Raw genomic sequence first — 112,165 nt, 5'->3', positions numbered from 1 at the left:
GCGGGCACGTCACCATCCAGGGGGACCGGTCGCGCGAGGTCTCGGCCGCCATGTACGCCGCGAAGGTGGTCCCAGACTTCCGCAACCCCGACATGATCAGGCTCGGTCTCTCCCCGCTCACCACCTCGTACGCCGAGCTGTGGCGTGCTCTCGACGTGACGCGGGGGATCGTCGAGGCTCTCTGAGCGTCATCTCGATGGCGTAGGCTCGGTGGTACCGGTTCGACGCGTCCCCGCAGCGCGCCGCCGGTCTAAGGAGAGCTGGTGCCCCGATGAGCGACCACCCCGACCCTGCCGCCGCGACCGGGCGCACTCGACGGCCCACGCGCGACCTGAGCCAGATGGGCCTCAGCGACGTGCGCCCGGAGCGGCCCCGCATCATCGCCTGGTGCCCGGGCGAGGGCTCGACCAACGCGCCGATCCTGGCTGCGCTGCGAGCGGAGGGCTTCGACGTCTGGATCGGGTCACGACGGGAGCCGGTCGGCAACTTCGAGGTGTCTTTCCTGAGCGCGGACGCCGACCGCGTGCGCGCGATCATCGCCGGCGTCGACCCGGCTGCCGCCCCACTGACGGTGGGTCGCTGACCCAGCGGCCACGCCGCGGCGCGCGATCTGCATCGAGCGCCGAACGGGCAAGAGCCCTCGCCTCCCAGTGGGAGGCGAGGGCTCTTGCGTGCGCGTCCGGGTCGGACGCAGGTCTCAGATAGGCCGGATGTTGGCGGCCTGCAGGCCCTTGGGGCCCTGCTCGACGTCGAACTCGACCTTCTGGTTCTCCTCGAGCGAACGGAAGCCGGTCGCCGCGATCGCGCTGAAGTGCGCGAACACGTCCTCGCCGCCGCCGTCCGGTGCGATGAAGCCGAAGCCCTTGTCGGCGTTGAACCACTTAACGGTGCCAGTAGCCATGTCTGTTCTCCTCGGGTCGTGCGCACGCGACTTTCGCGAGCGACTGGTGTCGCGAGCACATCAACCTGGGAAAGCATCAGGACGCTCGGAACGAGGAGCCCTGATCGATTCTGCGGCTTGAGGCCGTGCAACTTGATTCGACCGTACCACCCGCCGACGGCAGATACGTACCGACGAAACGCCGTCGGCCCGACCTATCGGCGAGAGGTGGCACTCGGACTGAGCCGGACGAGCCTCGCGGTGGTGCTCTCGTCCAGCTCCGCGAGCGCGTCACGGGACTTGATGAAGTCCGAGAACGACCGGTAGCCGAGCGACTTCTCGTTGAACGAGGGGTCCATCCGCTTCATCTGGCTCTTGACCGCCGAGCTGTGCAACCAGTCGGCGTCGTCCTTCTCGTGGCCGAGGCGCAGCGCCCGCTCGAGCAGCCCGGTCGCGACGTCCTGCGGGTCCTCGGGCTCGGGCTCCGGCGGCTCGTTGCCGGGCTCGGCGAAGACGGGGATGGTGGACTTCGCGCGGCGCGCGGTCTGCTTCGCGGGGGCCGTCGCGGCCTCCTCGGCACCCTCGGCGCTGCTGTCGGTCGGAGCGGGCTCGGCCGTCTTCGCGGTGCGCCTGCGGGTGGACTTCGCCGGCTTCTCCGTCGCCTTGTCGGGGAGCGGTGGCGGAGGCTCGATCCCGGGCAGTGCGTCGTAGGTGACCATCTCGTCGCACGCCGCCGCCAGGCTCTTGCTGGTCGATCCGGCGACGCCCACGCCGACGACGTACCGGCCGAGCCGCTTGCACCGCTGGGCGAGAGCGATGTAGTCGGAATCACCCGCGACGATGACGACGTGAGTCAGGTCCGGGAGCCGGAACATGTCCTCCACGGCATCGACGGCCAGCCGGATGTCGGCGCCGTTCTTTCCGTACGCCGCCGCCGGGAAGAGCTGGACGAGGTCGACCGCGCGGCTGACGAGCTGGCCACGGTAGTCGGCGTTCACCGGCGCCGACCAGTCGGCGTACGCCCGGGTGAGCACGAGGGTCCCGAAGGAGGAGGCGAAGTCGATCACCGCGCCCACGTCCACGGTGGCGCGCGCGACCTTGTCGGCGATCTCGGGATCAGCGGCGCGGTCGGCCGTCTCGAACGCGCGCGACTTGTCGCGCTGGAACGAGTGCCGACCGTTCACCTGGTCGTACCGCGAGATCACGATGTTGTCGAAGTCGATGTAGACGGCGACGCGGGTGTCACCTGGCTCAGCCATGCATGCTCTTCTCGATTCGGGGCGGTGTGCGCTCCTGCCAGTCTGCCGGACCGGCCGCGAACGTGGGTGGGATGATCGGGCACATGAGCGAGTTGAAGGTCGGCGTGCTGGGTGCCCGCGGACGCATGGGGTCCGAGTCGGTCCGCGCGATCGAGGTTGCCGAGGGGTTGTCGCTGGTGGCGGCGATCGACGCTGACGACCCTCTGGAGGCGCTGACCGACGCGGGCGCCGAGGTCGTGGTCGACTTCACCAACCCCGCGGCCGTGATGGACAACCTGCGGTTCTGCGTCGCCCACGGGATCCATGCGGTGGTCGGGACGTCGGGCTTCGACGACGCCCGGATCGACGAGGTCCGCGCGATCGCCGCGGAGTCGCCCGAGGTGGGCGTGCTGATCGTCCCCAACTTCTCCATCGGCGCCGTCCTGATGATGCGGTTCGCGCAGATCGCCGCGCCGTACTTCGAGTCCGTCGAGATCGTCGAGCTGCACCACCCCGCCAAGGTCGACGCCCCCTCGGGGACGGCGACGCGTACGGCGGCGATGATCGCCGAGGCACGTCGTGAGGCGGGATCAGGACCGGTCCCCGACGCGACCACCACCGATCCGCTGGGCGCGCGAGGTGCCGTGGTCGACGGAGTCCACGTCCACGCCGTACGCTCGCGCGGCCTGGTGGCGCACCAGGAGGTGCTGTTCGGTGATCTCGGCGAGACTCTCACGATCCGCCACGACTCGGTGCACCGGGAGTCCTTCATGCCCGGCGTCGTCGCCGGGGTGCGCGGGGTCGGTGCGCGTCCGGGCGTGACCGTCGGGCTCGACACCGTGCTCGGGCTGGACTGACGCCCCGCCGCCCCCACCGCCGCCCCACGATTTGACGGCTTTCCCACCTTCCGAGCCGGCGATTCGGTGGATAACGCGTCAAATCGGGGAGGCGTCGGCGGTCAGAGGAGGCGTACGAGCGCGGCGGTGAGAGCGGCCGCGCCGACGACCACCAGGAACGGTGCACGCGCGACGAGCAGCAAGACTGCCACGCCGAGACCGACCACGCGGGCGTCGAGGGCGAGCGCCTGACCGGTGGCGAAGACCTGCACCGCGATCAGGGCGCCGAGGAGACCGACGGGGATGAGGTTGGCGACCCGGACGGTCATCGGGTGCTCGAGCACGCGGTCGGGCACGGACAGGCCGGCCAGCTTGAGTCCGTAACAGGCGAGCGATGCACCGATCACGCCCCACCAGACAGCGCTCGACCCGGTCACGACCCGCCCCTCTCGTCGCGTGTGTCGTCCCTCGAGTGCGGACGATCGTGGTGGTGCTGGTCAGCCGGGTGCTCGAGGGCGTCGGTGATCTCCGCGTCCGACTCGCCGCGGGTGAGCCAGAGCCCGGCGGCGACGGCGATCGCTCCGCCGATGATGATCGGCGCCCCGGCAGGCGTGAGCGGCACGGCACCGATCGCGACCAGGGCGCCGATCGCGGCGACGATGCGCTGCGGCCACGCCGTCAGACGGGGCCACAGCAGGGCGAGGAAGGCTGCGCCGACGGCCGCGTCCAGGCCGTACGTGCGCGGGTCGCCGAGCGCGTTGCCGGCGAGCGCGCCGACGAAGGTCATCAGGTTCCAGAGGACGAAGATCGACGTGCCGGTCACGTAGAAGCCGATGCGGGCGTGACGGTCGGACTCGCGGGCCACGCCCATCGCCGTCGACTCGTCGATCACCACGTGCGCCGCGAGCAGGCGCCGCCATCCGTGCACCCGCAGCCGTGGGGCCATGCCGAGGCCGTAGAACATGTTGCGGCTGCCCAGGAGGACCGCGGTCACGCCTCCGGTCACGGGGTTTCCGCCCGACGCGACGACGCCGGCGAACGCGAACTGCGACGCCCCGCTGAACATCAGCAGGGACAGCACGCAGGTCTGCGCCAGGGTCAGGCCCGAAGCCGTCCCGATCGCCCCGAACGAGATGCCGTACGCCCCGGTCGCCAGCCCGACGCCGAGCGAGTCGACGACGACGCCGCGATCGGTCGGCTCGGCCGCCTCAGGCGACATGCCGGGCGTGCCAGTCGAGGAGCGGGGTCAGGGCACGCCAGTCGTCGGCGACGCGCGTCGCGAGAGTCGGCGTGCTCATCCACTCAGGCGTGCCGTACCAGCGCATGAGCGTGAGCGTGTTGTGACGGAGGAGGTCGATCCGCGGATGCTCGGCGGACCACCCCCGAGGCTGCGTCTTGACGGTGTCGCCGCCGACCTCGAAACCGTCGCGCACGGCACGATCGAGGATCCGCTGGAGCGCGGCGCCCTTGCGCTGGTCGTCGACCGCCTGCCGGAAGCGGTGCTTGCGCTCCGGGTTCGCCTCGTACCAACCCGCGCCGACACGGATGCCGGACGCGTCGATCTGGACGTAGTAGCCGGTCGACGGCGCGGTGCCGACGAACGCGCCCTGGTGCGTCTTGTACGGAGTCTTGTCCGCGCTGAACCTGACGTCGCGGTACGGGCGGAACACCTTGGCGGGCCCGAACTCGTCGGCGAGCGCCGTGGTCAGCGCGAGCATCGGGCGGCGTACGAGCGTCTCGTAGTCGTCCTTGTGCGCGGCCCAGTACGTCTTGGAGTTGTCGTCCTCGAGGTCCTCGTAGAAGTCGGCTGCGGCGACCGTGAACCCGATCGGGCCGTGATCGGTGTCAGCCATCGTCACCCACCAGCGTCGTGTGGAGTCGCACCTGCTTCAGCCGGACCGTGCCGTCGCCGACGGGGTCCACCTCGCGATGGGCGCCGTCGGCCTCCCAGCCGGTGCTCACGACGAAGGCACGCAGCGCGTCGTCGCGGGAGTCGAGCCACATGGTCGCGCGGGTGAAGCGGTCGGCGCGGAGGGTGTCGGCGGCCGCCTGGAGGAGCCGGGACCCGTGCCCGACCCGTCGGTGCTGCGCGGCCACGGTGAGCTCGCTGACCTCCCCGTCGGCGATCGGGTCGGCGTCGTCGTCGGGGGAGGGAGAGGTGACCGCGAAACCACGGACGGTGCTGTGCTCGAGCGCCACGAGCACGCGGTTGCGGGCGTCACCAGGCTTGTCGAGCGACGCGGCCCACTTCTCGGCGAACAGCTCGGGCACGATCTGCGCGAGGATCTCGGGCGGCAGGAGGTCGGCGTAGCGCGCTCGCCACGCCTCGGCCTGGAGGGTCGCGATGGCGTCGGCGTCGGCGCTCCACGCGACCCGGACGCTGGTGTCGGCAGTGGTCACGTCCTCGATTCTGACAGGTGCGTGTCGTAGCGTGAGCACGTGCGCGCCTACCTCGACCTCGTCCAACGGATCCTCGACGACGGCGTCCGCAAGGACGACCGCACCGGCACCGGCACGCTGAGCGTGTTCGGCCACCAGATGCGGTTCGACCTGCGTGAGGGCTTCCCGCTCGTCACCACCAAGAAGGTCCACGTCCGATCCGTCGTGGCCGAACTCCTGTGGTTCATCGCCGGCAGCACCAACACGGCCTACCTCAAGGAGCACGGCGTCTCGATCTGGGACGAGTGGGCCGACGAGCAGGGTGAGCTGGGTCCGATCTACGGCTACCAGTGGCGGTCGTGGCCGACCCCGGACGGTCGCCACGTCGATCAGCTCCAGGGTGTCGTCGACTCGATCGTGCGCGACCCCGACTCGCGCCGCCACCTGGTGAGCGCCTGGAACGTCTCCGACCTCCAGGACATGGCGCTCGCCCCGTGCCACACGATGTTCCAGTTCTACGTGGCCCCGGGTGTCGACGGCGGCCCAGGGCGGCTGTCGTGCCAGCTCTACCAGCGCTCGGGCGACGTCTTCCTCGGCGTCCCGTTCAACATCGCCTCGTACGCCCTGCTGACGCACATGGTGGCCCAGGTGACGGGCCTCGAGGTCGGTGACTTCGTCCACACGCTCGGAGACGCCCACCTCTACACGAACCATCTCGAGCAGGCGCGTGAGCAGCTGACCCGTGAGCCGCGACCCCTCCCGCAGCTCGAGCTCGATCCGGGCGTGACGTCGATCGACGGCTTCACGCTCGACTCGGTCAAGATCACCGGGTACGACCCGCACCCCGCGATCAAGGCCCCGATCGCGATCTGATGACCCCCGCCAGCTTCGAGCCCGAGCGTGCACCGGGCGGACACCGCGCGCGCATCACCCTCGTGACCGCGGTCGGCTCCAACGGGGTGATCGGCCGCGAGGGTGAGCTTCCGTGGCCCCCGACCGGCGACCTCGCGCAGTTCAAGGCGCTGACGACCGGCCACGTCCTGGTGATGGGACGCACCACGTACGACTCGATCGGACGTCCCCTCCCGCACCGGACGTCCGTCGTGATCACCCGTCGCACCGGCTGGAAGGGTCCGGACGAGGTGGTGGTCAGCCACGACGTCGACGGCGCGCTCGACCTCGCCTCCGAGCTCGACCCCGAGGTGTTCGTGATCGGTGGAGAGCAGATCTACAGGCAGACGATGGCGCGCGCCGACCGTCTCGTGATCACGCACGTCGACCTCGCGCCGGAGGGTGACGCGTGGTTCCCCGAGGTCGACTGGTCGCAGTGGCGCGAGGTCGAGTCCGCTCCGCACGACGGCTACCGCATCGCGACGTACGAACGGGTCCGTCCGCTCAGGTGAACAGCACGAGCTGGCGCGACTGCGCCAGCAGGTCGCCGTCGGAGCTCCACAGCTCCATGTCCTCCTCGTGGAAGCCGTCGACGAGGTGGCGCGTGGTGACGCGGCCGGCCACCCACGGCGAGGTCGAGGTGCGGTGGAAGTGGACGGTCAGCTGGACGCTCACGTCACCGTGGTCGGCCAGGTCGGCGAACGCCGGGGGATAGGCGTCGACGAGCAGCGCCAGCGCGACGTGGTCGATCAGCCGCTCGTCGGTGAACCGCACCCAGTACTCGCCGATCGGGTCACCGCTCGGCACGCCGCCCACCCACGCGGGTGCCGTCGCGAACCGGTAGTCGAGGTGCTGGTTGATCGTGGCCGCGGCGAACTCCGACGACGGCGCGAACGGCGGGCACGCGTCCGGTGCCGGGAGCGCCGGCGGTGCACCGAGCTCGCTGCTCGGTCCGTGGGCGGCGGCGCGGTCGGTGAAGCTCGCGACGAGGTGGGTGGCCGTGGTGCCGTCCTGGGCGAGGGTCGCGGTGTACGTCGCCACCCGACGTCCCTCCCGGAGGACCTGGGTGGCGATCGTGCAGGGGCCGGGAAGCGCGGGCCGGGCGTACGTCGCGGCTGCGACCAGCGGGTCCGGGAACGCAGCGCCGGCGGCGACCGCTCGGAGCATCGTGGCCAGCACGTAGCCGCCGTTCGGCGTGCCGTTGGGCGTGTCCCAGCGGTGCGTCAGGTGTGCGGTCCTGATCCTTGCGCCGGTCGTCGACGCGCCGAGGTCGGGCTCGGAAGCGGTGTCGAGATCGAAGGCGTACGCCGGTCTGCTCACGTCGCGCAGTCTAGGCGCGAGGCTGTGAGCCAGGTCACATGAGACATTCGAGGAACAGGTGTAACACCTGCCCGACGGCGAACGATGTAACTCGTGTCCCGGTCCTGTCCGGGCCCCCGAACGGACAGGACCGGGATCTTCCATGTCCGGCTCCGGCGCCTCGCTGCCGGGCGTGTGGCGCCCGAACCCCCAGGTCGTGCAGGCGGTAGCGTGGACCCCATGACCTCACCGCTCGCAACACCGGCGGCGCCGTTCGGCCGGGTGCTGACCGCCATGGTGACGCCCTTCACGCCGGACGGCGACCTCGACCTCGACGCCGCGGCCAGGCTGTCGACGCACCTCGTCGACGAAGGCTCCGACGGCATCGTCGTCAGCGGGACGACGGGTGAGTCGCCGACGACCAACCCGGACGAGGACGGTCGTCTCCTCGCCGCCGTGCTCGACGCGGTCGGCGACCGGGCGTCGGTGGTGGCGGGCGTCGGCAACAACGACACTCAGGCGTCGGCCCGCCTCGCGCGCCAGGCCGCAGCCGAGGGCGCCCACGGGATGCTCCTGGTCTCGCCCTACTACAACAAGCCCCCGCAGGCCGGCCTCGTCCGCCACTTCTCGACCGTCGCCGACGCCGGCGGTGGCGTGCCGGTCATGCTGTACGACATCCCGGGCCGCGCCGTCGTGCGGATCGCTCCCGAGACGTACGCCGTGGTCGCCCAGCACGAGGCGATCGTCGCCGTGAAGGACGCCGTCGGCGACCTCGCCTCCGGTGCGCGACTGATGCGCGAGACCGGGCTCGCCTGGTACGGAGGCGACGACCCGCTCAACCTCGCCTGGCTCGCGTACGGCGCTGCCGGCATCGTGTCGGTCGTCAGCCACGTCGCCGCGGCACAGTACGCGTCGATGGTGCGCGCCGTCGACGACGGCCGCCTGCTCGACGCCCGGGCGATCAACCAGGAGCTCCTGGACGTCGTCGACACGATCATGTCGCCGAGCTCGCAGGGAGCCATCATGGCGAAGGCAGCGATGCAGCTGCTCGGAGTCATCGACAACCGAACCACGCGATCCCCGTACGTGGACGCGACCGACGAGCAGGTCGACGGACTGGCACGCGTGCTGCGTGACGCCGCCCTGCTGAAGGACTGATACATGAGTCATCCGCACCCCGAGCTCGGCGCACCGCCGGAGCTCCCCGCCGACGGCCTGCGCGTGATCGCCCTCGGAGGACTCGGCGAGATCGGTCGCAACATGACCGTCTTCGAGCACGCAGGCAAGCTCCTCATCGTGGACTGCGGTGTCCTCTTCCCGGAGGACCACCAGCCCGGTGTCGACCTGATCCTCCCCGACTTCGCGCCGATCCGGGACCGTCTCGACGACATCGTCGCGATCGTGCTGACCCACGGCCACGAGGACCACATCGGCGGCGTCCCGTACCTCTTGCGCGAGCGCGGCAACATCCCGCTCGTCGGCTCCAAGCTGACCCTTGCGCTGGTCGACTCCAAGCTGCGCGAGCACCGGCTGAAGGACGTCCCGAAGTACGTCGTCGCCGAGGACGACACGCTCGCGCTCGCGCCGTTCGACCTGGAGTTCGTGGCGGTCAACCACTCGATCCCCGACGCGCTCGCGGTGGCGATCCGCACCGAGGCCGGCCTGGTGATCCACACCGGCGACTTCAAGATGGACCAGCTCCCGCTCGACGGCCGCATCACGGATCTGCGAGCGTTCGCGCGCCTCGGTGAGGAGGGTGTGGACCTCTTCCTCACCGACTCCACCAACGCCGACGTCCCCGGTTTCACGACCACCGAGCGCGAGATCTCGCCGGTGCTGGACCGGGTCTTCGCGCAGAGCCAGCAGCGGATCATCACGGCCTGCTTCGCCTCGCACATGCACCGCGTCCAGCAGATCATCGATGCGGCGGTGAAGCACGGTCGCAAGGTCGCCTACATCGGGCGCTCGATGGTCCGCAACATGCAGATCGCGCGTGAGCTCGGCTACCTGCACGTGCCGGACGGCGTGATCGTCGACGGACGCAAGATCTCCGAGTACCGGCCCGAGGAGCTCGTGCTCGTGTCGACCGGGTCCCAGGGTGAGCCGATGGCGGCGCTGTCGCGGATCGCCGCGAACTCCCACGACTCCGTCCGCATCGAGCCCGGTGACACCGTCGTGCTCGCGAGCTCGCTGATCCCGGGCAACGAGAACGCCGTCTACCGCGTGATCGACGGACTGACCCGGCTCGGCGCCAACGTCGTCCACAAGGGCAACGCGCTCGTGCACGTCTCCGGCCACGCGTCGGCCGGCGAGCTGCTCTACTGCTACAACATCGTGAAGCCGAGCAACGTCATGCCGGTGCACGGCGAGACCCGCCACCTGCACGCCAACGCCAAGCTCGCGCAGGCCACCGGCGTCGAGGCCGACCGCGTCGTCATCGCCGAGGACGGCTTCGTCGTGGACCTCGTCGACGGGCGGGCGCGCATCACCGGCAAGGTCGACTGCGGCTACGTGTACGTCGACGGCTCGTCGGTCGGGGACATCACCGAGTCGGAGCTCAAGGACCGCCGCATCCTCGGCGAGGAGGGCTTCATCTCGGTCATCGTCGTCATCGACTCCCAGACCGGCAAGATGGTCAGCGGCCCCGAGATCCAGGCACGGGGCTTCGCCGAGGACGACTCGGTGTTCACGGCGATCGTGCCCCAGATCGAGCAGGCGCTGGCCAGCGCCGTCGCCGACGGGACCTACGACACGCACCAGCTCCAGCAGGTCATCCGCCGCACGGTCGGTCGCTGGGTCTCCGGCGCCCATCGCCGTCGCCCGATGATCGTGCCGGTGGTCCTGGAGGCCTGAGCCTCACCCGCGACGCCCGTCTGCCGCTGCGATGTCAGCGCGCAGGCGGGCGTTCTCGTCCTCCAGGGAGAGGACCAGCGTGACGCCGGCGATGTTGAGCCCGGAGCCGAGGAGGGCGACGATCCGGCGGAGGCGTACGACGTCGTCGTCGCTGTAGCGGCGCGTGCCTCCGGTGGTGCGCTGCGGCGCCAGCAGGCCTTCGCGCTCATAGACGCGGAGGTTCTGGACGGCCGTCCCTGCGAGCTCCGCGGCCACCGAGATCGCGTAGACCGCGTGCCCGGATCCTCGAGTCACCATCCTGCTCGCCACCTCTTGCATCTTTGTAGCAAAAGCGCTATATAAAAACTGTAACAGCCAATAGAGATCATGCGCCAGCATGATGGAGTCTTGTGGAGGTGATGGCCATGCTCATGCGCACCGATCCGTTCCGTGAGATCGACCGTCTGACCCAGCAGGTCTTCGGGACCGCCGCCCGTCCGGCCGCCATGCCGATGGACGCCTGGCGGGAGGGTGACGCATTCGTCGTCGAGCTCGACCTGCCCGGCATCGAACCCGGTTCGATCGACATCGACGTCGAGCGCAACGTCCTCACGGTCCGTGCCGACCGGCCGGCACGCGAAGGCGTCGAGGAGCTCATCGCGGCTGAGCGCCCGCGGGGTGTGTTCAGCAGGCAGCTGATCCTCGGCGACACCCTCGACACCGAGGCCGTCCAGGCGCGCTATGCCGACGGCGTCCTCCGGGTGACGATCCCCATCGCCGAGAGGGCCAAGCCGCGCAAGGTCGCGGTCGAGCACGGCGAGGAGAGCAACCGCGCGATCAGCGCGTAGGCCGGGAGGCCGTCCGAGACCCGGGGCGCGTACGCCGTCGCCCCGGGTCTCGGCGCGTCTCCAGGGCAAACGGGGAGGGGCGACGGGCCCTCACACAGCGGTGGGAGACGTTGTGCGCGAACAGTTACGGTCACGCCATGCCTAGGGCAACCACCGGGAAACACCGCGTTCCTAACGTCGACTCCACGATCCCGGCACCAGGTCGGGGCTCTCCAAGGAGTCGTCATGGCGCTCTCGACTGCCGGCGAACAGCCGGGCACCACGACAACAACCGCCGCGCAGCGTCGCCGGACCGGACGATGGATCGACCAGTGGGACCCGGAGGACTCCGAGTTCTGGGAGCGTGAAGGTCGCTCGGTCGCCCGCCGCAACCTGATCGTCTCCATCGTCGTCGAGCACCTCGGTTTCACCGTCTGGATGCTGTGGAGCATCGTCGCCGTCAACCTCAACAACGCCGGGTTCTCGCTCACCGACTCCCAGCTGCTGTGGCTGGTGGCCGTGCCGAGCCTCGTGGGCGCGACGCTGCGTCTTCCGTACACGTTCGCCGTCGGGCTCTTCGGCGGCCGCAACTGGACGATCGTCTCGGCGCTGCTCCTGCTGATCCCGTGCTTCGGCCTGATGTGGGCCGTCCAGAACCCCGACACCCCGTTCTGGCTCCTGCTGACCGTGGCGGCGACCGCAGGCCTCGGCGGCGGCAACTTCGCGTCGTCGATGACGAACATCTCGTACTTCTACCCCGATCGCGAGAAGGGCTGGGCGCTCGGGCTCAACGCCGCCGGCGGCAACATCGGCGTTGCCGTCGTCCAGGCGCCGTTCGTCGTGACCGCGGTGATCACTGCGGGTGGTTCGCTCGTGCTCTGGCGCGCCGGCTTCATGTGGGTCCCGCCGATCCTGCTGGCGGCGTTCCTCGCCTGGAAGCTGATGGACAACCTGGGAACCGCCCAGGCCGACTTCTCCACCTCGGCCGCTGCCGCGAAGCGCCCGCACACGTGGGTGATGTCGTTCCTCTACATCGGCACCTTCGGCTCCTTCATGGGGTACGCCGCGGCGTTCCCGATGCTCATCAAGATGGAGTTCGCCGGCGTGAACCCGGCGTCGTACGCCTTCCTCGGGGCCCTCATCGGATCGCTGGCCCGGCCGTTCGGCGGCAGGTGGGCCGACAAGGTCGGCGGCGCGAGGGTCACGGCTGCGTGCTTCGTCGTGATGGGACTGGGAGTCGGCCTGGCGGTCCTCGCACTCCGTGCCGAGTGGTTCGGCGGGTTCCTCGCCTCGTTCCTGCTCCTCTTCGTCGCGACCGGCATCAGCAACGGCTCGACGTACCGGATGATCCCGTCGATCTTCCGCCAGACCGCCGGCGAGGGTGCGGACGCGCTCCTCCGCTCCAAGCGTGAGGCGGCCGCGGCGATCGGCATCATCTCGGCGGTCGGCGCGTTCGGTGGCTTCTTCGTCCCGCGGATCTACGCCACCGCGGCGGAGCGGGCAGGGACGATCGAGCCCGCGATGCTCGTCTACATCGGCGTCTACGCCGCGATGCTGGCGGTCACCTGGTTCTTCTACCTGCGGCCGAGCGCCCCGATGGCAAAGGCGCGGGTGTGACCGACACGCACTGCCCGTACTGCGCCCTGCAGTGCGCGATGCGACTGGCTCCCGAGGCAGGCGGCGACCTTGCCGCCTCGCCTCGGGAGTTCCCGACGAACCGGGGCGGCATGTGCCAGAAGGGCTGGACCAGCGCCGACCTCCTACGGACCGCCGACCGGGTGACGACCCCGCTGCGGCGGACTGCGGACGGCAGCTTCGCCGAGGTGTCGTGGGACGACGCGCTCGACGAGATCGCCGCTCGGGTGGGCACGCTCCAGGAGGCGCACGGCCGGGACACGGTCGCCGTCTTCGGCGGCGGCGGCCTCACCAACGAGAAGGCCTACGTCCTCGGCAAGTTCGCCCGTACGGTCCTCCGCACCCGGTTCATCGACTACAACGGCCGCTTCTGCATGTCGTCGGCAGCAGCGGCGGGCAACCGGGCCTTCGGGATCGATCGTGGCCTGCCGTTCCCGCTCGCCGATCTCGGCGGCGCCGACGTCGTCCTCCTGCTCGGGAGCAACCTCGCCGACACGATGCCACCCGCGGTGCAGCACCTCGGCGGCGTACGGGAGCGAGGCGGGCTCGTCGTCGTCGACCCACGGCGCAGCGCCACGGCACGACTGTGCGACGACGGTGCCGGTGAGCACCTCCCGCTCGCGCCGGGCACCGACCTCGCGCTGCTGCTCGGGCTCACCCACGTCGTCCTCGCCGAGGGGCTGGCCGACACGGCGTTCCTCGAGGACCGGACCAACGGGCTCGACGACGTACGCCGCAGCGTCGCCTCGTGGTGGCCCGAGCGCGTCGCGTCGGTCACCGGCATCGACGAGGGCCGGCTCCGGCGTGTCGCGCGCCAGCTCGCAGCAGCGTCCCCGAGCCGCGGCGGCGCGGGCGCGTACGTCCTCACCGGACGCGGCGCCGAGCAGCACGTCGACGGCACCGACACGGTCACCGCCGCCATCAACCTCGCGCTCTGCCTCGGCCTTCCCGGTCGGGTGGGCAGCGGGTACGGCTGCATCACCGGCCAGGGAAACGGTCAGGGCGGTCGCGAGCACGGGCAGAAGTCGGACCAGCTGCCCGGCTACCGCATGATCGACGACCCCGCCGCCCGCGCGCACGTCGCCGCGGTGTGGGGAGTCGAGCCGGACTCGCTGCCGGGCAAGGGCGTTCCTGCCGTGGAGCTGCTGATGCGGCTCGGGACGGAGGACGGCCCGAAGGCGCTCTTCGTCCACGGCTCGAACCTCGTGGTGAGCGCCCCGGACGCGGGTGCGGTGACCGAGCGGCTCGAGTCGCTCGACCTCCTGGTCGTCTGCGACTTCGTGCCGTCGGAGACCGCGCTGCTCGCCGACTTCATCCTCCCCACGACGCAGTGGGCCGAGGAGGAGGGCACGATGACCAGCCTCGAGGGCCGGGTGCTTCGACGTCGCGCGGCCCTGCGTCCGCCCATCGGGGCACGCAGCGAGCTCGACATCCTCGCCGGGCTCGGTGAGCGCCTCGGGTCGCAGGTCGCGCTCCCGACCGATCCGCGCGCGGTCTTCGACGAGCTGCGCCGCGCCTCGGCCGGCGGGCGAGCCGACTACGCCGGGATCTCCTACGACCGGCTGGACGCGGGCGAGGCCCTGTTCTGGCCCTGCCCCACCGAGGACCACGCCGGCACACCCCGGATGTTCGCCGACGGGTTCGCGCACCCCGACGGTCGCGCCCGCATGGTCGCCGTCACCCCGGCCGTGGCCTCGGACCCCCTCACCCGGGAGACCCCTCTCTACCTGGTCACCGGCCGGGTCCTCCAGCACTACCAGTCCGGTGCTCAGACCCGGCGCGTCCGTCGGCTGAACGACGCGGCACCCGTGGCGTACGTGGAGCTCCACCCGCTCCTCGCCGCGCGCATCGGTGTCGAGGGCGTCGAGGAGGTCCGCGTCACGTCGAGCCGCGGGTCGATGGTCGCGCAGGCGCGGATCAGCGCGGACATCCGACCGGACACGGTGTTCGCACCGTTCCACTTCGCCGGGCTCGCCCGGGTCAACAGCGTCACCAACGCCGCGACGGACCCGATCTCGGGGATGCCCGAGTTCAAGGTCTGCGCGGTGACCGTGGAGGCAGCAGGACCGACAGGGCCGTCGGTGCACCCCGAGCTCGAGGAGGTCGCACGATGACTCTTCACCCTGAGAAGACCCGTGTCGTGGTCGTCGGAGCCGGCATGGTCGGCATCCGGTTCGCCGAGGAGCTGGTCCGCGCCGACCACGACGGCCGGTTCGAGGTGCTGGTGCTGGGGGAGGAGGCGTACGAGCCGTACAACCGCATCCTCCTCACCGAGCTGGTCGCCGGCCGGGCCGATCTCGCGAGCCTCGCGCTGGCGCGTCCGGACGGCGTCACGGTGCGCCTCGCGGCGCGGGTGGAGGCGATCGACCGCGAGGCCCGTACGGTCCTGGTGGACGGCGAGGCGATCCCGTACGACCACCTCGTCCTGGCGACCGGCGCACAGGCCCGGGTCATCCGGGTCCCTGGCCTCGACGGCGCACCTGGGGAGCCGTTGCCCGGGGGAGTGTTCGTGCTCCGCTCGGTCGACGACGCCCGCGGGATCACGGCCGCTGCGCTCAACGCGCGTCGTGCCGTCGTCGTCGGCGGTGGGCCGCTCGGTGTCGAGGCAGCGTGCGGGATGCGCCTTCGCGGGGTCACGGTCGACGTGGTCTCGTTCGCGGGGCACCTGCTCGACCGCGACCTCGATCCTGAGCCCGGCCGCCTGCTGGCCGAGTCGGTCGGCGACCTCGGCATCACCTTCCACGGCAACGCCGCGCTCGCCGGTGTCACCCACCACGGCGGGCGGGCCGACGCCGTGGTCCTCGACGACGGTCGTACGCTCCCCGCCGACCTGGTGGTCCTCGCCGCCGGGGCCGTGCCCGAGACGACGCTCGCGGCGCGGGCCGGGCTGGAGGTGGCCCACGGGATCGTCGTCGGCGACGACCTCGCGACGACCGTGGATCCTGCGGTCTTCGCGATCGGTGACTGCGCGCAGACGCCGTCCGGGGTCTCGGGCCTGGTGGCGCCCGGGTGGGAGCAGGCCCGGGCGCTCGCGCGGCTGCTCGTCCACGGCGAGCTCGGCGACCCCGTCCCGGTGGTGCTGGACGGTGCGGCGATGCGCCTCAAGGCGGCGGGCGTCAGCCTCGTCGCGATGGGCCGCAAGGCTTCCACCGCGGCCGGAGGGCGGGTGCTGACGATGAGCGACCCGTACGCCCGCCGCTACGTCGAGGTGGTCCTCGACGGCGACGAGCTGGTCGGCATGACGTGTCTCGGCGCCGCCGAGCTGGCGTCGTCGCTCAGCGTCCAGTTCGGCCGGCCGGGCATCGTGCCGCTGGACCCGCTCCAGCTCCTCGCCCCGAATGCCGGCCAGGCCGACGCGGCTGCGGGATCTCCGACGACGATGCCCGGCAGCACGACCGTCTGCCGCTGCAACGGGGTCACGAAGCGTGACCTCGTCAAGGCGTGGGAGGGCGGTGCCTGCTCGGTCGAGGCTCTTGCGACGACGACTCGCGCCACCACGGGCTGCGGCGGCTGCTCGTCCCTCGTCCGAGGGATCTGCGACTGGCTGCAGACCTCGGACCCCGAGGTGCCGACCGACGGGACCAGCGAGGTCGTCGGCAGCGGAGCCGCCGCCTCACATGCCGATGCGCTCGACCGTGAGCCCGTTGTGAAGGGTGCGTAACCCGATGAACCAGGACCCGAAACACCCACTTCCTACCGTCTCGGACATGGACATGGACACTAGCTCCGGCACCGACGGCAGCCCCGCCCGCAAGCGCCTCGTCGTGATCGGTGCCGGCATGGTCGCGCACCGGCTCGTCGAGGCGATGGTCGAACGCGGCGCGACCGCGGACTGGACCATCGACGTCTTCGGCGAGGAGTCCCGTCCCCCGTACGACCGGGTCGCCCTCACCTCCTTCTTCTCCGACCGCGATCCCGACGACCTCGTCCTCGGAGACGGCTCCCTCTGGGCCGTCGACGGGGTCCGGCTGCACCGCGGTGTCCAGGCGACCGCGATCGACCGCGACACCCGCACCGTCACGGCGCGCGGCCGGACCTACGCGTACGACGCCCTCGTGCTGGCCACGGGGTCGTACGCGATGGTGCCGCCGATCGACGGCAAGGACACCCCCGGTTGCTTCGTCTACCGCACCGTCGACGACGTCGCCGAGCTGCGGGCGTACGTCAACGAGCTGTCGGACCGCCTCGATCGACCCGTCCGCGGCGCCGTCGTCGGCGGCGGCCTGCTGGGGCTCGAGGCAGCCGGTGCACTCCAGGCGCTCGGGGCACAGTCGACGGTGATCGAGTTCGCGCCGTGGCTGATGCCGATGCAGGTCGACGAGGCCGGTGGTCGCACGCTGCGCCGGATCATCGAGCAGCTCGGTGTCGAGGTCCGGACGGCGACCGCGACCGCCAAGGTCCGCGCCAACCGCCGCGGGACCGTCGGCTCGATGGAGTTCGCCGACGGTGGCGGCCACATCGATGTCGACGTCGTGGTCTTCGCGACCGGCGTCCGCCCGCGCGACGAGCTCGCCCGTGAGGTCGGCCTCGGCATCGGCGAGCGGGGCGGCGTGGTGTGCGACGACGCGTGCCTGACCGACGACCCGTCGATCTACGCGATCGGCGAGGTCGCGCACATCGCCGGACGCACGTGGGGGCTGGTCGGTCCGGGCTACACGATGGCGGAGGTCGTCACCGACCGGCTGCTCGGCGGCGACGCGACGTTCACCAGCGGTGACCTCTCGACCAAGCTCAAGCTGCTCGGCGTCGACGTCGCGAGCTTCGGCGACGCGTTCGCCGGCACCGAGGGGAGCCTCGAGGTCGTGTACGCCGACCCGGTCGGCGGCGTCTACAAGAAGCTCGTGATGTCCGACGACGCCAAGACGCTCCTCGGCGGCATCCTCGTCGGCGACGCCGAGGCGTACGCGTCCCTGCGCCCGATGGTCGGCAGCGAGCTCGGCTCCGACCCGACCGCGTGGCTCGTGCCGGACGGCGTGACTCCGATCGGGGGAGTGTCCCTGCCCGACGAGGCGTCGGTGTGCTCCTGCAACAACGTCAGCGCCGGCGCGATCCGCTGCGCCGTACGCGGTGAGAGCGGCGAGCCGTGCCACGACCTGGGCGCCGTCAAGGGCTGCACGAAGGCCGGCACGAGCTGCGGGTCGTGCCTGCCGCTGGTCAAGAAGCTGCTCGACGAGGAGCTGACGGCGGCGGGTATCGAGACCTCCAACGCGTTGTGCGAGCACTTCGCGATGAGCCGCGCGCAGCTGTTCGACGTCGTCCGGGTCACAGGCATCCGTACGTTCTCCGAGCTCGTCGCGTCCCACGGCACCGGGCGCGGCTGCGACATCTGCCGACCCGTGGTGGCGTCGGTCCTGGCCTCGCTGGAGACGGGGCACGTGCTCGAGGGCGAGGCCGCGGCGCTGCAGGACACCAACGACCACGTCATGGCCAACATGCAGAAGGACGGCACCTACTCGGTCGTCCCGCGGATCCCCGGCGGAGAGGTCACGCCGGAGGGGCTGATCGCGATCGGGCAGGTCGCGGCCGACTTCGGGCTCTACACCAAGATCACCGGCGGTCAACGGATCGACCTCTTCGGCGCGCGGATCGACCAGCTGCCGCTGATCTGGAAGCGGTTGATCGACGCGGGCTTCGAGTCCGGGCACGCGTACGGCAAGTCGCTGCGGACGGTGAAGTCGTGCGTGGGATCGACCTGGTGCCGCTACGGCGTGCAGGACTCGGTGGGCCTCGCGATCGCTCTGGAGCTGCGCTACCGAGGACTGCGCTCACCGCACAAGATCAAGCTGGGCGTCTCCGGCTGCGCCCGCGAGTGCGCTGAGGCCCGGGGCAAGGACGTCGGGGTGATCGCCACGGACAAGGGCTGGAACGTCTACGTCGGCGGCAACGGCGGCTTCACCCCACGTCATGCGCAGCTCTTCGCGGAGGACCTCACGACCGAGGAGCTGGTCGCCGTGATCGACCGGTTCCTGCTCTACTACGTCCGGACCGCCGACCGCCTCCAGCGGACCGCAGCCTGGCTCGAGTCGATCGAGGGCGGGATCGATCACGTACGATCTGTGGTGATCGACGACAGTCTCGGCATCGTGGCCGACCTCGATGCAGCGATGGCGGTGCACGTCGACAAGTACGAGGACGAGTGGGCAGCGACGCTCGCAGACCCTGACAAGCTGAAGAAGTTCACGAGCTTCGTCAACAGTCCTGACACCCCCGACCCGGATCTGGTCTACGTCGACGAGCGCGGTCAGCGCCGACCGGCCACCCCGCAGGAGCGGGCGACGTTGATCGCCGGGACGACGCTGGAGGTCCGATCGTGATCCCCTCGAACGACCACGACTGGGTGCGCGTCTGCGCGCTCGACGTCCTGACCGCCGACCGCGGTGCTGCCGCGCTGGTCCACGGTCGTCAGGTCGCGCTGTTCCGGCTGTCCGGCGACGAAGGCGTCCACGCCATCGGTCACCGCGACCCCTACAGCGGCTCCAACGTGATGGCGCGCGGGCTGGTCGGCAGCGTCGGTGACGTGGCCGTCGTGGCGTCACCCCTGCACAAGCAGCGGTTCCGGCTCGACGACGGGAGCGCGGTGGAAGAGCCCGAGGTGCGTGCTGGCGTGTGGGGGACCCGGGTCGTCGACGGGTTCGTGGAGGTCACGACCGTCCCGATCATCGAGCCGTCCTCCCCGCTCGAGGCGCCCTCCTCGCTCGTCGGGGCCGTGGCGGCGCCGTGACCCCCCTCGGCCCCGTCCTCGCCGGGACCGCGATCCTCGTGACGGCCCAGCGCCGCGCCGACGACCTGGCGCTGGCGCTGGGCCGGCGCGGTGCCGTGGTGTCCGTGGCATCCGCGCTGGGCGTCGAGTCACACATCGACGAGGAGACGTTGCTCGAGCACACCCGACAGCTCGTCGCCGAGTCCGCCGACGTCGTCGTGGTCACGACCGGCATCGGGTTCCGCTCGTGGCTGGACACGGCCGAGGCTGCCGGCCTGGGCGAGGCGCTCGTGACAGCACTGGCCGGTACGCGGCTGGTGGCGCGCGGACCCAAGGCGCGAGGAGCCCTCCAGGCGGCGGGGCTGGTGCCGGACTGGGTCGCCGAGTCCGAGACTTCCGCGGAGATCGCTGACTTCCTCTGCACCGAAGGCGTCGAAGGACTGCGGATCCTGGTCCAGCACCACGGTGCAGGCGACGACGGTCTCGAGGAGAAGCTACGCGCCGCGGGCGGCCACCCCGTCGGTCTCGTCGTCTACCGGTGGGGTCCGCCGCCGGATCCCGAGGCGGTCTGCGCCTCCGTGCGCGACGCCGCGGCGGGGGCGTACGACGCGGTCGTCTTCACCTCGGCGCCCGGATCCGCAGCGTGGCTGACGACCGCTCGCAAGGAAGGCGTTCTCGCCGAGATCGTCGACCTCGCGGAATCAGGCCTCCTGACCGTCGCTGCCGTGGGGCCGGTGACTGCGGAGCCGCTGCGCAACGCCGGCATCCGACCGCTCGTCCCGGACCGCGGACGCCTCGGGTCCCTGGTGCGCACCCTGATCATGGAGCTCGGCGACGAGCACGAGGCCGTACGCACGCCTGCGGGCGCTCTTCGGATCCGCGCCCGCGCCGTCACCCTCGACCACGAGGTGGTGGCGGTGTCCCCGAGCGCTCTCGCCGTGCTGCGTGCGCTCGCCGCAGTGCCCGGCGCTGTCGTGTCGCGCGAGGCCCTGCTGCGTGTCCTCCCTGGGTGCTCGACCGACCCGCACACCGCGGAGGTCGCCGTCGCCCGTCTGCGCGAGGCGTTCCGCGGCAAGCCGGTCGTGGAGACGGTCGTGAAGCGTGGCTACCGGATCAACCTCGACCTCGGAGGGCAGCGATGACGACTCTGGTCGCGTGCAGTCACGGCACCCGCTCGTCCGACGGACAGCGGGCGATCAGCCGTCTCGTCGACGCCGTCGCCGGGGCGCTGCCCGGTCTCGCCGTGTCGCCGACGTTCGTGGACGTGCAGCAGCCGCAGGTCGCGGAGGTGGTCACGCAGACCGACGGCCCCGCAGTGGTCGTTCCCCTTCTGCTGTCCTCCGGGTACCACGTCCACGTCGACATCGCTGCCGCGGTCGCCGGCCGTACGGACGTGGTCGCTGCGCCCGCGCTGGGGCCCGACCCGGTCCTCGCAGGACTGCTGGCGAAGCGCCTGCGGCAGGCCGGGTGGCGCGCAGGCGACCGCGTCGTGCTCGCGGCCGCGGGGTCGTCCGACCCGCAGGCGGTGCGCGACACCGAGCGCGGGGCCGCACTGCTGGCAAGTGCACTCGGCGCGCCCGTCTCGCTGGGGCACGTGGGCGCCGGCCGGGACACCGTCGCCGAGGTTGTCGCGGACGAACGCCGGCGGCACCCGTCCGCGCGAGTGGCGGTCGCCTCCTACCTGCTCGCGCCCGGCTGGTTCCGCGACCGCCTCGACGCCGTCGGCGCCGACCTGGTGAGCGAGCCGTTCCTCGACGGCGGTGAGCCCGACGCACGCCTCACGGGGCTCGTCGTCCGTCGCTTCCTCGACGCCCGCGGGAGGGCGTACGCCCACGCGGCGTAGCGAGCCGATCACAGGACGGGTGCCGCAGCGGTCGCGGTGTCGCGGGTCCAGCCCTAGTCTCGCCCTGACGGCATGAGCAGGGGGACCGGATGAGTACGACGGAAACAACGACACCGTCGACCGTGAGCAAGATGAGCCTCCCGACCCTGACCGCGATGGTGGTCGGCGGGATGGTCGGCGCAGGCGTGTTCTCGCTGCCGGCCCGGTTCGGCGTCGCGACCGGCATCCTCGGATCGCTCATCGCGTGGGCCATCGCCGGCACCGGCATGCTGATGCTGGCGTTCGTCTTCCAGAACCTCGCGATCCGCAAGCCCGAGCTCGACTCCGGCGTCTTCATCTACGCCAAGGAGGGTTTCGGCGACTACGCCGGCTTCAACTCGGCGATCGGTTTCTGGGCGAGCACGGTCGCGGGCAACACGTTCTACTGGGTCTTCATCACCGCCACGCTCGGCGCGTTCTTCGACGGCTTCGGAGACGGCGACACGGTGCTCGCCGTGGCACTCGGAACGGCGGGCGTGTGGTTCTTCCACACGCTCATCGCTCGGGGAGTCCGCGACGCAGCGGTCATCAACCGGATCGTCACGATCTTCAAGATCCTCCCGATCGTCGTCTTCATCGTCGTGCTGTTCCTGAACTTCGACGCCGACGTCTTCGCCGACAACTGGACCGCGTACGGCTACGGCGACCTCGGGAACCTCGACGAGCAGGTCCGCAACACGATGATCATCACGACGTTCGTGTTCATCGGGATCGAGGGCGCGAGCGTCTACTCGCGCTACGCGAAGAAGCGCTCGGACGTCGGCCGCGCCACGGTTCTCGGGTTCCTGAGCGTCTTGTCGTTGTTCGCGCTGGTGACCTTGTCGAGCTATTCCGTGGTGCCGCAGCCGGATCTCGCCGACACGCGGCAGCCGTCGATGGTCGGGGTGTTCCAGTCGGTCGTGGGGGACTGGGGCGAGGTCTTCATCAGCGTCGCCGTCGTCGTGTCCGTCCTTGGCGCCTACCTCGCATGGACGCTGATGGCGGCCGAGGTGATGTACATCCCCGCCCGCAACGACGACTTCCCGAAGTTCCTCGGCCAGGAGAACGCCAAGGGCACGCCGATCACCGCGCTCGTCGTCACGTCGCTCGGGGTCCAGGCACTCCTCGCCCTCACCCTGGTCATCGACGACGCCCTCAACTTCATGCTCGACCTGAGCACGAGCCTCGCGCTGCTGCCGTACCTCCTCGCAGCCGCGTACGCCCTCAAGCTCGGCCTGACCGGTGAGGCGTACCAGAACGCGACACCACGCACGCGCCGGATGGAGACGATCACGGCGGGCGTCGCAACGGCGTACACGCTGTTCCTCTTCGACGCCGCAGGGCTCGAGTTCCTCGTGCTGTCGACCCTGATCCTCGCTCCAGCCACCCTGCTCTACGTCAAGGCGCGCACGGAGAACGGGCGCCGCCTCTTCACCCCGACCGAGATCGCCCTGTTCGTGGTGATCGTCGTGGCTGCGGTGTTCGGCGTCATCGCGCTGTGGACCGGCCGCATCACGCTCTGACGTCCCCCGAGAAAGGCATCGACATGACTGAACCGTCACCTTCAGCCTCGTACGGAGTCCACTCCGAGGTCGGACGGCTCCGCAAGGTGCTCGTGTGCCGGCCCGGGCTGGCACACCGCCGCCTCACCCCCACGAACGCCGACGACCTGCTGTTCGACGACGTGATGTGGGTGGAGAACGCGCAGCGCGACCACGCCGACTTCGTCAACAAGCTCACCAACCGCGGCGTCGAGGTCGTCGAGCTGCACGACCTCCTCGCGCAGACCGTCGCGATCCCAGAGGCTCGTGACTGGCTGCTCGACCGAAAGATCGTCCCGAACGAGGTCGGGCTCGGGCTGATCGAGCCCACGCGGGGCTACCTGGAGACCCTCGACCCGGCGCCGCTCGCCGAGCTGCTCATCGGCGGCATGGCGACGACGGACCTGCCGGAGGACTTCCGTACGCCGTACGTCGCGATGGCGCGCGAGTCGACCGGCGTCCAGGAGTACCTGATGCCGCCGCTGCCCAACACGCTGTACACGCGTGACACGACGTGCTGGCTGTACGGGGGAGTGACCCTCAACCCGCTGTTCTGGCCCGCGCGCCACGACGAGACGCTGCTGATGAAGGCGATCTACTCCTACCACCCCGACTTCGTCGGCTCGACCGTGTGGTGGGGCGACCCGGAGCAGGACTGGGGGCAGGCGACGTTCGAGGGCGGCGACATCATGCCGGTCGGCAACGGCGTCGTGCTGATGGGCATGAGCGAGCGCACCTCGCGACAGGCGATCACGCAGGTGGCGCAGGCGCTGTTCGCGCAGGGCGCCGCCGAGCGGGTCGTCGTCGCCGGCATGCCGAAGCTGCGTGCGGCGATGCACCTCGACACGGTGTTCACCTTCGCCGACCGCGACGTCGTGACGCTCTACCCGCGGATCATGGACGCGGTGCACACGTTCTCGCTCTACCCGTCCGACCAGGCGCCCGGGGTCGAGGTCGTCGACGAGGGCGAGGGCCGGTTCGTCGAGGTCGTCGCCGAGTCGCTCGGGCTGTCCGAGCTGCGGGTGATCGAGACCGGCGGCGACGTGTACGCGTCCGAGCGCCAGCAGTGGGACTCCGGCAACAACGCCGTCGCGCTCGAGCCAGGCGTCGTCTTCACGTACGACCGCAACACCGAGACCAACGCGCTGCTGCGCAAGGCCGGTGTCGAGGTCATCACGATCGTCGGTGCCGAGCTCGGTCGCGGACGCGGGGGAGGGCACTGCATGACCTGCCCGATCGTCCGCGACCCCGTCGACTTCTGAGCACGCTTCAGCGGCTGAGCGCGGCCTCCTCGTCGAGCCAGCGCAGCTTGTGCGGGTTCGCGACCGCGTAGATCCGCGTGATGCGCCCGTGCTCGACCACGACGCTGACGGCGCTGGCCGCCTCTCCGTCCACTTCCACCCGGGCGGCGGGCGCGCCGTTGAGCCACGTGGGGGTCAGGGTGAGCGCCTTCTCGCGCCGCGCGAACACCAGCAGCATCCGCCCGACCCTCTCTGCGCCCATGACGGGTCGGCTGACTGCGGGTGCGAGCCCGCCGCCATCACCGACGGCGACGACGTCCGGCGCGAGCAGGTCCATCAGCGCCTGGAGGTCACCCCCGCTCAACGCCGCCATGAACTGTCGCACGACAGCCTCCTGCTCCGCCCGGTCCACCGGCACCCGAGGGCGTCGTGCGGCGACGTGGTCGCGGGCCCGGCGGGCGATCTGGCGTACGGCGGGGGTGGACTTGCCGACCGCCTCCGCGATCTCGTCGTAGGGCGCCTCGAACACCTCGCGCAGCACGAACACGGCTCTCTCGGTCGGCGCCAGGGTCTCGAGCACGGTGAGCAGCGCGAACGACACGCTCTCCGCGAGCTCGACGTCCTCGGCGACGTCGGGGCTCGTCAGCAGCGGCTCGGGGAGCCACTGGCCGACGTAGTCCTCGCGGCGCCGCGCCAGGGTGCGCATCCGGTTCAGCGACTGCCGCGTGACGATCCGGACGAGGTACGCCCGCGGATCGCGTACCTCCGCCTGCGTCGCCTCGTCGAGCCCGGCCCACCGCAGCCACGTGTCCTGGACGACGTCCTCGGCGTCCGCAGCGGACCCGAGCATCTCGTACGCCACCGTGAACAGCAGGCTGCGGTGAGCCACGAACGGGTCGTCGGTCATGCCGGTGACGCTACGCCGCTCGGCTGGGCCAGCGGGGCGAGTCCACAGGCGGCGGCGTACTCCTGCGACTCGATCCCGAGGGCGACGTTGCCTCGCGCCATCTGGTTCGTGATGGAGATCCACGTCGTGAGCTCGACGAGCGCGGGTGCCCCGAGCTGGTCGAGCAGCGACGCGGACTGCTCGTCGGTGACGGTGGGCGGCGTCTGCGTCATGGCCTCGGCGTAGTCGAGGACCTCACGCTCCAACGTCGTGAAGACGTCCGACTCACGCCACCGCGGGACCTCGCGTGCCTTGTAGAGATCGAGCCCCTCGTTGTGCGCCTGGAAGTAGCCGAGGTCGAGGCAGAACGAGCAGCCGATCATCGAGGCCACCGCCATGTGGGCGTACGACTTGAGGTTCTTGTCGCAGGTGTCCCAGCGGGATGCCTTCTGCCCGATCGACAGGCCCGCCTTGAGGACCGGCGGGTTGTTCCACAGGACGCCGAGTCCTTCAGGGACCTCGCCGAACATCTTGCGGCTGAAGCGCTTCACGACGGCGCCGTACAGTCCGGTGATCTCGACCGGCGGTACGCGGGTGGTGCTGGTCATGTCTCCTCCTCGTGGTTGCTCTCGGCATGAAGACACCGCTCGTACGGGATCTGTGACAGCGTCGCGCGAACGGGCCGAGCGACCGGCGTGGGATACCGGGGTTCGGCGTGGCGCGCCCTTAGGCTCGCCACCATGGCGAGCCGTACGTCTTCCCCACCGCGAGGGTCGTCAAAAAAGTCCCCGCGGTCGTCCGGCGGCCAGGACCGACGTCCGCAGCAGCGCGGCCGTGGCTCGACCAAGCGTCGACCACCGGCCCCGCCGCCCCGGACCGGCCCTGGCCCGTTCACCCGTGCCTTCACCGCGCTCGGTCGCGGTGTCGCCGCGATCTGGATGGGCCTCGCCCGGATGATCGGCGCGGTGGTCCGCAGCATCGGCACGGCTGCCCGCGACCTCGATCCTGAGCACCGCCGCGACGGCATCGGCCTCGCTCTCATCGGCCTCGGCGTGGTCGTGGTGGGCGCCGTGTGGTTCCAGGTCGCCAGCCCGGTGACCGACGCGGTCGCCGAAGCCGTCTCCAACAGCGTCGGCCTGCTCGCGTGGACCGTCCCGCTCGCCCTGTTCGTCGCCGGTGCCCGCACGATGCGCAACCCGGAGGCCAACGGCCCGCTGGGACGTCAGGTCATCGGTTGGGCCGCGCTGGCCGGTGGCGTCCTCGGCATCGTCTCGATCGCGAACGGCATCCCGAAGCCGTCCGACGGCAACGGCGAAGGCATCCGCGACGCCGGTGGGGCGATCGGCTTCGGGGTCTCCAAGCTGCTCGACGACCTTCTCCGTACCCCGTACGTCACGGTTCCGCTGCTGGCCCTGCTGGCGTTCTTCGGGCTCCTGGTGATCACCGGCACGCCGGTCTACCGCATCCCTGACCGCATCCGCGGCGCCCGCGACCTCATCCTCGGCAACCGCCACGCCGAGCCGCCGGAGGACGGCGCGTCGGAGGCCCCGAAGGCTCCCAAGCGCGCGCCGCGGGGCGGCACGGGCAGCGACGTGCCCTACGACAACCCGCTCGTCGTCGGTGCCGACGAGGAGCCCACCGTCGACACGGGCGCCCGCAAGGGCAAGCTCAAGAAGGCAGCGCCCGACGAGGAGACCGTGGGCGTCGACGTGCCTACCGCTGCGGCAACGGCCGGTGGCGACGAGCCGGTGGAGCTCCCGCCGATGACGCCGCTGCCGGCGCGCGCCGAGCAGCTCGCGCTGTCCGGCGACATCGTCTACACGCTCCCGGCGGACAAGATGCTCCGCGAGGGCACCCCGCACAAGGCCCGCACAGCCGCCTCCGACGCGGTCGTCGCGCGGCTCACGACCGTGCTCGAGGAGTTCGGCGTCGACGCGGAGGTCACCGGCTACACGCGCGGGCCGACCGTCACCCGGTACGAGATCGAGCTCGGGCAGGGGGTCAAGGTCGAGAAGATCACCGCCCTCGCCAAGAACATCTCGTACGCCGTCGCGTCCAACGAGGTCCGGATCCTGTCACCGATCCCCGGCAAGTCGGCGATCGGCATCGAGATCCCCAACACCGACAAGGAGACCGTGTCGCTCGGCGACGTCCTGCGGTCCAACCGGGCACGCAGCGACCACCACCCGATGGTGGTCGGCCTCGGCAAGGACGTCGAGGGCGGCTTCGTGGTCGCCAACATGGCGAAGATGCCTCACCTGCTCGTGGCCGGTGCGACCGGTTCGGGCAAGTCGAGCTTCATCAACTCGATGATCTCGTCCGTGCTGATGCGCGCCACGCCGGACGAGGTCCGGATGATCCTGGTGGATCCCAAGCGGGTCGAGCTCACCGCGTACGAGGGCATCCCGCACCTCATCACGCAGATCATCACGAACCCCAAGAAGGCTGCCGAGGCGCTGCAGTGGGTCGTGCGCGAGATGGACCTGCGCTACGACGACCTCGCCAACTTCGGGTTCCGGCACATCGACGACTTCAACAAGGCCGTGCAGGCAGGGACGGTCAAGGTGCCGCCGGGCAGCGAGCGCACCCTGGCGCCGTACCCCTACCTGCTGGTCGTCGTCGACGAGCTCGCCGACCTCATGATGGTGGCGCCGCGCGACGTGGAGGACTCGATCGTCCGCATCACGCAGCTCGCCCGCGCCGCGGGCATCCACCTGGTGCTCGCCACGCAACGTCCGAGCGTCGACGTCGTCACCGGCCTGATCAAGGCCAACGTGCCGAGCCGGCTGGCGTTCGCGACGTCGTCGCTGGGAGACAGCCGCGTCATCCTCGACCAGCCGGGCGCCGAGAAGCTGGTCGGCGGCGGTGACGGGCTGTTCCTCCCGATGGGTGCCAACAAGGCGCTGCGCATGCAGGGCGCCTGGATCACCGAGAAGGAGATCCACGAGGTCGTCCAGCACTGCAAGGAGCAGCTCCAGCCGGTCTACCGCGAGGACGTCACCGCGCCGCAGGCCACGAAGCGGGAGATCGACGACGACATCGGCGACGACCTCGATCTCGTCCTGCAGGCGGTCGAGCTGGTCGTCAACACGCAGTTCGGCTCGACGTCGATGCTGCAGCGCAAGCTGCGCGTCGGCTTCGCCAAGGCCGGGCGGCTGATGGACATCCTCGAGTCCCGCGGAGTCGTGGGCCCGAGCGAGGGCTCGAAGGCACGCGACGTGCTCATCAAGCCCGACGACCTGGACGAGGTACTGGAGACCCTGCGAGGGGAGTGACATGACGGATCGGCTGGAGACGGATCGACTCGACGGTGGTGAGCGCGCGCCGGACGTGCGCGGTGCTGCGGGGGTGCGTGACGAGGTCCTCGAAGTGCGCCGCAGCGCCGGTGCGCTCGCACTGGTCGCCGCGGGAGCAGGCGCGCTCGCGCTCCTGTACGCCGTGCGCGCCGTCGACGGATCGCCGGTCCTGTGGTTGGTCGTTCTCGCCCTCGCCGTGCTTGCCGCCTTCGCGGGCCGCGGCTGGTGGGACGGGCGCAGTCCGCTGCTCGTCGCCGACAACCTCGGAGTCCGGTTCCGGCACGGCCGTGACTGGCGTGGCCTGCCCTGGGAGGCGGTCGACCACGTCCTGATCGACGAGCCGAGCGGCATCCTGCGCGACGGCGCTCTCGAGGTCGTCGCCACCGACGGCACCGCGTACGTGGTGCCGCTGGGGCTCGCGGTTCGCGCCAGCCACGAGGACCTTCCCGTCACCCTCGCCGCGCTGTCAGGCGACGACCAGCTGGTCGTACGACCGCAGGCTTCCGAGCCCACACCCCCGCCGGTGCCGCCGGTCGAGGCGCGAAGCGATCGAGACCCCTCGCCGGTACCCCCGGTCGAGGCGGCCTCACCTTCGCCGGTCGAGGCGGCCTCACCTTCGCCGGTCGAGGCGCGAAGCGATCGAGACCCCACCCCCGTCTCCGCTCCCGCACGCATCGACCTCGGTCTCGTGCAGAGCGCCGGCACCTCGGCACTCGCGCCGGGCTTCAAGGTCGTCACCGCCCTGCGCGCAAGCCACGGACGTCCCGAGCTCGTGCTCGACCGGCCGGTCGAGATGACCCCCGCTCCCACCGCGAAGGCTGCACCGGCACAGCCCCAGGAAACCGAGGCCGAACCCGCTCCCGAGCCGGAGACCGAGACCACGTCGCTTGGGGCGATGCTTCGCGCCTCTCGCGAACGCGTCGGAGTCACGGTCGACGACCTCGCCGCTCGGACGCGGATCCGCCCCCACGTCATCGAGGCGCTCGAGGACGACGACACCAGCGCCTGCGGCGGCGACTTCTATGCACGCGGGCACCTCCGAGCGATCGCGCGCGTCCTCGGAGCCGATCCGGCGCCGTGGATCAGCGCGTACGACGCGTCGTACGCACAGGCGCCGATCCCGGCGCGTGCCGTGTTCGAGGCGGAGCGTTCCACGGGGTCCCGCACCATCCGCGTCGCCCGCGGCGGACGCAGCTGGGTGGCGCTCACCGTCGTCGTGCTGGTGCTGGCGATCATCTGGGGCATCGGCCAGCTCGTCGTCGGCGGTGAGGACGGCTCAGCGCCCGCCACCGTGCCGACCGAGGCCGCTCCTGCGCCCGCGGACCCGTCCGCGCTGGCCGGTCTGGGTGCCCCCACGACCAACCACCTCGTGATCCGCGGCAAGGAGAAGAAGCCGACCAAGGTCGCAGTCACCGACTCCCGGGGGACGACCATCTGGTCCGGAGACCTGGCCAAGGGTGAGTTCCGCCGCGTCAGTGTCGTGGGCCCCGCCACGGTCACTGCGGGCCGCGGCGACGCTGCCACGGTCGCCGTCAACGGCGGCAAGGCGCACCGCCTGGGCGACAGCGCAGGGAAGGCCAGAGCCACGCTCGGCGATTCTTGAGGGTGACGATAGGCTGGACGACGGTCCGCGGAGAGGGGCACCGCCCGACCAGATCCCCTTGAGCGGCCCGAGGAGACACGATGAATGCAGCGCGGCCTGACGACACCTCGACGCCCGTCGGCGACAAGCCCAGCAACTACAACATCGCCAACGCGCTGACCGTGCTGCGGATCGCTTTCGTGCCGCTGTTCGGCTGGCTCCTGCTGATCGACGGCGGCGACGACACCGGTCTGCGGCTCGCCGCGTGGGCGGTGTTCGTGGTGGCGATGGCGACCGACCGCATCGACGGCAACCTGGCCCGCAGCCGCGGCCTGATCACGGACTTCGGCAAGATCGCCGACCCGATCGCCGACAAGGCGCTCACCGGGATGGCCTTCGTCGGTCTGTCGATCATCGGAGCGCTCCCGTGGTGGGTGACCATCGTGGTGCTGGTCCGCGAGTGGGGCATCACGGTGATGCGCTTCGCCGTCATCCGCTACGGAGTCATGCCTGCATCGCGTGGCGGCAAGCTCAAGACCGTGCTGCAGGCGGTCGCGCTCGGCGCCTACGTCTTCCCCATCGAGGCGCTGCTGCCGGACTGGGTGATGTGGTTCGCCTATCTCTCCATGGCCGCTGCCGTGCTCGTCACGTTGGTGACCGGTCTCGACTACGTCGCCCAGGCGGTCCGGATGGTGCGCGAGTCCAAGGCCCAGTCGCCTGCCGCCGAGCAGGTCCCGGGCAGCTCGCGCTGATCCCGTCGTGACGGTGCCTCCGGATCCCGCGGCGATCGTCGACGCGCTTCGCCGTACGGGGAGGTCCGTCGCCGTGGCGGAGTCGCTGACCGGCGGGGCGGTGTGCGCTCGCCTGGTCGACGTGCCGGGCGCCTCTGAAGTCGTACGAGGCGGTGTGGTGGCGTACGCCACAGAGCTGAAGGCCACCCTCCTCGGTGTCGACGAGCTTCTGCTCGCGGCACAGGGCGCGGTGGATCCCGAGGTCGCCGAAGCGATGGCGCTCGGAGTGCGCGACCGACTCGGATCGACGTACGGGCTTGCCACGACGGGCGTCGCCGGGCCCGGGCCCAGCGAGGGCAAGCCTGCGGGGACGGTGTACGTGGCGGTGGCCGACGCCGACGGCGCAGAGTCGCTGCGGCTGACCCTCGACGGCGACCGGGCCTCGATCCGTGCGGGTACCGTGGAGGGTGTCCTGGCGGCGTTCGCCGAGCGGCTCGGGATCTCCTGACCGCCGACATGCGTCGCTCGTTCGAGGTGGTCCGTTGCCGCGATGGCTCCGGGTGCGCCTAGAGTGGTGGGAAGAACGCGGCTCGACGAGGAGTTGTACTACATCTGAGAGCGGAGGTGTGAGATGACGGTGCTTCGACGTCTGATCGGAGAGGTCCTGCGTGCCCGGCGGATGGCCAAGGGCATGACGCTGCGCGACGTCTCCGCCGCTGCCCGTGTCTCGTTGGGCTACATCTCCGAGGTCGAGCGTGGCCAGAAGGAGCCGAGCTCCGAGCTTCTCGCCGCGCTGTGCGACGCCCTCGACGTGCCGATGTCGCAGGTTCTCCGCGACGTCAGCGCACTCCTCGAGATCCAGGAGCAGTCGACCCTCGACGCTTCGATCGCGCTCGCACCCGCGCCTGACTCCGTGGGCGCCCGCTGAGCTTGCACGGCCTCGAACACCTGACGTCGCCACGGCTGCGGTACGACCGTCTGCAGCCTGCTGACGCCGACGACGTGTTCGCGGTGTACGGCGATCGCGCGACCTGGCGACACCTGCCCTCGGGGCGTTTCGGCGACCGCGAGCGCGCGCTGCTCCTCGTCGAGCGTTCTACGCGGACGTGGGACAAGGCCGGCCTCGGTGAATGGGGTGTGCGCGCGACCGTCGACCTCGGTCCGGTGCAGGCAGGTTCGTTCCTCGGGACCGTCGGCATGACGTGGATGGAGCTGGGTGACGGGCTCGCCGCATGGAACCTGGGATACCGCTTCTCACCCGTGAGCTGGGGCCGTGGCGTCGCCACGGAGGCGGCGCGTACGGCGCTGGACGCGACGCGTGCGCTCGGCAGCGACGATCCTGTGACGGCGCGTGCACTGACAGCCAACCCTGCCTCGATCCGGGTGCTCGACCGCGTCGGGCTCACGTTGGCGTGGCGCGGCGCGACGGCGACCCCTGACGGGTCGGACCACCCGGATCCTGCGTCGCTCCCGGCGACCGTGAGGCACGAGCGGGTCGTGTACGCGGACAGGCCCCTCTCGCCGGCGCTCCTCAACGCCATCGTCGCCCTCGGCTGACCTGAACTTAGGCGGTGCGTATCGACATTGCGGCGCCGTGCTGGTCGCAATGTCGATACGCACCGCCTCAGTGCTCGTCAGGGCGAGGGCTGGCAGTGCGGGCACCAGTAGGTGACCCGGTCCTGGTCCTGACCGGACGGAGCGCGCCGCTCGATGCGCGTCCCGCAGCGTCGGCAGGGCTCGCCGCCCCGACCGTAGACCCAGGTGCGCTCACCGCGGCGGCGTACGCCCGTGGTCACGATCTCGGGGAACTCGCGGTTGACCAGCAGCATCCTGCGAGCCGTGCGGACGGTGGCTGCCACGTCGGGAGCGTCGACGACCAGGGCGTCGGGGTGGATGCCGTGCACGAACATGATCTCGTTGCGGAAGACGTTGCCGATGCCGGCGAGGTTGCCCTGGTCGAGCAGCGCCTCGGCCAGCCGGCGCTGAGGGTCCGCCGTCAGCAGGCGCAGCGCCTCGGCCGCATCGAAGTCGGGATCGAGGAGATCCGGCCCGAGGCGAGCGACGACGGCGGCCTCCTCGGTTCGGCTGAGGACCTCGACGATCCCGAGCGCGAAGCCGACGGCCTGGACCCGCGCGGTCTCCAGCACGACGCGCGCCTCGTGCGCCGGACGGGTCCAGCGCGCACCCGGCTCGTAGACCAGCCACGCGCCCTCCATCTTGAGGTGCGTGTGGATGCTGATCTCGTCGCCGACGTGCGCGAAGAGATGCTTGCCCCGGCTCACCACCTCGTGCACCGTCTCTCCGGCGAGATCCACGGTGGCGTACGCAGGCACGCGGAAGTCGCTCGTCACCAGCGTCCGACCGCCCAGCGCCTGGTCCAGGCGTCGAGCCGTCCGCCAGACGGCATCTCCCTCGGGCACGATCAGCCCCGGATGCGCAGCCCGCGCGGCGTCGCATGGAACCCCGCCTGCGCGAGGGCGGCGCCGAGCGGCGTGCCCAGGACGGACTCACCGTCTGCCTTCTCGACCGTCAGACGGCCCAGGGACCCGTCGCGTACGGCGGTGGCGAGCGCATCGATCGCCGGCTGGAGGCGCGCGGCGCCGTCGGGGTCGTCGAGGTCGTCGAAGGTCAGCAGCGTGCGGCCCCCACGCTCGACGTACAGCGAGAGCGCCCCGTCCACGAGCACCACGAGTGCGCCCGCCTTGCGGCCCGGGCGGTGGCCGCCGTCGGTGACCGGCCAGCCGAGGGCGGCGCCGTACGGGTTGGCGGGGTCGGTCGCTGCGAGAGTGACGGCGCGGCGCTCGGGATCGGTGCCCGGCTCGCGCGAGTAGGAGCGGAGCCGGTCGACAGCCCCTGCGGTCGCGAACTGCGCAGCTCCGAGTCCGTCGACGAAGTAGCCGCGACGGGCGCGTCCGGCCTCCTCGAAGCCGCTGAGCACCTTGTAGACGGCGGCGAACCCGCCCGTGACGCCCTCGCTCACAGCCGTGCCGCGGGTGACGATGCCGTGGCGCTCGAGAAGCTGCTCGGCGGTCGCGTGAGCGCGGACGGTCGGGTTGTCCTCGGGGCGGGGGACGAGCGCCCAGCGGCCACCGACCGTCGGCGGCCCCGTCCGGGTCGGCATCGTGGGTCTCGCGAACGACGGTGAGCGGCGTCCGCGCAGGCGTGGAGCACTGCGCGCCTGCCGGTGGGCCGTCCGCCCCGCGCCGACGAGGGTGCGCAGCGGAGCGAGGGTGTCGTTGGTGAGGTAGCCGGCCCAGACGAGGTCCCAGAGGGCGTCAGCGAGCTCCCCGTCAAGGACGGGGGCCACGTCCGTGCCTGCAGCGACAGCGTCGGCGAGCTGGCGGAAGAAGTAGGCGCCGCCGGACTGGACGACGCCCAGAACGGCCTCCTGGAGCGCGCTGAGCTCGAGCTCCGACGGGGGCGCGAGCGTCAACGGCGCAGTGTCGGCGAGGTGGAGGGAGACCCAGCCGTCGTTGCCGGGCAGCGAGCCGACGCCCGACCACACGACCTCGCCGGCGGCCGTGAGCTCGTCGAGCATCGCGGGGGAGTAGTCGAGCACGCGGGCGCCGAGGACGAGCGGCTCCAGGGCCGACGCCGGGACGGACGCTCCGGCGAGCTGCTCGACTGCTGTCACGAGACCGTCGACGCCGCGCAGGCGGCCCCCGACGTGCTGCCACGCGGGGAGGAACCGCCCGAGCGTCTCCGGCGAGACCGGCTCGACCTCCTTGCGCAGGGCGGCGAGCGACCGTCGGCGCAACCGGCGCAGCACCTCGGCGTCGCACCACTCCGAGCCTCCGGCGCCGGGCGTGAACTCACCCTCGGTGACGCGACCCTGCCCACCGAGGCGACGCAGCGTCTCCGACACGACCGCGACACCGAGGCCGAAGCGTACGGCGACCTCGGAGGCGACGAACGGCGCGTGCGTGCGGGCGTACCGGGCGACGAGGTCACCGAGCGGGTCGTCGACCGGGACGACGAACGCGTCCGGAACGCCCATCGGGACCGGGACTCCGAGGGCGTCGCGCAGGCGTCCGGCGTCCTCGACCGCCACCCACCACTGGGCGTCGGCGAAGCTCACCCGCAGCACGCGTCGCGTCTCGGCCAGCTCGACGAGCCAGGCGCCTGACTCGGCGGGCTCGGTGCAACGCTCGGCGACCTCGTCGGACGTGAGCGGGCCGAGCAGCCGGAGCAGGTCGGCGACGCCCTCGACGCCTCTCGCACGGCGGTCGGGCACCAGTCGTTGCAGCTCCGCCTCGGTCTGGGCGATCACCTCGGCGTCGAGCAGGTCGCGCAGTTCCGCGCGCCCCAGCAGCTCGGAGAGGAGCGACGAGTCGAGCGACAGCGCAGCGGCGCGACGCTCCGCGAGCGGGCTGTCGCCCTCGTACAGGAACGCGGCGACGTAGCCGAACAGCAGCGACTTCGCGAACGGCGAGGGCTCCTGCGTCTGCACGTCGACGATACGGAGCCGCCGCCCCTCGAGGTCGCGCATCATCTGCACCAGCGACGGCAGGTCGTAGACGTCCTGGAGGACCTCGCGCACCGTCTCGAGCACGATCGGGAACGTCGGGTAGCGGCGCGCGACCTCGAGGAGCTGGGCGGCGCGCTGGCGCTGCTGCCAGAGCGGGCTGCGCCGACCGGGATCACGGCGGGGGAGCAGCAGCGCGCGGGCGGCGCACTCGCGGAACCGCGCCGCGAAGAGGGCGGATCCGCCGACCTCCTCGGTGACCAGGTCCTCGATCTCCTCGGGGGTGAACGCGAACAGCTCGCCGCCGGGTGGATCGGCGTCGGTCTCCGGGAGGCGTACGACGATGCCGTCGTCGCTGGCCATGCTCGCGGCGTCGAGACCGTATCGCTCACGCACCCGAGCACCGACCGCGAGAGCCCACGGCGCGTGGACGGCGAGGCCGAGCGGGGAGTGCAGCACGAGGCGCCAGTCGCCGAGCTCGTCCCGGAACCGTTCGACCACCAGCAGCGTGTCGTCGGGGACCCGCCCGGTCGCGGCGCGCTGCTCGTCGACGAGCGCGACGAGGTTGTCCACGGCGTACGCGTCGAGCCCCGCGGCCTCGCAGCGTGCGCGCGCCTCGTCGCGGTCGCCGGTCGCGACCGCTCGGGTGAAGGCGCCGAGGGCCCGCCCGAGCTCGATCGGCCTGCCGGGGTTGTCACCGCGCCAGAACGGGAGCCGGCCCGGCTGCCCGTACGCGGGTGACACGAGCACGCGGTCGTGCGTGATGTCTTCGATGCGCCAGCTCGTCGCCCCCAGCGCGAACACGTCGCCGACCCGCGACTCGTACACCATCTCCTCGTCGAGCTCGCCGACCCGCGCGCTGCCCCGGGCGTTGGACTCGGCGCCCACGAGGTAGACGCCGAACAGGCCGCGGTCGGGGATCGTGCCTCCGGAGGTGACGGCGAGCCGCTGCGCGCCGGGGCGGCCGGTGAGGGTGTTGGCGACACGGTCCCAGACGATGCGGGGGCGCAGCTCGGCGAACTCGTCGGACGGGTAGCGGCCTGCGAGGAGGTCGAGCGTGGCGTCGTAGGCGGAGCGGGGGAGCGTCGCGTACGGGGCGGCGCGGCGCACCGTCTCGTACAGCTCGTCCACGTCAAGCACGTCCAGCGCGCACGCGGCGACGACCTGCTGGGCGAGGACGTCGAGCGGGTTCGTGGGGACCGAGAGCTCCTCGATCGCGCCCTCGACCATCCGCTCGATCGTGACGGTCGCCTGGAGGAGATCGGTGCGGTGCTTGGGGAACACGACGCCCCGGGAGATCTCGCCGACCTGGTGACCGGCTCGGCCGACGCGTTGGAGACCGCTCGCGACCGACGGCGGCGACTCGACCTGGACGACGAGGTCGACGGCCCCCATGTCGATGCCGAGCTCGAGGCTCGACGTCGCGACCACGCACGGGAGACGACCGGACTTGAGGTCGTCCTCGATGAGAGCGCGCTGCTCCTTGCTGACCGAGCCGTGATGGGCTCTGGCGAGGAGCGGGGACGAACCGGCGGCCGTGCCCGACTGCCCCGGCGTCGCCGCTGCGGGTGAGCCGGTGTCGGGCACCTCGACGCCGACGCGCTCGGCGTGGATCTCGTTGAGCCGTGCCGTGAGCCGCTCGGCGAGACGTCGCGAGTTGGCGAACACGATCGAGGAACGGGCCTGCTCGACGAGGTCGACGACGCGCTCTTCGACGTGCGGCCAGATCGAGGCCTGGTCACGGGAGTCGGCCGCGCCCTCGTCCTCGCCGTCGGTGCTCCGGGTCGGGAGCGAGGTCATGTCCTCGACGGGGACGACGACCGAGAGGTCCCAACGCTTCTGCGACTCGGGAGCCACGACCCTGACCGGCGCCGCGCCGCCGAGGAACCGTGCGACCTCGGCGTGGGGGCGCACGGTCGCCGACAGCCCGATCCGTTGGGCCGGGCGCTCGAGAAGGGCGTCGAGGCGCTCGAGGCTCAGGGCCAGGTGGGCGCCGCGCTTGGTGCCCGCGACCGCGTGGACCTCGTCGACGATGACCGCCTCGACGTCGCGCAGCGTCTCGCGCGCGGCCGAGGTGAGCACCAGGAAGAGCGACTCAGGCGTTGTGATGAGGATGTCGGGGGGACGGGTCGAGAGGGTACGGCGCTCGGCGGGTGTCGTGTCGCCGGAGCGTACGCCGACCGTCACCTCGCGCGGCGGCTCTGACTCGCCGGACGCGGCGAGGCGCTTGGCGGTCTGGGTGATGCCGACCAGCGGTGAGCGGAGGTTGCGCTCGACGTCGACCGCCAGCGCCTTGAGCGGCGAGACGTAGAGGACGCGCGGACGCCGCTTGGGGTCCTCCGGAGGTGGGCCGGTGACGAGCCGGTCGAGTGCCCACAGGAAGGCCGACAATGTCTTGCCGGAACCCGTAGGGGCGACGACGAGGGCGTTGTGGCCGTCGGCGATCGCGTCCCACGCACCGACCTGCGCGGTCGTCGGCTCCGGGAACGCGCCACGGAACCACGCCGCAGTGGCGGGGGAGAAGCGGTCGAGAACGTCGGACACCCGTCCATCATCGCGCGCCCCACCGACAGTTGCGGACGGCCGTTCACTCGGCGCGGAACGACGTACGGATGCGGTGCCACAGCGGGTCCGCCTCGCCGAGGCCCGACACGATGCGGAGCACGCCACCCAGCTGGCCGAGCCCGGACAGCAGAGCGAGGACGCCGACGGCAGCGGCTGCGTACGTCACCGTACTGGTCTCGGTCACCACGTCCCGTACCGCGGCGGAGATCCCCGCCACCGCGAGCAGCAGCGCGGCCGTGCTGGTCGCGAGCCGGACGAGGATGCGCGGCTCGACGTTCACCGTCCGGGCCTTCAGCCAGCCGCGTGCGGTGCGCGAGCGGCCGCTGAGGAGGTACGGGACGCGGATCCACTGCGCTGCGCCCCGAGTGAGCCGTCGCCCGCTGCGCCACAGCATCACCAGCACTGCCGTTCCGGCCAGGCCGACGGCGCCCGCGATCGTGACCGCGACGACGTCGATCAGAGCGACCCCACGATCGAGGGCGTACGCGGTGGTGACGACGCCGACGGCGGTGAAGAGTCCGCCCGCCGCTGAGACGAAGCCACCGAGCCCCAGCGCCCAGCGCGACCAGCGCTCGTAGTCGGCACGCAGCTGACCGGCGGCGCGGTCGGCGTCCGTGGGTGAGGGTCGGGCGACATCGAGCCAGGGCTCCGACTCGGGCCGGATCAGACGGAACACCGGCCACACGCTACCTCCCCGATTTGGTCGGTTCTCCACCTCCGGGCGTACGAGTTCGGTGGAGAACTGACCAAATCGGGGGACGAGGCGCGGCGGGTGTCCGGTATCGGCCATGGAATCGATTGACGTGACGGCGGTCACGTCACTACCGTCGTGGCGCACCCTTGAAACGTTTCACCCGAGGAGTCCCGTGCGCCCGACCCGTGCTCTCTCCGTGCTGCTGACCGCGGCCGCACTCACCCTGCCGGTCGCGGCCGCGCCGGTGGCGCTCGCCGCCTCGGCGCCCACCGTCGTACCGGCCGCCGCCGAGGCGGACAGTGCGCCGACCGGCCTCACCGTCGGCCAGCGGGACAGTCCCGCCGACGTCGACGACCGGGACGCGCCGCTGCTCGGCTGGCGCGTGGCGTCGTCCCTCCAGTCGGCGTACCGCATCCAGGTGGCACCGCTCGGCGCCGATCTCGCGGACGCCGCCGTGTGGGACTCGGGCAAGGTCGAGACCGCCGCGAGCACCAACGTCGCGTACGCCGGGCCGCAGCTCGACGCGGCGACCGGCTACCGCTGGCGCGTCCGCACGTGGGACGCAGCGGGGGAGCCGTCCGCCTGGTCGGAGCCGGCGACGTTCGGCACCGCGCCCGACGCGCCCTGGGGCGACGCCGTCCCGATCTGGCTCGCCGACCAGGCCGGAGCGACGGCGTGGACCGACTACACGGTCGAGACGACGTTCCGGATCACCAGCCAGAACGCGAGCATCGTGTTCCGCGCCAAGGACGCCAACAACGGCTACATGTGGCAGATCCGTGGCGACGGCGTGAACCAGCTGGCCCCCCACAAGCGGGTCAACGGCGCGTTCACCGTGCTGAAGACGGTTCCTCTGCCGCTCGCGTTGGCTCGCGACACGGACTACCGCCTCAAGCTCGAGGTGAACGGCGAGACGATCACGACCTCCATCGACGGCACGGTCGTCGACACGACGACCGACCCGACGTTCGCGTCGGGCGCGATCGGCTTCCGCACGGGCGGCAGCGAGCGCAGCGCATGGGACGACATGTCGGTGACCGCCGCAGACGGGACGGTGCTCTACCAGAGCGCGTTCGACCGACCTTCCTCCGAGTTCGCCTGCGCCACCGTCTCGGACGGCTGCCTCGTCGTCGGGACCAACGCCAACTGCGTGTACGGCCAGGGCGGGACCGACTGGGCGTTCCTGCGGGGCGAGACCCAGCTGGCCGACAAGGAGATCGCGCGGGCGACGCTGTTCGCGACCGCGTCGTCGACGGCCCCCACGCGCCAGTACGTGTACAAGGCCTGGGTCAACGGCACCTTCGTCGGCCTGGGGCCCACCCAGCCGGTCCGGAGCGAGACCCGGTACGACGGCTATGACGTGACGTCGCTGCTGAAGCCCGGCGCCGACAACGCGATCGGTGCCCTCGCCTACACCACCTCCGACAAGCGCTTCCTCGCCCAGCTCGTGGTCGAGTACGCCGACGGCAGCCGCCAGACGTACGGCACCGGCGGCGATTGGCGGACGCTCAACGGCTCGACGGTGTTCCCGTCCGCAGGCAGCATCGGCACCGGCTACTTCGTGGCGCCGAAGGAGAACCTCCAGGCCGCGGCGTACCCGACCGGGTTCGAGCGCGCCGGGTTCGACGCCTCCGCCTGGAAGCCGGCACAGCCCAAGGCCGCCTTCGCCGACCTGCAGGCGACCCCGACGGCGAAGGTCGAGCAGCAGCTCCGCGACCCCGTCGAGGTCATCGAGAAGTCTCCCGGCAACTACTTCATCGACTACGGCAAGACGTGGATCGGCGGACTCAGCCTCGACGTCGACGGCACCGCCGGCCAGGTGCTCGACCTCCGCTTCGGCGAGGAGCTGTCGGCGCCGCAGACCGTCCGGTACGCCATGCGGACCGGCAACACCTACCAGGACAGGTGGACCCTCGCGGGTGGTCGGCAGCACGTCGAGACCTGGGGCATGCGGGTCTTCCGGTACGTCGAGGTGCTCGGCGCACCGACCGGCCTGGGGAAGAAGGACTTCACGGCGCTCGCGCAGATCTATCCGTACGACGCGAAGGGGGCCGTCTTCGACTCCTCCGACGACAACCTCAACCAGGTCTGGGAGCTGTCTCGCCACACGATCGAGGCCACGAACCACAACCTCTACGTGGACTCGTGGAGCCGCGAGCGTGGCGCATACGAGGCGGACTCGTACCTGCAGATGATGGCCAACTTCTTCGTGTCGGACGACCCGACGCTCGGCAACTACTCGCTGGAGTATCTGCTGAGCCGGCGGACGTGGCCGACCGAGTGGCCGATGTACACGATCCTCGCGTTCCACGACAGCTTCCAGCAGACCGGTGACACGGCCGCGCTCGCCATGAACTACGCCGCGCTGGTCGACAAGCTGCCCGACGAGTGGCTCGAGCAGAGCACCGGGCTGATCCGCAAGAACTCCGGCTCGAACGGGGCGAGCGGATGCGGCAACGACTGCGACATCGTGGACTGGCCGACGTCCGAGCGGGACGGCTACGTCTTCCGCCCGTACAACACCGTCATCAACGCGATCGGCCACCAGAGCTACCGCGACATGGCCGAGATCGCGAAGGCCCTCGGCAAGGACGCGGACGCGGCACGCTTCACGGCGACCGCCGACCGGCTCCGCGAGGAGGCCAACGCCAGGCTCTTCGACGAGACCAAGGGTGCGTACCGCGACGGGCTCAACGCTGACGGCACCCCCGTCGACCACTTCGCGTTCCACGCCAGCGTGTTCGCCACCGCGTTCGGCCTCGCCGGCGACGACCGCGCGGAGCAGACGGCGGACTACATCGAGTCGCGCGGGATGGCGTGCTCGGTCTACTGCGCGGCGTTCGTGCTGGAGTCGCTGTACGACGGTGACCGTGCCGAGGCGGCGCACGCGATGCTCACCGGCACCGGGCTGCGCAGCTGGATGAACATGATCGCCAAGGGGGCCGGCGCCACCGCGGAGGCGTGGGACGTCTCGTTGAAGAGCAACATGACGTGGTCCCACCCGTGGGCGGCCTCGCCGGCGTACAACGTGCCACAGGGCATGTTCGGCATCGAGCCGACGACACCGGGCTACTCGACCTTCGACGTACGCCCGCAGCCCGAGGCGGTCGACTGGGCGCACGTCACCCTGCCCACGCTCAAGGGGAGCATCGGCGCCGCGCACCACACGGTCGACGGGCGTACCGACATCGGCGTGCACATCCCGGGCAACACCGTCGCGAGGGTGTCCGTGCCGGGTGCGGCCGAGGGCGACGACACCGTGTACGTGGACGGCCGCGCGACGCCGGCGGCGTACGAGCGGGGCTACCTGCGCGTCGACGGCGTCGCCGCCGGCTGCCACGTCCTGAGCCTCGAGCCGGGGAACGCCGCCGGGCTCGACGACCGCCTCACGAGCATCTGCCCCGAAGGGTACGACGTCGCGCAGACGATCACGCTCGAGCCGCTGCCGGCCCGGGCGTACGGGGATGCGCCCTTTGCGCTCGAGGCGACGGCGTCCTCCGCGCTGCCTGTCTCGTACGAGGCGACCGGCGTCTGCCGCGTCGAGGACGGCACGGTGACCCTGACCGGAGCGGGAACGTGCACGATCACGGCGTCGCAGCCCGGTGACGAGGACTACGCCGCGGCCGAGCCGGTGACCCGCACCTTCACCGTCGGCATCGGGCTGCTCGACGACTTCGAACGCCCCGACGGCCCAGTCGGAGCCGGCTGGACCGGCCTGCCAGGACCGGCGTTCTACCGGGTCGTGGACCGCGGGCTCGACGTCCGGCTGGGCGGCCCACTCGTGTGGAAGGAGTCGTTCGGGACGACGCAGGAGGCGTCGGTGCGGATCCGTCAGGTGGACACGCGGGCAGCGCAGGGTCTGCTGCTCAAGGTGCAGACCGGCTCGATCCCGGACGCCGGTGCGATCTCGGTGGTCTACGACGGCCGGAGCAAGGGCGTCCGGGTCTCCGCGCTGCGCCTGGCGCGAAACGGCTGGACCGACTACGGGCTCACCCAGGTCACGCTGGCTGATGGAGACGTTCTCCGCGCGCGCGTCGGTACGGACGGCGTCGTGACCGTGTGGCGCAACGACGAGCAGCTCGCGGCAGCGACGCTCAACGCAGCGGACCGGGCGTTCTTCGACGCCCGCGGCGGTCGCGTCGGGTTGTGGACCGTTGCTGCCGGCGCTGCGGTGCTCGACGACGTACGGGGAGGCACGATCGGCTGACCACCACTTCCGCTGGTCGAGGCGCGCAGCGATCGAGACCCGGATCTCGAGACGGGCTCGTTCCTCGCCCTCCTCGACCAGCGGGACTGGGGGGCAGCGCCGATATCGACAAGACATTCGTCGGCGATCGTCCCTAGGCTCGAACGGTGAGCCAACCGATGATCGAGGCGCGCGGGCTGCGCAAGACGTACGGGACGTTCGAGGCCGTCAAGGGCATCGACGTGACGGTGGAGCGCGGCGAGGCGTTCGGGTTCCTCGGCCCCAACGGCGCGGGCAAGTCGTCGACGATGCGGATGATCGCTGCGGTGTCGCCGGTGAGCGGCGGCTCGCTCCGGATCCTGGGACTCGACCCGGAGACCGACGGCTCGGCCATCCGCGCGCGGATCGGGGTCTGCCCTCAGGAGGACTCGCTCGACGGTGACCTGACGGTCCGCGACAACCTCGTCGTCTACGCCCGCTACTTCGGCATCGGGCGTCGCGAGGCGGCGCGCAAGGCCGACGAGCTGCTCGAGTTCGTCCGACTCACCGAGAAGGCCGGCGGCATGGTCGAGGACCTGTCGGGCGGCATGAAGCGGCGCCTGACGATCGCCCGCTCGCTCGTCAACGAGCCTGAGGTCCTGCTCCTCGACGAGCCCACCACGGGCCTCGACCCGCAGGCGCGGCACGTCGTGTGGGACCAGCTCCACCGCCTGAAGCAGACCGGTGTCACGGTCGTCCTCACGACGCACTACATGGACGAGGCCGAGCAGCTGTGCGACCGGCTCGTCGTGATGGACGGCGGCCTGATCGCGGCCGAGGGGTCACCGCTGTCGTTGATCGCGCGCTACTCGACCCGGGAGGTCGTCGAGCTGCGGATGGGTGTGGGCGAGAACGAAGCAGCGGCCGAACGCGTCGAGGACCTCGCGGAGCGGGTCGAGGTGCTCCCCGACCGGGTCCTCCTCTACGTCGCCGATGGCGAGAAGGTCGTCGAGGAAGCGATGGCACGAGGGCTCGAGCCGCGGAGCACGCTCGTACGCCGGTCCTCCCTGGAGGACGTCTTCCTCCGGCTGACCGGACGGTCGTTGGACGTATGAGCGGCACCGGCACGCAGTCCGCCGGTGTCCGTACGCCGACGCGTGCGCCGTCGGCCTGGCAGGCGGTTGCCCGCCAGGCCCCGTACTACGCGACCGTCCTGCGTCGTACCTGGCGCGGGTCGGCCTTCTCGTACTCGGTCCTCCCTGCGCTCACCCTCGCGTCCCTCGGTCTCGGGCTCGGGACGTTCGTCGACGAGGGGGGCGCCGGCGCGACCGGCGACGGGGCCGCGGCGCTCGGTGGCCTCTCGTACCTCGCGTTCATCGCCCCCGGGATGGTCGCGGTCACGGCGGTGATGGCGGCTGCGGGCGAGAGCACCTTCCCGGTCTACGCGGGGTTCACCTGGACCAAGATCTACTACGCGATGCGGGCGACGTCGCTGCGGGTGCGCGACCTCGTCAACGGCGCCGCCACCTACGTCGCCGTGCGGGTGCTGATCGCGGTGGTGCTGCTCTCGGTGGTCGTCGCCCTGTTCGGCACGATCAGCACCGTGCTGGGAGGCGTCGCGCTCGTCGGGGCCGCGCTCCTCGTCGGGCTCGCGCACACGACGCCGATCATCGCGTACGCGGGCTGGGCCAAGGAGGACACGGCGCTCGGCCTGGTGTTCCGGCTGGGGATCATCCCGATGACGCTGTTCTCGGGCGCCTACTTCCCGGTGGATCAGCTGCCCGCCGCCGTCGAGGCCGTCGCGAAGGCCCTGCCGGTGTGGCACGGCGTCGAGCTCTGCCGGATGGCCACCACCGGTGAGGCCACGTCGGCCGCGTGGATCCACGTCGGCTACCTGCTGCTCGTGACAGCCGTCGGATGGGTGCTCGCACAACGTCAGTTCGCGCGCAGGCTGGGGAGGATCTGATGGCGCCCTCGACGGTGCTCCGGAGCACGGTGCGCTCGGCCCGACCCACCTCGTACCCGCTGCTCGAACGCCACGTCCGCGTCTACAAGCGTGCGCCTGCGGCGTTCGCATCGGGCTTCCTCGAGCCGCTCTTCTACCTCCTGTCGATCGGCGTCGGGGTCGCGGCGCTCGTCGGCGACATCACGCTCGACGACGGGCAGACGATCAGCTACACCGCGTTCCTCGCCCCGGCGATGCTCGCGACGCAGGCGATGAACGGGGCGCTCTTCGACGCGACGTACGGGTTCTTCTTCCGGCTCAAGTACGAGAAGCTGTACGACGCCGTGCTGGCCACGCCGTTGCGGCCGGTGGACGCAGCGGTGGGGGAGGTGCTGTGGGCGACGACCCGGGGGGCGGCGTACGGCGCAGCGTTCGTGGTGATCATGGTGGCGCTCGGGCTGACCTCGTCGTGGTGGACGCTGCTGGCGCTCCCGGCGGCGCTGCTGGTCGCCTTCGGGTTCGCGGCGGCCGGTCTGGCGCTGACGACATGGATGCGGTCGTGGCAGGACTTCGAGTTCATCCAGGTCGCGATCATGCCGATGTTCCTGTTCTCGGCGACGTTCTACCCGCTGTCGGCCTACCCCGACTGGATGCAGACGATCGTCACCGTGACGCCGCTCTACCAGGCGGTCGACCTCGTACGCTCGCTCACGACGGGTGACGTCGGGCCCGAGCTGCTCGTGCCCGTCGCCTACTTCGCGGTCATGGGCGCGCTCGGGCTGCACGTCGCCGCGCGCAGGGTCGGGCTGCTGATCCTGCGCTGACCGGCGCTACTTCTCGAAGAGTCGGGCGCCGAACCAGTCGTGCTTCGGCCGCCACCCGTGGTTGCGCAGCACGCTGAACACTGGCTCCTTCGCCTCCCCGGGCCGGATGTAGGTGACGCCGACCCACGACGTACGAGGTCCGGTATCGCCGGCGACTGTGACCTGGCCGTCCGCACCTTCCCGGAACGACATCGACCGTTGGTAGGCGGTCTTCCCCTTCTTCCAGGTCCAGCGGCCGTCGAGGGCGATGCCGCCCGAGCCGGCCGCCGCGCGCGTCTTGGCCGTCGCCGACCACTCCGTGAACGCGTAGCGCGCGCTCGTGGGATCCAGCCTGACCTCCATCCGCCACGAATACGCCACGCGGCCCCTCACGAACAGCGTCTGCCAGCGCAGCTCTTCGGACTTCCAGCGCACGTCGACGTGGACGCCGCCGGGCGTCGGGGCGGCGTCGATGCGGTAGGGGAGGTCGTCGCTGTTGAGCGCGAGCAGCGCAGGAACCACGACGTCGACCAGTGCCGGCTCGTCGGGAGTCGCGACCACCAGTGCCGTCGGCAGCTCCGTCTTCGTGCGCTTGATCTCTCGCAGCCCGCGGACGACCGTCCACATGGCGCGTGCGAAAGCCAACACGCCGATGAGCACGACGATCGCAATGCCGAGTGTGTTCCGGTCGGTGACGAACGCGACCACCGCCACCGCCGCCAGGGCGTACGCCGTCAAGACGAGGACGCGCCTGCTGAGGACGGCGAACCGCGCCTCCCGAGATGACCCGTCCATGCGTGAAGCGCTCCTGTCCTCGTATCCACGCCGGCCCCCAAGACTGCCACGCCGGTGGTTCACCGCGGCAGCCAGTCCTGGCCGAGCCCGTTTGAGGTGCTATCACCCCGGATGCGTGCCGCCCACCTCAAATATGAGGTGCGCGACGATGGTTTGCGGTGCGGGCACCTCAAACGGGCGGCGCGAAGGGGCAGTGCGGCAAGCGGAGGACCGCGCCGGGTGGCGAGGTCAGGCGTCGAGCACGGCGGCGACCACCTGCTGCAGGTCCTCGCGGCGCGACTGCAGACCGAGGATGTCGCCGCACTCGGTCATCATGTCGCGGAACAGCGCTCCCGACTCGACCACCTCCGCGTCGATGTGGCCGAACACCTCCAGCGCCGTCGTCCCGTACAACCGGGACCAGGAACGGACGAACGCCCACGAGCCTTCCGCAGGCACCTCGCTGCCGGTCTTGGCCTCCAGCGAGCTGCCGAGGCCACCCGGTCCGGGGGGAGGCGCCACCGCACCCGCGTCCGGGAAGCCGTCGCGCTCCCACACCTCGAGGACGCGCTGTCCGAAGAAGCCGCCGAAGCGGTGCGCAGCCTCGGCGCAGTCGGCTCCCATCAGCCCGGGCGGCGGCTGCGGTGGGTGCGGTTCCTGGCCGAGGAGGTCGGCCGGGAGGTCGGCGGTCTTCGCCATGCTGGTGATCGGGTTCGCGAAGGTGAGCGCGAACTCCTGAGGGTGGCGCAGCGACCACTGCCGGAAGGCTGCAGCGCCGGCGACGAGCTGGGCGGCGGGGTCGCCTTCGTACGGCGCGGCGGTCGCCTCGAGCTCGGCGAGCAGGTCGTCGTACACCTGTGCCGCGACCCGGAGCGTGAGGTCTTCGAGGCTGCTGACGTAGCGGTAGAGCGCCGGTGCGGTCATGCCCATGTCCTGCGCGACGGCACGCAGCGAGATCTCACGGCTCGCGGTCAGCGATGCACGTGCGGTGCGCACGATCTCGTCGAGCGTCGCTTGGCGCTGCTGGTCACGCCGGGTCGGCTTCTCGCCTGCCGGTGACGTGGACTTCTCACCCTGCGTCGTCATGGTCCCTACCTTGACAGGCCCGAACTTGGTTGTCCCGGACCCCTTGACATCGGTTATCACTGTTCATCATAGTGAACAGCGTTAGCAGTGAACGACGTTAACGCTCGTGAACACAATTCACAACACGACGATCTTACCGGGGGAAGAACGATGGAACGCTGGGGACGCTTCGTCGCACGACGTGCGCGCTGGGTGCTCTCGCTGGGGCTGCTGGTCGTCCTGGCCGCGGGAGCGTACGGGACGGGCGTCTTCGGCGCTCTGAGCGACGGCGGGTTCGACGACCCGGGCAGCGAGTCGTACCGAGCCTCGCAGCTGATCGAGGACAACGTCGGCCGCCACGGCGCCGACGTGATCGCCGTGTACGAGAGCAAGGACATGACGGTCGACGACCCGGCGTTCCGCGCCGCCATCGCCGACGTCGTGGCCGCACTGCCGGACGACGCGGTCGAGCACGTGATGGCGTACGGGCCCCGCGGCACCGAGTCGCTCGTCTCCGAGGACCGCCACGCCACGAGCGTCGTGATCACCCTCGCCGGCGACGGGCAGGACGCTCAGATGGAGGCGTACGACGAGGTGCGGCCGACGCTCGACACCGAGGCCGTCGAGGACGGGACGGTCGACGTGGACGTCGCCGGCCAGTGGGCGGTGTTCGACGACGTCAACACCAACGTGTCCGAGGACATCGCGCGAGCCGAGATGCTCTCGATGCCGCTCGTGCTGCTGCTGAGCCTCGTGGTGTTCGGGTCCGTGGTGGCCGCGCTCATGCCGGTCGGCATCGGCGTCGTCGCCGTGTTCGGTGCCCTCGCCGTGGTGCGGCTGATGACGACCGTCACGGACGTGTCGGTGTTCGCGATCAACATCATCACGCTGCTCGGTCTCGGTCTCGCGATCGACTACGCGCTGTTCGTGGTGAGCCGCTTCCGCGACGAGCTCGCGGCGCGCGGCGACGATCCCGACGGGGTGCGTGAGGCCGTCGCCGCCACGATGCGGACCGCGGGTCGTACCGTCCTCTTCTCCGGCATCACCGTCGCGGTGGCGCTCTCGGCGATGCTCGTGTTCCCGCAGTCCTTCCTCCGTTCCATGGCGTACGGAGGGGTGGCGGCGGTCCTCGTCGCGATGGTCGCTGCGCTGACGCTCCTTCCCGCGACGCTCGCGGTGCTCGGGCGCAGGATCGAGGCCGGCGCGATGCCGTGGCGGCGCCGCGCTCGTCGTCCGTCCCAGGGCTGGGCGCGGTTCGCCCACGCCGTGATGGCGCGACCGGTCATCAGCCTGGTCCTGGTCACCGGGGTGCTGTTCGGGCTGGCGAGCCCGTTCCTCAACGTCGCGTGGGGCGGGGTCGACCACCGGGTGCTCCCCGCGGACGCGCCGTCCCGGGTGGCGACCGAGAAGCTCGAGTCGGACTTCGGGGGAGCGACCTCGCAGGCCGAGGTGTTCCTCGCGACCGAGGACCAGGCCGACGTCGCCTCGTACGTCGCCGCGCTCGGGAACGTCGACGGCGTGACGCAGGCGCGGGCGGTCGCGGGCACGAGCGACGGGGCGGGCTCGGCGGCCGACGGGGGCGCCGCCGAGTCCGGCACGTTGATCGACGTGGTCTGGGACGGCTCCGCGCAGAGCGGCGAATCACGCGACCTCGTACGCGACCTCAGGGGCGTGGATGCGCCCGCCGACGCGTACATCGGTGGCACGTCGGCGGAGACCGGCGACATGCTCGACACGATCGCCGACCGGCTGCCGCTCATGATCGGGTTGATCGTGGTGTCGATGCTGGTGCTGCTCTTCGTCGCCTTCGGGTCGGTCGTGCTGCCGATCAAGGCGGTCCTGGTGAACATCGTGTCGATCACCGCCGCGTTCGGCGTGGTGACCTGGATCTTCGCCGACGGGCACCTCGAGGGACCGCTGGGCTTCACGTCGCTCGGCTATCTCGACGGGACGCAGCCGATCCTGATGTTCGCGATCCTCTTCGGGCTGTCGATGGACTACGAGGTGTTCCTGCTGTCGCGGATCCGTGAGCAGTGGGACGCCACGGGCGACAATGAGGTCGCCGTCGCGACGGGCGTCCAGAAGACCGGGCGGATCATCACGAGCGCCGCGCTGCTGCTGGCCGTCGTCATCGGCGCCTTCGCGACGTCGGGGATCGTCTTCATGAAGATGCTCGGTGTCGGCATGCTCGTCGCGCTCCTGCTCGACGCCACGCTCGTCCGGCTGATCATGGTGCCGTCGACCATGAAGCTGCTCGGGCGCTGGAACTGGTGGGCGCCGGGGCCGATGCTCCGGTGGTGGGAACGGTACGGGGTGCGCGAGGGCGGGTCGGACCCGGTGGCTGCCGACGGCGACGCCGGTGCCGGCGGTGGCGACGAGGAGCGCTCCCGCATACTGGCCCGGTGAGGCACAGCGAGCTCTGGGAGCGCATGGACCAGCACCTCGGCGCGGGCTACTCGAGGGTGTGGGCCGACCAGCAGGTGCTCGGCGAGCTCGGCGGCCGTACCGTCTCCGAGGCGCTCGACGCCGGGGTCGCCCCGAAGACGGTGTGGCGCGCGGTGTGGGAGTCGCTCGACCTGCCTCCGTCCGAGCGCTGACGCGGCACCCGCGGTGCTGGCAGACTCGCCAGCATGAGTGCCGAGCAGCCCACGCCCGAGGTCGCCGTCATCGGCGGGACCGGTTTCTACACCTTCCTGGACGACGTGCGCGAGGTCGAGGTCGACACCCCGTACGGCCCGCCGTCCGCGCCGGTCGCGATCGGGACGGTGCCCACCGAGACCGGTCCGCGGCCGGTCGCCTTCCTGCCGCGGCACGGCGAGGGCCACCGCTTCCCGGCGCACGCCGTGCCGTACCGGGCCAACCTGTGGGCGCTGCGCAGCGTCGGCGTACGCCAGGTGCTGGCGCCGTGCGCGGTCGGTGGACTGCAGCCCGAGCTCGGGCCGGGGACCCTCGTGGTCCCGGACCAGCTCGTGGACCGTACGACCACGCGGACGCAGACGTACTACGACGACGGGGCCGTCCACGTCTCGTTCGCCGACCCATACTGTCCGCGTCTGCGGTCCGCACTCCGCGAAGGCGCTCCCGGCGAGGCTGTCGACGGCGGCACGCTGGTGGTCATCGACGGGCCGCGGTTCTCCACCCGGGCGGAGTCGCAGTGGTACTCCCGCGAGGGATGGTCGGTGATCGGCATGACCGGTCACCCGGAGGCGGTCCTCGCCCGCGAGCTCGCCCTCTGCTACGCGACCATCGCCCTCGTGACCGACCTGGACGCGGGCGTGGAGGCGGCCGAGGCCGTCAGCCACCAGGAGGTGCTGCGGGTGTTCGCCGAGCATCTCGGCGGCCTGCGCGACGCGCTGCGCGACGTCGTCGGCACCCTCGACGACCACCGCGACTGCGACTGCTCGCACGCGCTCGACGGGCTCGACCTGCCGCTGGCGCTCCCGTGAGGCGGCTGGCGTGAGGGTCCTGGTCACGGGATCAGCGGGGTTCATCGGCTCGCACGTCGTCGACGTCCTGACCGATGCCGGTCACGACGTGGTCGGGCTGGACCTGCTGCTTCCGCTCGCTCACGGCGCGGGCGCCTCGACGCCTGACGGCACGCGGCGCGGCGACGTACGCGTGCCCGCTGACGTCGACGCGGCGCTGGACGGGGTCGACGTGGTCTGCCACCAGGCGGCGATGGTCGGCAACGGGGTCGATGCCCAGGACTTCCCCGCGTACGCGGACCACAACGACCACGGCACGGCGGTGCTCCTTGCCGCGATGACGCGCGCGGGAGTCGGCTCCCTCGTCGTGGCGTCCTCGATGGTCGTCTACGGCGACGGCCGCTACACGTGCGCCGTGCACGGCGACGTCTCCCCGGCCGTGCGGCGCGAGGACGACCTGGAGGCCGGCCGGTACGACCCCGGCTGCGCGGTCTGCGGCGGACCGGTCGAGTGGCGCCTCGTCGACGAGGACACGCCCTTCGCGCCCACCAGTGCGTACGCGGCGTCGAAGGTCGCGCAGGAGCACTACGTCTCGGCGTGGTGCCGGCTGGTGGGAGCGTCGGCGCTGGCGTTGCGCTATCACAACGTGTACGGCCCCGGGATGCCTGCCGACACCCCGTACGCCGGGGTCGCGGCGATCTTCCGGTCGGCGCTGGCACGTGGAGAGGCACCCAGGGTGTTCGAGGACGGTGGGCAGATGCGCGACTTCGTCCACGTCCGTGACGTCGCCCGCGCCAACCTCGCTGCCGTCGAGCGCGTCGGGTCGCTCGGGAGCGGCCGGCACGCCTACAACGTCGCCTCCGGCCGCCCGGTCTCGCTCGGCACGATGGCACGCACGCTCGCGGCGGCCGCCGACGGCGCGTCACCCGTCGTGACGGGGGAGTACCGGCCTTACGACGTACGCCACGTGGTCGCGTCACCGGCCAAGTCGCGCGACGAGCTCGGCTTCACGGCGCAGGTCGCGCCCGAGGAGGGGCTCGCGCAGCTCGCGACGGACCCCCTGCGGACCCGCTGACGCCCTCGCGGAGGTGCCGCCCGCTCAGGCGTCGCGGCGGGCTCGCTCGGCCGGCGTCGCCTCCGCGAGCCCCGCCGGCAACGGCAACCGGACGGTGAACCGGCAACCCCCGGCGACGTTCTGGACGCTCACCTCACCGCCCTGGGCCCGGACCAGCCCGCGCGCGATCGCGAGTCCCATCCCCGCCCCGGTCTCGTCCTCGGCGTCGTTCTCCCGCGCCGCGGTGCCGCGGTAGCCGGCGTCGAACAGGTGCGGGATCTCGGCCTCGTCGATGCCCCCGCACGCGTCGACCACGTCGATGACCCCAGCCCCCGCCGACGCCCGTGTCGCGACCGTCACCGTCGTGCCAGCGGCGCTGTGGCGTACAGCGTTCGTCACGAGGTTGCCGACGGCGCGGGCGAGCTCGTCGGCCGCTGCGACGACGACGGCGTCCGTGCCCGAGTGCGCGAGACGAACGTCCCTTGCGCCCGCGTACGCGGAGGTCGACGCGACGACCTCGCTCGCCAGCATGCTCAGCGACAACGGCTCGGTGGTCAGCCGGAACGCGGGCGCCGTGATCCGCGACATCTCGAACAGGTCGTCGACCATCCGGCCGAGGCGGACCGACTCGCTGCGGATCCGTACGGCGTACGCCCGCACGTCGGCCGGACTCTCGACGACCCCGTCCTCGAGCGCCTCGGCCATCGCCCGGATGCCCGCGACCGGGGTCCGCAGGTCGTGGCTCAGCCAGGTCATCAGCTCGCGGCGAGACGCGTCGGCTGCGCGCTCACGCGAGAGGGCCTCGCGCTCCCACACGATCCGGCGGGCGAGCGCGCGTCCGAGGAGCACCGACGTCGGGATGCAGACGAGGGCGACGCCGATCCAGACCAGCGCCGTGCGCCGCAGCTCGGCGGTGAACATGAACCCGCTCGTCACGGCGACCCCGGTCACGATGGCGAGCAGCGGCACCAGCGTGAGGAGCATCAGCGAGACGGCGAGCGCGCGGCGGCGTACGGCGCGCAGCGCGAGGGCCCCTGCTCCCACGACGGCGAGAGAGCAGGCGATCCCGAGGAGCACGGCGCGCAGGTCAGACTCGGTCAGCACGGTCGCTCCCTCCGAGGTCGTAGCGATACCCCAGCCCGTACACGGTGACGATACGCGCCGGGTTCGCCGGGTCGGGCTCGATCTTGTGCCGGAGGCGCTTCACGTGGACGGTGACGGTCGAGTGGTCGCCGAACTCCCAGCCCCACACCTCGGCGAGCAGGTCGGTCCGCGAGAACACCTGGCCGGGGTGCGCGAGGAAGAAGGCGAGGAGGTCGAACTCCCGCAGCGTGAGCGCCAGCGGGGCCCCGGCCGTACGGACCTCGCGGGCGACGCGGTCCAGCTCCAGGTCGCCGTCGCGCAGCGTCGGAGCGGGGGCTGTCACGCCGACCGGCCCGCCGCGGACCCGCCGCAGGACCGCCTGCACCCGCAGCGCGAGCTCCTTGACGCTGAACGGCTTCGTGACGTAGTCGTCGGCGCCGACCGACAGTCCCGTGATGCGGTGGTCCTCGTCGGCGAGGGCGGTGAGCATGACGACCGGCACGTACACCTGCTCGGCGCGCAGCCGGCGGCACACCTCGACGCCGTCGATGCCGCCGAGCATGAGGTCGAGGACGACGAGGTCGGGCGACTCCGTCCGGGCGAGCAGCAGGCCCGTCTCGCCGTCGGCCGCGGTCGACACGCGGTGGCCGTCGCGCTCGAGGTAGCGCCGGACGACGTCGCGCACTGCGGGATCGTCCTCGACCACGAGCACGTGCGTCCCCTCGTCCACGGGCCTCACCACCTCGTCAGCAGCAGGTGCTGCACCGCCAGCGCGGTGACCACCTGCGCGATCACGAGCACGTGCCGCAGCCGTGGTCCGAGCAGGCTCGCGCCGAGCACCGCCCACAGCGAGAAGGGGAGCCAGATCCGCTCGACCTCCGCCTTGCTCATGCCGGACAACGTCGCGAGGACGACGCAGGCGAGCCCGCTGAGCGCAAGCACCGACACCGCGACGGTGCCGTGTCCTGCGCGTGGGCGGTGCGCGAGCGACCGTACGGCCTCGGCCAGCCCCGCCCAGCCGGCCAGCCCGATCGCGAAGGTCCACGCCGCGAGGTTCGCCCAGACCCAGTAGCCGTACGGCCGGTCGGCGGCGACGCCGTCGTAGTAGCGCTCGTGCAGCACCCCGTACGCCTCCCACCAGGCAAAGCCCGCCGCCGTGAACGTCGCGACCACGAGGAGTGCACCGGCGAGCACCCAGACCACGGGACGGAACCGACGTGCGAGGACGACCACGGCCAGCGCCGGGACGGCGAGCAGCACCAAGCCGTACGAGAGGTAGACCGTCGCCCCGAGCAGGACACCGGCTCCCAGCCCGGCCGCGACCTCCGCGCCCGTGCTGCGGGCGGTCAGGGCGACCGCGAGCAGGGCGAGGCCCCAGGCCGAGACCGCCATGAAGATCGCGTCGCCGCTGACGCCGACCCACACCGCCGCGGGCAGCAGCACCCACCACACTCCGGCGCGCCGCGCCCAGTGCTCACCGGCGAGGCGGCGTACGGCGATCGCGGCGCCCGCGAACGCGGTGCAGCCGAGGGTCACCACGACCAGCCCGATCAGCGCGGGGTCGGTGATGCCGGCGCGGTCGATCCCGACGAACACCAGCAGCGCACCTGGCGGATGGCCCGCGACGTGGATGCCCCAGTTGTCCGCCGCGTCGAGCGGGATGCGGTCGACGAAGCCGGAGAGCATCGAGGAGACGTCACCGACCGCCTGCGCGTCCGCGACGTACTCGCCACGTCGCGTGAACACCCGCCCCAGTCCGTCGGTGCCGTCGACCAGCGCGAGCGACATCGTCCAGCTCCACGCCGCCACGACGAGCGCGAGCAGGTACGCCGGCCAGCGGAGCGCGACCACGCGCGGCCACACCAGAAGGATGACCGCGGCGACGACGACGGGCAGCCACGAGGTCGCGGTCACGCGCGGCGACCAGTTCGCGTGCAACGGAGGGAATCGGGGGAGGCCCGAGATGCCGTTGTGGACGAAGATGCCCGTGATCGCGGGCCACGCCATCGCCGCGGCGACCAGGACGACGCCGATCGCGGCACCTACCAGCGCGGTGCGGGTACGGCGCGCGTCCAGGCTGGTCACCCGTCCACCGTAGGCCCTGCACCCGGGGTCGAGGGCACCGTGCGGCACGGGACGTCACGGGTTCGTCACCGCCTGACGGTCGGTCACGGAGGCGACTTCGGCCTACGGTCGAGACATGGCTGCCGAACCCGTCTGCGATCTCGTCGTGCCGTGCCGCGACGAGGCGCTGGCGCTGCCGACCGTGCTCGCGCGGGTGCCGGACCGGTTCGCCGTGATCGTGGTGGACAACGGGTCGCGCGACGGCACGGCCGGGGTCGCCCGACGGCTCGGAGCGCGCACCGTCGACGAGCCGGTCGCGGGGTACGGCGCTGCCGTCGCCGCCGGCGTCGCGGCCGCCAGCGCGCCGTACGTCGCCGTGATGGACGGGGACGCGTCGATGGATGCGGCCGATCTGGACCCGATGCTCGACGCCGTGCTGGCCGGCCGCGTGACGATGGCGCTCGGCCGCCGGCGCCCGGTGTCGGGGGGCGTGTGGCCGTGGCACGCCCGTGCCGGCACGACCGCGCTGGCCTGGTGGATCCGGCGCTCGACCGGGCTGCCGGTCCACGACCTGGCCCCGATGCGGGTGTGCCCGCGCGATGCCCTGGTCGCGCTGGACGTGCGTGACCGCCGGTTCGGCTATCCGCTGGAGCTGATGCTCGGCGCCGCGCGAGCCGGCTGGACGGTCGAGGAGCACGACATCGCCTACCGCGAGCGGGCCGCCGGGACCCGGTCGAAGGTGAGCGGCTCCGTCCGCGGCACCCTCCGTACGGCGGTCGACTTCGCGAAGGTGATGCGATGAGGTCCCCGACGCTGCTCGTCGTGGCGAAGGCACCCGAGCCGGGACGCGCGAAGACGCGCCTCGCCGCCCGTACCGGCGCCGAGGGCGCAGCGACGTTCGCGGCGGCGGCGTTCCTCGACACGCTCGACGCCGCGGCAGCGACCGGGTGGCCGGTCGTGCTCGCGATGGCGGGCGACCTCGACCACGCCGTGCAGGGCGCGGAGATCGCCGCGGCGTGCGCGCCGCACCGGACGGCCAGGCAGCGGGGCGACACCTTCGCGGAGCGGCTGGTCCACGCGCACGCCGACGCCGACGCCGGGGAAGGGGTCGTGCAGATCGGCACCGACACGCCTCAGGTGACGTCTGCGGACCTGGTCCGGGTCGCCGACCTCCTCGTCGACTCCGACGCCGTGCTCGGCCACGCCGAGGACGGCGGCTGGTGGGCGCTCGGAGTCCGGGAACCGCGTTGGGCCCGGGTGCTCGTCGACGTGCCGATGTCGCGACCGGACACGGGGGCACGGACGTACGAGGCTCTGGTGTCCGCAGGAGCCCGTGTCGCCGAGGCCGGTCGGCTCGCCGACGTCGACACGTGGGAGGACGCGCTCGAGCTCGCCCGTACGGCGCCGGGCACCCGCGCCGCGCGCGTCGTGCAACGGATCGCCAGCCAGCGTGAGCCAGTCCCGAGCCGGGACACCGGGGAGGTCCGATGACGCTCGACGAGCGTGCACCAGAACGCGCCGTGCTCGACGACCTCTTCGCGGCTCCGCGAGCCGAGGTCGTCACTGCCGACGGCGCGGTCGTCCCGCTCCCCGTCGACCGGTGGAAGGGCGAGGCGGACGCGGCCGACCACTCGCTGTTCGTGCGGCCGTGCACCGGGGCGACGCTCGACGTCGGCTGCGGCCCGGGGCGACTCACGCACGCCCTCACCCGCCGTCGTGTCCCAGCGCTCGGGGTCGACGTCTCGGCGGAGGCGGTCCGGCAGGCTCGCACGCGTGGGGCACCGGCGCTGTGCCGCGACGTCTTCGACGCCGTTCCCGGTGCGGGGACATGGCGACACGCGCTGCTGGCCGACGGAAACATCGGGATCGGCGGCGACCCCGTACGCCTGCTCCGGCGCGTCGCCGAGCTGCTCCACCCCCGGGGGACCCTCCTAGCCGAGGTGGAGCCCCACGGCACGGCCTCCCGGACCCACTGGGTACGCCTGCGCGTCCGCGGCTGCGAGAGCGCGCCGTTCCCGTGGGCTCGCGTCAGCATCGTGGGCGTCACGGACGTGGCCCACCGCGCCGGCATGGTCGTCCGCGCGGTCCACGAGCACGACGGCCGGCACGTCGCCGTGATCACCCGGGGGGAGTGACGGGAGTGCGGCTGCCGCGGGTGGAGGACTTCCCGACGCGGGGGCGGGGGTCGAGAACCACGGCGCGCGTGGGGACCTGGCTCGGGATCGCGTTCACGATCTGCTTCCTCACCGGACTGTGGAGCCACCTCCAGCAGACGACGCCCGGATGGTTGACCCTGCCCGTCGATCCGGCCTGGTTGTACCGGGTGACGCAGGGCGTGCACGTCATCGCCGGCACCGCCGCGGTGCCCCTGCTGCTGGTCAAGCTCTGGTCGGTCTACCCGCGGCTGTTCCTGCGACCGCCGCGCGGCACCGGTGCGCTGGCGCTGCACGCCCTCGAACGGCTCTCGATCCTCGCGCTCGTCGCCGCCGCGATCTTCCAGCTCGCGAGCGGCCTGACGAACATCGTCCAGTGGTACCCGTGGGCGTTCTCGTTCCGGGCCACCCACTACGCCGTCGCCTGGATCGCGATCGGAGCGCTGCTCCTCCACCTCGCGGTGAAGTGGCCGGCGATCCGAGCGGCCTACGCGCGAGAGGGCGGGACGACAGTGCCGCTTGGGTCGTCCGAGTCGGCGGAGGACGCCCGGACGCGCCGCAGCGTCCTGGTCGCCGCCGGTGTCGCGGCGGGTCTGGCCGTCGTCCTGACCGCCGGCCAGACGGTGCCGTGGCTGCGCAGGGTCTCGGTGCTCGCCGTCCGCAGCGGTGACGGCCCTCAAGGGCTGCCGGTGAACCGTACGGCAGCGCAGGCCGGGGTCGCACGCCCGACCGGGTGGCAGCTGGAGGTCGTCCACGGCGACACCCGCCGTACGTTCACGCTCGACGACCTGACGGCACTCCCGCAGACCACCCGCGTCCTGCCGATCGCCTGCGTGGAGGGGTGGAGCCGCTCGGCCGAGTGGACGGGAGTGCCCGTGCGCACGCTGCTGGCGATGGTCGGCGCCCCCGCGTCGTCCGAGGTCCACGTCAGCTCGCTCCAGACGCGCCGGGCGTTCGGGACGTCCGACCTGCCGCCCGCGTTCGCCGCGGACCCGCGAACGCTGCTCGCGCTGCGCCTCAACGGGGAGGAGCTCGACCTGGACCACGGCTGGCCGTGCCGGCTGATCGCCCCGAACCGGCCGGGAGTCCGGCAGACGAAGTGGGTCACCCGTCTGGAGGTGCGGACGTGAGCGGGACGCGGTGGGGCGTGGGCGTCGGGGGGGTTGCGGCCGCGGCGTACGGCGCGTGGCTGCTCCTGCGGCTGGACCTCGGCCAGCTCGTCTCCGCCGTGCTCTGGCTGGGCGGCGGGGTGCTCGCGCACGATGCCGTGCTCGCGCCCCTCGTCGTGCTGGTGTCGCTGCTCCTCGTACGGCTCCTCCCGCAGCCCGCGCGGCTGCCGGCGGCACTCGTCGGTCTCGTCTGGGGGACCGTGACGGTGATGGCGCTGCCGGTCCTGTCCGGTCAGGGCGGTGGCGACGAGAACGCGACGCTGCTCGACCGCTCGTACGGGACGGCGTGGATGTGCCTGACCGCGGGAGCCGCCGCCGTCGTCCTGGTGTGGTCCGGGGTGCGAGCCCGACGCGGGCGCCGCGCCGGCACGTGAGCCACGGTCGACCTCGGAGATGTTCGGCCGTCGCGTGTGTGCAGGAACCGTGAGCGGGTACCGCTCCCGCGTACGACCGGCACGCCCTTTCGACCGACGAGGAGAGACATGGATCTCAAGCAGCTGGCCAAGGAGACCTTCGACCGGGTCGTGCACGGCCTCGCTGGCGGCACGGAGCCCACGATCCCCGGGGCGCCGGGTCCAGAGCCCGCCAGCCTTGCTGAGCCCACCGAACCGCGTGAGCCGCTCCCGCCGAAGCCCGACCAGAGTGCGCCCGCCACCCGTACCGCCACGGGCGTCGAGACCGGCGCGCCGCTGACGGCTCGCGCGCAGCAGGAGAAGTACCTGACGACCTCGACCGGGGTACGCCTGCGCGACACCGACCACTCGCTCAAGGCAGGCGAGCGTGGCCCGACGCTGCTCCAGGACCACCACCTGCGGGAGAAGATCACCCACTTCGACCACGAGCGGATCCCCGAGCGTGTGGTGCACGCACGTGGGGCGGGCGCGCACGGCGTCTTCGTGGGCTACGGAACCGCCGACGCGATCTGCAGGGCCGCGTTCCTGCGCGAGGGTGCCGAGACGCCGACGTTCGTCCGCTTCTCGACCGTGCTGGGATCACGCGGCTCGGCCGACACGGTCCGCGACACGCGCGGCTTCGCGACGAAGTTCTACACGCCCGAGGGCAACTTCGACCTCGTCGGCAACAACATCCCGGTGTTCTTCATCCAGGACGGCATCAAGTTCCCCGACGTCATCCACGCCGGCAAGCCGCACCCGGACCGGGAGATCCCCCAGGCGCAGAGCGCGCACGACACCTTCTGGGACTTCGTGTCCCTGCACACCGAGGCCCAGCACCACACCATGTGGAACATGTCCGACCGCGGGATCCCGCGGTCGTACCGGATGATGGAGGGCTTCGGCGTCCACACCTTCCGGGTCGAGAACGCGGCGGGGGAGACCTCGCTGGTCAAGTTCCACTGGAAGCCGCAGCTCGGCGTGCACTCCCTCACGTGGGAGGAGGCGCAGATGATCAGCGGGATGGACCCGGACTTCCACCGGCGCGACCTCTACGACGCGATCGAGTCCGGCGCGTATCCCGCGTGGGAGCTGGGCCTTCAGGTCTTCCCCGACAACCCCGAGCAGGTCTTCGAGGGCATCGACCTTCTCGACCCGACGAAGATCGTGCCCGAGGAGCTGGCGCCGGTGCAGCCCGTCGGCCTGATGGTCCTCACGGCGAACCCGACCAACTTCTTCGCCGAGACCGAGCAGGTCGCCTTCCACGTCGGCCATCTCGTGCCCGGGATCGACGCCACCGACGACCCGCTGGTGCAGGCGCGCCTCTTCTCGTACGTCGACACGCAGCTGACCCGCCTCGGCGGGCCCAACTTCAACCAGCTGCCCGTCAACCGGCCGCACTCCGAGGTCAACGACATGCTCCGCGACGGCTTCCACCAGCACGCGGTGCACGCCGGCGTGGCGCCGTACCGTCCGAACTCGCTGGACGGCGGCTGCCCGTTCCAGGCCGGTGCCGAGGTGGACGGCTCCTTCGAGCACCTCGCCGTCCGGGTGGCCGAGGGCACCAAGGTGCGCGCCCAACCCGCGTCGTACGACGACCACTTCAGCCAGGTGCGGCTCTTCTGGCTGAGCATGTCGCGGGTGGAGCAGGAGCACATCATCCGCGCCTACGCCTTCGAGCTGGGCAAGTGCTACGACCAGGCGATCAAGGAGCGCCAGCTGCAGTGCCTGGCGAACATCGACCCGGTGCTCTGCGAGGAGGTCGCCACGGGCCTCGGCCTGCCTGCGCCGTCGCCGACGATCCCGCTGCTCGATCCCGCCCCCAGCCCCGCCCTGTCCCAGGTCGGTGAGGCGTGGCCGCCCGACGGCCGCATGGTCGGCATCGTCGTCGACCCCGACGGCGACCTGTCCGGCGTCGACGAGGTTCGTACGGCGGTCTTCGAGGCCGGCATGGTTCCGCTCGTGATCGGTCCCCACGGCGGGATGCTGGGCGAGGGGATCGCCGCGCAGCGCACCTTCGCGACCGCTCGGTCGGTGGAGTTCGACGCCGTTCTGATCGCCGGGGCCCCGGTGCCGGCACCGGACGCGCTGCCGCTGCGCGACGCGAAGGCGGGCGCGGCCGACACGGTCTCCATCGACCCACGCGTGGTGCTGCTGGTCGAGGAGTGCTTCCGGCACGCCAAGGTCATCGGCGCCTGGGGCGGTGGGGGCGCCGTGCTCGACGCCGCCGGGTGCGCCGGTGGGCCGGGCATCGTCCGCGGCGAGACCGGTGCCGAGGTGCTCGCCCGCGTCCAGGAGGACATGGCGCTGCACCGGGTGTGGGACCGCTTCGCAGCCGTCGTCTGACCGCACGCGCACGCGTTCGACGCGACTACCGACACGCGGCGTGTCGGTAGTCGCGTCGAACAGGTGTTCGGACTAGAGTCGTCCCCAGGTCGACGGACGGGCCCGGTTTCCCCAGCACTCGTGCGAGTCGCACGAAGTGTCGGTGCCGATCCCTACCGTCGTAGACGACCGGCGGACACAAGAGATGTGAAGGGACCACGCTGATGGCTGCTGACCCGGGCAAGGGCGCACCGAAGGACCGCGACAAGGCACTCGACGCCGCGATGGCGCAGATCGAGCGTTCGCACGGCAAGGGATCGGTGATGCGCCTCGGTGAGCGTGGCAAGATCCCGATCGAGGTCATCCCCACCGGGGCGACCTCCTTGGACATCGCTCTCGGCATCGGCGGGCTCCCGCGCGGCCGCATCGTCGAGATCTACGGGCCGGAGTCCTCCGGCAAGACGACGGTGGCGCTGCACGCGGTCGCCAACGCGCAGAAGGCCGGGGGCATCGCGGCGTTCATCGACGCCGAGCACGCGCTCGACCCCGAGTACGCCAAGGCGCTCGGTGTCGACACCGACGCCCTTCTCGTCTCGCAGCCGGACTCCGGCGAGCAGGCGCTCGAGATCGCCGACATGCTGATCCGCTCCGGCGCGCTCGACATCATCGTCATCGACTCCGTCGCCGCGCTCGTGCCCCGTGCCGAGATCGAGGGCGAGATGGGTGACAGCCACGTCGGTCTGCAGGCCCGCCTCATGAGCCAGGCGCTGCGCAAGCTCACCGGCGCGCTCCACGGCGCCGGCACGACCGCGATCTTCATCAACCAGCTCCGCGAGAAGATCGGCGTCATGTTCGGCTCGCCGGAGACCACGACCGGTGGCAAGGCGCTCAAGTTCTATGCCTCGGTCCGCCTCGACGTCCGACGCATCGAGACGCTCAAGGACGGCACCGACATGGTGGGCAACCGCACCCGCTGCAAGGTCGTCAAGAACAAGATGGCCCCGCCGTTCAAGCAGGCCGAGTTCGACATCATGTACGGCCAGGGCATCAGCCGCGAGGGCAGCCTCCTCGACGTGGGCGTCGACGCGGGCTTCGTCCGCAAGGCCGGCGCTTGGTACACGTACGAGGGCGATCAGCTCGGCCAGGGCAAGGAGAACGCGCGCAGCTTCCTGCGCGACAACCCCGACCTCGCCGACGAGCTCGAGAAGAAGATCATGGAGCACCTCGGCATCGGCGCCGCGGTCGACGACCCCGCCGATCCTGTGGTCCCGGTGGTCGGCGCGGTCAAGGGTGCCAAGGCCGAGAAGGCCACGGTCGACTTCTGACCATGGCGCGCACGCAGCGCTCGGGGTCCTGGCGTCGCCGGGATCCCGAGCCCGACGCCGAGCGTGACCTCGGTCCGGAGCCGGATCACGAGGTCGTCGCCCGCAAGATCCTGCTCGACCGACTCGCTGAGCAGCCGCGCTCGCGTGCCGAGCTGGCCGCACAGCTCGCCCGGCGCAACGTGCCGGACGAGATCGCCGACCAGATGCTCGACCGCTTCGAGGCCGTCGGGCTCGTCGACGACGAGGAGTTCGCCCAGCTGTGGGTGCGCTCCCGGCAGCAGACGCGCGGTCTCGCCGGTCGTGCACTCGCGCTCGAGCTCCGCCGCAAGGGCATCGACGACGAGATCGTGCGCGACACGATCGACACCATCGATCCGGAGTCGGAGGAGGCCGCGGCGCGCGCTGTCGTCCGCAAGAAGTTGCGCTCGATGCGCAACCTCGAGGAGCAGGTCAAGGTTCGGCGGCTCGTCGGTGCGCTTGGGCGCAAGGGCTACGGCCCTGGACTCGCCTACCGGATCGTCCGCGAGGAGATCGGCGCCGCCGAAGACTCGTTCGACGCCGGCGACTGGGACGACGACGCCTGACCGCGCGTGACGCCGTGCCAGCATGGGGGAGTGCGTGGTGTCGTTGCCGGTGTCTCGTGCCTGCTCCTCCTGAGTGCGTGCAGCGGGGGCGGGCCCAGCGGTGAGCCGACGTCTCCCGGCCCGGCTCCGGCGACCTCGTCGGCGAGCTCGGATGGCCCCGGCTCGCCCGGAGGCGTTGCCCCACGAGACACACCGACGCCCGGAGAGCCAGGCCTCGGCGGTCCGTCGAGCGGCACTCCCAAGCCCGAGCAACCCGCTGTCGACGTCGCCGCGATGCGCGCCGCAGTGCGTCACCTCGCGGGTGAGATCGGCCCGCGTCTCGCCACGTCGGCTTCTTTCCGGGAGGCCGCGACGTGGTTCAGCGACCAGATGCGCGGGCTCGGTTACACGGTCTCGCAGGAGATGTTCCGCGTGCCGGGCGGAGACTCGTGGGGTGTGCCGGTCGAGGCCGGCCGATCGATGAACGTCATTGCCGACCCGCCCGGCTTCGACCCTGCCCGTCCGCACCTCGTCGTCGGCGCGCACCTCGACACCGTCGCAGTGTCACCGGGCGCAGAGGACAACGCGTCAGGCGTTGCGGTGGTCCGAGAGCTGGGGCGGCTGGCGGCGACGTACGGAAGTCGGTTGCCCGTCCGGTTCGTCGCCTTCGGAGCGGAGGAGCCACGTGGCCCAGGCGACGACCTCCACCATTTCGGATCGCAGCACCGGGTTGCAGCGATGACGGCCGCTGAACGCCGCGCACTGCGGGCGATGGTGTCGCTCGACCGCGTAGGGGTCCGTGGACCGTCCGTCCCGGTGTGCGACGGCGGGACGAGCAATGGCCGCGTGGTCCGCTCGCTCGTCGACGCTGCCGGCGGCATCCCGACGGCCACTTGCGAGGACCGCGCGAGCGACCACTGGTCGTACGAGAAGGCGGACATCCCGGCGGCGCGACTCGGCAGCATCCCGTACGCCGGATACCACTCCGCGGGAGATCTCCCGCGGGTCGTCGACGATCGCCAGCTCCAACGCGTCGCCACGATCACCTGGCGCTGGCTCCAGTAGCCGCCCCGTCCCCGATTTGTGCAGTTCGACAAGGATTGAGGCGCCCCATTCCTTGTCGAACTGCACAAATCGGGGACGAGAGGGCGCTCAGGGGAGGGCGTACGGGCCGCGGCTGGTCTCCCAGGCGGTGGCGAGGACGCGTTCGGCCCGCCCCGCCCGCACCGGGCGTGGCGTGAAGCTGCCGTCGATCACGTACGGGACGAGCCGTGCGCCCTTCACCTCTCCGTCCCACAGGACCAGCTCGAGCACCGCGCCTTCGCGTGTGCGCCGCTGGAAGTCCATGTCGAAGACGAAGTTGCCGAGCGAGTGCACGACAAGCGTGTCGCCCATCTGCTCGAGTCCCTGTAGCCAGTGCGGATGCCCGCCCACCACGACGTCGGCACCGGCGCGCGCCACGACCCGGGCGACGCGGCGCTGGGAGGCCTCGGGCACGTTGGTGTACTGCGTGCCCCAGTGCGTCATCACGACCACCGTGTCGACCTCGCCGGCCAACTGACGTACCTGCCGTTCGAGCCGCGCCAGCCGCACCTCGTCCATCGGGCCGGTACGAGGCGGCATGTCGAGCCGGCTGGTGCCCGGTCGGGAGGCTGTTGCGGCGGGCGTCTCTCCGATCGAGTCCACAGCGATGAACCCCACCATCGTCCCACCGCGCTCGACGACCAGCGGGCGTTCCGCCTCGGCGCGGTCGCGGCCCGCGCCGACGTACGGCAGACCGCCGGCGCGAAGGCGATCGAACGAGTCGCGCATCGCCTGAGGCCCGAAGTCGCCGAGGTGGTTGTTGGCGAGTCCGATGACGTCGAAGCCGGCGGCGCGCAGACCCCGCCGTACGGAGGGATCCGCACCGAACGAGTCGCCACCCTGCGTCGGCGAACCGCGCTGCGAAAGCGTCGACTCGAGGTTGCCGACGGTGATGTCCGCGGCGGCGAGCCGTTCCGCGAACGGGCGGAACACCGCAGTCGGATCACCGGCACGGTCGAGGTACGCACCCACTCTGCGTCCCAGCATGATGTCGCCGGTGACCGCGAGCGTGACGATCTCGGGGTCGGGCGATGCGGTCTCGCTGCGCAGCGGGTACGCGGCGGGATCGAGCAGCGGTTCGACGCTGCCCACCCGCACGGCGCGGACGGTCTCGTCGACGGCGGACACCGGCACGTACCCCACAACGGCCGGGTCGCTCCTCACCCGCGTCATCACCGCCGCGGCGTCGGCGAGGAACTCGGCGGACGGGACGTCAGAACGGTCGGTGATCAGGCGGAGCCCTGACAGGCTTCCCGAGCCGAGAAGGCGTACGGCGCCGTCCGTCGACAGCACGCGCAGAGGGGAGTGGTGGTGCGTGACGAGGATGCGGGAGTCCTCGGCAGGCTCCGGCGGCGTGACGGGATCGGGGGAAACGGTGGTCCGGACCGGTGTGGTTGGCTCGGACGGCTCGTCGGGTGGCGCAGCGGTGCACCCGGCCGCGAGCACGGCCGTGGCGAGAAGGAGCGCGGGGCGTCCCATTCCCCGAGGTTACGGGGCGTCGTAGCCTCGGGTCATGTCTGAGAGCGGAGACGGCACGATCGCCTTCCGCCGGATGCGCGAGGACGACCTCGGTCTGCTGGTGCGGTGGCGTCACGAGCCGCACGTCCTTCGCTGGTTCCGCGATCCGCCCAGCAACGTCGAGGACGCGATGGACCGGTACGGCGATCGGCTGCACGGCGATCACCCGACACGCATGTGGGTGGTGGAGGAGGACGGTGAGCCGGTCGCTCAGGTGCAGGACTTCCCGATCGACGCCGAGGACGAGCTGGCCGTACGCGTCCAGCTGCCGGGTGCGGTCGGGTTCGACTACCTGATCGGGGATCCGGACAGGATCGGGCGCGGGCTGGGCACGCGGATGATCGCGCAGTACCTGCGGCAGGTGGTGCGGCGCGACCATCCCGACGCGCCGTGGCTCGTGGCGTGCCCCGATGCCCGCAACGCGGCGTCGCTGCGGGTCCTCGACAAGCTCGGCTTCACCCAGCGCCAGTGGATCCAGGTCCCAGGGGAGGAGTACGCGCAGATCGTGTGCCGCATCGCCGCTGACGATGCGCCAACCGTCAGTTACCCGTGAGTAACAAACCTGCTAGCGTGCCGCCTATGAACTCGACGCTGGCCATGTACAAGCGCTTCACATCCCTACCGCTCGGTGACCGCCTGTTCAGCCTGGCGTTCAGTCTCAAAGCCCCGTACTTCCGCACCATCCACCCGCGGGTGACCGAGATGCGCCAGCACCGCGCCGAGCTCGTCCTGCCGAAGCGGTGGTCGGTCAAGAACCACATCGGCACCGTCCACGCGATCGCGGTGTGCAACGGCCTCGAGGCGGCCATGGGGTTGCTCGCAGAGGCGACCGTGCCGGACGGCTACCGGTGGCTGCCGAAGGGTATGGACGTCTCGTACCTCGCGAAGTCGACCAGCGACCTCGTGTGCGTCGCCGAGACGACGGAGGCGGACTGGGCGAAGGCACCCGAGGTCGACGTCGCCGTGCACGCGACCCGCGACGACGGCACGCGGGTCGTCGAGGGGGTCATCCACCTCTGGGTCACGCCCGCACCGAGCCGTTGACCAGGGTGCGACACTGGGCGGCGTGACCAACGCCTACTGCACCTTGTCCGTACGCCGCGTCGACGGCAGCCGTGAGCTGCACGAGTACGCACGGATCCTCGGGCTGCGCGACGGGTTCCTCTTCCTCGAGGACGGCGTGCTGACCGACCGCTCCGGCAACGGCATCCGTACGGCGCAGGTGCACGCGATCCCGGTGGCCGAGATCGCCGCCGTCGACGTGGAGACCCACGCCGACGACGACGAGAACAGCGAGACCACCATCGGGCTCGAGTCTGCAGGCATGCTCAACTTCGACGGCAGCGTCTACGTCCGCTGAGAGGAGGCGGTTACTGGTAGCCGCCGGCGCCGGTGCCGGCGCCGCCCTTGGTTGCCGCCTGGCGTGCCGCCTCGACCTCGGCACGCGCTTGCCGTTCCTCCTCGCCGAGCACGCCGACCGCAGTGACATTCAGCTTGTGCCCGCCGGAGTACTTGCGCTCGACCCAGCGGCCGAGCCAGTCGAGCAGCAGGTTGATGACGAGATAGATCAGGAGCAGCACGAGCGCCGTCGCGAGGTAGTTCTTGTACTCGCGATAGATGTCGCGGCCGACGGTGGTGAGCCCCGGCGCCAGGATGACGAACCCGAGCGACGTGTCCTTCAGCGCGACGATGCACTGGCTGATGATCGACGGCAGCATGATCCGGACGGCCTGCGGCATGAGGACACTGCCCATGACCTGGGACTTGCGCATTCCCAGGGCGTACGCCGCCTCGGCCTGACCCTTGGGGACGGCGTTGATGCCGGCCCGGAACACCTCGGCGAGGACCGACCCGTTGTAGAGGATCAGGCCGGCGACGAGGGCGTAGAACGCTGCGTCGACCTGCTGGTCCAGCAACGCCCAGCTGAAGATGATGAGGAGAAGGAGCGGCACGGCGCGGAAGAACTCGACCACCAGCCAGGACGGCCAGCGGATGAGCCGGTGGTCTGACAGCTTGCCGATCCCGAACAGCACGCCGTACACGAGTGCGCCGAGGATGGCGAAGACCGCGGCCTTGAGGGTGTTGAGCAGCCCCTGCCAGATGATCTCCATGTAGGCCGGGGTGACGAACGGCTCCCACACCCCCTCGTACTCGAGCTGTCCGTTGTCGTACAGGACCTTGACGACGACGTACGCGAGGGCGATCAGGGCGACGACCGCGATGGCGCCGATCAGGCGATAGCGACGCAGTGCCCGCGGGCCGGGCGCGTCGTACAGGACGGTGCTCTTGGTCATCGCTCAGCCCTCCAGCGTCGCTCCAGCATGGCGGCGCCGAACGAGATCGCTTCGACGATGATGACGTAGCCGAGGGCGATCCCGAGGAAGATCACCACGCGCTCGGTGGCGTAGTCGTTGTTGAGGCCCTTCATCCGGAAGGTGGCTTCGGCGACACCGAACGACGACGCCAGCGACGTGTTCTTGGTGAGCGCGATGAACACGCTCGCCAGCGGCGGGACGACGTTGCGGAACGACTGCGGCAGCACGACCTGCGTCATCGTCTGGCCGAAGGTGAAGCCGAGCGAGCGGGAAGCCTCAGCCTGGCCCAGCGGGATGCCGTTGATCCCCGACCGGAGCGACTCGGCGACGAACGCGCCGGTGTAGAGCCCCATCGCGAGGACGACCTTCCAGTAGAAGCTCGGGTTGATCCCGAGCTGCGGAAGGCCGTAGTAGGTGATGAGTAGCAGCACCAGCAACGGGCTGTTGCGGAAGATCGTGACGTACACCGTGCCGGTGCCGCGCAGCACGGGGACGGGGCTGACCCGGAAGAGGGCGACGAGGGTGCCGATGACCAGTGCAAGCGCGCCGGCTCCGACGAGGAGTTGGAGGGTCTTCACGAAACCGTCGAGAACAAGGTCCCAGTTCTCGGTCAAAGCGTCCACGTGCACCTCCTCACGGAGTCGGGGATGGAAAGTAACGGGCAAGCAGAACGGGTGACGGGGCCGGCCGATACCGACCCCGTCACCCGGTCAGGTCACGGGCAGGGATCAGGCGTCGGCGTCTCGGGCAGGTCGATGCCACCCTTGCCGAGGGAGTCGTCGAACGCCGCCTCCCACTCGCCGTCCTCGAACGCGCCCTCGAGCGTCTCGTTGATGAACTCGCACATCCCGGCGGCGTCCTTGTTGTAGCCGATGCCGTAGCGCTCCTCGGAGAACGGCTCTCCGACGACCTTGAGGTTGTCCGGGTCCTCAGCCGCATATCCGGCGAGGATCGCACCGTCGGTGGTCACCGCGTCGACCGAGCCGGACTGGAGCTGCTCGACGCACTCGGAGTACGTGTCGAAGCCGGCCGGCGTCGCACCGTACTCCTCCTCGACCGTCTTGATCGAGGTCGAACCGGTGACCGAGCAGACCTTCTTGCCGCTGAGGTCGTCCGGGCCGTTGATCGAGTCGTCGTCGGCGGCGACGAGGAGCTGCTGGCCGGTCACGTAGTACGGGCCTGCCTGGCCGACGACCTGGCGACGCTCGTCGGTGATCGAGTACGAGGCGATCACGAAGTCGACGGTGCTGTTCTGGAGGAACGGCTCGCGGTTGTCGGAGATCGTCTCGACCCACTCGATCTTGTCGGGCTCGATGCCGAGCTTCGCCGCGAGGATCTTGCCCATGTTGGGGTCGAAGCCTTCCGGGGTGTCGGACGTGGCCGACTTGAACCCGATGCCCGGCTGGTCGAACTTCACGCCGATCTTCACGGTGCCTGCATCGGCGATCTCCGCCGTGCGAGTGCCGTCGTCGAACGAGGCGTCCGAGACGACCTCGGGGCTGAATCCGCCACCGCTGCCGCCGTCGCCATCACCGCCGTCGTCGTCGCCCGCGTCGCCGCAGCCGGCGAGTGCGAGCGCTGCTGCTGCGGCGATCACCGCGATCTTGGTCCTACGGATCTTCATGACTTCTCCCTTTGCCTTCACGAGCGCCGCGGACGCGGCTCCGGTCGTTCGGTTCCGAAGATGGGGTACGGGGGTGATTCAGTGCTTGAGGATCTTCGCGAGGAAGTCCTTCGCACGGTCGGTCTGAGGGTTGTCGAAGAACTCGTGGGGAGTGTTCTCCTCGAGGATCTGCCCGTCGGACATGAAGACGACCCGGTCGGCGGCCGTACGGGCGAAGCCCATCTCATGGGTGACCACGACCATCGTCATGCCGGCCTTCGCCAGCGCGACCATCGTGTCGAGGACTTCCTTGATCATCTCGGGATCGAGCGCGGAGGTCGGCTCGTCGAAGAGCATGACCTTCGGATCCATCGCGAGGGCGCGGGCGATGGCCACGCGCTGCTGCTGGCCGCCGGAGAGCTGGGCAGGGTACTTGTTGGCCTGCGAGTCGACACCCACGCGCTTGAGGAGCTCCATCGCGCGCTTCTCGGCGTCACCCTTCGACTTCTTGCGCACCTTGACCGGTCCGAGCATGACGTTCTCGAGGACCGTCTTGTGCGCGAAGAGGTTGAACGACTGGAACACCATGCCGACGTCGGCGCGCAGCTGTGCGAGCTTGCGGCCCTCCTCGGGGAGCAGCTCGCCGTCGATCGCGATGGTGCCTTCGTCGATCGGCTCGAGGCGGTTGATCGCCCGGCACAGCGTCGACTTGCCCGATCCGGACGGGCCGATGACGACGACGACCTCGCCAGGCTTCACCGAGAGATTGATGTCCTTCAGGACGTGGAGATCGCCGAACCACTTCTGGACGTCGTTCATCGCCACCATCGCGGCGGCCGTGGCGGTCGAGGTGGCTGAGCCTGTCGGCGCAGGGGTCACCGAGTCGTACGAGTCATCCGACATGTGAAAAAACCTAAGGGGAACAGGAGGACCTTGCTAGCCAGGCACGCACTCGGCGGGGGGTTGTTGTGAGAACGTGACCGCGGAATGAGACGGCGTACGGGATGGTTCGTGACTGACATGCACGGGATCGAGGTGGTCGTCTTCGACGTCCTCGGGACGCTCGTCGACGAACCCAGCGGCCTTCGATCCGCGATCCGCGAGGCGGTGCCCGACGCCAGTAGTGAGGCCGTCGAAGGCCTTCTCGCCGTGTGGCAGCGCCACGTCGAGCTCGAGCAGCGGCGCATCGCCGGCGGGGAACGGGCGTACGCGAGCACCGACGTGATCGACGCCGAGGCTGCCCGACGGGTGGCGGACCAGGCCGGAGTCGCCGATCCGGCGGCCGTCGCCCGGCTGGGTACCGCCGCGCACCGCCTCCCCGCCTGGGACGACTCGGTCGCAGGCCTCGCGCGGCTCGCACAGCACGTCCCCGTCATCGGGCTCTCCAATGCCAGCCGTACGGCGTTGCTCCGCCTCAACGCTCACGCGGGTCTTCGGTGGCACCAGGCACTTTCCGCAGAAGCGGTACAGGCCTACAAGCCGGCGCCCGCGGTCTATCGGCTCGCCGTCGCCACGTCGGGGTGCCCGGCGGAACGCGTGCTCATGGTGGCTGCGCACGCCTGGGACCTCCGCGGAGCCCAGAGCGCCGGCATGCGCACGGCGTACGTCGAGCGGCCGGTCGGCGACCCGCCAGCCGCCTCGGACGTCTTCGACGGGCGATTCGACGGGCTCGACAGCCTGGTCGCTGCGCTCACGACCAGCTCGTGAGGCCTCTCCGCGCTCGTCGAACGGCCCCGTACCCTGGGAGGGCTATGACCAAGACGTATGAGGTGCGCACCTACGGGTGCCAGATGAACGTGCACGACTCCGAGCGCCTGTCGGGCCTGCTCGAGGACGCCGGCTACGTCGCCGCACCGCCCAAGACCGAGAAGCCCGCCGACGTGATCGTGTTCAACACGTGCGCGGTCCGCGAGAACGCCGACAACCGCCTCTACGGCACGCTCGGGCACATCGCCAGCATCAAGCGCGAGAACCCGGGCATGCAGATCGCGGTCGGCGGGTGCCTCGCGCAGAAGGACCGCGACACGATCACGAAGCGCGCCCCGTACGTCGACGTCGTCTTCGGCACCCACAACATCGGCTCCCTGCCTGCGCTGCTCGACCGCGCGCGGGTCCAGGAGGAGAGCCAGGTCGAGATCCTCGAGTCGCTCGAGGTGTTCCCGTCGACGTTGCCGACCAAGCGGGAGTCGGTCTTCGCGGCGTGGGTCTCGATCAGCGTCGGCTGCAACAACACCTGTACGTTCTGCATCGTCCCGAGCCTGCGCGGCAAGGAGAAGGACCGCCGCCCCGGCGAGATCCTCGCCGAGATCGAGGCGCTGGTGGCCGAGGGCGTCGTCGAGGTCACGCTGCTCGGTCAGAACGTCAACTCGTACGGCGTCGAGTTCGGTGACAAGTACGCCTTCGGCAAGCTGCTGCGCGCGTGCGGCGAGATCGAGGGCCTGGAGCGGGTGCGCTTCACCTCGCCGCACCCGGCCGCCTTCTCCGACGACGTCATCGCCGCGATGGCCGAGACGCCCAACGTCATGCCGCAGCTGCACATGCCGCTCCAGTCGGGGTCCGACCGTGTTCTCAAGGCGATGCGCCGGTCGTACCGCAAGGACCGCTACCTCGGCATCATCGACCGCGTCCGCGCCGCGATGCCGGAGGCCGCGATCACGACCGACATCATCATCGGGTTCCCCGGTGAGACCGAGGAGGACTTCCTCGAGACCATGGACGTCGCGCGCCATGCCCGGTTCACGTCCGCCTACACGTTCCAGTACTCCCCGCGCCCCGGCACCCCGGCCGCCACGATGGACGAGCAGCTGCCCAAGGAGGTCGTCCAGGACCGGTACGACCGGCTGGTCGCGCTCGTCAACGAGATCTCGTGGCACGAGAACCAGGCCCTGATCGGGTCGACGGTGGAGCTGCTCGTCGCCGACGGACGCGGCGGCAAGAAGGACGGGGCCACGCACCGGCTCACCGGTCGCGCCCGCGACAACCGCCTCGTCCACTTCTCGCGTCCGGCGGGAATCGATGTGCGCCCGGGCGACATGGTCGAGACCGTCATCACCTCGGCCGCCCCGCACCACCTGATGGCCGACGGCGAGCCGCTGTCGGTGCGCCGTACGCGTGCGGGGGATGCCTGGGAGGCGCGCAACGCGAAGCCCACGCCGGTCGGCGTGGGCCTCGGGATGCCGTCGGTCGGCACTCCGGCGCTGGTTCCGGTCGCGGACGGACCCGGCTGCGCCTGCTGAGGTCGCTCAACCAGCGTGGGGGGTCCCACCAGCGTCTCGGTTCGGGTCCCCGTCGAGCTTGTCGAGGCCCTCCTTCGCGGCGTGGGCACCCTTCTGGATGTGCTGGTCGTACTTGCCGCCGGTCTTGTCGCTGGCGATGTCGGCGGCCTTGTCGATGCCGCCGGCGATCTTGTCGCCGTGGTCCCGGGCGAGGTCCTGAACCTTGCCCTTGTGTCCCTTGAACATGTCGAGCAGACCCATGGTTCACTCCTTGTCGCTCGGGGCTGGTCCCTCGAATCTAGACCGCGCGCGACGGCTCCGCCGGGGGACCTGCATGCGCGGTCAGCGTCATGATCGCGGGAACCGACCCCCGCAGGTAGGCCTCGATCACGACCTCCTCCTGCGGGACGACGGGTTGCGGGAGGTCACGCAGGGAGAACCATCGCTGGTCTGCCGACTTCTCGGGCTCCGCGATCCCCGGCGTACCGTCCCAGTGGCGCGCGATCCAGAAGAAGTCCACGCGCTGCTCCACCGCCGGCCCGCCCTCGACCCACCGGTGGATGGTCGTAAGGGGCTCCAACGAGGCGGGATCGACGGTGACCCCGACCTCCTCGGACACCTCACGGGCAGCGGCCGTGCGAGCTGACTCGTCAGCATCGACGTGACCGGCGACCATCGCCCAGTGGCCGTCTCGGTAGCCGGTGTTTCGGCGCAGGTGCAGCAGCACCTCCTCCTCGTGCGGTGCACCGCGCAGGAGCAGGACGTACGAGGCGGGGACGAGGGTGTGGCCCATGAAGAGCACTCTAGGGTCGGCCGCCGACGGTGGGCAGGACGCCTACGGCTTCAGGAGGCGGTACGCCCGGAAGACGTCATTGTCGATCGGCAGCACCTCGATGTCGGCGAACCCCGCCTCCTGCGCGTATCCCCGCAGGACGTCCGGCCGCATCACCGTCCCGGTGGCGCGGCTCGGGCGGTGGGACATGCCGTCAGGGAGGCACACCAGCACCGAGTAGCCGTACATCAGCTGCTCCACCGGGTCACCTGGCCCCGTGAACGCCTCGGGCACCCGCTCGTCGACCCCGACCACCCAGCCGTCCGGCTCGGCCATGGACCGCATCGTCGAGAGCACGGTCACCGGGTCCGGCATGTCGTGGACGCACTCGAAGGCCGTGACCAGGCCGTACCCGCGGGCGTCCTCCACGGTCGCCGCGTCGACGCAGCGGAACGTCACCCGGTCGGCGACGCCGTGGTGGGCCGCGTTCTCCTGTGCCGCTGCCACGGAGTCCGCGTCCAGGTCGAAGCCGTCCACGGTGCTGGCGGAGTAGCCCGAGGCGATGCCGATCGACGACCACCCGTCGCCGCAGCCGATGTCCGCGACGCGGGTGCCGCGAGTCAGTCGTTCGTGGAGCTCAGGGACAGCAGGCAGCCACGACGTCGGGAGCGACGACAGGAACAGTGCGCGATTGGCGTCGGCCTGACCGCGGCGCATCCGTGGACCGTACGCGGCCCAGCCGACACCGCCGCCCGTCCGGTAGGCCGTCTCGAGCGCGGAGAGCTGCGCGCCGGCCGCGGCGAGGACCTGGGTCAGCGGAGTGAGGTACGACTCCAGCGAACGGTCGCACAGCACCTCCCGCTGGGCATCGTTCACCCCGTACTTCCGCTCGTCGGGGTCGTCCGACGGCGCCGCGACGTCGATGAGACCCGCAACGGCCTGCTGCTCGAGCCACTCGCGGGCATAGCGCTCGTCGATCTCCGCGTGGCGCGCCAGGCGCGCCGGGGTGAGCGGACCGTGCTCGGCCAGGGCGTCGTACAGGCCGAGGCTGTCGCCGAGAGCGATCGTGAGGCAGTCCATCGCGCCGAGGACGGAGGCGAAGATCCGTTCCGCGAAGGCTTCGGTGTCCTGGGAACCAGTCGTGGCCGCCGCCTCGGCGCTCACGGCTCAGCCCGCGTTCGGAGGCACCGGCGGCTCGCCCGGTCCCGTGCCCTTGTCGAGCTTGTGGATCTGGACCTTGGCGGCGGCGTGGGCCTTGTCGATCTTGTCGTCGTACTTGCCCTTGCTGAGCTCTTTGGCCTTGTCGCGCACCTTCTCGAGCGCGTCGTCGATCTTGTCGCCGTTCTCGGTGACGAGCGTGCTCGCGCGCTCCTTCATCTCGCGGGCCATGTCCTCGGTCGAGTCCTTGACCTTCTCGAAAACCTCGTCGAACTTCTTCGGGTCGAACTGGGACATGCCGGCTCCTTCTGACCTGGTGGGTCGTCGTCCGCTGTGCTGAGTAGTCACGAATCTACGTCAGAATGGGTGGCGTGAGTCAGCCCGTCGTCGCCGTCGTCGGCCCCACCGCTGCCGGCAAGTCGGATCTCGCGGTGGCCCTTGCGGCGCGGATCGGCGGCGAGATCGTCAACGTCGACGCTTACCAGGTCTATCGCGGCATGGACGTCGGTACGGCGAAGCTTCCCGAGGACGAGCGCGGGGGAGTGCCGCACCACCTCCTCGACGTGCTCGACGTCACTGACTCGGCGACGGTCGCGGAGTTCCAGGAGTGGGCGCGCGCCGCGATCGCCGAGATCCGCGGACGTGGGGCGGTGCCCGTGCTGGTCGGCGGGTCGGCGCTGTACGTCCGGGCTGTCGTCGACGCTTTCGAGTTTCCGGGCACCGATCCCGAGGTCCGGGCGCGCCTGGAGGAGGAGCTGCGGACGCAGGGGCCGGAGGCCATGCACCGACGGCTGGCCGCGCAGGACCCGCCGGCCGCAGCGTCGATCCTCGTCTCCAACGGGAGGCGGATCGTCCGCGCCCTGGAGGTGATCGAGATCACCGGTCGCCCCTTCGCAGCATCACTGCCCGCGCACGCCTCGTTCTACGAGGACGTGCGGCTGATCGGCGTCGATGTGCCCCGTGGGGTTCTTGATGACCGGATCACCCGGCGGGTCGACCGCATGTGGGACGCCGGGCTGGTCGACGAGGTGCGGGAGCTCGGGGAGGGACTCGCGTCGAGCCGGACGGCGAGCCGTGCTCTGGGGTACGCGCAGGTGCTGGCGTTCCTCGCGGGCGAGATGTCGGAAGACGAGGCGCGCGACGCGACCGTACGCGGGACGCGGAAGTTCGCGCGCCGTCAGGACTCGTGGTTCCGCAAGGATCCGCGGATCGTCTGGCTCCCGTACGACGCACCCGACCTGGTGGAGCGGGCGGTGGGGGTCTCGATCGCTTCGCGCCTCGACCAGCGGGAGTGGGGCGGCGTGGATCAGCGGGAGTGGGGCGGCGTGGACCAGCGGGAGTGAGCCTTCGCTGGTCGAGGCCGGAGCGCCAGCGGAGGATCGAGACCCGGTCACTCCAGGTTGCGGCGGAGGCGGGTGAGCGCGACGCCGTACCCGATCCGGATCCCCGGCGCGGCCAGCCGCCACAGCACACCGGCAACCGGACCGCCCGGCACGCGGACGCGCTCCTCCCAGGCGAAGACCGTACGGCCGCCGTCGGCCGGCTCACAGGTGAAGACGCCGGTCCCGGAGACGACGCGGCCCGTGTGCGCGACCTCGCAGAGGCGCGGCGGCTCGGAGCGTATGACGTGCATCGTGTCGTCGAACCCGATCGGGCCGAGGCCGGTCCGGGCGATCATCTCGTCACCGACGACTCGCACCGTGGTCGCCGGGATCCACTCGCCCTGGCGCTCCCAGTCGGTGACGTACGACCACACCGCGTCCGGCGGCGCGTCGATCACGACCTCGCCGACAACGACCCCGAGGGCGGGTGTCGCGACAGACGGTCGATCGGCCATGGTCGTCAGCGCGCCGTCTCGTCGGAGCGCCACCCGGCGTAGCCCAGCACGATCAGGCGCATCTGGCGGCGCGCCTCGGTCTCGATCTCCTCGAGCACCTCGGGGCGGTCCGGCGACTCGATGATCTGCTCGGCGGTCGAGACCATGATGTTGACGAACAGCCTCGACGCGGTCAGGACGTCCTCGCTGCGCCAGGTCTCGAGGTGCGGGAAGGTCCGCAGGTCGACGGCCAGCTCGCTCACGTACAGGCGCAGCTCGTCGCGGATGCGGTGGCGTACGGCGGGGACCCCGCCGAAGCGCTCGCGGGCGACGAAGGCGAAGTGAGACCGGTGCGACCGGACCTGGATCGCGATGATCGCGGCGGAGGCGGCGATGACGTCCTTGTACGTCCGAGGATCCTGGCGCGCCTCGCGGAGCATGCCCCGTAGGGTGTCGAACGACTGGTCGACCAGCGCGAGGCCCAGTTCCTCCATGCTGGCGAAGTGACGGTAGAACGCGGTCGGCACCACCCCGGCGCGACGGGTCACCTGACGAAGGCTGACTCCTGCGAACCCGTGCTCGTCCGTGAGCTCGAGCGCGGCGTCCAGCAGCGCCTGGCGGGTGCGCTCCTTCTGCTCGTGGCGCGTCAGGGCGTCGTCGGTCTCGTGCACTCGCGCACCTTATCGCTGTCACGTGCGACACGACGTTCGTCGGTGGTCACGTGACGACGACGTGGTGCGCGAGGTGACGCACGATGCGTTCGACCGACTCGTCCGTCACTCCGCGGTCTTCCGTGAGCAGGAGGAGGCGGAATCCAGCCGCGAGCGCGACGATCATCGTGTTCATGTCGTCGGGGGACAGACCCGATCGGAGCTGACCGCGCCGTTCGAACAGGCGGAGGACGAGCCGGAGCTCGGTGCGCAGCGACCCGTACTCACGCGCGAGCTCCGTGCTCTGCGCGACGGCCTCCGACGGTCCGTACGCTGCCGCGTGGCGCACTGCCCACGCGACCAGCGTCGCCCGATCCGTCTCCGTACTCGGCACCAGGGCTCGGACGAAACCGAGGAGTGCCTCGTCGGGAGGTGCGTCGAGATCGAGCATGTCGACGTCGAGGCGCCAGTCCTCGGTCAGCATCGTCGCCACAGTGGCATGCAGCTCAGCCTGCGTGGGGAAGTGGTGGCGCAGCGTGCCGATGCCGATCTCGGCGCGACCCGCGACGGCGCGGACGGTGAGGGCGCTCCACCCGGACTCGTGGACGATCTGACGCGCCGCCTGCAAGATCGCCACTCGGGGGCGCTCGTCCATGGCCTCCCTGACCAGCCGCGAGAGACGCAGACGTCTTCGCGATTTCTAGTACGCCGTACTAGTACAACGTACCAATTCCGGCGACGACGTCCCTGGCTTCTCCACAGAGCCAGATCGGCGCCCGCGTAGACTCGTGGAGTGACCAGCTTCGCGTGGCTCAAGGGCCATGGCACCGAGAACGACTTCGTGCTCCTCCCCGATCCGGACGGGACGGTGCACGGCGATCTCGACCCCGGTTTCGTGGCCGCGCTGTGCGACCGACGCCGCGGTCTGGGCGCCGACGGCATCCTCCGGGTCGTGCGCTCGACCGCCGACGGCGGGGCCGAGTGGTTCATGGACTACCGCAACGCCGACGGTTCGATCGCCGAGATGTGCGGCAACGGCGTACGCGTCTTCGCCCGTTATCTCGCTGACGAGGGGCTCGTCGACACCTCGGGCCCGGTGCCCGTGGCCACCCGCGACGGCATCAAGGTCGTGACGTACGAGGTGGAGCCCGTCGAGACCATCGCCATAGACATGGGGGCTCCGCGGCTCCTCGGCGAGTCGAAGGTCGCGGTCGACGGACGTTCGTACGCCGCCCGGCACGTGGATGTGGGCAACCCGCACGCCGTGGCGTTCGTCGACGACCTGGCTGATGCCGGCACCCTGCTGGTCGAGCCGCAGTACGACACCGAGGTGTATCCGGCGGGCGTCAACATCGAGTTCGTCGAGCGGCGCGGGCCGCAGCACGTCGCGATGCGGGTCCACGAGCGCGGTGCCGGCGAGACCAGGTCCTGCGGGACCGGAGCCGTGGCTGTCGCCCTGGCCGCTGCCGCGGCAGATGGTGTCGACCCCGCCGATGGTGACGTGACCTATCGGGTCGACGTGCTCGGCGGCACCCTCCACATCACCTGGCGAGGCGACGGTCACGCCGTCCTGGCAGGCCCCGCGGTGATAATTGCTCGCGGCGACATGACGTGGCTGGGATGATCGACGGCATCGCCGACGTTGCAAGGATCAGATGACTGCGCACAACGAACCCACGTACGAGACCGACACCACGCCGGTCGAGCCGCCCACGCCCGCCCCGCTGCTCGAGCAAGACCCCGAGACCCACGACGGCGAGCAGTTCGATCTCGCCGACCGCAACTCGCTCCGGCGTGTTGCGGGACTGTCGACCGAGCTCGAGGACATCAGCGAGGTCGAGTACCGCCAGTTGCGCCTCGAGCGCGTCGTGCTCGTCGGCGTCTGGACCGAGGGGTCGGCGACCGATGCCGAGAACTCCCTCGCGGAGCTGAAGGCCCTCGCCGAGACCGCCGGATCCGAGGTGCTCGACGGGCTGATCCAGCGTCGACAGCGCCCCGACCCCGCGACGTACATCGGCCGCGGCAAGGTCGAGGAGCTCACCGAGATCGTCCTGGCGACCGGTGCCGACACCGTGGTCTGCGACGGTGAGCTCGCTCCGAGCCAGCTGCGCAACCTGGAGGACCGGACCAAGGTCAAGGTCGTCGACCGTACGGCGCTGATCCTGGACATCTTCGCCCAGCACGCGAAGTCCCGAGAGGGCCGTGCGCAGGTCGAGCTGGCTCAGCTGCAGTACATGAAGCAGCGCCTGCGTGGATGGGGCGGCAACCTGTCTCGTCAGGCCGGTGGTCGCGTCGGTGGAGACGGCGGCGGCATCGGGTCGCGCGGTCCTGGTGAGACCAAGATCGAGACGGACCGGCGCCGCATCAACGACCGGATCGCCAAGCTGCGCCGCGAGCTCAAGGACATGCGGAGGACCCGCGACACGAAGCGCGCCAACCGGCAGCGCAACCGTGTGCCTGCGGTCGTGATCGCCGGCTACACGAACGCCGGCAAGTCGAGCCTCCTCAACCGGCTCACGCACGCCGGTGTGCTAGTCGAGGACGCGCTGTTCGCGACCCTGGATCCGACGACCCGACGTACGGAGACGTCCGACGGCCGCGAGTACACGCTCTCGGACACGGTCGGATTCGTCCGTCACCTCCCGCACCAGCTGATCGAGGCATTCCGCTCGACGCTGGAGGAGGTCGCCGACGCCGACCTGGTGCTGCATGTCGTGGACGGCTCGCACCCGGACCCGGAGGGTCAGATCAACGCGGTCCGCGAGGTCTTCGCCGACATCGACGCGCTGGGTGTCCCGGAGATCATCGTCGTCAACAAGGCGGACGCTGCAGATCCGCTGGTCCTCTCACGCCTGCTCGCTCGCGAGCCGCACGCTGTCGTCGTGTCTGCGCGGACGGGCGAGGGCATCGAGGAGCTGCTCGGCGCTGTCGAGGCCGACCTGCCGTTGCCGGCGGTCAAGATCGACGTCGTGCTGCCCTACTCCCGTGGCGATCTGCTCAACCAGATCCACCTGCACGGCGAGATCGACACGATCGAGCACACCCCGGACGGCACGCACGTCATCGCGCGCGTCCACGACGGCCTCGCCGGCGCCGTCGCCGAGTACGCCTGACCCTTCGCTGGTCGAGGCGCGAAGCGATCGAGACCAAAAGACCGTGCGCCGAGCACCGCGTCCCCTCCAGGAACGGTGCCCGGCGCACGGCCGGTCTAGCAGCAGATGATCAGTCGCTGCCGGGGATCCCCGACTCCGGCGGCGTGCCCGGCTCGTCGGTGAACTCCTCGATCTCGGCGTCGCCGACGTCCGTCTTGAGGATCGGCGTCTTGTCCTCCGCGCTGCCATCAGCGTCGAGCTGGACGAGCTTCATGCCGCCGATGCCGGCGTGACGGTCCTCGGAGTAACGGAACGGCACATAGTTCGGACCATCGAGGTCCGCACCGTCCTGCTCGAAGACGTCCACGATGCCCTCGCGGCTGATGTCCTCACCCGCACGCTGCATCGCGTCGACGACCGTGTAGGCCTCGGACATGCCGTAGATCTTGTAGTTCGTCAGCGGCGAGCCGTCTCCGTACTCGTCCCAGACCTTCTGCCACAGCTGGGTCCACGGATCGTCCGTGTCGTCGCTCTCAGGCATGTACGAGGTGGTGTAGATGCCGGTGAGCGGGCTGCTCCCCTTGACGGCGCCCTCGGAGAACTTCTCCAGCAGCGACCCGACCAGGCCCGGGTCGGAGCCGACGTTGGTGTAGAACCAGGTCGGCTTGTAGTTCAGCTTCATCGACACGAGCTGCGAGAGCGCCGTGTACGAAGGGACGTTGAACCCGACGACGAGGTCGGCGCCGGACTTCTGCAGCTCCGCGATCTGCGGGCCCACGTCGGTGTTGCCCGGGACGTACTTGACCTCGGAGACGATCTGGTCCTCGATGAACTGCTTGAGGCCCTTCGTGCCGTCCTCGCCCAGCTCGTCGTCCTGACCGAACACGCCGACCTTGGCGTCAGGCATGTTCTCGGCGATGTACTGGCCGATGATCTTGCCCTCGGACTCGTAGTCGGGCTGCCAACCGAAGGTCATCGGCAGCTCCTCGGGGTTGTCCCAGAGGATCGAGCCGGACGAGACCGTCAGGTCGGGAACGCCCTCGGAGTTGAGGAAGTTCGTGACGGCCTGGTGCGTCGGCGTGCCCAGTCCGCCGACCACCGCGAAGACCTGGTCCTTGAGGACGAGCTCGTTGACGACCTCGGTCGTCTTGGCCGGGTTGTAGCCGTCGTCCTTCGCGATGAACTCGATCTCGCGGTCGTTGACGCCCCCCTCGGCGTTGACGAAGTCGTAGTACGCCTTGTGGCCGAGCGGGATCTCGCTGTAGCCGGGCGCTGCCACGCCCGTGAGCGGGAAGTGGCCGCCGATCTTGATCGAGTCGTCAGTGATGCCGGGAACACTCCCGCCACCGCCGTCGCCGTCACCGCCGCCGCACGCGGCGACGACCAGAGCGGAGGCTGCCAGAGCGGCCCCGAGTGCGAGCCGGCGACTCCTGCGCGCCGGCATGGGCTGATGAGCCATGGATCTCATCCCTTCTTGGTGGGTGTTGCGGTGAGTTGACGACGGGCGCGTTGGCGGCGCCATGCCATCGAGAGGGTCCCCATGACGCCGCCAGGTGCGAGCAGCATGACGAGGACGAGGACGATCCCGTAGATCAGCGGTGACATCTGAGCCGACTGGGTGTCGGAAAGTCCCGACTCGGTCGAGAGGTCGGTGACCAACGGGGGCAGGAAGACCAGCACGGCTGAGCCGATGAATGCGCCGGTGATGCTGCCGAGGCCGCCGATGACCACGGCCGTGAGGAGCGAGAGCGACAGGACGAGCGTGAAGACGGTGGGCGCCGCGAGGCGGACCACCATCGCCATGACGGCGCCGGCCAGCCCGGCGTACGCGGCGCTGATCACGAACGCCTGCACGCGGGTACGGCCGAGGTTGATGCCGGCGATCTCCGCGGCGACCTCCTGGTCACGGACGGCCCGCCAGTGGCGGCCGACCTTGGAGCGACCCAGGTTGAGGGCGAAGAACAGGGCGATCACGAGGGCGAACAGCCCCAGGTAGGCAACGTACTTCGATCCCGTGGCGAAGGTGCCTGATACGGCATCGATGAACGAGACGAACCACTCGGGTGGCTGCGGCGCGACGACGGTGAGGCCGGCCTCGCCGTTGAAGGTGCCCTTGTAGTACAGCGCGACGCTCGGGAGCGCGATGGCGAACGCGAGGGTCGCACCGGCGAGGTACGGACCGTGGAGGCGTGCGGCGCCGATGCCGACGACGAACCCGACCAGCGACGTCACGAGGATCGCCGCGAGGGCGATCACCGGGAAGGGGAGCGGCGAGTCGGTGTCGAGCATCAGCGCGGTCGTGTAGGCACCGACCGCCATCAGCGCGCCGTGGCCGAGCGAGATCTGTCCGTTGAGGCCGGTGAGCGCGGTCAGGCCGATCGCCGCGATGGTGAAGTAGGTGACCGACGACAGCTGCGTGTTGGTGTAGGCGTCGGTGGACTCGAGCAGGACGACCCCGATCACGAGGACACCGAGCGACACCAGCAGGCTTCGTACGAGGTTGAGGCCGACCAGTCGCTGCATCGCCGACGGGCCGCGGGGAGCAGCGGGTACGGCGGTAGTGATGTCGGTCGACATCAGACCCTCCTTGCCTGGGTGCTGGAGAAGAGGCCGCCGGGCTTGAGCAGCAGCACGGCGATGAGGACGACGAAGGCGCCGATCGTGACGAGGCCGGGCGCGAGGTATCCGGAGACCAGCGAGTTCACGGTGCCGAGGATGAGACCCCCGACGACTGCTCCGATCGGGCTGTCGAGCCCGCCGATGACGGCGGCGATGAATCCGAAGGCGATGAGCGACTCCATGTAGCTGGGGTAGATGAACGACCCGGACGCGACGAGGATGCCGGCGACCGATCCGACGAGTCCGGCGAGCGCCCACCCGAACGTCAGCAGGTGGGAGACCCTGACGCCGAGGATGCGGGAGACCTCGCCGTCGAACGCGGCGGCACGCATCGTCAGGCCGAGCTGCGTCTTCTGGAAGAGCAGGGTGAGCCCGACGACGACGACCCCGACGGTGCAGAGCACGAAGATGCTGGTCGGTGTCAGCGCGAGGTTGAGGTCGCCGACCTGGAACCCGGACAGCCCCACCGGGGACGAGAAGGACTGGTAGTCCGACCCGAACAGGATCGCGGCCAGCGCCTGGATGGCGACGTACAGGCCGAGGGTGGCGATGACGATATTGAGCTCCATGCCGCCCTCGAGGGGACGGATCACGACGCGCTCGAGGACCGCGCCGATGATGAAGCCCGCGACGAGCGCTCCTGCGAACGCGGCCCAGTACGGGAAGTCGCGGTTCATCAGGGTGAGCGCGATGTAGGTGGTGAACATGGCCTGCGAGCCCTGCGCGAAGTTGACGATGCGCGTCGAGCGGAAGATCAGCACCAGCGCCAGCGCGAAGGCCGCGATGACGATGCCCTGGGTGATCCCGTTGAGCAGGACGTTGATGAAGTGCTGCACGGTGTCCTCCTCAGAACCCGAGGTACGAGTGGCGCAGGGTGGCGTCGTTCTGGAGGACCTCGGCCGACTCGGTCACGACGACCTTGCCGAGGTTCAGGACGACACCTGTGTGCGCGATGGACAGGGCGCTGCGGGCGTTCTGCTCGACGAGGAGCACGGTGAGCCCGGAGTCGTTCACGAGGGCGCGGACCAGGTTGAAGATCTGCGCGACGATCCGCGGTGCCAGGCCGAGCGACGGCTCGTCGAGGAGCAGCAGCGTGGGCCGCGACAGCAGCGCTCGCGCGATCACGAGCATCTGCCGCTCACCGCCCGACAGCGTGTGCGCCTGGGCGCTGCGGCGGTCGCCGAGCACCGGGAACAGCTGGTAGGCGTCGTCGAGCGTCCGGACCGGGGCCGGCACGTCGTTCGGACGTTTGGCCGCGCCCCGCATGCCGAGGCGCAGGTTCTCCTCGATGGTGAGCTCGGCGATGACGCCGCGCCCCTCGGGGACGTGCGCCATGCCGCGGTGCACCATCGACTCGGTCGGCTTGCCGGTGATGTCGGTGCCGTCCAGCGTGATGGTGCCGTCGACCGGCTTGACGAGCCCCGAGACCGTCCGCAGCAGCGAGGTCTTGCCGGCGCCGTTCGCGCCGAGGACCGCGGTGATCTGGCCGGCGCCCACGGTGACGTCGACGGAGTCGAGCGCCTTCACGGGGCCGTACGTCGTGGTGAGGTTCTTGATCTCGAGCACGCTCATGCCCCCTTCGCCGTGTCGGAGCCGCCGTGCGAACCGGTCGCGAGCAGGGTCGTGTCGATCTCCGCGCCCGCGGACACCTCGGCGCCGAGGTAGGCGGCGATGACCTTCGGGTCGTCCCGCACCTCGGCCGGAGTGCCCCGGGCGATGACCTGCCCGAAGTCGAGGACCGTGATCTGGTCGCAGATCCGCATGACCAGGTCCATGTGGTGCTCGACGATCAGCACCGACATGCGGGACGTCAGCTGGCGTACGAGGTCGCCGAGCTCGTCCATCTCGCCCTCGGAGAGGCCGGCCGCGGGCTCGTCGAGGAGCAGCAGGCGCGGCTCCGAGACGAGGGCGCGGGCGAGCGCGACCTTCTTCTGGTCCGGGTAGGGCAGCATCCCGGGATAGCGGGGGGCGAGGTGTGCGGCGCCGAGGTCCGAGAGCGTCTGCATCGCTCGCTCTTGCAGCGCTTCCTCGTCGCGCCGGGCGCGGGGGAGCCCGAACGCGGCCGAGACGAAGCCGCTGGTCGATCGGACCCCGGCGCCCGTCATCACGTTCTCCAGGGCGCTCATGCCGGGGAACAGCCCGACGCCCTGGAGAGTGCGTGCGATGCCGAGACCGGCGAGGTCGTGGGCGTGGAGGTTGGTGAGCTCTCGCTCGTCCCAGGTCAGTCCGCCGGCATCCGGCTTCACGAAGCCGCAGCAGACGTTGAACAGGGTGGTCTTGCCGGCGCCGTTGGGTCCGATGACGCCGTGGACCTGGCCGGGCTCGACGGTGAGGCTGACGTCGTCGAGGGCGACGAGGCCGCCGAATCGTACGGTGACACCTTTCGCGATGTAGTGGCTTGCGCGGTGCTGACGTGAGTCGCCACCCGAAGGTGATGACTCAGGATCGGGCTCGATGGGAGGGGTCACGCGAGTCCTTCCGGATGTGTCGTGTGGAGCGGGGTGTGACCCCGACCACATGGCAGCGTTGCCCGCCGAACGCTACCGATCTCCCACAGGTAAGCAAGCGCTTAGTCCGAGCTAGAGGTGAATCGTTACCGGAGCGTGACGCGGGGTCGAAGCGGATCGCTTGTTTGCCGCGTGGACGGTTGCTGGCCGCGACCATCTTGCGTACGTTGCCGCCCCGCCTCGCCGCCTCCGACACCTGTGGGTCGCGGGTCCCGTCGGCGGTCGCCGGTCGCTAGGCTTCGGCAGTGACCTCGTCGATCTCGGACCAGCCAGCCGCGACTGCCGACGCCTCGCGGGTCGAGCGCGTACGCGAGGTGCTGCACGCCGCGGTCGGAGCGGTCGGAGGCGTCGAACGCCCAGGTCAGGTCCAGATGGCGCAAGCCGTGTCGGACGCGTTCGCGACCGGTCAGCACCTCCTGGTGCAGGCCGGCACGGGCACGGGCAAGTCGCTCGGCTACCTCGTGCCCAGCCTGCTCCACGACCGCCGTGTGGTCGTCGCGACCGCCACGCTCAACCTCCAGCACCAGCTCGTCGAGCGCGACATCCCGGCGCTGCTCGCCGGTGCGTCCACGGTGCTCGGTCGCGCGCCGCACGCCGCGGTCGTGAAGGGTCGCGGCAACTACGCCTGCCTGCACCGCATCCGCGAGGGTGCGCCCGACGACCAGGGCGTGCTGATCGAGGCGCCCACCGGCTCGCTGGGCGAGGAGGTCGTCACGCTCCGCGCGTGGGCCGAGGAGGAGTCCGACCGCGGCGGCGTCGGCGACCGTGACTCGGCGCCGTCCCACACGGAGCGGGCCTGGCGTCAGGTCAGCGTGCACGCGCGCGAGTGCCTGGGCGCGAGCCGGTGCCCGTACGCGGGGGAGTGCTTCGCCGAGGCCGCTCGCGACCACGCGGCGGACGCCGACCTCGTCGTCACCAACCACGCGCTGCTCGCGATCGACGCGATCGACGGCGTCCCGATGCTTCCGGAGTACGACACCGTGGTCGTCGACGAGGCCCACGAGCTCGTCGCCCGCGTGACCCAGGCGTCGACCGCCGACCTGTCGCCGCCGATGGTGGAGCGCGCGGCGAGGCGAGCGCGCTCGTTCGTACGCGGCCGCGAGGCGGACGACCTCGAGGACGCGTCCGACGCCTTGCGCGACGCACTCGAGGCGACCGGGCCCGGCCGGATCGCGTCACCGTCCGACCAGCTCGCCGATGCGCTCTCGCTCGTCCGTGACGCTGCGCGCGACTGTCACTCGTCGATGCCGAAGGAGCCGAAGGAGTCCGGCGACGGTGACGCCGCTCGCCAGCAGGCGAAGGCGATGGTCGACGACGTGCGCAAGGTCGCCGAGCGCATGGCTGCCGCGTCCGAGTCAGACGTCCTGTGGCTGGCAGAGCGTGACGGGTCCCGAGGTGGCAACGAGCTGCGGATCGCACCGATCGACGTCGCGCTCACCCTGCGCGACAAGCTGTTCGGCGAGAACACGGTCGTCATGACGAGCGCGACGCTCAAGCTGGGTGGCGGGTTTGATCCGGTCGCCCGCACCGTCGGCCTGTGGGGTGCGGACAAGGTCGAGGAGGGTGAGGTGCCCGCGCCGCAGGGCGCCGGCAAGGCCGATGCGTCCGATGACGACGTCGCCGACGACCGCGAGTCCGGCGACGACAGGATCGGCGGTTTCGCGTGGCGCGCCATCGACGTGGGCTCGCCGTTCGACTACGCGAAGCAGGGCATGCTCTACGTCGCGCGACACCTGCCGCCGCCCGGGCGCGACGGGATGGGCGGCGCGACGACCGACGAGATCGTCGACCTCGTACGCGCTGCCGGAGGACGGACTCTGGGCTTGTTCTCGTCGCGTCGGGGTGCGGAGGCCGCGACCGAGGCGGTGCGCGAACGCATGCCCGACCTCGAGGTGCTCTGCCAAGGCGACGCGCAGTTGCCGGAGCTGGCCCGCAGGTTCGTCGAGGACCCTCGGACCTGCCTCTTCGGGACACTGAGCCTGTGGCAGGGCATCGACCTGCCAGGGGCCACGTGCCAGCTGGTGATCATCGACCGCATCCCGTTCCCGAGGCCCGACGACCCGTTGATGAGCGCGCGTCAGCGTCTCGTCGAACGGCAGGGCGGTAACGGCTTCATGCAGGTCGCCGCGACCCATGCCGCGCTCCTGCTGGCGCAGGGAGCGGGGCGGTTGATCCGGCGCGCCGACGACCGCGGCGTGGTCGCGGTGCTCGACTCGCGTCTGGCGACGGCACGGTACGGCAGCTTCTTGGCGTCGTCGATGCCGCCGATGTGGCGGACCGTGGACCGTGCCCAGGTGCTCTCCGCGCTCCAGCGCCTGGACGCCGCTGCGTCCTGATCTCGCCGGCGCGCGAGGGGGCACGGGACCGAGGGGATCCCGCGCCCCCGCACACGGCGCGCGGGGTCAGACGCGCCGCATGACCGTGGTGACCTTGCCGAGGATCGTGGCGTCAGTGCCGTCGATGGGCTCGTACGCGGGGTTGTGCGGCAGCAGCCACACCTCGCCGTTCTTGCGCTGCAGGGTCTTGACCGTCGCCTCCCCGTCGATCAGCGCGGCGACGATCTCGCCGTTCTCGGCGGTCGGCTGCTGACGGATCACGACGTAGTCGCCGTCGCAGATCGCTGCCTCGACCATCGAGTCGCCGCGGACCTCGAGCATGAAGAGCGTGCCGTCGCCGACCAAAGTGCGGGGGAGCGGCATGACCTCTTCGACGCGCTCCTCGGCGAGGATCGGCCCGCCTGCTGCGATGCGGCCGACCATCGGGACGTACGCGGGGGCGGGGCGGGCGTCGCCGGCGCCGGTGTCGTCGAACCCGAAGTCGAGCGCGTCGCCGATCGAACGGCGCGCCGCGAGCACGTCCGGGAGGAACACCTCGATCGCGCGCGGCCGGTTGGGGTCGCGACGCACGAACCCGTTGCGTTCGAGGACCTTGAGCTGGTGGGCGACCGAGGAGACGCTGGCAAGACCGACCGCGGCGCCGATCTCGCGCATGCTCGGCGGATAGCCGCGCTGCTCGATGGACTCGCGGATGATCTCGAGGACTCGGCGCTGGCGAGGGGTCAGGCCACTCGCGTCCGGCGGTCCGTCGGGGAGCTCGGAAACCTCGGCTTTGGTCATGGGCCTGACATTAGACCCGGCCGACGACACGATCAAACATATGTTCGATCAGCGTGTCGACGCCGACACGTCGAAAGTTTGTTCGAACGGGTCCTTCAAAAGTGTCACCGGGTGTGGTTATCTTCGTACGCATGTTCGATCGAACGCCTGTTCGGCTCAGGCTCCGGGCTCCGGGCTGATCGCCTACCTCGCGTCGGTCGGACAGGCCCCACGAGTCCGAGACACGGAGGACACGATGAGCACCGTCCGCACCACCCTTGATCGCCCCGCCGGCCACGCCGGAGACCTCGAGCGCGCCGACCGCACGGTCGTCGCGCTCGACACGCCGTTGATGCGCGCCGTCGAGCGCCATCCTGCCGGGCGGGCGCTCGTCGACGGTCCCCGGACGGCGCCGCGCTCCGCACCTCCTCGGCCGACTCCGCGTCCCGCCTCCCGGCCCGCCTACCGGTTGACGCGACGAGGTCGCCTCGCCGTCTTCGCTGCGGCGCTGCTCGCTGTGGGCGGTCTGACCGTCGGGTTGGGGACGCAGGTGATCGCCACCTCCGACGCCGGCGATCCGGTGCCGAGCCGGGCGGTCGTGGTCCAGCCGGGCGAGACCGTCTGGGACCTTGCTGCCGACGCCAACCCGAGCGGCGACATCCGTGAGACCGTCCACGACATCGCCGAGCTCAACTCGCTCGAGAGTGCAGGCGAGGTCGCGGCAGGCTCGACCATCTACATCCCGCTCTACTGAGTCGATCGGTCTACCGACCGTGGCCGGGCGCTTCGACCTCAACGATGTCGCGCATCCACGCGCCGATGGCGGCCATATCGGTGAGGACGTCATCGCGGGTGCATGCCGGAGCACCTTCGTCCCACTCGGCCACCACGGCGTACGCAAGCGTCCGGGCGGGGCCGGAGACCAGGCCGACGTCTCCCCGGACGGTGGAGATCGTGCCGGTCTTGTTCCACAGCACGATTCCCCGGTCCGGTTCGGCGTGAGCGAGGGGGTCCAGTCCGAAGGCGCTCGCGACCATCGACAGGTCGGTGTTCGTGGCGAGCCAACCGGTCACGTGCTCGCTCACGGCGGACGAGATGACCTCGCGGCGGTGCAAGCGCGCGCAGAGCTGGGCGAGGTCTGTCGCGCAGCCGACCGAGAGCGTCGGTGGGTGCGACGGTCCGCGGTCGTCGCGGACGCGGTCGAGCAGCCGGCTCCGTGCCATCCCGATCCGTTCGGCCGTCGCGGTCACGGCGTCCATCCCGATGCGGCGCAGCAGCACGTTCGTGGCCAGGTTGTCACTGACGGCGCCGACGAGTCGGCAGACGTCGACGACGGGCAGGGCTTCGGTCGCCAGGAGGTGCCACAGCCCCGAGTCGGCGACCCAGTCCTCCTCTGTACGAGTCAGGGGTTCCGCGGGGTCCAACGCCCCGGTGGCGATCTGGTGCGCGGCCTCGACGAGCAGCACCAGCTTGCCGATGCTCGCCGTACGCAGCACCAGGTCTGGCTCGACCGACGCGAGCACCGTGTCGGCGTCCGCGTCACGCACCTCGACGGTCCATCGCAGGCCGTCGCGAAGCGGCGGGAGCGGCGGGAGCGGCGCGGTCATCCTGCGTCGCCCGTCGGCGTCGTACGGTCTGCGTGCCCGAGCTCGCGATCAGGGTCGATCTGGTCGCGGACCCGGCGCTTGAGCTCCGCAGCGTCCGGGAACCCGCCGTCGGTCTTGCGGTCCCAGACGACGTGGTCGTCCACCGTGATCCGGAAGACCCCTCCGGTCTTGGGGACCAGCGTGACCGCGCCGAGCTCGGTGCTGAAGGTGCTGAGCAGCTCCTGCGCCATCCATCCGGCGCGCAGCAGCCACTGGCACATCGTGCAGTAGACGATCTCCACGCGGGGGAGGGAGGGGTCTCGATCGACTTCGTCGCCTCGACCAGCGGGGGAGGCCGCGCCTGCACCAGCGGGGGAGGCCGCGCCTGCACCAGCGGGGGAGGCGGGGGTGGTCATCCGAACGCCTTACGGAGGCTCGCAAGGAAGGCGTCGACGTCCTCGCTGGTGGTGTCCCACGAGCACATCCACCGGGACTCGACGAGGTCCGGATGGGCTCCGGGGCGCCAGTCGTAGAACGGGTGCTCGGCGCGCACGACGTCAGCGACCGCCTTCGGCAACGTCGGGAAGACGACGTTCGCCTGCGTCGGCTGCTCGACGTGCAGGAGCGGCGCACCCGACTCGTGCACCCGGCCGTCCGCGGCGAGCTCGACGGCGAGCGAGTCGACGCCGGCACGCATCTGAGAGGCGCGTGCGTTCGACGCGGTGGCGTTGCGGAGCCAGAGGTCGTCCTCCGGGTCGAGGAGGGCGGCGAGCTGCGCCGAGACGTACCGCATCTTCGAGGCGAGCTGCATCGACGTCTTGCGCATGAACTCGAGCCCGGAGACGGCATCGGGCGCGAGGACGACGACGGCTTCACCGAGCAGGATGCCGTTCTTGGTGCCGCCGAAGGACAGGGCGTCGATGCCGAGCTCGGTCGTGAGGGCGCCGAGACCGACGCCGAGGTGTGCGGCGGCGTTGGCGATGCGGGACCCGTCGACGTGGACCCGCATCCCGTACGCGTGGGCGGCGTCGACGATGCGGCGTACCTCGTCGATCGAGTACACCGTGCCGAGCTCGGTGGACTGCGTCAGCGACACCGCCAGTGGCTGCGCACGGTGCGGGTCGCCGAGGTTGGCGGCGTACTGGTCGAGCGCGTCGGTCGTCAGCTTGCCGTCGGGCGCCGAGACGGGGAGCAGCTTGATGCCGGCGACGCGTTCGGGGGCGGCGTTCTCGTCGGTGTGCAGGTGGGCGACGTCGGTGACGATCGCCGACCCCCAGCGGGGGAGGAGCGCGCCGAGGGAGACGACGTTGGCGCCGGTGCCGTTGAACACCGGGTACGCCTGGGCCTGGTCGCCGAAGTGGTGTCGTACGACCTCGCCGAGGCGTGCGGTCCAGCGGTCGTCGCCGTACGAGACGACGTGCCCGGTGTTGGCCGCGGCGACGGCCTCGAGGATCGCCGGGTGGGCGGGGGCGTAGTTGTCGGATGCGAATGCTGCCACGCCCGCCAGCCTATTCGGCGGGCGGGCGGAGGCTTCGGCGGCAGCGTGTCAGGCGGTGCCGACAGGGTTCAGGCTGCGCTGTCAGGAGTCGGCGAGGAGCTTGTCCAGGCGGACGAACCCCTCCTCCATGCCTCCCTCCATGCCGGACTGGACCATGCCGTCGCGGTCCTCGACGGAAGCGAAGGCGCTCGTCGCCTCCATCCGGGTGGTGCCGTCGCCGAGGTCGACGAAGCGCAGCGTCTCCAGCGACACGTGCCCGGGCACCCCCTCGTACTCGAAGGTGCGGGTGATGCCGTTCTCCACGGAAGGCTCACCGTGGTAGACGCCGCGGAAGCCGTGCGTGTTGCCGTCGTCGTCGCGCTGGGTCCAGCGCCAGCGTCCGCCGTCGCGTACCTCGTTGATGGCGATCTCGGTCTCGTACTTGTCGGGACCCAGCCACTTCTTCTGCCACTCGTCGTTGACGTTGGCGTGGAAGAGGCGGTCGGGCGTGGTGGCGAAGGTACGGGTGATCTGGATGGTGCTCGTACCCGGTGCTGCGGTGACCTTGAGGTCGGACATGGTTCCCCCTCGGGAGCTCGGTGATCGGGTCAGGACGGGTCGGACGGCGGGTCGATCTCGGCGAGCAGCGCATCGAGCCGGGCGTAGCTGGCCTCCCAGTACGCGCGGTAGTCCGCGAGCCAGTCGGTGGCTTCCCGGAGTGCGTCGGCCTCGAGGTGGCTGAGCCGCATCGTGCCTTGCTGCGAGCGGGACACCAGCCCCGCCCGCTCGAGGACCTTGAGGTGGCGCGACACCGCCGGCTGCGACATCGCGAACATCCCCGTGAGCTCGTTGACGCTGGCGTCGCCCTGGGCCAGCTTGCCCAGGATCGCCCGCCGGGTCGGGTCCGCGAGGGCCCCGAACACGAGGTCGAGCTCGTCGTCCGTCATCATCCATAACCAATCAGTTGTATAACGTGATGGTTCTAGAGTGCCGTGGTCGTGCGGTGCTGTCAACCCCTGGTCTGAACCATGACCAATAAAGGCATGGCGTTTGACAGGGCGGCGCTGACAGGATCGAACGACCAGCCACGAACGAGGAGAACCATGACCGCCTATGCGATCGCCCACATGCGCGAAGTGACGATGGGTCCAGGGATCGTCGAGTACCTCGAGCGCATCGAGCAGACCCTCGCGCCGCACGGTGGCCAGTTCGCCGTGCACGGCGCTGACGTCGAGGCGATGGAGGGCGTGTGGCCCGGCACGATCGTGGTGATCGCCTTTCCTGACAAGCAGCGGGCGGCGGCTTGGTACGCATCGGAGGCCTACCAGGCGATCCTGCCGTTGCGGACGGAGAACGCCGTCGCGGACGTGATCATCGTGGACGGCGTCGATGCTGACCACCGAGCGACGGACGTGCTCGGCGCCGCAGCGAGCTGAGTGGGGCGGCGGTCGAGCAGCGCTCCGGCTGCGTCGATGGCGGCGGACAAATCAGACATGCCGTGACCCCTCGCGAGCGGATCGTGTTGCGCGAAGGGGGAGATTCCTATGAACAACACCATCCGCGTGATCGGCCTCGGGGCCGCAACCGCACTGGTCGGTGGCGCCTTGGTAGCCACCGCACCTAGCGCATCCGCCGACGACGTCAACGTCGCACCGGCACGCAAGATCACAGGCGCGACCACGAGTCCGTTCGGTCTCGCGAAAGACGGCGCCGGCCGTATCTATGTGACCAACTTCAGTCAGAACAACCTGGTCGTCTATGCCGCAGGGGCCAACGGTGCCGCCGCACCCACCCGTACTCTCACGAACGGGATCAACAACCCGCGTGGCGTCGATGTCGACAGCAACGGGTTCGCGTACGTCGCCAACAACAACGGCACGGTCAGTGTGTACGCGCCGTCCGCCGACGGCGCTGACCCGCCGGTGAAGACCTTCGGGACCGGCGCAGGTGCTGCGCTCGGGCTCGATGTCGGACCCACGGGAAGCATCTTCGTCCGCAAGTCCACGACCGTGAACGTCTACTCGCCGGCCGCCGCGGGCAACCCCGCACCGACCAGCCGACAGATCACGGGCGTTCCCGCAGGCAACGGCGTGCACGTCGCGGCGAACGGTACGACGTGGGCCGACGCGGGAGCGGCGCTTCGCGCGTACGCTCCGAACGCGAACGCAGCGGCAGTTCCGCTGCGAACGATCGCCGGCGCCAAGACCGGACTCACCGCCCCGATCGTCGGGCTCGGTACGGACGGCGCAGGACGCGTCTACGCGACGAACTTCAACGTCGTGAGCACGGCTGTCGTCTTCGCCGCGAACGCCGAAGGCAACGTCGATCCGCTCAAGGTCCTCGGCGGCGCCGCCACCCAGCTGGACCGGCCGAGCCACATCGCCGTCGGTAGCGGCGGCCGCCTCACGGTCGCCAACTTCAGCGGCCAGTCGGTGCTCGAGTTCGGGACGCTCTTCGCGACTGCCCCGAGCAAGCCGAGGGCGTTGAAGGTCGCCGGCAAGAAGAGCGCGAAGAAGCGCAAGGTGTCGTGGAAGGCACCGTCGAACAACGGCGGTGCGGCGATCACCGGCTACCGGCTCGTCGTCAAGAAGGGCAACAAGACGCTGCTGAAGAAGAACTTCGGTCCTGGCAAGCGGTCGTACAAGATCAAGCGGTCCAAGCTGCGCAAGGGCAAGCACGTCGTCTTCGTGAAGGCGAAGAACAGCAAGGGATTCGGTAAGAACGCGAAGAAGGCGTTCCGGGTCCGCAAGTAGTAGGGCGAAGCGCGCAGGTCGTACGGCTCGGGTCGTACGAGATCGGTCGGGGTCGGCTCTGAGGAGCCGGCCCCGACTGGTTGCGGGTCCATGCAAAGTCCGCCCGTGATGACCCGTGGTGCGCGCACGGTGGAGGGCGAGGGGGAATTCTCATGAACCGACCGCTGTACGTCATCGGATTGATCGCCTCGACCGCGCTCGTCGGCAGCGCTCTCGTCGCCGCGCCACCCGCATCTGCTGACGACGTGAACATCCCGCCCGCACGCACGGTCTCCGGAGGTATGAACCTCCCGATCGGCCTCGACCGTGACGCAGCAGGGAACGTGTACGTCGCCAGCCAGTTGAACAACGCCGTTGTCGTGCACGCGAGCAACGCCTCGGGACCATCGGGGCCGTTGCGCGTCGTGACGGGGGTAGCCACCGGGATCGACGGGCCCCGTGATGTCGCGATCGACGTCAACGGCTTCCTGTACGTCGTCAACGTCAACGGCACCGTCAGGATCTTCGCTCCCGGCGCCGACGGCAACGTCGCCCCAGTGAAGTCGTTCGGCACGGGAGCCGGCAACGCTTTCGGCGTCGACGTCGATCCCGGCGGACGGGTCTACGTGCGGAAGCTGGACCGCTACAACGTCTACGTGCCGTCCGCGTCCGGTAGCCCGGCACCGACGCTCCGCTCGGTGACCGGGCTCGGCGTAGGGTTCGCCATCCACGTCGCATCCAACGGTGTCATCTGGACACCGAACGGGACCCAGCTACGGGCGTATGCGAATGATGCCGACGGAGCGGCGGCACCCGTTCGGACGATCGTCGACGCATTCGGTGCCACGGAGGTCAACGGCCTCGACTCCGACGCTGCTGGACGCGTCTACGCCGCGAGCTTCTTCCCATCCGTGGTCAAGGTGTTCTCGCCGAGCGCCAACGGCAGCGTGCCACCGCTGAAGCTCGTCGGAGGGGTCGCCACCGGCCTCAACAATCCGACGGGAATCGTCGTGCTCGCGTCGGGAGGATTCGCTGTCGCGAACTACAACTCAAGCGCATACTCGGTGTTCGCGCGGCTCTTCGCGGCACCCGTCCCGCCGAAGCCGGTGGTGAAGGTGCCGGGCAAGCCCCGGGCGCTGAAGGTCGCGGGCAAGAAGGCGGCCAAGAAGCGGACGATCCGGTGGAAGGCGCCGGCGAGCAACGGCGGCGCGAGGATCACGGGCTATCGGCTCGTGGTGAAGAAGGGCAGCAAGACGCTGTTCGCGAAGAACCTGCCCGCCGGCAAGCGGTCGTACAAGGTGAAGCGGTCGAAGCTGCGCAACGGCAAGCACGTCGTCTTCGTCAAGGCGAAGAACAGCAAGGGGTACGGCAAGAACGCGCAGAAGGTATTCAGAGTTCGCAAGTAGCCGTTGTGCGCGAAGATCGAGGAGCGACATCCGCGAGTGACGGGGGACTCGGTGAAGCTCTTCGGTGCGATCAGCTCGATCGGCCTGCTCTCTTCCGGTGCGCTCGTGGGTGGGCTCCTGGTCGCGCCGCCGGCGTCTGCTGAGGTCGTGAACATCGCGCCGGTGCGACACGTCACCGAGCTGTCCGGCGCTACCGGCATCGCGCGCGACGCGGCAGGCAACGTGTACGTCGCCAACGCCGGCCACGGCGACATCCGCGTGTTCGCTCCGACGGCCACGGGCGCGGCGGTGCCGATCCGTACTCTGAACGCGTCCGCGCTGTCGGGCGTGCGCGGCGTCGACGTCGACGCGTACGGGTACGTCTATGCGGCGACCATGTCCGGCACGATCTCCGTGTTCGAGCCCGGTGCCGACGGCGCCGACGCGCCCAGGACGTTCTCCAGCGGACCTGGTGCTGCGTCGGCGATCGACGTGACCGCGAGCCGACAGATCGTGGTCCGCAAGAGCACCTCGATCGCGGTGTACTCGACAGCGGGCGTGCTCCAGCGATCGATCACCGCGGTGCCGAACGGAGCGGCGCTGGCCGTCGGCCCCGACGGGACGATCTGGGCGGGAGCGTACGAGCGGATCGTCGCCTACTCCCGCACGGCGCACGGCCCCGCGACGCCGGTGCGCGATGTGAAGGGGTCGGCGACGGGGCTCGTCGGCCGCGGAGAGGTGAACGGCATCGCCGTCGATGTGCACGGACGCGTCTACGCGACGGGCTTCCAGCACGACGCTGTGCGTGCGTACGCCGCCGGGGTGCAGGGCAACGACGCCCCCCTGAAGACGCTGACCGGCTCCGCGACGCTGCTCAACGGCCCGGTCGCGCTCGCCGTCGCGCCGGACCGGCGGGTCTTCGTCACGACGACGGAGATGCAGCAGGCGTGGAGCGAGTTCCGGGCGTTGCTTCCGGCAATCGCGCCGGTGCCGCCGAAACCGCCGGTCGTGGCGCCTGTCGCGAAGGTGCCGGGGAAGCCGAGCGCGCTGAAGGTGAAGGGTGCGCGGTCGGCGAAGAAGCGGACGGTCAGGTGGAAGGCGCCGTCCAGCAACGGAGGTGCCACGATCACCCGGTATCGGCTGGTGATCAAGAAGGGCAGCAAGACGCTGGTCGCGAAGAGTCTCGCCGCCGGGAAGCGGTCGTACACGGTCAAACGCTCCAAGCTCCGCAAGGGCAAGCACGTCGTGCTCGTCACCGCGAAGAACAGGGTGGGGTACGGCGCGGCAACAAGGAAGGCGTTCACGGTCCGGAAGCCCTAGGCTCCCGTTCGTGGACACCGACGAGCGCAAGAGACGTACGCCGCGGCACGACCGCTACGGGCTCGTGCTGATCCTGCTTCTCGTCGTCATGTTCTTCGTCCCGCTCGACGCCTCGGCACTGCGTCCCGTGGTCACCGCGCTGCTCGGCGCTGTGCTTCTGTTCGCCCAGCGGACGTCGGGGGCGCGGCGGAGCGTGGTGTGGGCGTCGCTCGTCCTCATCGTCGTCGCCGTGATCGCATCGGGGGCAGCGCAGTGGGCGGGCGAAGACGCCGCCCAGCTCGTGTACTCGTCGATCGTCCTCGTGCTGTGTCTGGCCACGATCGGGACGATCGGCGTGCACTTGGTCAACGATCCGTCTCTCGATGTCCACGCCGTGCTCGGCGTCATTGCGGTCTTCGTGCTGGTGGGGCTCGCGTTCGCTGCGATCTTCGCGATTCTCGACAACGTCCAGGGTGGCTTCTTCGCGCAGGACGTGTCCGGCAATCCTGGGGTCGACTACTTTTACTTCAGCTTCACCACCATCACGACCGCCGGATTCGGTGACCTCACCCCTGCCAAGGATCTTGGCAAGATGTTCGTGGCGTTCGAGGCGCTGATCGGTCAGGTCTATCTCGTGACCGTCGTCTCCCTCGCGGTGTCGGGTGTCAGCCGCCGGCGGCGCGGCGGCGAGTGACCGCTACCCGGTGAGGACCGGGACGGCCTCGTGCGTCGTCAGCGTCTCGGCGGGGCCGTCGGTCGTGATGGTCTCGTCCAGAGTCTCGGTCGGTCCGCCGTCGACGCTGTAGCTGATGGTGAAGGTCACGCTGACCCTCGGGCGTACGGTCTGACCGGCGTCGGTGTAGCGGTGGGTGATGTCGGTCGCGGGGTACGGACGGCCCGGGCCGTCGGTGGTCTCGGTGGAGCCGTCGCCGTAGTGCCACGTGTAGCTGCGTGGCGTCGCGGTGACGTCGACGCGCTGTTCGAGGATGGTGATGGTGTGGTCGAACGTCGGGGGCGTGGTCGAGAAGACGGTGTCGAGGTTCACGAGCGTCCGGCCGGCGGGTTGGATGCTGATCGCGACGCGTGGGAGCGGGAGGCGGCGGACCTCGCGGAGGACGTCGGCGGCGGTGACTACGGGGGTCTCGGCCGCGTCGGATCCGCCCCGGCAGACCGTGCCGCTCGGTTGCCACTCACCGCCGGGCTCACGTCGCCAGACGTTGTAGCGGACCTGGTCCGGCGGACAGGTGTACGCGACGCTGCACGTCGTGTCGGTGCCGTCGCCAGGTGTACAGGTCGGCGTGTAGCGGAACTCGGTCTTGCCGCCGGTGTGTGGCTTCTGACCGGTGTTTGATTCACCGGGAGCCGGCTTGATCTCGTCATCCATCTGGACCTGGTCGTGTGGATCATCGGGCACTACGTCAACTCCGGGGGACGTCGCAATTGCCAGAACCAGCGCTGCCAGGATCATTCCGGGACTTCCTGCGGTACTAGGCGGTCGATCGTCCAGTTGGTGCCGGTCCACTTCACGCTGTAGATGTCTGCGTGTCTTCCCGCTGGAACCTCCGTGAATCGGGCATCAGCGGTCCGTCGCCATCGGTGTGCAGCAGTCGACAGGTCGACGGTCACGAAGAAGGCTCCATCGATCAGCTGACTGGAAGTGACATTGGCTGCCCATTTGGGATTCTCCGAGCTGCCACCTCCTCTGTAGATCGTTGCGTATCGGTCCGCGAGGCGAGTGCAGCTGCCGCAATTGGAACTGGCATTTGAACTGAGCGGAGTCGTGTCGCCGGATGTCGCCGCGTAGTTCACGAGCGAGACGTAGTACTTCACGAAGGCGGCGGCTCCGTCGGCGCTGTGCTCCTGCGCTTCGGGTGGGATGGTTGGGGGCGCGAGCGTCGGTGTGGGCGACGGGGAGGCGCTCGGCGTACCCGCGGTCGTCGGCTCTCCATCGGCCGGGTCGCCTCCGGAGCATGCAGCGACGGCGAGCAGGACCAGCGTGGCCGCGGCCACCCGGGCGTACATCATGGCGAGAAACGTAGTGGCACTGCGGTTCACGCCGAAAGACCCTGTCCCACGGACTGTGGACGACGGCTCGGCAGCTGTCCGCGGTGAATGGTTGGATCGGGCTATGGCGCATCCGGTGATGTACAGCGACGACGACCCAGGGCTGGCGGAGCTCCGCAAGATCTGCTTCGGCTTCCCCGGTGCGGAGGAGCGAGTTTCACACGGGCGGCCGACGTTTCGGTGCGGCAAGATCTTCGCCGCATTCGGTGGTTCGGAGAAGCTGCGACCGGGCGAGCACCGCCGGGTCGGCAGCGCATTGATCGTGAAGGTCGACGAGTCGGAGTTGCAGGCGATCGACGAGGATCCGCGGTTCTTCCTCCCCGCCTACTACGGGCCGTTCGGCTGGCGCGCTCTCGACCTGGCGGACCCCGAGGTGGACTGGGGCGAGGTCGCCGAGCTCGTCGATGCCTCGTACCGACTGATCGCGCCCAAGCGCAAGATCGCCGAGCTCGACGCCCTGTCTCAGGAGTAGCAGAGGCTCACCGCCTAGGGTCGAGGCGTGACCACGGACGATGTCATCTCGCGCCTCGCGACGACCGATCCCACGGCGTTCACGTCGACCGATGTCGCCGTGTGGGCGTTCGCGGTCGGGATCGCCGCGGCGTTGGTCGTCGACCCGCAGTGGCGCCGCACGAGTGTGGTCGTGACCGTCGCGCATGAGCTCGGGCATGCACTGGGTGGTGTGTTCGCGGGTCGCAAGCTGACTGCGCTGCGTATTCGCCTCGACGCGTCCGGCGTCACCCACACACGGGGCAAGTCGAGCGGGTTCGGGATGGTCGTCTGTGCGTGGGCGGGCTACCCGGCGCCAGCGATCGCGGGACTGCTCGCGGTGCTTGTGGCCGTCCGCGGTTGGGCCGCACCTGGGTTGTTCGTCCTCGCGATCCTGTTTGCAGTGTGCTTGTTCTGGGCGCGCAGTGCGTTCACGGTTCTGGTGCTGCTCGCGTGCGTCGCCGGGGCGGGCGCGCTGTGGTGGTGGGGGAGCGAGGGCGTTCAGAGCGGTACGGCGGTGGGTGTCGGCGCGTTTCTCGTGCTCGGCGGATTCCGGGCGGTCGTCGACACGTGGCGCAGCCGGCAGTGGCACCGGAGTCGCGGCGAGTCCGATGCCGTTGCGCTCGAGATGCTGACGCGGGTGCCTGCGTCGGTGTGGCTCGCGTCGTTCTGGCTCGCGACCGCCGCGTGCGCGGGCGGTGCGGTGTGGATGCTGTGGGCGACCTCCGCGCAAGCGTTGGGGTAGTCGCGCGAAAAGTAGTACGCCGTACTAGTACGCCGTACTACTGGGCGCCTTCGAACGTCGTCGCGTTGACGAGCGTGAACTGCGACTGCCATGAGGGGAGCCCGCTGCGAATCAGGTCGTCGTCGTACGTCGTGTAGTCGGGCGGGTTCGCTGGAAGGCCGGGGACCTCGACGCCGTAAAAGCAGGCACGGTCGGCCACGAGCCGACAGTCCGCATCGGGGTCCATGCCGAACTCCAGATTGAAGTATTCGTTTGATGCACTCGGTGTCCAGATCCCGACTGACCAGGCAGTCAGCTTCGGATACCACCGGTGTGGCTCGAATGCGAAGTCACGCACTCCGTGCGCGATCACTACGGCGACGTCGGAGTGCCGCAGGTTCATCGCGACGCGCAGTTCGAACAGCAGACCCACCGTTCGGCGCAGAGCATCGATGCGAACGTCGAGCAGTTGCGCTTCCTCCATGGCGTCGGCGTCCACTAGCGGATCAACCTCTGGCCGCTCGGTGTTCTTCGGCGGGCGTACATCAGCACCCATGAGGTCCTCGAGGACCAGGGGAGTCAGTCGATCGGGATGTGCCACAGAGGATTGTCCTTTCGAATCGTTCTGCCTGTAAATGGATCGACTACCTGCCCGATCTCGTTGAGGTATGACGAGTAGCCGCCTGGATAGGCAAACTCGTCTTGATACTTCGGATCCATGATGCGGATCTTCTTGACGCGGCGATCGAAGTCTGGCGGAATCTCACCGAGCTCGTAGATGAGCCCCTTGCGGTTCTTTGCCAGGGTGCCGGACGCTCGCTTTGGCACTCCAGGCAGGTCGCGGTCGCCGATCCGAATCGTCTCAGGCGGATTCTTCCGTAGATGGTCGGCTCGGCGCGCGGCGGCTTCGGTGGCGTTCTTGGCGTCCTTCGCGTCGTCCAGCTCGTCGAGGGCCTTCAGCGCCTTCTTGAGCTTCAGTGCCTTCAGCGGTCCGACGAGCGCTGCGAGCTCGAGCAGACACTCCGGGATGCTCGCGTCGTCTCCGACGCACGCACGTGGATCGCCGATCAGCAGAGTCAGTGCGGTGATCGCCGGGTCATCGCCACCGCCGTTCGGCACAGCCGTGGGCGGCGGCGCGTACGCCGCAGGCACAGGACCGAGAGACCCGAGCCTCCGCCAGCCATCGTCGGTCGGCCCTCGGTCGAGCAATGAAGCGAGCCGGCGGGCGGCATCGTCGAGCGCCTCCTCGAGGACCGCGTGCCGCCGGTTCAGGGCAGCGACCTTGGCCGCGCGCGCGGACGCCATCGCGTCGTCGTACGCGGTGTAGGTCGACGGGTCGACGCGGTCGCCCGACCGCGGCTCCGGAATGCCGAACCCTCGAGCCACGGCGATCTCGAGCTCTTCGTTGAGGATCGCGCAGCCCCCGTCGTACAGGGCGACGGCGAGCGCCCACGCGTGCAGCACGGACGACGCGAAGGTGCCGGCCTCGTGCAGTCGATCACCGATGGTGGCCGGCGTCGACGCAAGCGCGTCGATGAGCTCGGGCAGGCTGCCGGCGGTGTGGACCCGTGCGCGCCGCACCTGCGCAGACACCTCCCGCGCAACCTCGCGCACGTCGCCCGAGCGCAGCGTCAACGCCTCGGCCGACCGTACGACGTCCTCGGGTCGTGCCGGGTAGTCCGCGAACAGAACCGTCATGCCACCTCCTCGTCAGAGCGAAGGTAGTGGCGGAGCACGCGTCTGCGCGGGCGCCGACGACCGGCCTGTGGACAACTGCGCCTAGGGTGGCCCGATGGACGGCCTCCGGCAGGCACGCGCAGACGACCTCGACGCCATCGTGAGCGTGTTCCTCGACTGCTGGACGATCAGCTACCGGCGCGACCTTCCGGCTGAGATCGTCGACCGGATCACCCCGGAGAGCGCCCACAGCCTCTGGGTCACCGCGCTGGACAACCCGGCCCTCACCGTCCTCGTCGACATCCACGACGATGACCTCGTCGGCGTCGCGTCGTACTCGATGCCGAGCGCGGACGAGGGCTACCTCGCGTCGCTCTACGTGGACCCGTCGGCGCAGGGTGTCGGAGTCGGACGGCGACTCATCGCGACCATCGAAGAGCGGCTGCGCGAGAGCGGAGCGACACGAGCCACCCCGTGGGTCTTCGCTGCCAACGCACCGTCCATCGCCTTCTACGAGAAGCGGGGTTGGACCCTCACTGGCGAGACAGCGACGCTTTCCGAGTGGGGGCAGCCGCAGGCCCGGATGGTCAAAGACCTCTAGCGCACACGCCGGTCCGCAACAGCAGCGAAGGTTGCCGACAGCGACGCCGACACGCTCTCCGGATGCCGCTGGGCCACCCCCAGAAAGATCACGTCGACGATCATCAGCTGCGCCATGCGGCTCGACATCGCCCCGTACCGGAACCGCGTCTCCCGCGACACCGTCGTCAGCGTCGCGTCGGCCAGGTGCGCCAGCGGTGACTCGGGAAAGTTCGTGACCGCCACCGTGAACGCCCCGCGCGACGCAGCGGTCCTCAGCGCCGAGATCGACTCCTCGGTCTCGCCCGAGTGGGAGAACGCGATCGCGACCGAGTCGTCGGAGAGGACCGCGGCACTCGTGAGCGCGAGGTGCGGGTCGGTCCAGGCGTTGACCTGGTGGCCGATGCGGCGAAGCTTCTGCTGCAGGTCCTGGGCCGCCAGCCCGCTCGACGCCGACCCATACACGTCCACGACGGGCGCCTCGGAGATCGCCGCGACCACACGATCGAGCTGCTCGAGATCGAGCTGCTCAGCCGTCTCCTCGACCGCGCGAGCCTCCTGGAACGCGAGCTTGCGGACGACCTCACGCGTCGAGTCCGACGGGTCGATGTCGCCCTCGGACACCCCGAACTGCACGCGGCGCCCCGATTCGCCGGCGCTCGCCCGTGCCAGCGCGAGCGAGAACGCCCGATAGCCGTCGAACCCGATGCTCTTGCAGAACCGTACGACCGTGGCCGCCGACGTCGAGCACCGTGCGGCGAGGTCCGTGATGCCGAGACCGGCCACCTCCGCGGGGGCGTCGAGCGCTGCCTTGGCGATCCTCTGCTCGCTCGGCCGGAGGCCGGGCAGCGCTTGGCGCAGCCGCACCAAGATGTCCTCTGTCATCAGCCAGCCTCTCGTCGCGGTCCGTAGCGGCGTGGTCACCGTAGCGGCGTGGACAGTCTCTCTGTTCCGGCGCGCCGGGGCCGTATTTCGGTTGCGAAAACAATTTACCCCTGGCCTAGCCATGCGGAAACTCTTTGCCATAGTGTCGGGAAGGGGACAGACCAGTGACCCGGCTCACCAGGTGGTGTCGGGCGGAACGAGGAGGACCGGTGAACAAGCACAACCGTCACGGACGTCGCGCGCTGGCCACGGGTACGACGGCGCTGGCCGCCGCCCTGCTGGTGGCAGGCTGCTCCGGTGGCTCGGGCTCGGGTGGCGACAGCGACGGAGCGATGGTCTTCGGGATCACCGCCGACCCGACGCAGATGGTGCCGTGGACGGCGACCTCGGAGCAGTCGATCCAGGTTCTCTCGCAGATCTACAGCCCGCTGCTCAACACCGACGAGAACAGCGCACCCGTCGACGGCCTGGCGGCGCTGCCCGAGGTGAGCGACGACGGCCGGACCTACACGTTCACGCTCCAGGACGGGCTGACCTTCTCCGACGGCTCGGCGCTCGACTCCGAGGACGTGAAGTACACGTACGAGAAGATCATGGACCCCGCGTCGAACGCGAGCTCCGCCTCGTACCTCGCCTCGGTCGCCTCGATCGAGACCCCCGACCCCACGACGGTCGTCGTGAACCTCAAGCAGCCCGACGCCTCGTTCGTCTCCGGCCTGAGCCTCGTGAACACGTCGATCGTCCCGTCGGACGTGAGCGTCGAGAGTCTCGAGACCAAGCCGGTCGGGTCCGGCCCGTACGCGTTCGACAGCCGTACGGCCAACGAGTCGATCACGCTCAAGGCCAACCCCGACTACTACGCCGGCACGCCGGGCGCGAAGACGCTCGAGTTCCGCATCATCCCGGACGACCAGGCGATGGTCTCGGCGCTCAAGACCGGGTCCGTCGACCTGGCCGTCTTCGACAACCCGGTGACCGCGAAGTCCGCCACGTCGGACAAGGTGAAGACCACGCCGGTCGACTCGCTCCAGTACCACGTGCTCCAGCTGCGCGCGGCGTCCCCGGTCCTGTCCGACGTCAACACGCGACTGGCCATCCAGTGCGCGATCTCCCGAAAGGACGTCGTCGACTCGGCGGCGCTCGGCTCGGGTGACGTCACGGGTCCGATCACGTCCCCGGACTACCGCTCCGACCCCGAGGCGCAGCCGTGCCCCGAGCAGGATCTCGACAAGGCGAAGAGCTACCTGGAGAAGGCGGGCAAGGCCGGTGGGTTCACGCTCGACCTGATGACGTCGCAGGGCCTCTACTCGACCGCGGTCGACGAGGCGCAGAACATCCAGGCGCAGCTCGGCAAGATCGGCATCAAGGTCAACGTGGAGACGCTCGACTCCAACGAGTACGTCGAGAAGTGGCTCGCCGGTGACTTCGACGCCGCCATCGCCCAGAACGCCGGCAGCGCAGATCCCAACACGATGTACGCCCGCTACTTCACGTCCAACGGCAGCTACGCCAAGGTCGCCGGCTACGGCTCGCCCGCCCTCGACACCCTCTTCGCCCAGGGGATCGCCACCACCGACGAGGCCGAGCGCAAGCAGATCTACACCCAGATCTCCGACGACCTCGTGAACAACGCGGCGTGGATCTGGCTGTTCACGCCCAAGGAGTACATCGCGTCGAACACGGCGGTGAAGGATCTCGAGGCGCGCACCGATGCGTCGCTGTCGATGCTCTGGAAGGCGTCGATCTGATCCCCCGGCTGCGCCGTACCGCCCGTCACCCTGTGGCGCGGCGGTTCGGTGAGGCGGTGCTGACCCTGCTGGGCGTCTCGATCGTCACGTTCGTCGTGCTCCGTGTCGTGCCCGGTGACCAGATCACCGCCGCGTACGGCATCGCCGCCGGCGAGCTGAGCCCCTCGCAGATCGAGTCGCTCGAGGCGTACTACGGCGTCGACCAGTCGTTGATCATGCAGTACCTCAGCTGGCTCGGCGGCGTCCTCACCGGCAACCTCGGCGTGTCGACGACCGCGCACACCACGGTGCTCTCGATGACCGCGCAGGCGCTGCCGATCACGATCGAGCTCGCGATCCTCTCGATCGTCATCGGCCTCGCGCTCGGCGTACCCGGCGGTGTCCTCGCCGCCAGCCGGCCGGGCAAGGCGCGCGACAACGTCACGCAGCTCGGCAGCCTCCTCGCGCTGTCGGTGCCGTCCTTCCTGCTCGCGACGGCGCTCGGCACGTGGCTCGCCAACCAGTTCGGCTGGTACCCGAACGGCGAGGGCTTCCGCACCTTCTTCGAGGACCCGTGGATGAACCTCCAGCAGATGCTGCTGCCCGCCCTCGTGCTCGGCGTCAGCATCGCGCCACCCGTCCTGCAGACGACCCGTGCGGCGATCCTCAACGTGCGCGCCGAGGACTACGTGCGTACGGCGCGCGCCAAGGGCGTACCCCCTCGCCGCCTGCAGGAGAAGCACATCCTGCGCAACGCCTGGATCCCGGTCGTCACGATGACCGGGCTTCAGTTCGGCTTCCTGCTGGGCGGCGCGCTGGTCGTCGAGCAGATCTTCGCCATCCCCGGGATCGGCCGGCAGGTGCTGCTCGGGCTCACGCAGAAGGAGTACGCCGTCGTGCAGAGCACCGTGCTGATCATCGCGGCGATGTTCGTGCTGGTGAACCTCCTCACCGACCTCGTCTACCGCCTCGTCGACCCCCGGGTGCGTGTGCGATGAGTGCGACGCAGACGAGCAACAACGTCCCCGAGATCAGGACGGACGCGACGAAGCGGTCGAGCGCGTGGGTCGCGGCGTTCCGTACGCCCGCGGGCATCATCGGCCTGATCCTCATGGCCGTCGTCTTGGGGCTCGCGCTCCTCGCGACGTTCGGTCTGACGCCGTACGACCCCGCCGAGCAGGACGTCTCCCAGTCGCTGCTGGGCCCGAGCAGTGCGCACTGGTTCGGCACCGACCAGTTCGGCCGCGACGTGTTCTCGCGGGTGTGCTCGGGCCTCGCGAACTCGCTGCGTGTCGCCGTCGTCTCGGTCGCGGCCGCTGCGATCGTCGGCGTGCTCCTCGGCGTGCTCGCGGGCTACTACCAGGGGCTGCTCGACCGCGGCGTCGGGATCATCACGAACGTCCTGTTCGCGTTCCCCTCGCTCCTCCTCGCGCTCGCGCTGGCTGCCACGCTGAAGCGCAGCTGGGTGACGGTCGCCCTCGCGATCGCCGTCGTCTACCTGCCGATCTTCGCGCGCGTCGCGCGGGGCCCGGTGCTGACGCTGCGCAACGCCGAGTACGTGATGGCGTCGACCGCGATCGGGCGCAGCAGGCTGTCGACGCTGTTCGCGCACGTGCTGCCGAACATGTCCGGGATCCTCGTCGTACAGGTGACGCTGTCGCTGTCGTGGGCAATCCTCACGGAGGCGTCGCTGAGCTTCCTCGGTTTCGGCACTCCGCCGCCGGCGGCGTCGCTCGGCGGTATGGTCTACGACGCGCAGACGCTGGTCAGCGTCGCTCCCTGGATGCTCTTCGCCCCCGGAGCCGCGCTCATCCTCGCGGTCATCGGGCTGAACCTGCTCGGCGACAGCCTGCGTGCCGCCCTCGATCCCAAGACGGGAGGTCGCTGATGGCGACCCACCTGCCCTCGCCCTCCGACCTGGAGGACCTCGACGCCCTCACGACCGAGGCCGTCGCAGACAGCCACCTGATGCTCGACGAGCTCTCGGTCCCCGAGCTCGTCACGCTGATGAACGATCGTGACGAGACCGTCGCTGCGGCCGTACGCGCGGTGCTGCCGGCCGTCTCCGACGCGATCGCCGCGACGGTGGAGCGGATGCGCCGCGGTGGCCGGCTCCTGTACGTCGGTGCCGGGACGTCCGGGCGGCTCGGTGTCCTCGACGCGTCGGAGGTCCCGCCGACCTTCGGCACGGGGCCGGACGTCGTCATCGGAATCATTGCCGGGGGTCCTGCGGCGATCGTGAGCGCGGTCGAGGCTGCGGAGGACGACGCCGAGGCGGGTGCCACGGATGTCGATGCCCACGCCGTCGGAGAGCTCGACACCGTGGTCGGGATCGCGTCCAGCGGGCGTACGCCGTACGTCCTCGGGGCGCTCGTGCGCGCGTCGGAGCGGGGCGCGCTGACTGTCGGCGTCGCCTGCAACACCAGTACGCCGCTGGCCGAGGTCGCCGACCACGGCATCGAGCTGGCGGTCGGGCCGGAGGTCGTGACGGGATCGACGCGTCTCGGCGCCGCGACCGCGACCAAGATGGTGCTCAACATGTTCTCGACCATCGCGATGGTCCAGCTCGGCAAGACCTACCGGACGCTGATGGTCGACGTGAAGGCGACGAACGCCAAGCTGCGGCGCCGCGCCGTGCGAATCGTCACGCTCGCGACCGAGATCGACGACGCCGTCGCCGAGAGGGCGCTCGAGGACGCCGGCTGGCACGCGAAGCTGGCGATCGCGATGATCGCGACCGGCCTCGACGCCGACCACGCCCGCGCCGCGCTCGACGACGCCGGGGGAGTGCTGCGCGTCGTCGTTGATCGGGCAAGCGTCGATGGAGACCGCCCTACTACTTCTGAGGAGCCTGCCTGATGCGTGTGCTGGGAATGATCTCGGGGACTTCCCACGACGGGATCGACGTCGCGATCGTCGACTTCACCGAGGCGGACGGCACGCTCACGGCGAGGATCGAGCTCACCGACTCCGTGCCGTACGAGGCAGAGCTCCGGCGTCGGCTGATCGCGGCGCTCCCGCCGGCACCGGTCGGCTTCGACGTGGTGTGCGAGCTCGACACGCTGCTCGGTCAGGCGTTCGCGGGTGCCGCAGCCGGCGCGCTCGAGGCGCACGCCTCGGCCGGCGACGCGACGGTCGACGCGATCTGCTCGCACGGCCAGACCGTCTTCCACTGGGTCGAGGGCGGTCACGCGCTCGGCACGCTCCAGCTCGGCCAACCGGCGTGGATCGCCGAGACGACCGGCCTTCCGGTGATCTCCGACGTCCGCGCCGCCGACGTCGCCGCAGGTGGCCACGGCGCGCCGCTCGTGCCGATCCTCGACACGCGCCTGCTCGCGCCGTACGTCGCGAAGGGCCTGCGCGCCGCCGCGCTCAACCTCGGCGGCATCTCCAACATGACCATCTGCGACGCCGACAAGGACCCGGTCGCCTGGGACATCGGGCCGGCGAACGCGCTGATCGACGCAGTCGTCGTCGATCGCACGAACGGTGCGGAGACGTACGACCGTGACGGTGCGCTGGCCCGCTCCGGCTCGGTGGTCGCGCCGCTGCTCGACGCGTTCCTCGCGGAGCCGTACTACGCGCTTCCCGCGCCGAAGAGCACCGGCAAGGAGCTGTTCCACCTCGGGTACGTCCAGGACGCGCTGCGCCGTACGGGCACCGCCCCGAGCCTGGAGGACCTCATCGCGACGCTCGTCGAGCTCACGGCCGTGACGGTCGCCGACGCCGTACGTGCTGCGGACGTGTCCGTCCTCGTCGCGTCCGGCGGCGGAGTCCGGAACCCGGTCCTCATGGAGCGGCTGGGCGCCTTGCTGCCGAGCGTCGACGTCATCACGACCGACGACCTGGGCGTGCCGGCGGGGGAGAAGGAGGCCGTGGCGTTCGCGCTGATCGGCTGGGCGACGGCGCACGGACTGCCGGGCAACGTGCCGAGCTGCACGGGCGCGTCGGGACCGCGGGTGCTCGGGTCGGTGACGCCGGGTCGCGCCGGGCTCTCGGCGGAGGCGCTGGAGGCGTGGCCGGAGGCGGTCGTGTTCGACGGCGGTGCGCGGTGAGCGTGCTCACGACAGACATCGAAGGCCTCCTCGCTCTGGGGCCCGACGGTCGGCACCCGGCGAGTGCTGCACTCGGCGTCGTGACCGGCGAGACGCGCGAAGTCGCCGTCGGGGGATGGGCGGTCCTGCCCGGCGCCGAGGGGCCTGGCGTGCCGATGTCCCGTGACACGCTGTTCGACCAGGCGTCGGTCACGAAGGTCGCGGTCACGACGCTGCTCGCCATGCGTCTCGTCGCCGACGGGCAGCTCGACCTGAGCGACCTCGTACGCCGGTATCTGCCCGCCTTCGCCGGTGACGGCAAGGACGACGTCACGCTCGAGCACCTGTTGACGCACACGGCGGGCCTGCGGCCGTGGTGGCCGCTCTACTGCGAGACGACGGACCGCGACGGCGCGGTGCGGTGGGTGCAGGAGGCGCCGCTGGTGTCCGCACCCGGCACCGCGTGGGCGTACTCCGACCTCGGACTCATCCTCGCCGGCTCCGTCCTCGAGGCCGTCACATCGATGTCACTTGCCGACGCGTTCCGCACGAGGGTCGCCGAGCCGCTCGGCATCGGGGCGCAGTTCGGTCCGGTGCCGCCGGAACGTGCCGCGGTGAGTGCGGACGACGACGCGTACGAGTACGCGATGGTCGCGACGAGTACGCCGTACGCCGTGCCGTTCGGACCGGAGCGGTTCTCGGGCTGGCGCGAGACTCCGCTTCGCGGTGCGGTCAGGGACGGAAACGTGGCGCACGCGCTCGGCGGGGTCGCCGGGCACGCCGGGCTGTTCGCGACCGTCGACGATCTGCTGACCCTCGGCACCGCCGTACGGCGCGCGGAGATCGTCCCGGCGGAGGTGCTGGAGCGCTTTGCCGTGGCGTCGCCCGTGGAGCCGGAGCAGGCCGTTGGCTTCCGGCGTCGCGTGCTGAGCGTCGACGGCGAAGACGTCACCCTTCTGCACCACCCGGGGTTCACGGGAACGTGGTTCGGGTTCACGCTCGAGCGCGATCTTGTCGTCGCGGGTGGAGCGATGCGCCTGTACGGCACCGTCAGCCCCCTCGCGTACGACGCGCCGCCGACGGCGCTGCCCGAGCTGATCCCCAGCGACGAGATCCAGGCCATCGTGCTTGCCGCTGCACTGCGCGAGTCCCCCGAGCCGTGAGGAACTGATGACCACCCCCAGCACCCTGCGTACCGGTCGTGAGCCGGTCCTCAGCATCCGGAATCTCTCCGTCGCCTTCACCACGTCGCGCGGTGAGGTGGAGGCCGTGCGCGATGTCAGCCTCGACGTCTCCGCAGGGGAGACGGTCGCGATCGTGGGGGAGTCGGGCTCCGGCAAGTCGACGCTCGCCGCGTGCGTGAACCGGCTGCTCGCCGACAACGGACGCATCTCCGCAGGCGAGATCCGGCTCGGCGACTTCGACATCACGGCGGCGTCCGAGCCCGCGATGATCAAGCTGCGCGGCAGCCGGATCGGCATGGTCCCGCAGGATCCGATGACCAACCTGAACCCCGTCATGAAGATCGGCGACCAGATCGCCGAGGCGCTGCTCGTGCACGGGATCGCCAAGGGCGACGCCGCGAAGGAGCGCGCCGTGGAGCTGCTCGAGCAGGCGGGGATCCAGGACGCGGGGTCGCGCTACCACCAGTACCCGCACGAGTTCTCCGGCGGCATGCGGCAGCGTGCGCTGATCGCGATGGCGCTCGCGTGCCGGCCCGAGGTGCTGCTCGCCGACGAGCCCACCTCAGCGCTCGATGTCACGGTGCAGCGGCTCGTGCTCGACCAGATGGCCGCGCTGGCGTCCGACATGGGCGCCGCCGTCCTGCTCATCACGCACGACCTCGCGCTGGCGGCCGAGCGGGCTGACCGTGTCGCGGTCATGTTCCGCGGGGAGATCGTGGAGACCGGGACGGCCGCGCAGGTCGTCGAGAACCCGCAGCACGAGTACACGCAGCGGCTGCTCGCCGCCGCGCCCGGGATGGCCAGCGTGAAGATCGCCGCTGCACCTGTCGTGCAGGCATCATCCCCGCTGGTCGAGGGAGCGCAGCGAGTCGAGACCGAGATTCTGCTCGAGGTGAAGGACGCGCTCAAGACGTACCGGCTGCGTGGCCAGGACGAGCCCTTCCGTGCCGTCGACCACGTCGACCTCACGATCCCGCGCGGGCAGACGGTCGCGATCGTCGGCGAGTCCGGATCGGGCAAGTCGACGACCGCGCGGCTCGCGCTGAAGCTCGAGGACCCCGACGGCGGCGTCGTCCGCTATCGCGGCACCGATGTCGGGTCGCTGCGCGGGAAGGACCTTCTGGCGTTCCGCCGGTCGGTGCAGCCGGTGTTCCAGAACCCGTACGCCTCGCTCGACCCGCGCTACACGATCGAGGAGTGCGTCACCGAGCCGCTACGCGTCCACAAGATCGGCGACAAGGCGAGCCGCCGCAGGCAGGTGGGTGAGCTGCTCGACAAGGTGGCGCTGCCGGCGTCGTTCGCGGAGCGGTACCCGCATGAGCTGTCCGGCGGGCAGCGCCAGCGGGTCGCGATCGCGCGGGCGTTGGCGCTGGATCCGGAGCTGGTCGTGATGGACGAAGCCGTGAGCGCGCTCGACGTACTGGTGCAAGAGCAGATCCTCGACCTCATGGTTTCGCTGCAGCGCGAGCTCGGGCTGTCGTACCTGTTCATCAGCCACGACCTCGCCGTCGTCCGGCTGGTCGCGCACCAGGTGTACGTGATGCGCGAGGGGAAGGTCGTGGAGAGCGGTGAGCCCGACGAGATCTTCCACGCGCCGAGCGAGGAGTACACGAAGCAGCTCATCGCGGCGATCCCGCACTACACGCCCGCGGCGGCGTAGAGAGCGGAGGCTTGACCTCAAGCCGACTTGAGTTCGTACGGTCGAGCGATGACGAGCTGGGCATACATCTACGAACATCCGGGAGCCGATCCTCAGGCGGACCGTACGGTGCTCGACCGCGCCGGCCAGCGGTCGTACATGGTGCCGGTGGCCGATCCGGCCGACGCGCCTGACGCCGCGCGGCGCCTGGTCGAGGAGGACCGCGTGGCGCTGATTGAGCTGTGCGGCGGGTTCTCGCTGGCTGACGCCGCTCGGGTGGCTGACGCGGTCGGCGACCGCGTACCGGTCGGCCACGTGACCTTCGCCGCCGACTCCGTGGAGTCAGCGGCGGCGTACAGCGCGGCGTACGCGGAGGAGCAGGGCGACGGCTGAGCCATCTGCCCAGGTCAGAGGCCGAATTCGTCGACCGCGGAAGCGTACAATCGGGATGAATAGGGACGTTCTAGACGTTGTACTGGTGACACCCGAAGGAGGTGCGCCATGGTCTCATCCCACTCCCACATCGGCCCCCGCCTGCAGCACACCGGTACGGAGCC

113 protein-coding genes (2 of these 113 running past the window's edge) are annotated in these 112,165 nt (G+C 70.5%); 67 read left to right on the top strand and 46 right to left on the bottom strand.

The window, feature by feature from the left end:
* Positions 1-185, top strand: the final stretch of a protein-coding gene (gene kynU, locus AB3M34_RS13645; RefSeq protein ID WP_370614641.1) for a kynureninase. The gene continues 1,033 nt to the left of window position 1, outside the view; the window shows 185 of its 1,218 coding nt (coding positions 1,034-1,218); its start codon lies off the left edge, out of view; the stop codon is at positions 183-185.
* Between the two features lie 86 nt (positions 186-271).
* Positions 272-583, top strand: coding sequence for a hypothetical protein (locus tag AB3M34_RS13640; RefSeq protein ID WP_370614639.1), 312 nt, complete (start codon positions 272-274; stop codon positions 581-583).
* Between the two features lie 114 nt (positions 584-697).
* On the opposite strand, the gene AB3M34_RS13635 is transcribed toward AB3M34_RS13640, so the two are convergent.
* Together AB3M34_RS13635 and AB3M34_RS13630 are read right to left on the bottom strand one after the other, a co-directional pair.
* A complete protein-coding gene (locus tag AB3M34_RS13635; RefSeq protein WP_370614638.1) occupies positions 698-901 on the bottom strand; it encodes a cold-shock protein in 204 nt (67 codons plus the stop codon).
* Between the two features lie 194 nt (positions 902-1,095).
* Positions 1,096-2,139 (bottom strand): NYN domain-containing protein, encoded by a 1,044-nt coding sequence (locus AB3M34_RS13630; RefSeq protein ID WP_370614636.1) that lies wholly within the window; start codon positions 2,137-2,139, stop codon positions 1,096-1,098.
* Positions 2,140-2,222: 83 nt separating this feature from the next.
* On the opposite strand from AB3M34_RS13630, the gene dapB reads away from it, so the two are divergent.
* Positions 2,223-2,975 carry a 4-hydroxy-tetrahydrodipicolinate reductase gene (gene dapB / locus AB3M34_RS13625; protein WP_370614635.1) on the top strand — a complete coding sequence of 251 codons (753 nt, stop codon included), beginning with the start codon at positions 2,223-2,225 and terminating at the stop codon, positions 2,973-2,975.
* Between the two features lie 101 nt (positions 2,976-3,076).
* Here the strand turns inward: dapB and AB3M34_RS13620 are convergent, their stop codons facing one another.
* The 4 genes from AB3M34_RS13620 to AB3M34_RS13605 are packed head-to-tail and all read right to left on the bottom strand — an operon-like array spanning position 3,077 to position 5,354.
* Entirely contained in the window at positions 3,077-3,391 is a 315-nt protein-coding gene (locus AB3M34_RS13620; RefSeq protein ID WP_370614633.1) for an AzlD domain-containing protein, read from the bottom strand.
* On the bottom strand, positions 3,388-4,173 hold the full coding sequence (locus AB3M34_RS13615) for an AzlC family ABC transporter permease (RefSeq protein ID WP_370614631.1): 786 nt from the start codon (positions 4,171-4,173) through the stop codon (positions 3,388-3,390). The genes AB3M34_RS13620 and AB3M34_RS13615 overlap by 4 nt, the downstream gene beginning before the upstream one ends.
* Entirely contained in the window at positions 4,163-4,807 is a 645-nt protein-coding gene (locus AB3M34_RS13610) for a DUF2461 domain-containing protein (RefSeq protein ID WP_370614630.1), read from the bottom strand. The genes AB3M34_RS13615 and AB3M34_RS13610 overlap by 11 nt, the downstream gene beginning before the upstream one ends.
* Positions 4,800-5,354 (bottom strand): GNAT family N-acetyltransferase, encoded by a 555-nt coding sequence (locus AB3M34_RS13605; protein WP_370614628.1) that lies wholly within the window; start codon positions 5,352-5,354, stop codon positions 4,800-4,802. The genes AB3M34_RS13610 and AB3M34_RS13605 overlap by 8 nt, the downstream gene beginning before the upstream one ends.
* A 39-nt stretch (positions 5,355-5,393) precedes the next feature.
* On the opposite strand from AB3M34_RS13605, the gene AB3M34_RS13600 reads away from it, so the two are divergent.
* Positions 5,394-6,206: a thymidylate synthase gene (locus tag AB3M34_RS13600; RefSeq protein WP_370614626.1), complete on the top strand. Its 813-nt coding sequence runs from the start codon at positions 5,394-5,396 to the stop codon at positions 6,204-6,206.
* On the top strand, positions 6,206-6,736 hold the full coding sequence (locus AB3M34_RS13595) for a dihydrofolate reductase (protein WP_370614624.1): 531 nt from the start codon (positions 6,206-6,208) through the stop codon (positions 6,734-6,736). The genes AB3M34_RS13600 and AB3M34_RS13595 overlap by 1 nt, the downstream gene beginning before the upstream one ends.
* Here the strand turns inward: AB3M34_RS13595 and AB3M34_RS13590 are convergent.
* Positions 6,729-7,544: a thioesterase family protein gene (locus AB3M34_RS13590; RefSeq protein ID WP_370614622.1), complete on the bottom strand. Its 816-nt coding sequence runs from the start codon at positions 7,542-7,544 to the stop codon at positions 6,729-6,731. The two genes, AB3M34_RS13595 and AB3M34_RS13590, sit on opposite strands and share 8 nt — an antisense overlap.
* Before the next feature lie 219 nt (positions 7,545-7,763).
* On the opposite strand from AB3M34_RS13590, the gene dapA reads away from it, so the two are divergent.
* Both dapA and AB3M34_RS13580 read left to right on the top strand, forming a co-directional pair.
* Entirely contained in the window at positions 7,764-8,681 is a 918-nt protein-coding gene (dapA, locus tag AB3M34_RS13585) for a 4-hydroxy-tetrahydrodipicolinate synthase (protein ID WP_370614621.1), read from the top strand.
* Positions 8,682-8,684: 3 nt separating this feature from the next.
* On the top strand, positions 8,685-10,376 hold the full coding sequence (locus tag AB3M34_RS13580) for a ribonuclease J (protein ID WP_370614619.1): 1,692 nt from the start codon (positions 8,685-8,687) through the stop codon (positions 10,374-10,376).
* 3 nt (positions 10,377-10,379) lie between these two features.
* On the opposite strand, the gene AB3M34_RS13575 is transcribed toward AB3M34_RS13580, so the two are convergent.
* Positions 10,380-10,754 (bottom strand): MerR family transcriptional regulator, encoded by a 375-nt coding sequence (locus tag AB3M34_RS13575; protein WP_370614618.1) that lies wholly within the window; start codon positions 10,752-10,754, stop codon positions 10,380-10,382.
* 26 nt (positions 10,755-10,780) lie between these two features.
* On the opposite strand from AB3M34_RS13575, the gene AB3M34_RS13570 reads away from it, so the two are divergent.
* The 10 genes from AB3M34_RS13570 (at position 10,781) to arcA (ending at position 24,181) form a co-directional block, all read left to right on the top strand.
* Positions 10,781-11,203 (top strand): Hsp20/alpha crystallin family protein, encoded by a 423-nt coding sequence (locus AB3M34_RS13570; RefSeq protein WP_370614616.1) that lies wholly within the window; start codon positions 10,781-10,783, stop codon positions 11,201-11,203.
* Between the two features lie 225 nt (positions 11,204-11,428).
* Positions 11,429-12,799, top strand: coding sequence for an MFS transporter (locus tag AB3M34_RS13565; RefSeq protein ID WP_370614615.1), 1,371 nt, complete (start codon positions 11,429-11,431; stop codon positions 12,797-12,799).
* Positions 12,796-14,931 (top strand): molybdopterin oxidoreductase family protein, encoded by a 2,136-nt coding sequence (locus AB3M34_RS13560; RefSeq protein ID WP_370614613.1) that lies wholly within the window; start codon positions 12,796-12,798, stop codon positions 14,929-14,931. Before AB3M34_RS13565 ends, AB3M34_RS13560 begins: the two co-directional genes overlap by 4 nt.
* Positions 14,928-16,478 (top strand): FAD-dependent oxidoreductase, encoded by a 1,551-nt coding sequence (locus AB3M34_RS13555; protein WP_370614611.1) that lies wholly within the window; start codon positions 14,928-14,930, stop codon positions 16,476-16,478. The genes AB3M34_RS13560 and AB3M34_RS13555 overlap by 4 nt, the downstream gene beginning before the upstream one ends.
* A 46-nt stretch (positions 16,479-16,524) precedes the next feature.
* Positions 16,525-19,131 carry a nitrite reductase large subunit NirB gene (nirB, locus tag AB3M34_RS13550; protein ID WP_370614609.1) on the top strand — a complete coding sequence of 869 codons (2,607 nt, stop codon included), beginning with the start codon at positions 16,525-16,527 and terminating at the stop codon, positions 19,129-19,131.
* Positions 19,128-19,538, top strand: coding sequence for a nitrite reductase small subunit NirD (gene nirD, locus AB3M34_RS13545; RefSeq protein ID WP_370614608.1), 411 nt, complete (start codon positions 19,128-19,130; stop codon positions 19,536-19,538). The genes nirB and nirD overlap by 4 nt, the downstream gene beginning before the upstream one ends.
* The gene (locus AB3M34_RS13540) at positions 19,535-20,659 is read left to right on the top strand and encodes a uroporphyrinogen-III synthase (RefSeq protein WP_370614606.1); all 1,125 of its coding nucleotides are present in this window, start codon (positions 19,535-19,537) and stop codon (positions 20,657-20,659) included. Before nirD ends, AB3M34_RS13540 begins: the two co-directional genes overlap by 4 nt.
* Complete coding sequence (locus AB3M34_RS13535) at positions 20,656-21,360, top strand: sirohydrochlorin chelatase (protein WP_370614605.1); 705 nt, start codon at positions 20,656-20,658, stop codon at positions 21,358-21,360. The genes AB3M34_RS13540 and AB3M34_RS13535 overlap by 4 nt, the downstream gene beginning before the upstream one ends.
* Positions 21,361-21,491: 131 nt before the next feature.
* Positions 21,492-22,901: a basic amino acid/polyamine antiporter gene (locus AB3M34_RS13530; RefSeq protein ID WP_370614603.1), complete on the top strand. Its 1,410-nt coding sequence runs from the start codon at positions 21,492-21,494 to the stop codon at positions 22,899-22,901.
* Between the two features lie 23 nt (positions 22,902-22,924).
* A complete protein-coding gene (gene arcA, locus AB3M34_RS13525; RefSeq protein ID WP_370614601.1) occupies positions 22,925-24,181 on the top strand; it encodes an arginine deiminase in 1,257 nt (418 codons plus the stop codon).
* A 7-nt stretch (positions 24,182-24,188) separates the two neighbouring features.
* Here the strand turns inward: arcA and AB3M34_RS13520 are convergent, their stop codons facing one another.
* Both AB3M34_RS13520 and AB3M34_RS13515 read right to left on the bottom strand, forming a co-directional pair.
* Positions 24,189-25,067 carry an RNA polymerase sigma-70 factor gene (locus AB3M34_RS13520; RefSeq protein WP_370614599.1) on the bottom strand — a complete coding sequence of 293 codons (879 nt, stop codon included), beginning with the start codon at positions 25,065-25,067 and terminating at the stop codon, positions 24,189-24,191.
* Positions 25,064-25,654: a carboxymuconolactone decarboxylase family protein gene (locus AB3M34_RS13515; protein ID WP_370614597.1), complete on the bottom strand. Its 591-nt coding sequence runs from the start codon at positions 25,652-25,654 to the stop codon at positions 25,064-25,066. The genes AB3M34_RS13520 and AB3M34_RS13515 overlap by 4 nt, the downstream gene beginning before the upstream one ends.
* Positions 25,655-25,786: 132 nt before the next feature.
* Here AB3M34_RS13515 and AB3M34_RS13510 point away from each other — a divergent pair, with 132 nt between their 5' ends.
* The 6 genes from AB3M34_RS13510 to AB3M34_RS13485 all read left to right on the top strand — a co-directional run bounded on the left by AB3M34_RS13510 (position 25,787) and on the right by AB3M34_RS13485 (position 32,212).
* Positions 25,787-28,321 (top strand): FtsK/SpoIIIE family DNA translocase, encoded by a 2,535-nt coding sequence (locus tag AB3M34_RS13510; RefSeq protein ID WP_370614595.1) that lies wholly within the window; start codon positions 25,787-25,789, stop codon positions 28,319-28,321.
* A gap of 1 nt (position 28,322) precedes the next feature.
* On the top strand, positions 28,323-29,945 hold the full coding sequence (locus AB3M34_RS13505) for a helix-turn-helix domain-containing protein (RefSeq protein ID WP_370614594.1): 1,623 nt from the start codon (positions 28,323-28,325) through the stop codon (positions 29,943-29,945).
* Positions 29,946-30,025: 80 nt separating this feature from the next.
* Entirely contained in the window at positions 30,026-30,676 is a 651-nt protein-coding gene (gene pgsA / locus AB3M34_RS13500; protein ID WP_370614593.1) for a CDP-diacylglycerol--glycerol-3-phosphate 3-phosphatidyltransferase, read from the top strand.
* Between the two features lie 7 nt (positions 30,677-30,683).
* Positions 30,684-31,163: a CinA family protein gene (locus AB3M34_RS13495; protein WP_370614591.1), complete on the top strand. Its 480-nt coding sequence runs from the start codon at positions 30,684-30,686 to the stop codon at positions 31,161-31,163.
* A 123-nt stretch (positions 31,164-31,286) separates the two neighbouring features.
* Entirely contained in the window at positions 31,287-31,583 is a 297-nt protein-coding gene (locus AB3M34_RS13490; protein WP_370614590.1) for a helix-turn-helix domain-containing protein, read from the top strand.
* A 2-nt stretch (positions 31,584-31,585) separates the two neighbouring features.
* The gene (locus AB3M34_RS13485; protein WP_370614588.1) at positions 31,586-32,212 is read left to right on the top strand and encodes a GNAT family N-acetyltransferase; all 627 of its coding nucleotides are present in this window, start codon (positions 31,586-31,588) and stop codon (positions 32,210-32,212) included.
* A gap of 77 nt (positions 32,213-32,289) precedes the next feature.
* Here the strand turns inward: AB3M34_RS13485 and AB3M34_RS13480 are convergent, their stop codons facing one another.
* Genes AB3M34_RS13480 through AB3M34_RS13470 form a run of 3 tightly spaced genes read right to left on the bottom strand, consistent with a single transcriptional unit; the run spans position 32,290 to position 38,361 of the window.
* Complete coding sequence (locus AB3M34_RS13480) at positions 32,290-33,075, bottom strand: DNA-formamidopyrimidine glycosylase family protein (protein WP_370614586.1); 786 nt, start codon at positions 33,073-33,075, stop codon at positions 32,290-32,292.
* A 2-nt stretch (positions 33,076-33,077) separates the two neighbouring features.
* Complete coding sequence (locus tag AB3M34_RS13475; protein ID WP_370614584.1) at positions 33,078-37,664, bottom strand: ATP-dependent helicase; 4,587 nt, start codon at positions 37,662-37,664, stop codon at positions 33,078-33,080.
* 43 nt (positions 37,665-37,707) lie between these two features.
* Complete coding sequence (locus tag AB3M34_RS13470; RefSeq protein WP_370614582.1) at positions 37,708-38,361, bottom strand: hypothetical protein; 654 nt, start codon at positions 38,359-38,361, stop codon at positions 37,708-37,710.
* Between the two features lie 190 nt (positions 38,362-38,551).
* Between AB3M34_RS13470 and AB3M34_RS13465 the strand changes: the two genes are divergently transcribed.
* The 4 genes from AB3M34_RS13465 (at position 38,552) to AB3M34_RS13450 (ending at position 45,313) form a co-directional block, all read left to right on the top strand.
* Positions 38,552-42,586, top strand: a complete 4,035-nt coding sequence (locus tag AB3M34_RS13465; protein WP_370614580.1) for a family 78 glycoside hydrolase catalytic domain — start codon at positions 38,552-38,554, stop codon at positions 42,584-42,586.
* A 158-nt stretch (positions 42,587-42,744) separates the two neighbouring features.
* The gene (locus tag AB3M34_RS13460) at positions 42,745-43,659 is read left to right on the top strand and encodes an ABC transporter ATP-binding protein (RefSeq protein WP_370620017.1); all 915 of its coding nucleotides are present in this window, start codon (positions 42,745-42,747) and stop codon (positions 43,657-43,659) included.
* The gene (locus AB3M34_RS13455; protein ID WP_370614578.1) at positions 43,656-44,510 is read left to right on the top strand and encodes an ABC transporter permease; all 855 of its coding nucleotides are present in this window, start codon (positions 43,656-43,658) and stop codon (positions 44,508-44,510) included. Before AB3M34_RS13460 ends, AB3M34_RS13455 begins: the two co-directional genes overlap by 4 nt.
* Positions 44,510-45,313 carry an ABC transporter permease gene (locus AB3M34_RS13450; RefSeq protein ID WP_370614576.1) on the top strand — a complete coding sequence of 268 codons (804 nt, stop codon included), beginning with the start codon at positions 44,510-44,512 and terminating at the stop codon, positions 45,311-45,313. The genes AB3M34_RS13455 and AB3M34_RS13450 overlap by 1 nt, the downstream gene beginning before the upstream one ends.
* A gap of 6 nt (positions 45,314-45,319) precedes the next feature.
* On the opposite strand, the gene AB3M34_RS13445 is transcribed toward AB3M34_RS13450, so the two are convergent.
* Both AB3M34_RS13445 and AB3M34_RS13440 read right to left on the bottom strand, forming a co-directional pair.
* The gene (locus AB3M34_RS13445) at positions 45,320-46,087 is read right to left on the bottom strand and encodes a hypothetical protein (RefSeq protein ID WP_370614574.1); all 768 of its coding nucleotides are present in this window, start codon (positions 46,085-46,087) and stop codon (positions 45,320-45,322) included.
* 228 nt (positions 46,088-46,315) lie between these two features.
* Positions 46,316-47,152, bottom strand: coding sequence for a TetR/AcrR family transcriptional regulator (locus AB3M34_RS13440; RefSeq protein WP_370614573.1), 837 nt, complete (start codon positions 47,150-47,152; stop codon positions 46,316-46,318).
* 150 nt (positions 47,153-47,302) lie between these two features.
* Here AB3M34_RS13440 and AB3M34_RS13435 point away from each other — a divergent pair, with 150 nt between their 5' ends.
* Genes AB3M34_RS13435 through AB3M34_RS13420 form a run of 4 tightly spaced genes read left to right on the top strand, consistent with a single transcriptional unit; the run spans position 47,303 to position 51,631 of the window.
* Positions 47,303-49,537, top strand: a complete 2,235-nt coding sequence (locus AB3M34_RS13435; RefSeq protein WP_370614571.1) for an MMPL family transporter — start codon at positions 47,303-47,305, stop codon at positions 49,535-49,537.
* The gene (locus tag AB3M34_RS13430) at positions 49,534-49,728 is read left to right on the top strand and encodes a DUF3046 domain-containing protein (RefSeq protein WP_370614569.1); all 195 of its coding nucleotides are present in this window, start codon (positions 49,534-49,536) and stop codon (positions 49,726-49,728) included. The genes AB3M34_RS13435 and AB3M34_RS13430 overlap by 4 nt, the downstream gene beginning before the upstream one ends.
* A gap of 33 nt (positions 49,729-49,761) precedes the next feature.
* On the top strand, positions 49,762-50,577 hold the full coding sequence (locus AB3M34_RS13425; RefSeq protein ID WP_370614568.1) for an S-methyl-5'-thioadenosine phosphorylase: 816 nt from the start codon (positions 49,762-49,764) through the stop codon (positions 50,575-50,577).
* Positions 50,578-50,587: 10 nt separating this feature from the next.
* Positions 50,588-51,631, top strand: coding sequence for an NAD-dependent epimerase/dehydratase family protein (locus tag AB3M34_RS13420; RefSeq protein ID WP_370614566.1), 1,044 nt, complete (start codon positions 50,588-50,590; stop codon positions 51,629-51,631).
* A gap of 24 nt (positions 51,632-51,655) precedes the next feature.
* Here AB3M34_RS13420 and AB3M34_RS13415 read toward each other — a convergent pair whose 3' ends face one another.
* From AB3M34_RS13415 to AB3M34_RS13405, 3 genes are read right to left on the bottom strand one after another with little or no spacing between them, the layout of a single operon-like run.
* A complete protein-coding gene (locus tag AB3M34_RS13415) occupies positions 51,656-52,714 on the bottom strand; it encodes a sensor histidine kinase (RefSeq protein WP_370614564.1) in 1,059 nt (352 codons plus the stop codon).
* Positions 52,698-53,423, bottom strand: a complete 726-nt coding sequence (locus AB3M34_RS13410) for a response regulator transcription factor (protein ID WP_370614563.1) — start codon at positions 53,421-53,423, stop codon at positions 52,698-52,700. The genes AB3M34_RS13415 and AB3M34_RS13410 overlap by 17 nt, the downstream gene beginning before the upstream one ends.
* 5 nt (positions 53,424-53,428) lie before the next feature.
* Complete coding sequence (locus AB3M34_RS13405; RefSeq protein WP_370614561.1) at positions 53,429-54,778, bottom strand: hypothetical protein; 1,350 nt, start codon at positions 54,776-54,778, stop codon at positions 53,429-53,431.
* 115 nt (positions 54,779-54,893) lie between these two features.
* On the opposite strand from AB3M34_RS13405, the gene AB3M34_RS13400 reads away from it, so the two are divergent.
* From AB3M34_RS13400 to AB3M34_RS13360, 9 genes are all read left to right on the top strand, one after another.
* The gene (locus AB3M34_RS13400) at positions 54,894-55,559 is read left to right on the top strand and encodes a glycosyltransferase family 2 protein (protein WP_370614559.1); all 666 of its coding nucleotides are present in this window, start codon (positions 54,894-54,896) and stop codon (positions 55,557-55,559) included.
* Complete coding sequence (locus AB3M34_RS13395) at positions 55,556-56,248, top strand: TIGR04282 family arsenosugar biosynthesis glycosyltransferase (RefSeq protein WP_370614557.1); 693 nt, start codon at positions 55,556-55,558, stop codon at positions 56,246-56,248. Before AB3M34_RS13400 ends, AB3M34_RS13395 begins: the two co-directional genes overlap by 4 nt.
* On the top strand, positions 56,245-56,892 hold the full coding sequence (locus AB3M34_RS13390) for a methyltransferase domain-containing protein (protein WP_370614556.1): 648 nt from the start codon (positions 56,245-56,247) through the stop codon (positions 56,890-56,892). The genes AB3M34_RS13395 and AB3M34_RS13390 overlap by 4 nt, the downstream gene beginning before the upstream one ends.
* A gap of 68 nt (positions 56,893-56,960) precedes the next feature.
* Complete coding sequence (locus AB3M34_RS13385; RefSeq protein ID WP_370614554.1) at positions 56,961-58,040, top strand: molybdopterin-dependent oxidoreductase; 1,080 nt, start codon at positions 56,961-56,963, stop codon at positions 58,038-58,040.
* The gene (locus tag AB3M34_RS13380) at positions 58,037-58,453 is read left to right on the top strand and encodes a hypothetical protein (protein ID WP_370614553.1); all 417 of its coding nucleotides are present in this window, start codon (positions 58,037-58,039) and stop codon (positions 58,451-58,453) included. The genes AB3M34_RS13385 and AB3M34_RS13380 overlap by 4 nt, the downstream gene beginning before the upstream one ends.
* Positions 58,454-58,561: 108 nt before the next feature.
* Positions 58,562-60,817, top strand: a complete 2,256-nt coding sequence (locus AB3M34_RS13375; RefSeq protein WP_370614552.1) for a catalase — start codon at positions 58,562-58,564, stop codon at positions 60,815-60,817.
* Positions 60,818-61,020: 203 nt separating this feature from the next.
* Positions 61,021-62,121 (top strand): recombinase RecA, encoded by a 1,101-nt coding sequence (gene recA, locus AB3M34_RS13370; RefSeq protein WP_370614550.1) that lies wholly within the window; start codon positions 61,021-61,023, stop codon positions 62,119-62,121.
* Positions 62,122-62,123: 2 nt separating this feature from the next.
* On the top strand, positions 62,124-62,705 hold the full coding sequence (locus AB3M34_RS13365; RefSeq protein ID WP_370614549.1) for a regulatory protein RecX: 582 nt from the start codon (positions 62,124-62,126) through the stop codon (positions 62,703-62,705).
* 273 nt (positions 62,706-62,978) lie between these two features.
* Complete coding sequence (locus tag AB3M34_RS13360) at positions 62,979-63,749, top strand: M28 family metallopeptidase (protein WP_370614548.1); 771 nt, start codon at positions 62,979-62,981, stop codon at positions 63,747-63,749.
* An 87-nt stretch (positions 63,750-63,836) separates the two neighbouring features.
* Here AB3M34_RS13360 and AB3M34_RS13355 read toward each other — a convergent pair whose 3' ends face one another.
* Positions 63,837-65,246, bottom strand: coding sequence for a CapA family protein (locus AB3M34_RS13355; protein ID WP_370614546.1), 1,410 nt, complete (start codon positions 65,244-65,246; stop codon positions 63,837-63,839).
* 34 nt (positions 65,247-65,280) lie between these two features.
* Here AB3M34_RS13355 and AB3M34_RS13350 point away from each other — a divergent pair, with 34 nt between their 5' ends.
* The 3 genes from AB3M34_RS13350 to AB3M34_RS13340 are packed head-to-tail and all read left to right on the top strand — an operon-like array spanning position 65,281 to position 66,645.
* A complete protein-coding gene (locus tag AB3M34_RS13350; RefSeq protein ID WP_370614545.1) occupies positions 65,281-65,838 on the top strand; it encodes a GNAT family N-acetyltransferase in 558 nt (185 codons plus the stop codon).
* Between the two features lie 26 nt (positions 65,839-65,864).
* Positions 65,865-66,329 (top strand): hotdog fold domain-containing protein, encoded by a 465-nt coding sequence (locus AB3M34_RS13345; protein WP_370614544.1) that lies wholly within the window; start codon positions 65,865-65,867, stop codon positions 66,327-66,329.
* Between the two features lie 22 nt (positions 66,330-66,351).
* Complete coding sequence (locus tag AB3M34_RS13340) at positions 66,352-66,645, top strand: hypothetical protein (RefSeq protein ID WP_370614543.1); 294 nt, start codon at positions 66,352-66,354, stop codon at positions 66,643-66,645.
* 10 nt (positions 66,646-66,655) lie between these two features.
* Here the strand turns inward: AB3M34_RS13340 and AB3M34_RS13335 are convergent, their stop codons facing one another.
* The 4 genes from AB3M34_RS13335 to AB3M34_RS13320 form a co-directional block, all read right to left on the bottom strand.
* Positions 66,656-67,579, bottom strand: coding sequence for an amino acid ABC transporter permease (locus AB3M34_RS13335; RefSeq protein WP_370614542.1), 924 nt, complete (start codon positions 67,577-67,579; stop codon positions 66,656-66,658).
* On the bottom strand, positions 67,576-68,223 hold the full coding sequence (locus AB3M34_RS13330) for an amino acid ABC transporter permease (RefSeq protein WP_370614540.1): 648 nt from the start codon (positions 68,221-68,223) through the stop codon (positions 67,576-67,578). The genes AB3M34_RS13335 and AB3M34_RS13330 overlap by 4 nt, the downstream gene beginning before the upstream one ends.
* Positions 68,224-68,315: 92 nt before the next feature.
* Positions 68,316-69,224, bottom strand: a complete 909-nt coding sequence (locus AB3M34_RS13325) for a glutamate ABC transporter substrate-binding protein (protein ID WP_370614538.1) — start codon at positions 69,222-69,224, stop codon at positions 68,316-68,318.
* A gap of 78 nt (positions 69,225-69,302) precedes the next feature.
* Positions 69,303-70,031: an amino acid ABC transporter ATP-binding protein gene (locus AB3M34_RS13320; RefSeq protein ID WP_370620015.1), complete on the bottom strand. Its 729-nt coding sequence runs from the start codon at positions 70,029-70,031 to the stop codon at positions 69,303-69,305.
* A gap of 192 nt (positions 70,032-70,223) precedes the next feature.
* Between AB3M34_RS13320 and AB3M34_RS13315 the strand changes: the two genes are divergently transcribed.
* Both AB3M34_RS13315 and miaB read left to right on the top strand, forming a co-directional pair.
* Positions 70,224-70,910, top strand: a complete 687-nt coding sequence (locus AB3M34_RS13315) for a haloacid dehalogenase type II (protein ID WP_370620014.1) — start codon at positions 70,224-70,226, stop codon at positions 70,908-70,910.
* A 44-nt stretch (positions 70,911-70,954) separates the two neighbouring features.
* Positions 70,955-72,439, top strand: coding sequence for a tRNA (N6-isopentenyl adenosine(37)-C2)-methylthiotransferase MiaB (gene miaB, locus AB3M34_RS13310; RefSeq protein ID WP_370614536.1), 1,485 nt, complete (start codon positions 70,955-70,957; stop codon positions 72,437-72,439).
* Positions 72,440-72,445: 6 nt separating this feature from the next.
* Here the strand turns inward: miaB and AB3M34_RS13305 are convergent, their stop codons facing one another.
* From AB3M34_RS13305 to AB3M34_RS13290, 4 genes are read right to left on the bottom strand one after another with little or no spacing between them, the layout of a single operon-like run.
* Entirely contained in the window at positions 72,446-72,679 is a 234-nt protein-coding gene (locus AB3M34_RS13305) for an antitoxin (RefSeq protein WP_370614534.1), read from the bottom strand.
* Positions 72,680-72,716: 37 nt separating this feature from the next.
* Positions 72,717-73,211, bottom strand: coding sequence for an NUDIX hydrolase (locus tag AB3M34_RS13300; RefSeq protein WP_370614533.1), 495 nt, complete (start codon positions 73,209-73,211; stop codon positions 72,717-72,719).
* Between the two features lie 42 nt (positions 73,212-73,253).
* Complete coding sequence (locus tag AB3M34_RS13295; RefSeq protein WP_370614531.1) at positions 73,254-74,354, bottom strand: class I SAM-dependent methyltransferase; 1,101 nt, start codon at positions 74,352-74,354, stop codon at positions 73,254-73,256.
* A 3-nt stretch (positions 74,355-74,357) separates the two neighbouring features.
* Positions 74,358-74,645: an antitoxin gene (locus AB3M34_RS13290; RefSeq protein ID WP_370614530.1), complete on the bottom strand. Its 288-nt coding sequence runs from the start codon at positions 74,643-74,645 to the stop codon at positions 74,358-74,360.
* Positions 74,646-74,719: 74 nt separating this feature from the next.
* On the opposite strand from AB3M34_RS13290, the gene miaA reads away from it, so the two are divergent.
* The gene (gene miaA / locus AB3M34_RS13285) at positions 74,720-75,691 is read left to right on the top strand and encodes a tRNA (adenosine(37)-N6)-dimethylallyltransferase MiaA (RefSeq protein WP_370614528.1); all 972 of its coding nucleotides are present in this window, start codon (positions 74,720-74,722) and stop codon (positions 75,689-75,691) included.
* Between the two features lie 47 nt (positions 75,692-75,738).
* On the opposite strand, the gene AB3M34_RS13280 is transcribed toward miaA, so the two are convergent.
* Genes AB3M34_RS13280 through AB3M34_RS13270 form a run of 3 tightly spaced genes read right to left on the bottom strand, consistent with a single transcriptional unit; the run spans position 75,739 to position 77,469 of the window.
* Positions 75,739-76,185, bottom strand: coding sequence for an SRPBCC family protein (locus tag AB3M34_RS13280; protein WP_370614526.1), 447 nt, complete (start codon positions 76,183-76,185; stop codon positions 75,739-75,741).
* Between the two features lie 5 nt (positions 76,186-76,190).
* Positions 76,191-76,835 carry a TetR family transcriptional regulator gene (locus tag AB3M34_RS13275; protein ID WP_370614524.1) on the bottom strand — a complete coding sequence of 215 codons (645 nt, stop codon included), beginning with the start codon at positions 76,833-76,835 and terminating at the stop codon, positions 76,191-76,193.
* Positions 76,836-76,881: 46 nt separating this feature from the next.
* Positions 76,882-77,469 carry a TetR/AcrR family transcriptional regulator gene (locus tag AB3M34_RS13270; RefSeq protein WP_370614523.1) on the bottom strand — a complete coding sequence of 196 codons (588 nt, stop codon included), beginning with the start codon at positions 77,467-77,469 and terminating at the stop codon, positions 76,882-76,884.
* Between the two features lie 138 nt (positions 77,470-77,607).
* Between AB3M34_RS13270 and dapF the strand changes: the two genes are divergently transcribed.
* Complete coding sequence (gene dapF, locus AB3M34_RS13265) at positions 77,608-78,438, top strand: diaminopimelate epimerase (RefSeq protein WP_370614522.1); 831 nt, start codon at positions 77,608-77,610, stop codon at positions 78,436-78,438.
* A gap of 31 nt (positions 78,439-78,469) precedes the next feature.
* On the top strand, positions 78,470-79,927 hold the full coding sequence (gene hflX, locus AB3M34_RS13260) for a GTPase HflX (protein ID WP_370614520.1): 1,458 nt from the start codon (positions 78,470-78,472) through the stop codon (positions 79,925-79,927).
* A gap of 109 nt (positions 79,928-80,036) precedes the next feature.
* On the opposite strand, the gene AB3M34_RS13255 is transcribed toward hflX, so the two are convergent.
* The 5 genes from AB3M34_RS13255 to AB3M34_RS13235 are packed head-to-tail and all read right to left on the bottom strand — an operon-like array spanning position 80,037 to position 84,993.
* Positions 80,037-81,365, bottom strand: coding sequence for an ABC transporter substrate-binding protein (locus AB3M34_RS13255; protein ID WP_370614519.1), 1,329 nt, complete (start codon positions 81,363-81,365; stop codon positions 80,037-80,039).
* 5 nt (positions 81,366-81,370) lie between these two features.
* Positions 81,371-82,483 carry a branched-chain amino acid ABC transporter permease gene (locus AB3M34_RS13250; RefSeq protein WP_370614517.1) on the bottom strand — a complete coding sequence of 371 codons (1,113 nt, stop codon included), beginning with the start codon at positions 82,481-82,483 and terminating at the stop codon, positions 81,371-81,373.
* The gene (locus AB3M34_RS13245) at positions 82,483-83,361 is read right to left on the bottom strand and encodes a branched-chain amino acid ABC transporter permease (protein ID WP_370614515.1); all 879 of its coding nucleotides are present in this window, start codon (positions 83,359-83,361) and stop codon (positions 82,483-82,485) included. Before AB3M34_RS13245 ends, AB3M34_RS13250 begins: the two co-directional genes overlap by 1 nt.
* A gap of 10 nt (positions 83,362-83,371) precedes the next feature.
* Positions 83,372-84,097, bottom strand: coding sequence for an ABC transporter ATP-binding protein (locus AB3M34_RS13240; protein ID WP_370614514.1), 726 nt, complete (start codon positions 84,095-84,097; stop codon positions 83,372-83,374).
* A complete protein-coding gene (locus AB3M34_RS13235; protein ID WP_370614512.1) occupies positions 84,094-84,993 on the bottom strand; it encodes an ABC transporter ATP-binding protein in 900 nt (299 codons plus the stop codon). Before AB3M34_RS13235 ends, AB3M34_RS13240 begins: the two co-directional genes overlap by 4 nt.
* Before the next feature lie 284 nt (positions 84,994-85,277).
* Between AB3M34_RS13235 and AB3M34_RS13230 the strand changes: the two genes are divergently transcribed.
* Positions 85,278-87,368 (top strand): ATP-dependent DNA helicase, encoded by a 2,091-nt coding sequence (locus AB3M34_RS13230; protein ID WP_370614511.1) that lies wholly within the window; start codon positions 85,278-85,280, stop codon positions 87,366-87,368.
* Between the two features lie 66 nt (positions 87,369-87,434).
* Here the strand turns inward: AB3M34_RS13230 and lexA are convergent, their stop codons facing one another.
* The gene (gene lexA, locus AB3M34_RS13225; RefSeq protein ID WP_370614510.1) at positions 87,435-88,148 is read right to left on the bottom strand and encodes a transcriptional repressor LexA; all 714 of its coding nucleotides are present in this window, start codon (positions 88,146-88,148) and stop codon (positions 87,435-87,437) included.
* 235 nt (positions 88,149-88,383) lie between these two features.
* On the opposite strand from lexA, the gene AB3M34_RS13220 reads away from it, so the two are divergent.
* Positions 88,384-88,881: a LysM peptidoglycan-binding domain-containing protein gene (locus AB3M34_RS13220; RefSeq protein ID WP_370614508.1), complete on the top strand. Its 498-nt coding sequence runs from the start codon at positions 88,384-88,386 to the stop codon at positions 88,879-88,881.
* Positions 88,882-88,891: 10 nt separating this feature from the next.
* Here AB3M34_RS13220 and AB3M34_RS13215 read toward each other — a convergent pair whose 3' ends face one another.
* From AB3M34_RS13215 to AB3M34_RS13195, 5 genes are all read right to left on the bottom strand, one after another.
* Complete coding sequence (locus AB3M34_RS13215) at positions 88,892-89,734, bottom strand: serine hydrolase (protein ID WP_370614506.1); 843 nt, start codon at positions 89,732-89,734, stop codon at positions 88,892-88,894.
* On the bottom strand, positions 89,731-90,015 hold the full coding sequence (locus AB3M34_RS13210) for a SelT/SelW/SelH family protein (RefSeq protein WP_370614504.1): 285 nt from the start codon (positions 90,013-90,015) through the stop codon (positions 89,731-89,733). The genes AB3M34_RS13215 and AB3M34_RS13210 overlap by 4 nt, the downstream gene beginning before the upstream one ends.
* Positions 90,016-90,125: 110 nt before the next feature.
* Positions 90,126-91,211, bottom strand: a complete 1,086-nt coding sequence (locus AB3M34_RS13205) for a threonine aldolase family protein (RefSeq protein ID WP_370614503.1) — start codon at positions 91,209-91,211, stop codon at positions 90,126-90,128.
* An 81-nt stretch (positions 91,212-91,292) separates the two neighbouring features.
* Entirely contained in the window at positions 91,293-91,769 is a 477-nt protein-coding gene (locus AB3M34_RS13200; RefSeq protein ID WP_370614501.1) for an SRPBCC domain-containing protein, read from the bottom strand.
* A gap of 29 nt (positions 91,770-91,798) precedes the next feature.
* Complete coding sequence (locus AB3M34_RS13195; protein WP_370614499.1) at positions 91,799-92,140, bottom strand: ArsR/SmtB family transcription factor; 342 nt, start codon at positions 92,138-92,140, stop codon at positions 91,799-91,801.
* Between the two features lie 153 nt (positions 92,141-92,293).
* Here AB3M34_RS13195 and AB3M34_RS13190 point away from each other — a divergent pair, with 153 nt between their 5' ends.
* The 5 genes from AB3M34_RS13190 (at position 92,294) to AB3M34_RS13170 (ending at position 97,300) form a co-directional block, all read left to right on the top strand.
* The gene (locus AB3M34_RS13190; RefSeq protein WP_370614498.1) at positions 92,294-92,626 is read left to right on the top strand and encodes a DUF1330 domain-containing protein; all 333 of its coding nucleotides are present in this window, start codon (positions 92,294-92,296) and stop codon (positions 92,624-92,626) included.
* Between the two features lie 108 nt (positions 92,627-92,734).
* The gene (locus AB3M34_RS13185; RefSeq protein ID WP_370614496.1) at positions 92,735-93,943 is read left to right on the top strand and encodes a hypothetical protein; all 1,209 of its coding nucleotides are present in this window, start codon (positions 92,735-92,737) and stop codon (positions 93,941-93,943) included.
* Positions 93,944-94,095: 152 nt separating this feature from the next.
* A complete protein-coding gene (locus AB3M34_RS13180) occupies positions 94,096-95,328 on the top strand; it encodes a hypothetical protein (RefSeq protein WP_370614495.1) in 1,233 nt (410 codons plus the stop codon).
* Positions 95,329-95,364: 36 nt separating this feature from the next.
* Positions 95,365-96,627, top strand: a complete 1,263-nt coding sequence (locus AB3M34_RS13175) for a hypothetical protein (RefSeq protein ID WP_370614493.1) — start codon at positions 95,365-95,367, stop codon at positions 96,625-96,627.
* Between the two features lie 10 nt (positions 96,628-96,637).
* Entirely contained in the window at positions 96,638-97,300 is a 663-nt protein-coding gene (locus tag AB3M34_RS13170; protein ID WP_370614491.1) for a potassium channel family protein, read from the top strand.
* Between the two features lie 3 nt (positions 97,301-97,303).
* Here AB3M34_RS13170 and AB3M34_RS13165 read toward each other — a convergent pair whose 3' ends face one another.
* Both AB3M34_RS13165 and AB3M34_RS13160 read right to left on the bottom strand, forming a co-directional pair.
* Positions 97,304-97,990: a hypothetical protein gene (locus AB3M34_RS13165; protein WP_370614489.1), complete on the bottom strand. Its 687-nt coding sequence runs from the start codon at positions 97,988-97,990 to the stop codon at positions 97,304-97,306.
* 80 nt (positions 97,991-98,070) lie between these two features.
* A complete protein-coding gene (locus AB3M34_RS13160) occupies positions 98,071-98,631 on the bottom strand; it encodes a DUF6318 family protein (protein ID WP_370614488.1) in 561 nt (186 codons plus the stop codon).
* 103 nt (positions 98,632-98,734) lie between these two features.
* Between AB3M34_RS13160 and AB3M34_RS13155 the strand changes: the two genes are divergently transcribed.
* Both AB3M34_RS13155 and AB3M34_RS13150 read left to right on the top strand, forming a co-directional pair.
* Positions 98,735-99,142: an MmcQ/YjbR family DNA-binding protein gene (locus AB3M34_RS13155; RefSeq protein ID WP_370614486.1), complete on the top strand. Its 408-nt coding sequence runs from the start codon at positions 98,735-98,737 to the stop codon at positions 99,140-99,142.
* 27 nt (positions 99,143-99,169) lie between these two features.
* The gene (locus AB3M34_RS13150; RefSeq protein ID WP_370614485.1) at positions 99,170-99,904 is read left to right on the top strand and encodes a M50 family metallopeptidase; all 735 of its coding nucleotides are present in this window, start codon (positions 99,170-99,172) and stop codon (positions 99,902-99,904) included.
* A gap of 37 nt (positions 99,905-99,941) precedes the next feature.
* On the opposite strand, the gene AB3M34_RS13145 is transcribed toward AB3M34_RS13150, so the two are convergent.
* Together AB3M34_RS13145 and AB3M34_RS13140 are read right to left on the bottom strand one after the other, a co-directional pair.
* The gene (locus tag AB3M34_RS13145; RefSeq protein WP_370614484.1) at positions 99,942-100,484 is read right to left on the bottom strand and encodes a hypothetical protein; all 543 of its coding nucleotides are present in this window, start codon (positions 100,482-100,484) and stop codon (positions 99,942-99,944) included.
* Complete coding sequence (locus tag AB3M34_RS13140) at positions 100,463-101,581, bottom strand: hypothetical protein (RefSeq protein ID WP_370614483.1); 1,119 nt, start codon at positions 101,579-101,581, stop codon at positions 100,463-100,465. Before AB3M34_RS13140 ends, AB3M34_RS13145 begins: the two co-directional genes overlap by 22 nt.
* A gap of 94 nt (positions 101,582-101,675) precedes the next feature.
* On the opposite strand from AB3M34_RS13140, the gene AB3M34_RS13135 reads away from it, so the two are divergent.
* Positions 101,676-102,161 carry a GNAT family N-acetyltransferase gene (locus AB3M34_RS13135; RefSeq protein ID WP_370614481.1) on the top strand — a complete coding sequence of 162 codons (486 nt, stop codon included), beginning with the start codon at positions 101,676-101,678 and terminating at the stop codon, positions 102,159-102,161.
* Here the strand turns inward: AB3M34_RS13135 and AB3M34_RS13130 are convergent.
* Entirely contained in the window at positions 102,158-103,024 is an 867-nt protein-coding gene (locus AB3M34_RS13130; protein WP_370614479.1) for a MurR/RpiR family transcriptional regulator, read from the bottom strand. The genes AB3M34_RS13135 and AB3M34_RS13130 overlap by 4 nt on opposite strands.
* Before the next feature lie 209 nt (positions 103,025-103,233).
* Between AB3M34_RS13130 and AB3M34_RS13125 the strand changes: the two genes are divergently transcribed.
* The 9 genes from AB3M34_RS13125 to AB3M34_RS13085 all read left to right on the top strand — a co-directional run.
* Positions 103,234-104,772, top strand: a complete 1,539-nt coding sequence (locus AB3M34_RS13125) for an ABC transporter substrate-binding protein (RefSeq protein WP_370614477.1) — start codon at positions 103,234-103,236, stop codon at positions 104,770-104,772.
* Positions 104,661-105,749 (top strand): ABC transporter permease, encoded by a 1,089-nt coding sequence (locus tag AB3M34_RS13120; protein ID WP_370614475.1) that lies wholly within the window; start codon positions 104,661-104,663, stop codon positions 105,747-105,749. The genes AB3M34_RS13125 and AB3M34_RS13120 overlap by 112 nt, the downstream gene beginning before the upstream one ends.
* Positions 105,746-106,639, top strand: a complete 894-nt coding sequence (locus AB3M34_RS13115; RefSeq protein WP_370614474.1) for an ABC transporter permease — start codon at positions 105,746-105,748, stop codon at positions 106,637-106,639. Before AB3M34_RS13120 ends, AB3M34_RS13115 begins: the two co-directional genes overlap by 4 nt.
* Complete coding sequence (murQ, locus tag AB3M34_RS13110; RefSeq protein ID WP_370614472.1) at positions 106,639-107,610, top strand: N-acetylmuramic acid 6-phosphate etherase; 972 nt, start codon at positions 106,639-106,641, stop codon at positions 107,608-107,610. Before AB3M34_RS13115 ends, murQ begins: the two co-directional genes overlap by 1 nt.
* The gene (locus AB3M34_RS13105; RefSeq protein ID WP_370614470.1) at positions 107,610-108,806 is read left to right on the top strand and encodes an anhydro-N-acetylmuramic acid kinase; all 1,197 of its coding nucleotides are present in this window, start codon (positions 107,610-107,612) and stop codon (positions 108,804-108,806) included. The genes murQ and AB3M34_RS13105 overlap by 1 nt, the downstream gene beginning before the upstream one ends.
* On the top strand, positions 108,803-109,948 hold the full coding sequence (locus tag AB3M34_RS13100) for a serine hydrolase domain-containing protein (protein WP_370614468.1): 1,146 nt from the start codon (positions 108,803-108,805) through the stop codon (positions 109,946-109,948). Before AB3M34_RS13105 ends, AB3M34_RS13100 begins: the two co-directional genes overlap by 4 nt.
* 7 nt (positions 109,949-109,955) lie before the next feature.
* Entirely contained in the window at positions 109,956-111,629 is a 1,674-nt protein-coding gene (locus AB3M34_RS13095; RefSeq protein ID WP_370614466.1) for an ABC transporter ATP-binding protein, read from the top strand.
* Positions 111,630-111,677: 48 nt separating this feature from the next.
* Entirely contained in the window at positions 111,678-112,001 is a 324-nt protein-coding gene (locus tag AB3M34_RS13090; protein ID WP_370614464.1) for a DUF6506 family protein, read from the top strand.
* Between the two features lie 108 nt (positions 112,002-112,109).
* Positions 112,110-112,165: the beginning of a DUF6343 family protein gene (locus AB3M34_RS13085; RefSeq protein WP_370614462.1), read on the top strand. The gene runs 229 nt beyond the window's last position; 56 of the gene's 285 nt are visible here — the first part of the coding sequence; the start codon lies at positions 112,110-112,112; its stop codon lies beyond the right edge, outside the window.

Source organism: Mumia sp. Pv4-285 (assembly GCF_041320275.1).
GTDB classification, from domain to species: Bacteria; Actinomycetota; Actinomycetes; order Propionibacteriales; family Nocardioidaceae; genus Mumia; species Mumia qirimensis.
The sequence above is the reverse complement of the archived record's forward strand: the minus strand, read 5'-3'. Positions and strand labels throughout refer to the sequence as shown.

What these genes read in the sequence shown, in the direction of transcription:
- recA (WP_370614550.1), top strand. Translation starts at nt 61,021, where the DNA reads ATGGCTGCTGACCCGGGCAAGGGCGCACCGAAGGACCGCGACAAGGCA.
- AB3M34_RS13350 (WP_370614545.1), top strand. Translation starts at nt 65,281, where the DNA reads ATGTCTGAGAGCGGAGACGGCACGATCGCCTTCCGCCGGATGCGCGAG.
- AB3M34_RS13335 (WP_370614542.1), bottom strand. Translation starts at nt 67,579, where the DNA reads ATGACCAAGAGCACCGTCCTGTACGACGCGCCCGGCCCGCGGGCACTG.
- pgsA (WP_370614593.1), top strand. Translation starts at nt 30,026, where the DNA reads ATGAATGCAGCGCGGCCTGACGACACCTCGACGCCCGTCGGCGACAAG.
- AB3M34_RS13610 (WP_370614630.1), bottom strand. Translation starts at nt 4,807, where the DNA reads ATGGCTGACACCGATCACGGCCCGATCGGGTTCACGGTCGCCGCAGCC.
- AB3M34_RS13105 (WP_370614470.1), top strand. Translation starts at nt 107,610, where the DNA reads ATGCGTGTGCTGGGAATGATCTCGGGGACTTCCCACGACGGGATCGAC.
- AB3M34_RS13575 (WP_370614618.1), bottom strand. Translation starts at nt 10,754, where the DNA reads ATGCTGGCGCATGATCTCTATTGGCTGTTACAGTTTTTATATAGCGCT.
- dapA (WP_370614621.1), top strand. Translation starts at nt 7,764, where the DNA reads ATGACCTCACCGCTCGCAACACCGGCGGCGCCGTTCGGCCGGGTGCTG.
- AB3M34_RS13325 (WP_370614538.1), bottom strand. Translation starts at nt 69,224, where the DNA reads ATGAAGATCCGTAGGACCAAGATCGCGGTGATCGCCGCAGCAGCAGCG.
- AB3M34_RS13440 (WP_370614573.1), bottom strand. Translation starts at nt 47,152, where the DNA reads ATGACGACGCAGGGTGAGAAGTCCACGTCACCGGCAGGCGAGAAGCCG.
- lexA (WP_370614510.1), bottom strand. Translation starts at nt 88,148, where the DNA reads ATGACCAAAGCCGAGGTTTCCGAGCTCCCCGACGGACCGCCGGACGCG.
- AB3M34_RS13345 (WP_370614544.1), top strand. Translation starts at nt 65,865, where the DNA reads ATGAACTCGACGCTGGCCATGTACAAGCGCTTCACATCCCTACCGCTC.
- AB3M34_RS13435 (WP_370614571.1), top strand. Translation starts at nt 47,303, where the DNA reads ATGGAACGCTGGGGACGCTTCGTCGCACGACGTGCGCGCTGGGTGCTC.
- AB3M34_RS13580 (WP_370614619.1), top strand. Translation starts at nt 8,685, where the DNA reads ATGAGTCATCCGCACCCCGAGCTCGGCGCACCGCCGGAGCTCCCCGCC.
- AB3M34_RS13155 (WP_370614486.1), top strand. Translation starts at nt 98,735, where the DNA reads ATGGCGCATCCGGTGATGTACAGCGACGACGACCCAGGGCTGGCGGAG.
- AB3M34_RS13160 (WP_370614488.1), bottom strand. Translation starts at nt 98,631, where the DNA reads ATGATGTACGCCCGGGTGGCCGCGGCCACGCTGGTCCTGCTCGCCGTC.
- AB3M34_RS13565 (WP_370614615.1), top strand. Translation starts at nt 11,429, where the DNA reads ATGGCGCTCTCGACTGCCGGCGAACAGCCGGGCACCACGACAACAACC.
- AB3M34_RS13355 (WP_370614546.1), bottom strand. Translation starts at nt 65,246, where the DNA reads ATGGGACGCCCCGCGCTCCTTCTCGCCACGGCCGTGCTCGCGGCCGGG.
- AB3M34_RS13165 (WP_370614489.1), bottom strand. Translation starts at nt 97,990, where the DNA reads ATGGATGACGAGATCAAGCCGGCTCCCGGTGAATCAAACACCGGTCAG.
- AB3M34_RS13180 (WP_370614495.1), top strand. Translation starts at nt 94,096, where the DNA reads ATGAACCGACCGCTGTACGTCATCGGATTGATCGCCTCGACCGCGCTC.
- AB3M34_RS13250 (WP_370614517.1), bottom strand. Translation starts at nt 82,483, where the DNA reads ATGTCGACCGACATCACTACCGCCGTACCCGCTGCTCCCCGCGGCCCG.
- AB3M34_RS13615 (WP_370614631.1), bottom strand. Translation starts at nt 4,173, where the DNA reads ATGTCGCCTGAGGCGGCCGAGCCGACCGATCGCGGCGTCGTCGTCGAC.
- AB3M34_RS13240 (WP_370614514.1), bottom strand. Translation starts at nt 84,097, where the DNA reads ATGAGCGTGCTCGAGATCAAGAACCTCACCACGACGTACGGCCCCGTG.
- AB3M34_RS13200 (WP_370614501.1), bottom strand. Translation starts at nt 91,769, where the DNA reads ATGTCCGACCTCAAGGTCACCGCAGCACCGGGTACGAGCACCATCCAG.
- AB3M34_RS13305 (WP_370614534.1), bottom strand. Translation starts at nt 72,679, where the DNA reads ATGGGTCTGCTCGACATGTTCAAGGGACACAAGGGCAAGGTTCAGGAC.
- AB3M34_RS13140 (WP_370614483.1), bottom strand. Translation starts at nt 101,581, where the DNA reads ATGACGGTTCTGTTCGCGGACTACCCGGCACGACCCGAGGACGTCGTA.
- AB3M34_RS13555 (WP_370614611.1), top strand. Translation starts at nt 14,928, where the DNA reads ATGACTCTTCACCCTGAGAAGACCCGTGTCGTGGTCGTCGGAGCCGGC.
- AB3M34_RS13130 (WP_370614479.1), bottom strand. Translation starts at nt 103,024, where the DNA reads ATGACAGAGGACATCTTGGTGCGGCTGCGCCAAGCGCTGCCCGGCCTC.
- AB3M34_RS13280 (WP_370614526.1), bottom strand. Translation starts at nt 76,185, where the DNA reads ATGGCCGATCGACCGTCTGTCGCGACACCCGCCCTCGGGGTCGTTGTC.
- AB3M34_RS13535 (WP_370614605.1), top strand. Translation starts at nt 20,656, where the DNA reads ATGACGACTCTGGTCGCGTGCAGTCACGGCACCCGCTCGTCCGACGGA.
- AB3M34_RS13290 (WP_370614530.1), bottom strand. Translation starts at nt 74,645, where the DNA reads ATGTCCCAGTTCGACCCGAAGAAGTTCGACGAGGTTTTCGAGAAGGTC.
- AB3M34_RS13135 (WP_370614481.1), top strand. Translation starts at nt 101,676, where the DNA reads ATGGACGGCCTCCGGCAGGCACGCGCAGACGACCTCGACGCCATCGTG.
- AB3M34_RS13220 (WP_370614508.1), top strand. Translation starts at nt 88,384, where the DNA reads ATGAGCACCGTCCGCACCACCCTTGATCGCCCCGCCGGCCACGCCGGA.
- AB3M34_RS13365 (WP_370614549.1), top strand. Translation starts at nt 62,124, where the DNA reads ATGGCGCGCACGCAGCGCTCGGGGTCCTGGCGTCGCCGGGATCCCGAG.
- miaB (WP_370614536.1), top strand. Translation starts at nt 70,955, where the DNA reads ATGACCAAGACGTATGAGGTGCGCACCTACGGGTGCCAGATGAACGTG.
- AB3M34_RS13215 (WP_370614506.1), bottom strand. Translation starts at nt 89,734, where the DNA reads ATGACCGCGCCGCTCCCGCCGCTCCCGCCGCTTCGCGACGGCCTGCGA.
- AB3M34_RS13425 (WP_370614568.1), top strand. Translation starts at nt 49,762, where the DNA reads ATGAGTGCCGAGCAGCCCACGCCCGAGGTCGCCGTCATCGGCGGGACC.
- AB3M34_RS13255 (WP_370614519.1), bottom strand. Translation starts at nt 81,365, where the DNA reads ATGGCTCATCAGCCCATGCCGGCGCGCAGGAGTCGCCGGCTCGCACTC.
- AB3M34_RS13395 (WP_370614557.1), top strand. Translation starts at nt 55,556, where the DNA reads ATGAGGTCCCCGACGCTGCTCGTCGTGGCGAAGGCACCCGAGCCGGGA.
- dapB (WP_370614635.1), top strand. Translation starts at nt 2,223, where the DNA reads ATGAGCGAGTTGAAGGTCGGCGTGCTGGGTGCCCGCGGACGCATGGGG.
- AB3M34_RS13570 (WP_370614616.1), top strand. Translation starts at nt 10,781, where the DNA reads ATGCTCATGCGCACCGATCCGTTCCGTGAGATCGACCGTCTGACCCAG.
- AB3M34_RS13510 (WP_370614595.1), top strand. Translation starts at nt 25,787, where the DNA reads ATGGCGAGCCGTACGTCTTCCCCACCGCGAGGGTCGTCAAAAAAGTCC.
- murQ (WP_370614472.1), top strand. Translation starts at nt 106,639, where the DNA reads ATGGCGACCCACCTGCCCTCGCCCTCCGACCTGGAGGACCTCGACGCC.
- AB3M34_RS13630 (WP_370614636.1), bottom strand. Translation starts at nt 2,139, where the DNA reads ATGGCTGAGCCAGGTGACACCCGCGTCGCCGTCTACATCGACTTCGAC.
- AB3M34_RS13090 (WP_370614464.1), top strand. Translation starts at nt 111,678, where the DNA reads ATGACGAGCTGGGCATACATCTACGAACATCCGGGAGCCGATCCTCAG.
- AB3M34_RS13270 (WP_370614523.1), bottom strand. Translation starts at nt 77,469, where the DNA reads ATGGACGAGCGCCCCCGAGTGGCGATCTTGCAGGCGGCGCGTCAGATC.
- AB3M34_RS13635 (WP_370614638.1), bottom strand. Translation starts at nt 901, where the DNA reads ATGGCTACTGGCACCGTTAAGTGGTTCAACGCCGACAAGGGCTTCGGC.
- AB3M34_RS13455 (WP_370614578.1), top strand. Translation starts at nt 43,656, where the DNA reads ATGAGCGGCACCGGCACGCAGTCCGCCGGTGTCCGTACGCCGACGCGT.
- AB3M34_RS13195 (WP_370614499.1), bottom strand. Translation starts at nt 92,140, where the DNA reads ATGATGACGGACGACGAGCTCGACCTCGTGTTCGGGGCCCTCGCGGAC.
- AB3M34_RS13520 (WP_370614599.1), bottom strand. Translation starts at nt 25,067, where the DNA reads ATGACCGACGACCCGTTCGTGGCTCACCGCAGCCTGCTGTTCACGGTG.
- AB3M34_RS13390 (WP_370614556.1), top strand. Translation starts at nt 56,245, where the DNA reads ATGACGCTCGACGAGCGTGCACCAGAACGCGCCGTGCTCGACGACCTC.
- AB3M34_RS13515 (WP_370614597.1), bottom strand. Translation starts at nt 25,654, where the DNA reads ATGACCAGCACCACCCGCGTACCGCCGGTCGAGATCACCGGACTGTAC.
- AB3M34_RS13190 (WP_370614498.1), top strand. Translation starts at nt 92,294, where the DNA reads ATGACCGCCTATGCGATCGCCCACATGCGCGAAGTGACGATGGGTCCA.
- AB3M34_RS13360 (WP_370614548.1), top strand. Translation starts at nt 62,979, where the DNA reads ATGCGCGCCGCAGTGCGTCACCTCGCGGGTGAGATCGGCCCGCGTCTC.
- AB3M34_RS13450 (WP_370614576.1), top strand. Translation starts at nt 44,510, where the DNA reads ATGGCGCCCTCGACGGTGCTCCGGAGCACGGTGCGCTCGGCCCGACCC.
- AB3M34_RS13300 (WP_370614533.1), bottom strand. Translation starts at nt 73,211, where the DNA reads ATGGGCCACACCCTCGTCCCCGCCTCGTACGTCCTGCTCCTGCGCGGT.
- AB3M34_RS13530 (WP_370614603.1), top strand. Translation starts at nt 21,492, where the DNA reads ATGAGCCTCCCGACCCTGACCGCGATGGTGGTCGGCGGGATGGTCGGC.
- AB3M34_RS13400 (WP_370614559.1), top strand. Translation starts at nt 54,894, where the DNA reads ATGGCTGCCGAACCCGTCTGCGATCTCGTCGTGCCGTGCCGCGACGAG.
- AB3M34_RS13115 (WP_370614474.1), top strand. Translation starts at nt 105,746, where the DNA reads ATGAGTGCGACGCAGACGAGCAACAACGTCCCCGAGATCAGGACGGAC.
- AB3M34_RS13640 (WP_370614639.1), top strand. Translation starts at nt 272, where the DNA reads ATGAGCGACCACCCCGACCCTGCCGCCGCGACCGGGCGCACTCGACGG.
- AB3M34_RS13595 (WP_370614624.1), top strand. Translation starts at nt 6,206, where the DNA reads ATGACCCCCGCCAGCTTCGAGCCCGAGCGTGCACCGGGCGGACACCGC.
- arcA (WP_370614601.1), top strand. Translation starts at nt 22,925, where the DNA reads ATGACTGAACCGTCACCTTCAGCCTCGTACGGAGTCCACTCCGAGGTC.
- hflX (WP_370614520.1), top strand. Translation starts at nt 78,470, where the DNA reads ATGACTGCGCACAACGAACCCACGTACGAGACCGACACCACGCCGGTC.
- AB3M34_RS13490 (WP_370614590.1), top strand. Translation starts at nt 31,287, where the DNA reads ATGACGGTGCTTCGACGTCTGATCGGAGAGGTCCTGCGTGCCCGGCGG.
- AB3M34_RS13315 (WP_370620014.1), top strand. Translation starts at nt 70,224, where the DNA reads ATGCACGGGATCGAGGTGGTCGTCTTCGACGTCCTCGGGACGCTCGTC.
- AB3M34_RS13095 (WP_370614466.1), top strand. Translation starts at nt 109,956, where the DNA reads ATGACCACCCCCAGCACCCTGCGTACCGGTCGTGAGCCGGTCCTCAGC.
- AB3M34_RS13460 (WP_370620017.1), top strand. Translation starts at nt 42,745, where the DNA reads ATGATCGAGGCGCGCGGGCTGCGCAAGACGTACGGGACGTTCGAGGCC.
- AB3M34_RS13375 (WP_370614552.1), top strand. Translation starts at nt 58,562, where the DNA reads ATGGATCTCAAGCAGCTGGCCAAGGAGACCTTCGACCGGGTCGTGCAC.
- AB3M34_RS13320 (WP_370620015.1), bottom strand. Translation starts at nt 70,031, where the DNA reads ATGGTGGCGATGAACGACGTCCAGAAGTGGTTCGGCGATCTCCACGTC.
- AB3M34_RS13445 (WP_370614574.1), bottom strand. Translation starts at nt 46,087, where the DNA reads ATGGACGGGTCATCTCGGGAGGCGCGGTTCGCCGTCCTCAGCAGGCGC.
- AB3M34_RS13185 (WP_370614496.1), top strand. Translation starts at nt 92,735, where the DNA reads ATGAACAACACCATCCGCGTGATCGGCCTCGGGGCCGCAACCGCACTG.
- nirB (WP_370614609.1), top strand. Translation starts at nt 16,525, where the DNA reads ATGGACATGGACACTAGCTCCGGCACCGACGGCAGCCCCGCCCGCAAG.
- AB3M34_RS13505 (WP_370614594.1), top strand. Translation starts at nt 28,323, where the DNA reads ATGACGGATCGGCTGGAGACGGATCGACTCGACGGTGGTGAGCGCGCG.